Genomic DNA, 115343 nt, shown 5'->3' with positions numbered 1-115343 from the left:
GTCTGGCGCAACGGGCAGGCCGCCTGGCAGCCCGCGGACCAGATCCCGGAGCTGGCGCCGCTGCTCGCCGATGTCCCGCCGCCGCTGCCCCCGCTGCCCCCGCAGGGCTGAGATCCGTCACGTCGGCCGGAATCCTCCGGCAACAGGCCGCAAGGAGAAGTGAGTTGACGGATCAGGACGTCGTCCCGGCTCCCGACCGGGCGTTCCACTGCGAGGCGTGCGGCGGGGTCAGCGAGTACGCGCCCGGGACGTACGCGCTGCGCTGCCCGTACTGCCGGCACGAGCAGGGCATCACACCGGTGCCGCGACAGGTGACCGAGCACCCGTTCGAGGAGCTGGCCGCGCTGCCCCTCCGGGCGGTCGCGCCGGACCAGGTGAAGGTGTACACCTGCCCCGGCTGCCACGCGGTGACCGAGAGCGACACGCTCAGCGACAAGTGCCAGTTCTGCGCGACCCCGCTGGTCGCGGACGCCTCCGGCACCGAGCGCGTGGTGCCCGAGGCGGTGCTGCCCTTCGGGGTGGGCCGCGAGCAGGCCCGTGAGGCGCTGGCGAAGTGGACCAGGTCCCGCTGGTTCGCGCCCGACGAGCTGAAGAAGGTCACCGAGGCGGAGAGCTTCCGGGGCAGCTACCTCCCGCACTGGACGTACGACGCGCAGACGACGACCCATTACAGCGGCGAGCGCGGCGAGTACTACTGGGTGGAGGAGCAGGACTCCGAGGGCCAGACCCGGAAGGTGCGGCACACCCGCTGGCACCGCGCGTCCGGGACGGTCGAGCGGTTCTTCGACGATGTGCTGGTGCCCGGCAGCGGCCAGGTCCCGGTGGAGGAACTGGACAAGCTGACCCCCTGGCCGCTGGCGGAGACGGTCCCGTACCAGGAGGAGTACCTGGCGGGCTTCCGCACCGTCCGCTACGACGTCGAGCCGGAGGCGGGTCTGGAGGCGGCGAAGGCGCGGATGGAGCCGGTGATCCGCGCGGACTGCCGGCGGGACATCGGCGGCGACGAGCAGCGGGTGCACTCGATGTCCACCTCCTACAGCGGTCTCACCTACAAGCTGGTGCTGCTGCCCGTCTGGTTCCTGACCTATGTCCACGCGGGCCGGGCGTGGCCGGTGATGGTCAACGCCCGGACCGGTGAGGTCATCGGCGAACGGCCGTACAGCGCGACGAAGATCGTCCTGGCGTCGGTGGCCGGTGCGCTGCTGATCGCGCTGGTGGTGCTGCTCGTGGTGATGCAGCGCTCCTAAGGACCGGGGGGGCAGGCGGGGGCGGGGCGGCTGTCTGTGCGTCCTGCCGGTGCGGAAATCTGTGGTTGCTGGGGAAGGTTTTCGGTGCTGGCGGATTCATGTTCGGCCCTAGGGGCTGAGGCTCCGGTGCCGCGGACCGTGGGTGGCGGCGCCGCGCGTAGCGGGCCGCGGTGCGGAGGGGCGGGGAGGGCATGCGCGCGGGCCTCCGCAGGGGGTGGAAAGCTGGGTGCGTGCGGCGCGGAAACCTGGTGTCGTCGGCACAGGATTACCGGCTGCGGTGAGTGCAGGATTACCCGCCGGGGCACGGCAGGAATTCGCGGACACCACGGAAAAGGCATGGGCGCCGCCAACGGACGTGTGTTAGCGTGATACCAGTTGCAGTTTTGGTTGCCAGAGATTTTTTCTTTGCAGAGCTTTCCGGGATCTTTCCGGAGGGGTGATCATCGCGGCGACTCGGCCTTCGTAAAGTGCGGAGTCCGGCACTGCCCCTCAAGGGAGATTCAATATGGCATCTGGCACCGTGAAGTGGTTCAACGCGGAAAAGGGCTTCGGCTTCATCGAGCAGGACGGCGGCGGCGCTGACGTGTTTGCCCACTACTCGAACATCGCCACCTCCGGCTTCCGCGAGCTTCAGGAAGGCCAGAAGGTTACCTTCGACGTCACGCAGGGCCAGAAGGGCCCGCAGGCCGAGAACATCGTTCCCGCCTGACGCTGACGCGAGTCGTCGCGGGCCCAGGGCCCGCGCATCACGTGCTGGGGCCCGCGCTCTTGGGGTGCGGGCCCCAGCTCGTTGGTTTTTCCCGTCCGGATTCTCCCGGACCGCCGGCCGTCCCGGCCTTCAGTGCCACGAGGCCCGGCTCTTCTTTTTCTTCGGCTCATTCTTGCGAATCCTCGTGCGGCCGACGCCGCTGGACGGAATTCCTCGATACGCCGCATCGAGGAAGGTTCCTCCATGAACCGCATCCGTCGTACCGGTGGCACGTCCGGTGCCTCCGGCACGTCCGGCTCATCCGGCTCTCGCTCGTCCGGCTCTTCTTCCGGCGGTCGCTTCCGCGGTCAGGGAGCGGGCCGCCAGGCTTCCCGTACGGGCACCGGGCGACCGGCCCGGCAGAGCGGCCGCAGCGCCCCACGCCGCCAGGAGTTCGCCCTCCCGGTCACCCTCACCGAACCGCTGCCCGCCGTCGAGACGTTCGCCGAACTCGACCTGCCCGCAGGGCTGTCGGCCGCGCTCGTCACCGAGGGCGTGAGCGTGCCCTTCCCGATCCAGGCGGCCACGCTGCCGAACACGCTGGCCGGCCGGGACGTCCTGGGCCGGGGCCGTACGGGCTCGGGCAAGACGCTCGCCTTCGGGCTGCCGGTGCTGGCCCGGCTGGACGGGCAGCGGGCCCAGCCCCGGCAGCCGCTCGCGCTGGTCCTCGTACCGACCCGGGAACTGGCCCAGCAGGTCACCGACGCGCTCGCCCCCTACGCCCGTGCGCTGCGCCTGCGGCTCGCCACCGTGGTGGGCGGCGTCTCGATCGGCCGCCAGGCGCATGTGCTGCGCGGCGGCGCCGAGGTCGTCGTCGCGACGCCCGGCCGTCTCAAGGACCTGATCGAGCGGGGCGCCTGCGTGCTGGACCAGGTCGCGGTCACCGTCCTGGACGAGGCCGACCAGATGGCCGACATGGGCTTCATGCCGCAGGTCACCGCCCTGCTCGACCAGGTTCCGGCGCGCGGCCAGCGGATGCTGTTCTCGGCCACCCTGGACCGCAACATCGACCTGCTGGTCCGCCGCTACCTGAACGACCCCGTCGTGCACTCGGTCGACCCGTCCGCCGGGGCGGTCACCACGATGGAGCACCATCTGCTCCACGTGCACGACGCCGACAAGCACACCGCCGCGACCGAGATCGCCGCCCGCGAGGGCCAGGTGATCATGTTCCTGGACACCAAGCACGCGGCCGACCGGCTCGCCAAGCACCTGCTGTCCGTCGGCGTGCGCGCCGCGGCCCTGCACGGCGGCAAGTCCCAGCCGCAGCGCAACCGGACGCTCGCCCAGTTCAAGGGCGGCCAGGTCACCGCGCTGGTCGCCACCAACGTCGCCGCCCGTGGGATCCACGTCGAGGGCCTCGACCTCGTCGTGAACGTCGACCCGCCCGGCGACCACAAGGACTACCTGCACCGCGGCGGCCGTACGGCACGCGCCGGTGAGTCCGGCACCGTCGTCACCCTGGTCCTCCCGCACCAGCGGCGCGCGATGGACCGGCTGATGGCCGACGCGGGTATCGCTCCGCGTTCCGCCCGGATCCGTCCGGGCGAGGACGAGTTGCAGCGCATCACCGGCGCCCGGACCCCCTCCGGCGTCCCGGTCACCCTCGCCGCACCGGCCGAGAGCCGCCGCGAGGACGAGGCCCCCGCCGGACGCCACCGCAGGGGGCGCGGCGGAGCGCGCGGTACGGGCGGGGCGCGAGGCAGCGGCCGCGGTACCGGGCGGGGCGGGAGCGGCCGGGTCTCCGGGCAGGTCCGCGGAGCCGTGCGGGGGAACACCGCGTAGACCGCGCCGTGCGGCACGGGCGCGGCCCGGCACGACGAAGACGAACGACTGACGACCGACGACCCGTCCGACGAAGTCGAAGAGGAGAAGCCTTTGACGTCCTTCCCGCTTGTGCCGCGCACCCGGCGGGCCGGCCACGACGACGGCACCGGCCTGTCCGCCCGTGATCCCATGCACGCCCCCGGCCGCGGGCCGTTCACCCCCTGACCCTGACCTGACCGCACGCCGGTCCCGGTCCGGTCCCGTTCCGACCGCCGTCACACGGCCGTCCGCCCCGGCGGCGGCCTTCCCCATCCCCTGTGGAGGCATTCATGCGCTGTGTCATCGCCCGTTTCCCGTTCGACCTGCTCAAGAGCGAGGTCGAGCAGTCCATGAGCGGGATCACCCCCGAGACCGTCACCGGTGTGTCCGTGACCATCGGCCGCCGGGTCTACCCCGTCATGCAGGTCGGCGAGGTGATCACCCGTCAGAACCGCCGCGACTTCACCACCGCCGAGATGCGCCGGGCCCTCACCCGGCTCGGCTTCACCTGCCACGACGCCCCCGCGGCTCCGTCCGCGTCGGCGGGGATCATCGGGACCGACAAGGACCCGCTCGGCTGGTGACACCCGCGGGCCCGCACGAGTGACGGGGCCCCGGTCCGGGGCTCCGGACCGGGGCCCTTCTGGTCCCTCACCCAGCACCCACCGGCGATTCCCCGGGCGGTGACGCGGGATCAGGATGAGCGGTCAGGCGCGCGGACGGGATCAGCCGTCAGACGCACGAACGGGATGGCCCGGCCCGCTTCGCGGAACAGGGTCGCGTCGTCGGCCGCGTGGAAGCCCATGAACGCGCAGAGGCGGCGGGCGAGCCGGGGAGTGCGGGCGGCGTAGCGGGACATGACGGCGGCGCCCTCGTCGGGCGTGAGGAAATGGGCGGTGACGGCGTGGTGCCGGTTGCCGACCTGGACGACGGTCTTCGGCTGGGCGCGCAGGTTGCGGTACCAGGCGGCCCGCGGCCCGAATCCCGAGGCGACGGTCCAGCCCGACGCGTCGTGCTGCACGACCTCCAGGACCACCCGGCGGTGGAGTCCGCTGACCCGGCCGGTGTGGTGCAGCAGGAGCAGCCGCTTGCCGAACACCCACCCGAGTCCCGCGCGGAACAGGAGGATCGGTGCGCGCGCGACCAGGCGCCGTCGGCCGACGGGCAGCCGGGGGCGGTGCGGTTCCGGTGAGCTGGGGTGTGCCATCGGCGCCTTCCGCTGGTCGGACGGACGAGGTCACGGGCGGGAACCCCGGCCGTTCCCCGCGATGCTTCGGCCCCGTACCTTTGCACAGTCTAAATGTTCGGTTCGTTCATGGGGAGGGTCTTCGGCAGGGTCCGCGGTAGAAAGGACGCATGCCGGAGCGTGAGACCCCCGCGGGGACGACGGACGATCGCGAGACCTCTGTGGCGACGGACGACCGTGAGACCTCTGTGGGGGCGACGGACGACCGTGAGATCCCTGCGGGGACGACGGACGACGTCGATACGGTCACCCGGGCGGTGCTGACCGCCTCGCGGCTGCTGGTCGCGGTCTCCGCCCGCTCGCTCGCCGCGGTGGAGGACCGGGTCACCCTGCCCCAGCTCCGCATGCTGGTCGCGCTCTCCACCCGCGGCGCCACCAAGCTCGTCGCCCTCGCCGAACTGCTCCAGGTGGCACCGTCCACCGCCATGCGCATGATCGACCGGCTCATCGCCGCCGGACTGGCCGACCGCCGCCCCAACCCCGTCAACCGCCGCGAGACCCTCCTCCAGCTCACCGACGAGGGCCGCCGGACCGTCGAGGACGTCACCGCACGGCGCCGCACCGAGATCGCCGCCATCGTCGAACGCCTCGACCCGGCGCAGCGCACCGCCCTCATCGACGCCCTCGCCGCCTTCAACGAGGCCGGCGGCGAACCCCCCGCCCCGGCCGCCGGCGCCCACGAGCCCTTCCCCCTGGGCTGGGAGGACGGCCTGACCGGCCACAGCGGCGAGAACTCCCCCCGGCGCACGTGCGTTTGAGCCAAACAACGTGTCTATATCATGCACATAATATTCACAGGTCCGGGACACGCGTGTCCCGGACATCGCGCACATTCTGGGGATCTGAGTGCGTCCGACTTCTTCGCGCGTCCTTCGCGGCGCGCTGACGGCTGCTGCCGCAGCCGCTCTCCTCGGGACCGCGACCACCGCGCCCGCCCAGGCCGCGAGCGGATACGACCGCTGCTCCTGGGGTCAGCTCTGCGTCTTCAGCGATCCGCTGGGCAAAGGCCAGATGCTGGTCGTCAAGGGCAGCATGCTGAACCTCGGCGCGTGGGACAACCGCATCAGCTCCTACGTCAACTACAGCGACTGGCCGGTGTGCTTCAACCTCGCTCCGGGACTGGACCCGAGGCAGGGCGGAGCCCATGAGTACGCGGGGCGGGGCTCCTTCGACGAGAGCGCCACACCTGAGCTGGACAACGCGATCAGCTCGCTGGACCTGGGGCCGGAGGCCGACTGGTTCTGCGAGGGCGAGAGCCGCTACGCGACCTACGGCTGGGAGAACGGGCCGAAGCACCGGCCCGCGGCGCCGACCGCCCTCGACGCCTTCGGCGACCTCAACGGCGACGGCTACACCGACCTCGTCTCCCGCAACAAATTCGGCCAGTTGTGGACCTCCCACGCAGCCAACAGCCCGGGACACGACCGGTTGGTCGGAAGCGGCTGGAACAGCATGACCCTGCTCACCCGGCACGGCGACCACAACGGGGACGGCAAGGAGGACCTCTACGCCCGGGACAAGTCCGGGACCCTGTGGTTCTACCCCGGCCGCGGCGACGGGTCCTTCGGCACCCGGATACGGGTCGGCGGCGGCTGGAACAGCGTGCGCGACCTCGCCGCCGCGGGCGACCTCACCGGCGACGGCAGGGCCGACCTGCTCGCCGCCGACACCTCGGGCACCCTGTGGACGTATCCGGGCAACGGCAAGGGTGTCTTCGGGGCGCGCAAGAAGGTCGGTGACGGCTGGAAGTCGATCAACGAGCTCGTCGGCGCGGGCGACATGAACACCGACCGGCGGGCGGACCTGGTGGCCCGCGACACCGCGGGGAAGCTGTGGTTCTACCCCGGCAACGGCAAGGGCACCTTCGGCGCGCGCCGGCTCATCGGCAAGAGCGGCTGGAACTCGCTCACCGAACTGGCCGGCGTGGGCGATGTCACCGGTGACGGGCGGCCCGACCTGGTCGCCCACGTGCCCGGCTCGCACGGGCTGCGGGTGTACCCGGGGACCGGCGCCGCGGACGGCGGCCTCCGGGCCCCGAAGGAATTCGCCGGCCTGCCGTCCGACGCCCTGGCGCTCTGACCGGCCGTATCCGCTCCCGCCCCCTCCGGTCCCATCCCGCCCCCTCCGGGCCGATTCCGCCCCCTCCGGGCCGAGATCCCCTGGCCGGCACCTGCTGCCCAGGACCTGACCGGATCCTTCCGACCGAACGGAAACTCATCCATGCCTCGCACCTCCCGGGGCCGGCGTGCCCCGGGCGCGTCCCGGCCGAACCGGCGCACCGCCGCCCGGCGCGCCCTCGGCGCCGCCGCCGCCCTCGCCGCCTCCTTGGCCACCCTGGTCACCGTCGCCCCGCAGGCGGCGGCCAAGGACAACTCCGCCCGCTGCCCCGCGGGCAAGCTCTGCCTGTTCCAGTACGGCGACTACAAGGGCGAGATGAAGATCGTCTCGTCGAGCCAGCCCACCCTGGGCCGGTTCGACAACACGACCTCGTCGCTGGTCAACAACAGCTCGCTGTGGGCCGTCGCGTTCACCGACGCCAAGTACAGGGGCGGTACCACGCTGCTCGTCCTCCCGCACAACGGGCCCATCGACCTGAGCGGCGCGTTCGACGGCACGCTGGACAACAAGTTCAGCTCGATCCGGGTCGCCACCACCGAGCACGAGGCCGTCCAGGGCACCCCCTGGATGGACTGGTCCCGCGACCCGGAGAGCGCACGGCCCGCCGGACTGCCCGCGGTGTCCCGGTTCGGCGACCTGGACAACGACGGCCGCGCCGACCTCCTGGAGCGCGCGGACGACGGCCGGCTGTGGTTCCTGCCGGGCATCGCCAACGCCGACGGGTCGACCAGGGGCAGGCTCGTCGGGGGCGGCTGGAACAGCATGACGCAGCTGGTCCGGCACGGCGACCACAACGGGGACGGCAAGGAGGACCTGTACGCCCGGGACAAGTCCGGGACCCTGTGGTTCTACCCCGGCCGCGGCGACGGGGCCTTCGGCACCCGGATACGGGTCGGCGGCGGCTGGAACAGCATGCGCGAGATCAGCGCGGCCGGTGACCTGACCGGCGACGGACGCAGGGACCTGCTGGCCCGCGACACCGCCGGGAAGCTGTGGCTGTACCCGGGCAACGGCAAGGGCACCTTCGGCGCCCGCAGGCTCAGCGGCACCGGCGGCTGGAACTCCATGAAACAGCTCGCGGCTCCGGGCGACATGACCGGTGACGGCAAGGCCGACCTGCTCGCCCGCGACGGGGCGCGCGCCCTGTGGCTCTACCCGGGCAACGGCAAGGGCGCCTTCGGCACGCGCAAGAAGCTGCCCTACTCCTGGCCCGCGGACCAGCCGGTGATCGCGACCGGTGACGTGGACGGCGACGGGCGCTCCGACATCATGCGGCCCATCGACTACCAGGTCTTCGTCTTCCACGGGAACGGCAAGGGCTCCATCGGCGGCCTCATGCCCGACATGGGCTGGGACAACGCCTCGAACGTCCGCGTCCTGTGACCCGGGGCCGCCGAGCCTGCGGCCGGGGCGGCGCAATATCTGTGGTGGCGGGGTGAGGAATTGCCGTACCGTCCGGGAAGTATTCCCGGGCGGTGTGCGGAAGGCAATTATGGACCCCGCGCGGGCCGGTGAGGGACGTGCTAGTGTCGACGGCAGTTGCAGTTGTGGTTGCCTGACCGTTTTCTCGACGGGGTGATCATCACGGCGACCGGAGTCCGCACAGGGCGGAACTCCGAGCACCGTCCCGAAGGAGAAACAAATGGCTACCGGCACCGTGAAGTGGTTCAACTCGGAAAAGGGCTTCGGCTTCATCGAGCAGGACGGCGGCGGCCCCGACGTCTTCGCCCACTACTCGAACATCGCGACGTCCGGCTTCCGTGAGCTGCTGGAGGGCCAGAAGGTGACGTTCGACATCGGTCAGGGCCAGAAGGGCCCGACGGCCGAGAACATCGTCCCCGCCTGACGCCCACCCGCGCAGACGCGTACTTTCGCAGCTGGGGCCCGCACCGTGAGGTGCGGGCCCCAGCTCGCTGCGTTTCCGGGGGCGGCACGGGAATTTCCGCCGTCCGGGCGGTGTTGAGGTTGTTCGGGGCATCATCAGGTGTGCCCGATCGCTTTACCCGCCCGCATTTCCTTCCGGCCTCCGTCCCGCGCCTTTCCAGCTTTCACCCTGCGTCACCTTCACCCTTCGCCCTTCGCCTCTTCGGCCCGTTCTCGCGATTCTCCGCGCCGCTCCACCGCTGCGGGAATTCCTTGATACGTGTCGCATCAAGGAAGGTTCCCGTATGAGCCGCGCCCAGAGCCGCGTACGCCGCCCTGCCGCCGCCCGGGGCGACTTCGCGCCGCCCCGCACCCGTACCCCCGCGCTGCCCGCGGTCGAGTCGTTCGCCGAACTCGCCCTGCCGCCGGAGCTGCTGGCCACCCTCGGCCGGGAGGGCGTGAGCACGCCCTTCCCGATCCAGGCCGCGACGCTGCCGAACTCCCTGGCCGGACGGGACGTGCTCGGCCGGGGCCGCACCGGTTCCGGCAAGACCCTCGCCTTCGGCCTCGCGCTGCTGGCCCGTACGGCGGGCCGCCGGGCCGAGCCCCGGCGTCCGCTCGGCCTCGTCCTGGTCCCCACCCGCGAGCTGGCCCAGCAGGTCACCGACGCCCTCACCCCGTACGCCCGCTCCGTGGGCCTCAAGCCGCCCGCCACCGTGGTCGGCGGAATGTCGATCGGCCGCCAGGCCGGTGCGCTGCGGGCCGGGGCCGAGGTCGTCGTCGCGACCCCGGGACGGCTCAAGGACCTCATCGCCCGCGGCGACTGCCAGCTGGACGACGTGGCCGTCACCGTCCTGGACGAGGCCGACCAGATGGCCGACATGGGCTTCATGCCGCAGGTCACCGCCCTGCTGGACCAGGTGCGCCCGGACGGGCAGCGGATGCTGTTCTCGGCCACCCTGGACCGCAACGTCGACCTGCTGGTCCGCCGCTACCTGAACGACCCGGTGGTCCACTCCGTGGACCCCTCGGCCGGTGCCGTCACCACGATGGAGCACCACGTGCTGCATGTGCACGACGCCGACAAGCACCGGACCACCACCGAGATCGCGGCGCGCGACGGCCGGGTGATCATGTTCCTGGACACCAAGCACGCGGTGGACCGGCTGACCAAGCACCTGCTGAAGAGCGGTGTCCGCGCGGCCGGGCTGCACGGCGGCAAGTCCCAGCCGCAGCGCACCCGGACCCTCGGCCAGTTCAAGAGCGGGCAGGTGACGGTGCTGGTCGCGACCAACGTCGCGGCGCGCGGGATCCACGTCGACGACCTCGACCTCGTCGTCAACGTCGATCCGCCCACCGACCACAAGGACTACCTGCACCGCGGCGGCCGTACGGCTCGGGCCGGCGAGTCCGGCAGTGTCGTCACCCTGGTGACCCCCGGGCAGCGCCGGGACGTGAGCCGGCTGATGGCCGCGGCCGGGATCACCCCGCGGATCACCCCGGTGCGCGCGGGCGACAGCGAGCTGCACCGCATCACGGGCGCCCAGGAACCTTCCGGTGTCCCGGTGGTCGTCGCGGCGCCGGTCCCGGCGCAGGCCGGTCCCCGCTCCGGCCGGTCGTCGTCCGGTGCGTCCGGTGCATCCGGGTCCGGGTCCGGGCGCTCCTCCCGCTCCCGGTCGCGCCGGTCCTCGTCCCGGTCGGGCGCGGCGGCGGACTCCGGCACGGCGTCGGGCACCGCCGCCCCCTCCCGTTCCGGCGCTTCCCCCTCCCGTTCCGCTGCTGCGGGCGCGGCGGCGGAACGTTCCGCTCCGGCGTCGTCCCGCGGCGGCCGCCGTGGCGGCGGTGGCCAGGGCCGGTCAGCCGGTGAGGCGCCGCGCCGCGGGGCGCGGCGGTCGTCGTCCGGGTCGCCGCGGACGGCCCAGCAGCGCTGAACCCGGCCGCGGTGATCCCACCGCGGCCGGATCGCACGGGTGTCCGCCGACCTGGCCGGGCGGCGGAGCGGGCGCATGGTGTTCAATTTCCCTCGAAGCGTTGCGCAACGAGGTGACATGACAGCAGGCAATCCGCTCAACGATCGACTGGACGACGACGACTACCCCGCTTACACGATCGGGCGGGCCGCCGAGATGCTCGGCACCACCCCGGGGTTCCTGCGCGCACTCGGCGAGGCCCGTCTGATCACTCCGCTCCGTTCCGAGGGCGGCCACCGCCGCTACTCCCGCTACCAGTTGCGGATCGCCGCGCGGGCCCGCGAACTCGTCGACAAGGGCACCCCCATCGAGGCCGCCTGCCGCATCGTCATTCTTGAGGATCAGCTGGAGGAGGCCCAGCGCATCAACGCGGAGTACCGCCGGGCCACGCGCGAGCGGGGCGGGGACCGCGACGCACCGCCCTCCGGCTGAGCGCGCGCGGCCCCGCCGTACCGCTCAGGCCGGGGACTCGGCGGCGGCGCCCGCCTCGGCCACCGGTTCCGTCCGCGCCGCCCCCGCCCCGGCCGCCGGGTCCGTCCCGGCGGGCGCGGGCAGGACCGGGCGGCGGCGGACCGGGAGTCCGAGCGTCGGGTGGGCGACGCCCCAGGCGGCGCCCTTGCAGACGACCTCCTTGTAGAGGGCGGCCGTCCGGCCGGTCAGGGCCGCCCGGACCGCGCGGTCGTCGGCGGTGACGTACTGGATCAGGCCCTGCCTGCGGCCCAGCGAGACGCACTGGTTGAAGTAGCGCAGCGGCACGTTCGGGAGCTTGGTGCCGGTCAGGCGGGCGGCGATGGCGTCGGCGGCCTGCCACGCCGAGGGGATGCCCGTGGCGCACGACATGCGCAGCGGCTTGCCGCCGGGGCCCGCCGCGAGGGCCGCGTCGCCGATGGCGTAGACCTGCGGGTGCGAGAGCGAGCGCATGGTCGCGTCGACCACGACCTGCCCGGTGCCGGAGACCTCCAGGGTGGTGTCCCGGGTGAGCGGGTGGACGGCGAAACCGGCGGTCCAGACGGTGACCTCGGCTGGGATCGGCGTGCCGTCGCCGGTGGTGACGCGGCCGGCCTCGACGGCGGTGACGGCGGTGTGCTCGTGCACGGTGACGCCGAGCCCGTCGAAGACCTTCCGCAGATGGCGGCGGCCCTTGGGCGAGAGGGGCTCGCCGAGGCCGCCGCGCGCGACGAGGGCGACGTCGAGGTCCGGGCGGGCCTCGGCGATCTCCGTCGCGGCCTCCAGACCGGTGAGCCCGCCGCCGACGACGACCACGGGCGCCCCCGCCGCCAGTCCGGCCAGGCGTTCCCGCAGCCGGAGGGCCCCCGCGCGGGAGGCGACCTCGTGGGCGTGCTCGGCGGCGCCCGGCACACCGCGGCCGTCCCAGGCGCTGCCGAGGGCGTGGACGAGGGTGTCGTACGTCAGTTCCTCGGCCTCGCCGGTGCCGTCCGGGTCGCGGACGGTCACGGTCCGGCGGTCGGCGTCGAGGCCGGTGACCCGCGCGATCCGCAGGGTGACACCGGTGCCCTCGAACATCTTGCGCAGCGGGCGGGGCGCGAGGTCCTGGCCGGACGCGAGCTGGTGCAGCCGGACGCGTTCGACGAAGTCGGGTTCGGTGTTGACGAGGGTGATGGCGACGTCTTCGCGGCGCAGCCGCCTGGCGAGGCGTCCGGCGGCGCTGGCTCCGGTGTATCCGGCTCCGAGGACGATGATGCGGTGCTGCATCTCCATGCTCCTGTCTTGAGCGGGTTCGCCCCTTGAACCGGGCGGCCCGCCGTTTCCTGACAGGGAGGGGATGTGAAGCACCTCACATCCCCCCGGGAGGGGTCAGTAGGCGTGGAATCACATCCCCCCGGAGGGGTCAGTAGGCGTGGAAGAGGGGCGCGCCGTGGTCCTCCCGCGCCCACCGCAGGGTGGCGCGCTCCAGCTTGTCGGGGTTGACCTGGCTGCGGAACGCGGCGATGCCCTCGGCCGTGATCTCCAGGCAGATGACGCCGATGACCCGACCGTCGACGAGTGCCACCACGGCGGGGCCGCCGTTGGCGGTGCCGATGTACACCTCCGGCGAGCCGCCGGCCAGGGCGCGCTTGGCCGGGCTGGGCTTGAACAGGCCGCGCATGAACATGGCGACCGCGCGGGCGCCCTCGAACGCCGTGGCCCGCGCCGGGACCTTCCCGCCGCCGTCGCCGACCGCGACCGCGTCCTGGGTGAGCAGCCGGACCAGCGGTTCGGTCCGGCCGCTGGTGGCCGCGGCGAGGAACTCCTCGACGACCCGCCGGGCGGCGGCCCCGTCGATCTCGGCGCGGGGCCGGCCGTCCGCGACGTGCTTCCTGGCCCGGTGGAAGGTCTGCTGGCTGGCGGCCTCGGTGAGGTCGAGGATCGCCGCGATCTCGCGGTGCGTGTAGCCGAACGCCTCGCGCAGCACGTAGACCGCGCGCTCGGCCGGGGAGAGGCGCTCCAGCAGGACGAGGACCGCGTACGAGAGGGAGTCGCGCTGTTCGGCGGTGTCGGCGGGGCCGAGCATCGGGTCACCGGCGAGCAGCGGTTCGGGCAGCCACTGGCCGACGTAGGTCTCGCGGCGGGCGCGGGCGGAGGTGAGCTGGTTGAGGCACAGATTGGTGAGGACCTTGGTCAGCCAGGCCTCGGGGACCTCGATACGGCCGGTGTCGGCGGCCTGCCAGCGCAGGAACGTGTCCTGCACGGCGTCCTCCGCCTCGCTCGCCGAGCCGAGCAGGCGGTAGGCGATGGCCTCCAGGCGCGGCCTGGATGCCTCGAACCGGTCCACGTCGTCCACGGTCAGGCCCATGGCCCGGAATCCTAGCCGCCCCGGCCGCCGCGCGGTGCCGTCACTTGATGCCGGTGGTCGCGATGCCCTGGACGATCTGGCGCTGGAAGACCAGGAAGACGGCGATCAGCGGCAGGAAGCCGAGCACGGAGGAGGCCATGACCTCGGCGTACTGGATGTTGCTGTTGTTGACCAGGGAGGCCAGGCCCACCGGGATGGTCTGCGACTTGGTCTGGTTGAGCACCAGCAGCGGCCACAGGAAGGAGTTCCACGAGGTGATGAAGGTGAGGATGGCGACCGTGGACAGGGCCGGCCGGCACAGCGGCATGCAGACCGTCGCGTAGACCCGCCACCAGCTCGCGCCGTCGATGCGGGCGGCCTCGATCAGCGCCACCGGGATGCCGCGGAAGAACGACTGGAAGACGAAGACGGACAGCGGGGCCGCGACCGAGGGCAGGATCAGCGCCCAGAACGTGCCGAGCAGGTGGAAGGACCGGTACTCGATGAACTGGGGCAGCACCAGCGCCTCGCTCGGCAGCATCAGGCCCGCCGCGACCAGCGCGACGACCGCGCCGCGGCCGCGGTAGCGCAGGAAGGCCAGCGCGAAGCCCGCCATCGAGCCGAAGGCCAGCGTGAACACCACGGCGAGGACCGAGATGACCAGGCTGTTCAGATACCAGGAGCCGATCGGGTAGTTGTCCCAGGCGTAGGAGTACGCGTGCAGGGACCAGCCGCCCGCGAACGGCGACGTCGGGTTCTCGGTGATCGACCCGTCCGGGCGCAGCGAGGTGGCGAGCGCCCACAGGAAGGGCACCAGCCAGATCAGCGCGAACAGGGTCAGGCACACGGCGCACAGCCGGTTGAAGAGCTTCGCGCCGTTGACCGAGGGCGCGTTCCGCGCCGCGGTGGACCGGGGCGGGGTGACGGGGGTCATGGTGGTCATGGGTGCTCCGCTCAGGCCGCGGCGCCGGCCGCACGGCGGCGGCGCAGCCCGTACCAGGCCGCCGAGATCGCGACGATGATGACGAAATAGACCATGGTGGCGGCGGCGCCGTAGCCACCGCGGTAGGAGGTGAAGCCGGTGTCGTAGATGTACTCGATGACCGGCCGCGTCGACTGGTTGGGACCGCCGGCCAGCAGCAGGTAGATCTGGTCGAACACCTTGAGCGAGGCGAGGATCTGGAGGATCAGCACCAGGCTGGTGGTCCGGCCCAGCAGCGGCACGGTGATGTGCCGGATCTGCTGCCAGGGACTCGCCCCGTCGATCGCGGCCGCCTCGTACACGTCGGGCGGGACGTCCTGGATCGCGGCGGTGTACAGGACGAAGTTGAAGCCGAAGGTCCACCACAGGGTCATCAGGGTCACGGCGGTCCAGCCGCCCGAGGTGCTGCCGATGAAGTCGGGCACCGGCAGTCCCACGGCCCCGAACACCTTCGGGATCAGTCCGATCTCCGGGGTGTACATCCACAGGAAGATCAGCGCGACCACGGACGAGGGCACGACGTACGGCGCGAAGAACGCCAGCCGGTAGAAGAGCCGGCCGCGCCGCACGCGCGAGGCGAGGACGGCGGCGACCAGGGCGAGCACGACCAGCGGGGGCGTGGTCAGCAGAGTGAAGAGCACCGAGTGCCACAGGGCGTCCCAGAACAGCGGGTCGGTGACCACCTCGCGGTAGTTCGACAGGCCGACCCAGTCTCCCAGGCCGCTCTTGACGGTGGTGGCGTTGAAGAAGCTCAGCACCACGCCCACCAGCAGCGGGCCGACCAGGAACAGCAGGTAGATCACGAAGAAGGGCGCGGTGAGCAGCAGCCCGGCCCGGCGTTCGGGCCGGGGCGGCCGGTCGGCCCGCTGGTCGGCCGCGGACGCCGGGGCCGCCGGTCGCGTCGAGACGACGGTCGTCATGGGTGACTGCCTCCTACTTCATCGTGACCGGCGGTCGGGCCGTGGTGAACCGCTTCAGATCCGAGCGCAGGGCCGGGACCGCCGCCCTGGGCGTAAGCCGCCCCGCGATGGCCTCGATGACCGTGCCGCCCACCACGCTCTGGAAGTCCGAGCCCGCGCCGGTGTACCAGGCGGCGGGGTCGTACTGGGCGTCGAAGGCGGCCCGCACGTAGTTGCGCTGCGGCGACTGGTCGAGGAACGCCTTGCTGCGCTGGGTCGGCAGCCACGCGGGGATGTGGCCGCCCTCGGCCCAGACGGCGCTGTGGTCCAGGAGGCTCTTGACGAACCGGGCCGCGTCGCGGGTGCGGGCCGCCGGGCGCCGGTCGTTGCGCGGCACGACCAGCGCGTGCGAGTCGGCGTACGCCACCGGCCTCGGCCCGAGCAGCGCCGGGAACGGCACGACGTTGAAGCGCAGGCTCTTGACCAGGCGGTACGAGGGGATCTGCCACTCGCCGTCGAAGAGGAAGCCGGCCTTGCCCGTGCTGAACAGCGCGTTGGCGCCGGAGCCGTTGAGGTTCTTCGGCATCAGACCGCCGGCGGTCAGGCTCTGGAGGAAGGCGACCGTCTCCTGCACCGCCTCGGCGTCCAGGGCGATCCGGGTGCCGGAGTCGGTGACGACCGGACCGGCGAGCCCGGAGTAGATCATGCTGAAGCAGCGCCACGCCGTCGACGGGTCGGCGGTGACCGACATCGCCGCCCCGTACTGGGCGCCGGCGGTCTCCTTCATCGCCTTCACCGCGGCCAGGAAGTCGTCCTTGCCCTTGAGCGGGACGAGGCCGTCACCGGCGGCGTCGAGCAGACCGGCCTTACGGGCCAGGTCGACGTTGTAGTAGAGCACGAAGGGGTGGGTGTCCAGGGGCACCGCGTACACCGTGCCGTCCACGGTGGCCTTCTGCCAGGCCGCCGGGGTGAAGCGGTCCGCGGTGACGCCCAGTTCGGGCAGCCCGGTCCGCTCGACCGGCTCCAGCAGTCCGGCGGCGGCCAGCAGCGGCAGCCGGGACAGATGGGCGATGCCGACGTCCGGGGGCGTGCCGCTCGCCGTGGCCAGCGCCAGCTTCGTGTAGTACGGGTTGCCCCAGCCCAGGACGGTCGCCTCGACCGAGGTGCCCGGACTGGCCTTCCGGAAGGCGTCCTCCATCAGCACCATGTTGGCGCCGTCGCCGCCGCTGAAGAGGTTCCAGAAGATGACGTCCGCGGTGTCCGGCTGCGAGCCGGTCAGACCGGACGCGAGCGGGGAGGAGCACGCCGCGAGCCCTCCGGTCAGGGCAAGGCCGCCGCCGAGGGCCAGAAACCGCCGGCGTGCCATCGCTCCGCTCATAGGGGTATTCACCTCGTTAACGCGATGTGAACTCGATGGCGCGACCTTGGCACACGATTTGCAACGATGCAATAGATCGGCGGAAAGTCGCCTTGCGTGGGGGGCGGCGGGGGTGGTTCGCGGGGCCGGGGGGCGGATGGGCCGGGCGGGCCCGGATGGATCGGATGGGCCCGGATGGATGGATCGGGCGGGCCGGGCGGGCCGGGCGGGTGCGGCGCCCGCCCGGCCGCGCGCCGGGTTCAGTCCGCGGCCCGCGGCGGGTTCAGTCCGCGCCGGGTTCAGTCCGTGGCGGGGCCGGACGCGGCGCCGGGGCGGCGGAGGGAGGACTCGCGGACGACCAGGCGGAAGGGCGTCGCCTCGTGCGCCGCCGTCGCCGTCGCCACCGGTTCCGCCGACGCCGGTTCCGCCGAGACCAGTGCCCCCGTCACCGATTCCGCCGTCGCCGGTTCCGCCGTCGCCGGTTCCGCCGTCGCCGGTTCCGCCGTCGCCGCGTCCGGGGCGGGTCCGGGGCCCGCCCCGGCCCCCGCCTCCGCCGCCGCGGACCGGCCGCCCGTGCGGCGCCCGCCCTGCTCCTCCAGCAGCGTGAGCGCGCGTTCGGCGAGAACGTCCAGGTCAGGGGCGATGGAGGTGAGCGGCGGATGGGTGTACGCCGACTCCTGGATGTCGTCGATACCGACCACCGCGACGTCCTCGGGCACCCGCACCCCGGAGGCGTCCAGGGCCCGCAGCGCCCCCACGGCCAGCGCGTCGTTGAAGGCGAACACCGCGTCGGGCAGCGGGCCGTCGCCCTCCAGCAGCTCCCGTACGGCGGCGTAGCCCTGGTCCCTGGTCCAGTCCTCGACCGGCGCCACCAGCCAGTTCACCCGGCGCACCCGGGCCGCCTCCATGGCCTGCCGGTAGCCCGCGGTGCGCTGGCGGCCGTTCTCGCTGCCGTTGCGGCCGAGCGCCACGATGCGGCGGCAGCCCTGCTCCAGCAGGTGTTCCACGGCGGTGCGGGCGGCGGCCACATTGTCGATGCCGACCCTCGGGAACTGGTCGCCGACACTGTGCTCACCCAGCATGACCAGCGGGAAGTCGGGCCGCGCCGCCGCGACGTCGGCGGCCGGCAGGGTCAGGGCGCTCAGCAGCACACCGTCGGCGACATTGGTCAGTCCGCCGTCGAGGATCCGCCGCTCCACCTCGCGGTCGCCCGCCGTCGACTCGACCAGCACGGTGATCCCGCGCCGGCCGGCGGCCCGGATGACGGCCTGGGCCAGCTCGGCGAAGTAGGGCTCGGCGAGGAAGGGCACCGCGAGGGCGATGAACCCGGTGCGGCCCGAGCGCAGGCCGCGGGCCATGTAGTCCATGCGGTAGCCCAGCTCGTCCAGCGAGCGCTGCACGCGCGCCCGGGTGTCCGGGCTGACGTGCGGATAGCCGCTGACCACGTTCGAGACCGTCCGCACCGACACTCCGGCGTGCTCGGCCACGTCCCGCATCCGCACCCTGGCCATGGAGGGGCTCCTTCCGTCGAGTCGGCCCCCCGAGTCTGCCGCACCGGCGGCAGCGCCGTGCCGCCGCACTCCACCCACTCTTGCATCGATGCAAACGATCACTCATGATGACAGGGCTCCGATTATAGAAACGTTGAAATCAGCCGACACCGGCATGCCGGAAAAGGCAGAGGGAGGACTCGTGAGGGCGAGCGAGCAGGACGGGACGTATCCGAGGCCGATCCTGCGGCGGGAGCGGTGGCACAGCCTCGACGGCGTCTGGGAGTTCGGGTACGACGACGCCGGCGCGGGCGAGCGCGACGCGTGGTTCGCCGAGGGCGGGACCGGCGCGTTCGACCGGGAGATCACCGTCCCGTACCCGCCCGAGGCGCCCGCCTCCGGGATCGGCGAGACCGCGCCGCACCGGGTGGTCTGGTACCGCCGCCGCATCCCCCACGACGTCCTCGCGGCCGGTCCCGGCGAGCGCGCGCTGGTGCACTTCGGTGCCGTCGACCACCGCGCGAAGGTCTGGCTCGACGGCCGCCCGGTCGCCGAACACGTCGGCGGGCAGACCCCGTTCACCGCCGATGTGACCGACGCGCTGCGGCCCGGCGCCGACGAGCACGTCCTCGTCGTACGCGCCGAGGACGACCCGGCCGACCTCGCGCAGCCGCGCGGCAAGCAGGACTGGCAGGACCGGCCGCACGCCGTCTGGTACGAGCGGACCACCGGCATCTGGCAGACCGTGTGGACGGAGACGGTGGCCGCCCAGCGCGTCACCGATCTGGCCTGGCTGCCCGATCCCGCGCGCGGCGTCCTCGCCGAGATCACCCTCGCCGCCACGCCCGCCGCCCCGCTGTCGGTCGAGATCGAACTGAGCCTGGACGGCGAGGTGCTGGCCCGGAGCAGCGCCGAGACCGGCACCCCGCGCAGCCGCGTCGACGTCGTGATCCCCGCGCTGCGCAACGGCATCGACCGCGAGGACCTGCTGTGGAGCCCGGAGCGGCCCACGCTGATCGACGCGCGGGTGACCGTGCGCGACACCGGCACCGGCGCCGTCCTCGACACCGTCGACAGCTACGTCGGCCTGCGCAGCACCGGCGTCGGCCGGGGCGCGTTCCTGCTCAACGACCGTCCGTACTACGTGCGTTCCGTCCTCAACCAGGGGTACCGGACCGACACCCTGATCGCGAACTCCGGCACCGAGGAGCTGCGCCGCGAGGTCGAGCTGATCAAGGCGATGGGCTTCAACGCGGTCCGCGTCCACCAGAAGGCGGAGGACCCGCGCTTCCTGTACTGGGCCGACCGGCTCGGTCTGCTGGTGTGGGGCGAGACCGGCGCCGCCTACGAGTTCGGCACCGAGGCGGTGGAACTGCTCACCCGCGAGTGGCTCGATCTCGTACGGCGCGACCGCAGCCACCCGTCCGTGGTGACCTGGGTGCCGCTCAACGAGAGCTGGGGCGCCTCCGACATCCCGCACGAGAGCGCGCAGCGGCACTACTCGCTCGCGCTGGCCCACCTCACCCGGGCCCTCGACCCCACCCGGCCCGTGCTGTCCAACGAGGGCTGGGAGCACACCGACAGCGACATCCTCGGTGTGCACGACTACTCCGCCGACCCCGCCGAGCTCACCCGGCGCTACGGCGACGCCGCCGCCGTCGACGCGGTCCTGGCCGGACCCGGCCCGCAGGGACGGGTGCTCGCGGTCACCGAGCGCCAGCTCACCCGGTACGCCGCGGGGGACGCCCCCCTCATGATCACCGAGTTCGGCGGGCTCTCGCTGCGGGCCGACGAGAACTCCTTTTCCTACACCCGGACCAGCTCCGACACCCAGTACGCCGCCCTGCTCGGTGAGCTGTTCGCGGCGCTGCGTTCCAGCCAGGTCGTGGCTGGATTCTGCTACACCCAGTTCATGGACACCGCCCAGGAGACCAACGGCCTCCTCTTCCCCGACGGCTCCCCGAAGCTGCCGCTGGAGACGATCCGGCAGATTGTGACGGGGGTTGAGCAGGGGGCTGTGCGGGGAGGAGCTTGAGGGAGACGGTCGGTGCCGGGATCTTGGAACGAGCCCGGCACCCTCACCGGTGTGTCACATCATTCCGGTGTCCACGCCGTGCAGCGTCCCCAGGACGAAGGCGATACACGTCAGCGTGTAGAACAGCTTCATTGGCACCTTTCTCTGTCATATGCCACTGCGAACCGGCATGCAGACATGGGGGAGCGCAGTGGAAATTGTTCTGGTGTTTCCGGCGCCGTGATCACGAATCGTAGCCCGCCGAGGCCGTGCCCATGACAGAGATACACGGAGATCGTCGATCATGTCCAACTGTGCGCGAAGACGCGTAGTGGTCTCTCTGTTATCGCTCGCTTCCGACGTCGCGCACGCGTACGCGCAGACGGGTCAGCGCCCGCTCCGCGCGGGTCTCCTCCGCCGGGGCGCCGATGCTCCGGCTGACCGCCAGGCTCTCCTCCAGGTGGGCCGTGGCCTGGGCGATGCGCCCGGTGTCCTGCTCGGCCCGCGCCATGTCGTACAGCGCGTCGATCTCCTCGCCCACGGCACGGATGCGCCGGGCCACCGCGAGGGCGGCGACATGCAGCGGAAGAGCCTGCTCGGCGCGGCCGGCCATGCGGTGCGCCCGGCCCTGCCCGTTCAGGGCGATGGCCTCCGCCCTGAGGTCGTCCACCTGGCGGAGCACGGGTAGCACGTCCGCGTACAGCTCCAGCGCCTCGTCCGTCCTGCCGAGCAACACCAGGACGTTCGCCCGGTTCATCCTGACCGTGGCCTGCTCCCTGCGGTCGGTCCCGCTCGCGGCCAGACCCATGGCTTCCCGGTAGGCACTCTCGGCCGACTCGGGGTCCCCCATCCTCGTCAGGAGTTCACCCATGTTGTTCAGTGAACTGTATTTCCCCCTGTCATTTCCGATCTCCGTGAAGAAGTCCAGGGCCGATCGGAAATGGGAAAGTGCTTCCTCGTTCTCGGACAGATGGAGATGGGTGATTCCGAGCAGATTGTGACTGCGAGCAATCTGAAGCTTATTTTTTGTTTGCGAAAGGAAAGCCAGCGCTTGCTTCTGGAGTGATTGGGCCAGCGCGTACTGACCTGTCTGCCAGAGCGGTATCGACATCTGGTGCACGCACTCGCTCTCCAGTTCCGGATCATTGAGCGAGCGGGCGAGTTCGCGGGCCTCGCGGGCCGCCGCTATCGCTTCCTCGAAGCGGGAGCGGTGGGTGCGGACCGTGCCGAGGTCCAGCAGGGCGCGGGCCAGTGCGGCGCTGTCGCCTGCGGCGGACCAGTGGTCGACGGCCCGCCGGTGCAGCGGCTCGGCCGTGGCGAGGTGGCCCTGCATGTCCAGGAACCCGGCCAACACATGGGCCGCACAAGCGAGTTGATGCGGCGTCCCGTGTTCCGCGATCCAGTCCAGCGAGTCCAGGAGATTCGCGCTCTCGGATTTCAGCCACTGCTCGGCGGCCCGGGTACCGGAGAATTCCGGAATCGCGGGGCGCACGGCCCCGTCGCTCACGCCGTCGAATGCCGTGCGGGAGCGGAAGGAATAGGCCAGCCGGTCGGCCGCGTCCGCCGCGCGGAGATAGAAATCGACCAGTCGTCCGGTGATCGAATCTGGTTGCTCTTCCGGTCCGTTCACATCGGTCCCGATCAACGAACGCGCATACCCGCGCAGAAGATCATGCAGAGTGAAACGATGCGGCACAGGCTCGGAGACCAGATTCTGGGCCAGCAATTCTTCGAGCACCCGTTCGACTGCACCGGGGGCCAGACCGGTCAGCGCGGCCACCGCGTACGGTCCGAACTCCGCGCCCAGGTGCAGTCCGATCCGGCGGAAGACCAGCCGCTGCCGCACGGTCAGGGCGTCGTAGGACAGGTCGAAGACGTGGGTGAGGCTGCGCTCGCCGTCGCGCAGCTCGTCCAGGTGCCCTTCGCCCGCGGCGAGCTGGGCCAGCAGGTCGGCGGTGGTCCAGGAGGGGTGGGCGAGCAGGCGGCTCGCGGCGATCTCGACGGCCAGCGGGAGATGTCCGCAGATGCGGACGATGTCGGTGACCTCCTGGTCCGTGGTGCCGCCGCGCGGCCCGAGGCGTTGCAGGAACAACGCCTTCGCGTCCTGCGGCGGCAGCACGCCCAGCGACACCGGCCGCACACCGGGCAGTCCGGGCAGCCGTTTGCGGCTCGTCACCACGACCGCGGTCGGCGAGGCGCCCGGCAGCAGCCGGCGCACCTGGTCCGGGTCGGCCGCGTCGTCGAGGATCACCAGCATCCGGCGGTCCCGCGCCATGGAACGCCACAGCGCCGTCAACTCGTCGGTGCTCTCCGGTAGTTCCGTACCGGGCACCCCGAGCAGCCGCAGGATCTCGGTGAGCGCCCGCCGGGGCGCGACGGCCGCCCGGTCGCAGGCGTGCCCGCCCAGGTGCACGAAGACGGCGCCGTCCGGATAGCGGTGGCGGACATGGTGGGCCAGATGGACGGCCAGGGCCGTCTTGCCGACGCCGCCCATGCCGGAGATCGACTCCACGGTGACCACGGGCGCCGCGTCCCCGGCGCCCTCGGACAGCGCCTCGGTCAGACGGTGCAGTTCCTCCTGGCGGCCGACCCAGGGGACGTCGCGCGGCAGGTTGTCCGGGATCCGCACCGGCGGCCGGGGCGCCGTCCCGCCGGTGACACCGACCTCGCGCAGCAGCGCGACCATCGGTGTCCCGGCCAGGATCCCCTCCTGGACGCGGTGCAGCCGGCGGCCCGCGTCCAGACCGCTGTCGCGGATGACCCGCTGCCGGGTCCGCTGGAGCAGCCTGGCCGCCTCGGCGGTACGGCTGCTGCCGTGCAGCGCCACGGCCAGCAGCTCCACCAGCGCCTCGTCGACGGGGCGCTCCGCCACCAGGGGCAGCAGCACCGGCACGGCGTCCGTGAACCGCCCGGCGCCGACCAGGATCTCGGCCCGGGTGATCGCGGCGACGAGGCGTGTCTCGGCGACCGTGGCGCGCAGATGGCCGGGCCAGGAGCCGCTGATCCCGGCCAGCGGTTCGCCGCGCCAGAGCCCGTCGGCCCGGTCCAGCAGGCCCAGCGCCGCCCGTTCGTCGTCGGTGCCCTTGAGCGCGCGGGCCTGGTCGACGCAGCTCGTGTAGTGCCGCAGGTCGACGCGGTCCGGGTCGACGCGCATCACGTAGGAGTTCGTCCGGCTGACGATCATCGTGGCGTCCTCGTCGGCGCCGCGCAGGGCGGCGCGGATCCGGGAGATGTGAGCGTGCAGCGTCTCCCGGGCCTTGACCGGCGGGTTCTCGTCCCATATACGGTGAATCAGGGTGTCTACCCCTACTGTCCGCCCCGCGTCCCAGGCCAGCGCCGCGAGCGCTATACGCGGCTTTATGGATCCGAGATCACTGCGTCGACCACCGACCAGCACTTCGACCGCTCCGGAAAGACGAATCTCGAACTCCACCAGCGACCTCCCCGACCAGGGTGGCGGCCTTGCGCTTCCAGGGCGTCCGAGGGTGTCATGGGCCTGCCATGCATGGCTATATGCCCACCGAACGAGACCGAAATTGAGCGATTAACGGTCCATCCTTTTCCCTTCTTGTTCCCTTCTTGGCCGCGGTGAAGACGATCTTCCGAAAGGGGCCTGCATGCGTTTTCCACGACCGGACGGAGTGGAGGAGCTGTCGGCGGCCATGGCCGCCTGCGCCGAGGACCGGGATTCCGCCGCCTGGCAGGAACTGCTCCATGTCCTGCGGACGGCGGGCCGCGGGGCCCCGGCAGCGGCCCCCTCGGACCGCGCCGCACGGACCGCGGCCTGGCACCGGCTCGCCCGCGAACTGTCCGCGCTGGCCCTGCGCGACACCGCCACGGGCGACGCCCTCACCCACTGGTTACGGCGCCACGGACCCCCGCCCCCACCCCCGCAGCAGCCGACCGCACCCACCGCCCCGACCAGCAACGTCATCAGCGGCGACGCCGTACTCGAAGGCCCCGTCGTGCAGGCCCGCAGCGTCAGCGGCGGCATCCACTTCCACCAGCCCGCACCCGCGCCCCCGCCCCCGCCCCGGCCGCCCGTACCGCGCCAGCTCCCGTACCGCACCGCCAGTTTCGTCGGCCGGGAGGACGACCGCCGCGCGCTGGACGCCCTGCGCGCCGCCCGCCCGGCCGACGCCTCGCAGGTCCTGGTCGTCAGCGGCCTGCCCGGGGTCGGGAAGACGACCCTCGCCGTGCGCTGGCTGCACGAGCACGCGGACGGCTTCCCCGACGGCCAGCTCTACGCCGACCTCGGCGGCCACACCGCCGAGGAGACCGGCCCCCGGGACGGCGGCGGGCCCGCCTCGCCCGGCACGGTCCTGGAAGGCTTCCTGGTCGCGCTCGGCGTGTCCGCGGTGCCCGCCGGCACCGCCCAGCGGGCCGCGCTGTGGCGCTCCCTGACCGCCGGGCTGCGGCTCGCCGTGCTGCTGGACAACGCCTTCACGGCCGCCCAGGTACGCCCGCTGCTGCCCGGCGGCCCGACCGGACTCACCGTCGTGACCAGCAGGAACAGCCTCACGGGGCTGCGGGTCGACGGGGCGTCGCTGCACCGGCTCGAAGGGCTGCCGACACGTTCGGCGGTCGAACTGCTCGCGGTCGGCGGCGGGGACCGCGTGGCCCGGGAGAGCGCCGCCGCGCACGAGGTGGTCCGGCTCTGCGGCCGGCTGCCGCTGACGGTCGGCCTGGCCTCCGCCCAGCTCGCCCTGCGGCCCCACCGCCCGGTGGCCGCCCTGGCCGAAAGCCTCGCCCGGGGACAGGGCGCCCTCGGCGCGCTCCGCATCGACGGCGAGGCCGTGATGCGGACCGCGCTGGACCTGTCGTACGCCCTGCTGCCCGCCTACGCGGCCGTGCTCTACCGCCGGATGGGCCTGCTGCCCACCGACCGGCACGACCTCCCGATGCTGGCGGCCGTGGCGAACGGCACGAGCGACGGGAGCGACGGCGAGGACACGGCCGTCGACACCGCCGTGGACGCCCTGGTGGAGGCCAACCTCCTGGAGGAGACCGGCCCGGAGACCCACCGCTTCCACGATCTCGTCCTGCCGCACGCCCGCCGCCTCGGCGAGCAGCACGAGGACCCCGCCCACCGCGCCGCCGTGCTGCGCCGGTACGTCGACTGGTGCCTGGTCACCGCGGGCGCCGCCGAACTCGTCCTGACCCCCAGTCACCGGCTGCCCGGCCACGACGTCCACGCACCGGACATCGCCCCCGCCTCCCTGGCGGGCCCCGAGGAGGCCCTCACCTGGCTCGACACGCACCGCAACGGCCTGATGGGCGCCGTACGGCACTGCGCGGACGCGGGCTGGGACACCCGCTGCTGGCGCCTGGTCGACCTGATGTGGCCCCTTTTCCTCCGGTTCCGCCCGTCCGCGATGTGGCTGGAGGCGCATCGCCTCGGGCTCGACGCGGCCCGCCGCTGCGGTGCGCGGGAGGGCGAGGGCCGGATGCTCACCTCCGGTGCGATCGGCCTGCGGGACGCCGGGGAGTACGAGGAGGCGGGCCAGTGGTACACATGGGCGCTGGCGAAGGCCGTCGAGGACGGCGACGTGCGCCAGCAGGCCCAGGCGGTCAGCGGGCTCGGGCACATCCGGTTGCAGACGGGCCGCCCCGCCGAGGCCCGCGACCACTTCCGCGAGGCGCTGCGGCTGCGGGAGGCCGTCGGCTACCGGCGCGGGGCCGCCCTGTCCCGGCGGCGGCTCGGCCAGACCGCCCTGGCCCTCGGCGAACTCACCGAGGCGGCCGAGCAGTTGCGCCGGGCGCACGACGAACTGGCCGCGCTGGACGAGACGTACGAGGCGACACGGGTACGGGCCCTGCTCGGGCACGTCCTGTGCCGGGACGGGCGGGACGCGGAGGGCGTCCCGCTGCTGCGGGACGCCCTCGCCGCCTTCCGGTCCGGTGACGCCCGCTCCGAGCACTGGGAGGGCCGCTGCCTGGAATGGCTCGGCCGGTCCGCCGAGGCGCACGGCGACACCGCCGGGGCGGCCCGGCTGTACGGCGGTGCCCTGGAGCTCGCGCGGAGGCTGGACCCGGCGGACGCGGAGCGCCTGGAGGACCGGCTGCGGCACCTGTGAGAGGTGCCGCAGCCGGTCGCTCCCCCGCGCCGTCCTCCCGTCACCCGCCGCCGGTGGAGTACCGCCCGGACCACGGGTGGTCCAGCGGGACGACGGCGCGCAGGGCCTCCCGTGCCCCGCCCGCCGCCAGCCACGCGTGCAGCACGGAGGCGGCCAGGGCCGAGGCGGCGTACGCCCCCGGCTCATGGCGTCCCGTGCCGTACGGCGCGGGCCCTGTGCGCCGGGTCCCAGGGCCGTCCGCCGGGCCGCCCCGCACGCCGGACACGCCGCGTACGCCGAGCACGTACCCGGTGCCGACGCCGGGCACCGCGGCGACCAGGCAGCCGGGGTGCCGGGCGAGCAGGTCGTCCACCCGGGCACGGGCCGCCGGAGCGGGCAGCGGCACCCGGCTCACCAGCACATCGGCGTGCTCCGCGAGCTCCGGCCGCCCCGGTGCGTCCGGATCCGCGCACAGGTGCACATCGCACGGGAGGCCGTTGGGTGGAGTGCCGTTGACCGGGAGACCTCCGTACGGCGGATGGCCGCAGGCCGGGCGCACCAGGCCGAGCGGTCCGTCCGGGGCGCGGGCCGGTGGGTCGGCACGGACGAAGGCCCGCCCGTGGGACACGTCCGACCGCCACAGGACGGCCGCCCATCCCGCCGGACCGGGGCTCCTGGGCGGACTCTGTGCGTCCGGCCGGGCCGCGGCGCCCGACCCGCCTGGGCCGTCCGGTTCCGGCCGGGCCGGAGTGGCCGAGCGACCGGGCGCGACCGGCCGCCCCGCACCGTCCGACCGGCCGGGCGCGGCCGGCCGTCGCAGGACGGCGAGCCGCCTCCAGCCGTGCAGCCGTTCCCAGGCGTGCAGCCGTTCCCAGCCGTGCGGTGGCTCCCAGGCGTCCCGGGGTCCCCAGTCCTCCGGTTCTCCCCGGTCCCGGGCGGGCGCGGTGTCCCCGGCCGGCCGGGGCCGGGGAGGGTGGCCGTCCCCGGGCGGGGTGCCCGGGGTGACGGCGGAGGCCGGGGCGCCGAAGCAGACGGTGACCCAGGCCGCGCCGGGGCCGGGACGCGGCGGCGGAGGCGGGGCCGGGGGTCCGGTCACCGGTGCGGTCGGCCGGGCCTCCCGCCGGCCGTGGCGGGGCGTCCCGGTCCGCTGCCTCATCGTCCGGCCCCCGGGCCCGCGGAGACCTCCCACCGCCGCAGTGGGGGCGGCGGTTCGGGTGGCGCGACGAGCAGGGGATGGGCCGGTTCGCCCAGGTCGAGCAGGCGGTAGACCAGGGCGCGCATCCGCCGGTGGAACTGACCCGGTACCGAGGTCAGCGAGGCGGCCACCTGGTCGTACTGGCCCGGACCGCGCTCGTGCGCCGCGTACTCCAGTTGCTCGGCCAGCGGCCGGGCGGAGGACAGCACGGGTGCGGCGGCGGCCAGCAGCGCCGCCGGGGAGGACGCCGACACCTCCCGGCGCGGGCCGTGCGTCAGCAGCACGGTCGCGTCGGTGAGCGTGCCGTAGGCCGTCAGGGAACCGTGGTCCCCGATGATCCAGTCGGCGGCGATCAGCAGGGGCTGCCAGTCGGCCTCGGGCGGTACGACCGCGATGCCCCGGTCGCGGCATCCGGCCAGCCAGCGGTGCACCTGCCAGGTGCCGTGCCCGGCGAACACGTTCGGATGGATCAGCAGGGCGATCCGGTGGCGGTCGTCCGGCGGGCGGCTCACCAGGTGCGGCAGCAGCGCGTCGAGGTGCCCGAACGTGGAGCCCTGCCCCCAGGTCGAGGCGACGACCACCAGGCGCTGGCCGTCCTCGACCCCCAGTGCGCGGCGGTAGTGCCCGCGCAGCGGCAGTCCGGCCGTGATCCGGTCGACGCAGGGGTCGCCCACCACATGGGCCACGGGCAGCGCCTCGGGGCAGGAGCGGGCCAGCTCCGCCACGTCGCGGTGGTGTGCGTAGACGATCGCCCTCGGCACCACCCGGCCCTCGTGCAGCAGGTGCCGACGGCTGAGCATCCCGGGCGGCCGGTGCTCGCCCGGGGCCAGGGACGTGGTGTCGGTGAGCGGTTTGATGTGCCCGGCGCCGTGCGAGATCCGCACGACCGGGGTGCGCAGTTCGTGCACTCCGCGCGAACCGGCGGCCAGCGCCAGGTCGAACTCGGTGCGGCGGGCTTCCTTCCAGGGCACGGTGGTGATGCCCTGCGCCTCCAGATACCGGGTGACCCCGGTGCCGAAGGCATGCGGTGCGGTGGTGAAGGCGACCTGCACACGCAGGTCGGCCTCCAGTAGTTCGAACACTTCCTTCAGGCGCTGTGCGAACGTCACCGTGTGGACGACCACCAGCACCCGCTTGCAGTCCCGTACGGTGAGCCAGTGCCCTCGCTCGATCAGTGCCGGTCTCGTGAATCCGACGGCCACGCGATCCCCCATCGCTCGTCTCGGCCAACAGCGGTCGACGAGGGGATTCCCGGTGCGCCGGGCACTTTCCTTGCAGTCTCCTTGCAGCGGCCCTACGCGCGACGCCCGCGCTCCGGGTGCGTTCGGCCGGAGCGCGGGCGGGCGACGTACAGAGGGGCGGGACGGGGTGACCGGCGCCGGGACGGCGTCGTCAGAGGTCGCCCTTGATGTAGGAACGGGCCGCCGCCATGGCGTCCTTGTGCCGGTCCTCGGCGATGGCCTGGATCGGGGAGTCGTCCTCCAGCTGCGGGTTCATCCCGATCATCCAGGCTCGGGCGGTGTGACAGTTCTCCTCGAAGGTGATCATCTGGAAGATCTGATACGCGGCCCGCAGCCGCAGCTCGGAGTCGATGCGCGGGCTGTTCTGCTCGCTGCACCACTTGCCCACCTGCTTGGGGTCCTCGATACCGGCGATGAAGGCGGTCAGCCGCTGGCCGAAGTTCTCCTGCAGGAAACGCGCGATGACCGCCGCGGAGGCCTGGACCATCTCTGCGTGGGCGGTGGTCTCGCTGTCCCGGTCGGTCCTGCTCTCCCGGTCGGTCAGGGTCTTCATGCTCTCCTCGATTCCTCGGCGCACCGTCCGGTGACCGGGACGGTGCGGCGGAGGGTGGTGTGTGGCGCTGCCTCAGGACGCGCGCACATCGGCCTTGATGCGGCCGGGCGCGGGGAGGCATGCGTGCGGGAGGAGGTGACGGCGGTCGCGGACAGGGACGCGAGCACGCGGACCGACCGTTCGACGGTCGGCCGTGGCGCGTCAGCGGGTAACGGACGCCTGGTCAACATCGCTCCCCCCATGGGTGTCTTGGGACAAGTCTACCCCTCGTCCCGGCGGATACTCCACCACTTTCCCCCCGGGAATCCCCCGGAAATCCCACCCGGAACCTTCCCGAACAGAGTACACGAAACGGACTCAGGACCGCCCGGAAAAGCGTGACCAGGGGATTTCCGCCGCCAACCAGGGGGGATGGACGGGGGTTTCGGTCGGCCCGGACGGGGGCAGTGTCATCCCATCAGGGGGCGGCCGGGTGGCGGAGGTGACGGGGCCGATGATCCGACGGTGACGGGCCGTCCGGCAGGCTCGGCGGGGTGCCCGCGCGGTGGTCAGAACAGGCGCAGGCCGTACTCCGTGGCGACTTCCTGGAGGGCCTGGTCCTCCAGGCGGATGGGGCGCCGTTCGGCGTGGGCGAGGTCGACGTCCTGGAGGACGGCCCAGCACTGCCGGCCGCCGTAGCCGGAGCGGTAGGCGATGCCCTGGGCCAGGCGGTGCCCGGTCCGGTTGCGCTGGGCCACGGTCCAGGCGGCGATCTGCCGGGCGATCCTGCGGTCGCGGCCGTGGATGTGCTCGTCGGTGAGGCCGTTCTCCACGCCCCACGCGCTCAGTTCGCTGTGCAGTTCCTTCATCAGGACCTCGCGGGTGGCGGAGGCGTCCACGTCGAGGAAGCGGGCGTCGCCGGGCGGCAGCAGCCGGACGAGCACATGGTCCTCGCGCCAGCCCGAGGCCAGGTGGCCGAGGCGCATCGTGCTGGGTTCGAGGTCCCAGTCGCCGCCGATGAGGGTGCGCATCTTCGGGTGGACCCGGAAGTGCGCCAGCGCCTCCGCGTAGCAGCCGGCCAGCTCGCTCGCGCAGTAGAGCATGCCGTAGGTGGCCAGGCTGAACCGGCCGGCGCTGGAGCCCTGGCTCGTCTCCGGCTCCAGCCTGTTGTACGCCAGCGGCTGCCCGCGCTTGCCCAGGCGCCACATCCCCCGCTCGGGGGCGGAGACGAGCGCCACGGGAGGTTCGTCGGCCGACCCCATCACACGTGTGCCTTTCCGGCGGCGGCGCGCGCCGCCGGGGTTGTCGTTCATACACCCTCGCTGCTGGGCCGCTGTTGGCCGGCGGACGACACGGCCGGAGTCCGGGAGACCCGGCCGGCGGAGTGCGTACTCCTGGTGTTCCACCGGTGTTCCGCCGGGTGGGGTGGTACCGGGTGGTGCATGTGCCGACGGGACATTCGAGCGATCATTGTCCCGCAACTGCGGTGAAGGGGGGCGGTTTTCGGCCTGCGCGCGGGGGCGCGCGGGAGAGGCGCTGAGGCATCCGGAGGGCGCACGCCCGGCTCAGGGCGCCCGGCCGACCGGGGTGCGGGACCGGACTGGAAGGGGCGGGGCCGGGCGGTCAGGGGACCGCGGGTGTCGGCTTCGTCGGCTCAGTAAGGGCCCAGGTCCAGTTCGAAGACGCTGAGGCCCGCCTTTCCGGCCACGAGCAGTACGGGGTGGCCCGGCGGGGTGCCGTCGCCGTCCGCCGGGCGGGCCCGGAGGACGCCCAGCGGGCTGCCGGTGACGACGCGTCTGACCCGGGTACCGGTGGTGACGTCCCAGATGTGGACGGTGCCGCCGGGGCCGGTGGCCGCCAGGTGGGGGCGGCCGGCCGGGGTGCGGAAGCAGGCGAGGGCCGTGACCGGGCCGTCGGCGGCGTCCAGTGCCGCGCCGACGGGGCACAGCGCCTCCGCGTCCCACAGGCGTACGGTCCCGTCCTCGCCGCCCGAGGCCAGCAGCGGTCGCTCATCGGGCCCGGCGGGCACCGCGGCCACGGCGTGGACGCCCTGCTGCCCGCAGTGGACGGGCGGACCGGCCGGACCGGTGGCGGGATCCCAGCTCCGCAGGGTGCCGTCCGCACCGGCCGAGACGACGCGCGGACCGTGTGCGGTGGTGAGCACGGCCAGGTCGCGGACGCTCAGGCGGTGGTCGTCCCAGCAGGCGAGGCGGGTCTGCCGCCCGAGGTCCCACAGGTGGACGGAGCCGTCCGCGCCGCCGGTGGCCAGCAGGGTCCGTCCGGTGCCGTCCGGGAAGGCCGCCATCGTCTGCACGGGCAGGCTGTGGCTCACCAGCGTGCCGCGGCGCACCGGCGCACCGGCGAGGTCCGAGCCCGCGCCCGCGCCCACCGACCACAGCTGCACGCTGGCGTCGCTGTGCGCGGTGACCAGCAGCGGCCCGTCCGCGGTCGCGGTCCACGCGAAGGCCGTCACCGCCGAGTCGCCGACGGGCAGCCGCACCTGGCCTCCGGTGTCCGCGTTCCACAGCGTGGCCTCCTCCTCGTCGGCCACCGCGACGAGCAGCGGCCCGCCGGTCGCGTCCCGGCCCGGCAGCGCGGCGGCCACGACCGGGCGGCGCACGGCCGGGGCCGGGCGGCTGCCGTGGCCCGTGAGCAGCCAGCGGCGCAGGGTGCGGTCGCCGCCCGCGGAGACGACGGACGGGACGGTGCCCGGCACCGCGGTCAGGGCGAGCGGGGTGGCCGTGTGGCCTTCGAGGGGGCCGCCGAGCGGACGGCGCGTGCCGGTGTCCCACACCCGCAGCACATGGTCGGTCCCGGCGCAGACCACGGCGGGCTCGCCGTCCACCGGTACGGCGGCCAAGGCCGTGGCCGACCGCGCGGGCGGCGGTCCGGCCGTCACCTCACCACCGCCCTCCGCCACATCCCAGAAGCCGAGGTGCCCGGAGTCGTCGCAGGTCGCGAACCGGTTCGGCGTGGGCAGCCCGACCACGGCCCGCACCTCGTCCGGGTGCTCGCCCAGCGGGACGAGCCCCTTCCCCGGCCGCCACACGCCGACCCGCCCGCCCTGGGCGACGGCCAGCGCCATGCCCTCTCCGGGAGCGAGTCCGACCCCGGCCAGGATCGCCGGTACGGGGTCGAGCACCGGGAGATCGGCGGTGTCGTCGACGTCGGAGGGAGCGGAGGGAGCATCGGGGCCGGAGGGGTCCGAGGGGTCGGAGGGGTCCGAGGTGGCGACCGTGTGGAAGGTGACCGGGTCCAGGGCCGTGAGGCGGCCGTCGCTGTGGGCGACGAGGACGCGGGACGGCCCGTCCGCCGGGGTGAGGAGCGTGAGACCGCTGACCCAGGTGTGCGGGCGGCGCAGCGCCTCGCCCAGCAGCCGGCCCCGGGTGCTGTCCCAGACCCGTACGGTCCCGTCCGTACCACCGGAGACCAGCAGGTCGTCAGGGAGCGGCAGCAGGTGCTGGAGGGCGCCGCCCTGTGTGCGGGCGGGCGCGCCGACCGGGGCGCCGTACGTCTCCCAGCGGCGCAGCGTCCCGTGGCTGTCGCCGGTGATCAGCAAGGGCCTGCCGTCGGACGTGACGGTGTGGGCGAGGGACTCGACGACGGTGTCGGTGACGGCCAGGACGTTGTCCGCCGCCGTCCAGTCGGTCCACAGCGGGGTGAGACACGAGCCCGTCAAGTGCCTTGCTGTCGCGGGCAGTTCGGACAGCGGTACGCGGCGGTGGGCCGCCGCGTGGTGCGCGAGGTGCAGGCCGGCCTGCCGGGACTCCGGAGCGGCGTCGCCGAGGAACGGCTCGATGGCGGCCCACGCCTCCAGCCACTCCTGCCGCTGTCCGGTGCCGGTCTGCCGCAGCAGGGTGCGGACCTTGCCGCTCGCCTCCCAGGGCAGCAGGGCGCGCGGTACGTGCGCGTCGTCGAGGACGTCACCGCGTGCGGCGTGCGCCGCGAGGTGGCGGCTCAGGTAGGGGTGCGGCGGGACGGTCGCGTCCTCGGTGACCAGTTCGGCCAGCGCCTCGGCGATGAGCCGGTGGGCCTCGGCCCGGGTGGTCCATGTTCCGGGGGTTCCGGGGGCCGCGGGGTTTCTGGGGGGTCCGGGGGTTCCAGGGGTGGGGCGGGCCGGTGCGGTACGGCCGGACCGCCTGCGGGCCGTCTGGTCCGGGAGGGCGGCCCGGCCCGGTCCCGCCGCGGCCCGGGGGCCCGTACGCTCCCGGAGGCCGGGCAGGACGCCCGGACCGGACGGCCCGCAGGCGGTCCGCACGTCCCGGGCGTCCGCCGCCTCGTTCACGTCCGCCGCGCCTTTCACGTCCTCCGCGTCCGCCGGGGCCGGTGAGTGGCCCCGGCCCGGCAGGAGGTTCTGGCGCGGGTCGCGGAGGATCTCGGCCAGGCGCTCATGGGCCGGGCGGTACACGATCCGGTCGTCCTCGTGGTCGTGGGCCAGATACCCGGAGAGGCCGCCGCGCAGCAGAATGCCGATCATGCGGTCCGGGTCCTCGACGGGCCGCCCCAGCAGCGCCCCGGCCACCGCCGGCCACACGGTGGACCAGGGGATGCCCGCGCCGAGCGCGAAGGCACCCGCCCGCAGCAGCGCCAGGGCCACGTCCGGCGGCAGGCCCTCCGCCCGCGCCAGGACGAGATCCCGGCGGAGCAGTCCGGTGGTGCCGGTGTGCAGCAGTTCCCGCCACCGGCGGCTCGCGACCAGGACGGCCGGGTCGGGGGCGGCCCGCAGTTGCTCGCCCGCGAGCCGGGCGTCCAGGAACGAGGGCCACACCTCGGCGGCGACCGTCTCGGCGGCCTCGCGCACGGCCGCCGCCCGTCCGGCGGGCCCGGCGCCGGAGCCCGCGCCCTCCTCCGTGTCCGGGCCCGGCCCCGTTCCTGTTGCCGTCCCCGTATCCGCATCCGCACCCGCACCGGCACCGACCAGCGCCTCCACATAATCGGCGATGTCGGCGCGGCTGCCCGGTCCGTCCGTGCGCAGGACCGTCGCCGAGGGGAAGACCTCGCGCAGCGCGCCGAGCAGTCCGGTCTCCCTCCGCCCGGCGGCCCGCGTGCTCTCCCCCGCCGCGTCCGGCTCCTCCCGTTCCTCGGGTGCCTCCTGCTCCTCCTGCCCCTCAAGTTCCTCTGGTTCTTCAGGTTCCTCCGGTCCCTCCGGTTCCCCCGGTCCGGTCGCCGGTCGGCTGCTGCGTACGCCGATGACCAGCCGGAGGCGGCGGCGGCCGGTGCCCGGGTCGGCGCGGCGCGGACCGGGGAGGGCGGCGCCGGGCGGGGGCACGCAGTGCGCGCCGAGCGGGGCGAGGACGCCGTGCACGATCCGGAAGGGATCGGCGGCCTCGTCGAGTCCGTCCAGCACCACGGTCACCGGGTCCCCCGGCTCGCCGAGGTACGCGTCGAGCAGGGCCGTCCACCGCTCCACCGGGTCGTCGGCGGGGCCGGGCGCGGGCGGGTCGATGCCCAGGCCCCGCAGCAGTTCCCCGAGGACCTCGGCGGCGGTGCGGCGGCGGGCGAGCACCGCCACGGAGACGGCCTCCTCGGCCGGTACGGTCTCCGGCGGCGCGGAGCCGACGGCGTCCTGGTAGCGCGGGTTGGCGCGGAACAGCGGGTCGCTGAGGGTCACCGCCCGGCCCAGCACCGCCGACTTGCCGCTCCCGGCGGTGCCGGTCAGCAGCAGCACGCCGCCCGGCCGGCCGAGGAAGGCGGCCAGCGCGGCGTTCAGGCGCCGCCGCCCGCTGAAGTACCAGCCGGGATCGTCCGCGTGCGGCCGCCCGCTGGCCCGCGCGAGCCATACGTCGATGTCGGCGGCGGGCGTGGCCACCGGGCGGCGGGCGGGCGCGACCACCTCGCGGGGCGGCCGGTACCCGGGGTTGGGCAGGCAGGGCGAGGGGACGGTCGAGCCGGAGCCGTCGATGACCCGGTGCAGCCGGTGCTTGCGCCGCTCGGGGTCGGAGCCCAGCTCGTTCTCGAACTCGGTCATCAACTGGGTGACGCTCAGCCGCTCGTGGGTGATCTGGGCGCTGGTGCGCAGCCGGTCGAGGACACGGCGCAGCACCGAGGGGAAGCGCCGTACCTGCACCAGCTGGTCCTGGTCGCAGGTGGCGACGACGTCGAGTTGGGCGCCCCGGCGGCGGCGCCCGGCGATCTCCCCGAACAGCGGCAGGAGTTCACCGGCGACGCCCTGGGCGAAGCAGGTGTTGACGATGACGAGGACGTTCTCGGCGTGGGAGTCGAGGGCGGCGGCGACGAGGTCGCTGGTGCGCACGGCCGTGGCGAGCTGCCGCGTCGGGTCCGTCCCGGGCAGTTGCAGGAAGTGCGTGCGGGAGGCGCCCATCCTGCCGTGGCCGGTGATGAAGAGGACCAGGGCCTTGCCGCGGTTCTCGCGCACCCCGGCCTCGTACAGGAAGCGCTCCACGTCGTGGCGTTCGCGCAGTTCGGGCTGGGGGACCTTGTGGAAGGGCTCGGCGGAGCCGGGCGAGCACCACCACTCGTCGAGGACGGCGAGCTGTTCGTCGATGCCCTCGGTGAACTCGGTGTCCCCGTCGTCGTAGTCGCGGACCGCGACCGTCACCAGGACGCGCTCGGGGCTCTGTCCGCGGTCCTCCGGGCCGCTTCCCCGCCCCTGTCCCGGCAGCGCGTCCGGCGATGTGTCACCGCTTCCCGCAAGTGCTCCCGCCCCCCGCTGCATGCTCCCTATTCTTCCCTCATGAGCCAACCGTCGCAGCAGTATCCGGCACCCGAACGGCCCTACCGCCTGCCCGCTCTGTCACCCAACACGACGCAGGACGCGGTGGTCGTCGTCCCCGGCATCATGGGCAGCGAACTGTACGACGTGGAGCGGGACCGAGTGGTGTGGGGCCTGGCGAACACCGGGTGGCTGCTGCGCGCCTGGACCACGCCCGGGGGGCTGCGGCCGCTGCACCTGACGCCGGACGAGCGCGAGGGCCGGCTCGGCCGCATCCGTGCCCGGCGGCTGCTGACGACGCCCGCCTGGAGTCCCGTGCTGCGCGGGGTGGAGCCGTACACCGACCTGGTGGCGACCGTGACGCGGAGCGTGGCCGCGCCCGAGGCGGTGCTGGAGTTCCCGTACGACTGGCGGCTGCCGGTGGCCGTGAACGCGCGGCTGCTCGCCGCCGCCGCGCGGGCGCACCTCGAACGCTGGCGCGCGCACCCGGCGCACACGCAGGCGCGCAGGCACCGGGTCGACGAGCGCGAGGGGCGGCTGGTGTTCGTCGCCCACTCCATGGGCGGGCTGCTCGTGCACGCCGCGCTGGGCGACGGGCCGGACGGCGGGGAACTGGCCCGGGACACCCGGGGGGTGTGCACGCTCGGGACGCCGTTCCAGGGGTCGGCCGCCGCCGCGCTGATCCTCAACACCGGCCGGGGCACGCCGGTGCCGCTGCCGCACGGGCGGCTGCGCGACCTCGCGGTGACCCTGCCGGGCCTGCACGACCTGCTGCCGACGTTCCCGTGCCTGGACGAGGGGCTGAACGTACGGCGGCTGACCACCGTGGACATCGCCGACCTGGGCGGGGACAAGGACCTCGCCCAGGAGTCGCTGGCGTTCCACGAGCGGCTGCGCGGCCGGACGCTGCCCGGACACCGGGCCGTGGTCGGCATCAGCCAGCGCACGGTGCAGTCGCTGGCGCTGCGCCAGGGGGTCGTGGAACCGTACGAGCACAGCTTCCGGCGGCACAGCGACGGCGAGCTGATGCGGGACGCGAACGGCGCGCCGCGCCGCTTCGACGTCGCGGGCGACGGGACGGTGCACCGGGAGTCCGCCGCGCTGAGCCGGGCCACGGTGCCGCTGGCCCTCCAGCACGGGGCGCTGGCCAAGGGCGAGGCGGCGCTGGAGGCGGTCACCGCGTTCCTGGAGGAGGACGAGCACCTGGGTCCCCCGCAGGCCGCCGCGGGTCTGGGACTGCGGGTGCCGGACCTGGTCGCGCCCGGCGCGCGCTGGACGGTGCGGGTGCACGGCGCGGACGGCCCGGCGGGGCTGGAGTGCACGGTCGAGGAGGTCACGGAGACGGGCGCGCCGGGCGGCTTCCGTACGCGGGCCGCGCTGGAGGCCGACGAGTACGGCGACGAGGACATCGTGGCCGGGCGGGTGACCGTACCGGCGCCCGGCCTGTACCGGGTCGTGCTCGACTCGGGCGACGACACCCCGCTCACGCAGCTCGTCCTGGCGGGCGCGGAGGCGGAGGACGGGCCCGGCCTCACGGACTGAGCGCGCCGGGGCGCGCGCCCGTACGAGGTCTCGGCCGCGCGCCCCCTCGGGGGCGGACGGCCGTCATGCGCGCGCAACCAAGACCGGGTCACGACTTTCCCAGTGGTTCACCAAGGGCTGGTGGGCTGCACTCCGTCGGCAGCCGTACGACGCCCGTACCCGACGTACGGGCGCCCGGGTACGGACCTTCCAAGGAGTCGCTCCCATGCACAGACCCACCCGTCGTCAGCTCACGATCGCCACCGCGCTGGCCGTCACCACCGCGGCCGCCCTGACCGCCACCACGGTGGCCGGCGCCTCGGACAGCAAGCAGCACGCCCAGCACGCCATCCAGGGCGGCAAGGCGAAGAACGTCATCCTGCTGATCGGCGACGGCATGGGTGACTCCGAGATCACCCTCGCCCGGGACTACACGGTGGGTGCCAACGGGCGCCTGAACATGGACAAGTTCCCGCTGACCGGCGCGTACACGACGTACGCGGTGCACGCCGACGGCACGCCGGACTACGTCACCGACTCCGCCGCCAGCGGCACCGGCTGGGCCACCGGCCACAAGACGGTCAACGGCCGCATCTCCAAGACGCCGGGCTCGGACAAGGCCGTCCCGACCATCCTGGAGCTGGCGCAGCGGAACGGCTACGCGACCGGCAGCGTCACCACCGCCGAACTCACCGACGCCACCCCGGCGGTGCTCGCCTCGCACGTCACCGACCGCTCCTGCCAGGGCCCGGCCGACATGGCCAAGTGCCCCAAGGACACGGTCAAGGCCGGCGGCCCCGGATCCATCGCCGAGCAGTCCGTCGACCACAAGGTCGACGTGCTCTTCGGCGGCGGCAAGCAGCGCTTCGACCAGAAGATCACCGAGGGCCGGTACAAGGGCCTGACCGTGACCCAGCAGGCGCAGAAGCTCGGCTACCAGGTCGTCACCGACAACGCGTCGATGAAGGCCGCCCGGCCGGGCAAGCCGGTCCTCGGCCTGTTCGCCGACGGGAACGTGCCGGTGGAGTGGACCGGCAAGGGCGCCGCGGTCGGCGGTACGGCCCCGCAGCGGTGCGTGACCTCCAACAGCGAGCGTCCCGCGAGCACGCCGAGCCTGGCCGACTCCGCCACCAAGGCGATCCAGCTGCTGGAGGCCAAGCAGAAGCAGGGCCACGGCCACGGCCGCTCCGACAAGGGCTTCTTCCTCCAGATCGAGGGCGCCTCGATCGACAAGCAGGACCACGCCGCCGACCCGTGCGGCCAGATCGGTGAGACCGCGGCCTTCGACCGCGCGGTCAAGGTGGCCCGCGACTACGCGGCCAAGCACCCCGACACCCTCGTGGTGACCACCGCCGACCACGGCCACAGCAGCCAGATCGTCCCGGTGGACGCCATGCCGCCCGGCCTGTCCTCCACCCTGGTCACCGATGAGGGCCAGCAGCTGAAGGTCAACTACTCGACCAACACCCCGGGCCAGTCGCAGGAGCACACCGGCACCGAGGTCCGTATCGCCGCGCAGGGCCCGCAGGCCTTCCGCGTCCTCGGCGTCACCAACCAGACGGACCTGTTCACCACGGTCCGCGAGGCGCTGCGCCTGCGCTGAGCGCGCGCCCCGCACCGAGGGGCGGGGAGTGGAGGCGCCGCACCTCCGCTCCCCGCCCCTCTTCTGTGTCTCAGCGGGAGGCGCGTGGGGCCGGGAAGCCGTGCCTGCGGGCGCCCAGCACGACGAGCAGCACCGGCACCAGCAGGGCGAGGACGGTCCACGGGAAGGAGTCCGGCCCGGCCGCGTCCAGCAGGACGCCGCCCGCCGCGCCGCCGACCGCCATGAACGAGTTCCAGGTGGTGACCAGCAGCGGCTGCGCGCGGTCGCCGCCGGCCGCGGCCACCGCGGTCTGGAGCAGCGTGGACACCCCGCCCCAGCCCAGGCCCCACAGCACCACCGCCGGATACACCAGGGCCTGCCCGCCGCCCGGCACGGTCAGCAGCGCGGCGGCCGCCAGGAACACGGCGGTGCTCGCGACCGTCAGGGTGCGCAGTCTGCGGTCGACCAGGACGCCGGTGACGACGATGCTCACCACCGAGGCGAGACCGAGGACCAGCAGGACCGTGTCCCGGGCGCCGCCCGCGCCGCGCGCGTCGAGGAACGCGGCGATGTAGGTGTAGAGGATGTTGTGCGCCAGCACATAGGCGGCGACGACGAACAGCACCGGCACGACACCGGGCAGCCGCAGCGCGCCCAGCACCGGTTCGCGCTTGCCCGGCCGCCGCCCCGGGTGGTCCGGCACGGACACCGCGATCCACACCGCGAGCCCCACCGAGACCGCGGTGACCAGCCCGAACGTGGCCCGCCAGCCGACCAGTCCGCCCAGGAAGGTGCCGACCGGGATGCCCAGGGAGAGGGCCAGCGGCACGCCCGCCATGGTGATGGCGATGGCCCGGCCGACCAGGTGCGGGGGCGCCAGGCGGCGGGCGTAGCCGACGAGTTCGGCCCACACCACGGCCGCGGCGACCCCGGCGGCGAGCCGGAACGCCATGGTCAGCAGGTACTGCGAGGACAGCGCGGTGACCGTGTTGGCCACGGCGAAGGTCACGACGGCCGCCAGCACCAGCCGCTTGCGGCGCCAGCGGGCCGTGGCCGCGGACACGGGCAGCGCGGACAGGCCCGTGGCGATGGCGTAGACCGTCAGCGTCTGCCCGGCGGCGGGCTCGCTGACGGAGAGGTCACGGGCCATCTCGGGCAGCACCCCGGCGGGCAGCGCCTCGGTGAGGATCGCCATGAAGGCGGCGGTGGCGAGGGCGAGCAGCGCGGACAGCGGGAGCTTCCCGCGCGGCTGCGGAGTGCCTGTGGGGGGTCCGGGAAGAGCGTCCGTGGACGGTCCGGGAAGAGCGTCCGTGGGCCGTCCGGTGCACGGCGTCTGCGACATCGACATGCCTGTTAGGGTTCAACCCTCACATACATGTGAAGGTCAATCCGGTTCCGTATGAGGTGGGTCACATGCGCATCGGAGAGCTGTCCGCCCGCACCGGCACCCCGGCCCGGCTGCTGCGCTACTACGAGGAACAGGGCCTCCTCGTCCCCGACCGCTCCCCGAACGGCTACCGCGACTACTGCGAACGCAGCGTGGACCGCGTCCTCCAGATCCGCGGCCTGCTGGACTCCGGGCTCCCCACCCGCGTCATCAAGCAGATCCTCCCCTGCCTCAAGGAACCCCGCTCCATCCAGGTCGCCGACGCCACCCCGGAGACCATCGCCACCCTGGTCCGCGAACGCGACAGCATGACCCAGCGCATCACCTGCCTGATCCGCAGCCGCGACGCGATCGCGGAGTACGTGGACTCGGTACTGGCCCAGCAGCGGGAGGACGCACGGTGCACGGCCTGATCCTGGACTTCGCCGGCGTGCTGACCGCCAGCCCCCTGGAAGCGCACCGCACCCGGTGCGTGTCGGAAGGACTTGCCCCGGACGCGTGGCGCAGCACCCTCGGCGATCACCCCGAAGGCCGACGTCTCTACGCCGCCCTGGAGATCGGCGGGATGGGGCAGGCGGAGTGGAACGAGGGCACTGCCGCTCTGCTCGGGCCGCACGTCGATCCGGTCAACCTGATGGGCCGGGCCTGGGCCGAAGTCCCCGCGGCGCCACGGATGGTCGCGCTCGCACGTGCCGCGCGGGCAGCCGGTCACCGTCTCGCCCTGCTGTCCAACAGCTTCGGCCTCGACCCGTTCAACCCCTACGAACACGTCGGCGTCTGGGATCTGTTCGACACGCACATCGTGTCCGAGCTGGCCGGAATGGCCAAGCCCGATCCAGCGATCTACCGACTCGCCCTGGAGCGGATCGGGTTGCCCGCCGAACGGTGCGTCTTCGCGGACGACCACGCGGTGAACCTCCCACCGGCCGCCGCGCTGGGCATCACCACCGTCCACGTGACCGACGAGGACACGGCCGTGGCCGAACTGGAAGCCTTCCTCAGCCTTCCGCCGGACACAGCGCGCCCCACGCCTGATCGCTCATGGCCGGGTGTGTGAGGGATGCTCACCGACACCTGCCCCGCCGTAGATTGGGATCGTCCTGCGTACACGAACGGCCCATCCCCGAATGCCGTGGGGCGGCCCCGCCGTCGCGTGTGGCTCCCTACTCCGCGGCGCCGAGCCCGCCCGCGGCGGCAGCCGCAGCAAATGACGACAGGGCCCCACGTGTGAACAGCAGCGCGGGTCCGTGCGGGGTCTTGCTGTCCCGAACAGCCACCGTCTCGGCGCCTACGATGCCGCACTCCACACACTGTGCCCCGCTGTCGCTGTATGTGGGCTTCCACCACGCCACGGGCAGGGTGGAGGCGTCGTCAACGTTGGTCATGCGCTCTCCCTTGTCTCGGTGATCAGCCCGGCCGGTCCTGTCGATGCCTCGGCCGGGAGCGCGGCAGAGGCAGCGACAATCGGGCCTGGATACCGCACGAGAGGGTGGTCTCCGCGTGCGGACCGCGTGCGGCGCGCCTACGCGGCGGCGGCCAGCTCGCGTGCCCGTTCCGTGAAGTCCGCGACGAGGCGGTGCTGCCCGAACGGCTGCATGCGCCGCGACAGATCTCCGACCGCCTCGACGGCCCTCGACGACTTGACCTGTCCGGCGAGCTTGAGTGTCCGCACACCCGCGGCATGAGCGGCCTCGAGGTCGCGTCGTTGCAGGTGGGACACCGCAAGGGCGGCCTGGGACATCGCGCCGCGGCGGGCCCGCTTCTGCATGTGCGCGTGGCCGATGGACCGGCGGGCGTGTTCCTCCGCCGACGCGGCGTCGCCCAGGTCGCGGAAGGTGTTCGCGTGCTCACCATGGAGGTACGCCGGGTCGATGAACTCCGCCCAGTCCGGTTCGCCGTCGGGGTCGACGTGTTCGTACGCCCGTTCCGACTGGGTGACCGCGTGCGCCGCAGCCGCCTTCTCGCCGAGCAGCGCGAGGGCGCGCGCCTCAAGGCACCACAGGTCCGCCAGGCACGCCGCCGACGTGGTCCTCGGCAGCCCTTGGCGGCCGGCCTGTGCGAGGCGCCGCCCCTCGGCCGGGTTCCCGAGCAGCGTCGCTTGATCGGCCATACCCGCGAGCACATGTGCGCCGAGAGCCGGGTTACGCGACTCTTCGGCCAGGCGCAGCGACTGGATCAAGTACCGCTGAGCAACGCTCTGTTCGCCGTTGTCGTAAGCCATCCAGCCCAGGAGGTACGTCTGTTCGGCCGCTGCCTCGCACAGTGCGCGCCGGACGTCCTCGGCGTGGGCCCGGCGCAGCAGCGGGTACACGTGCGCGTTCATGTAGTCGGCGAGCACCAGGCGTCCCGACCCGCCGCCCTGGAAGATGTCCATGCGCTGGAAGGTCGTGAACATGTTCTTCACCGCGGACACGTCCTCGAGGCGTACCCGCGGGCCCTCCAGCGGTTCCTGGTCAAGGGTATTCAGCAGCCAGTCCCGCGAGGGTCCCACCCCCGCGACGGCAGCGAACGGCGCGGCTGCAAGGAACTTCCGTCGATCCACGTCAGCTCTCCCCAGGTCTGCGACGACTTCCACCGTAGCCGCGTAACTGGAGTTGTACACGAGACCGGCGTCGGCCAACCCGCTGTCGCCGAGGCCGAGGTCGTACGTCGTGACCCGGTATCCGAAGTGATCCGAGAACACCGCGGCGAGGATGTCCGGCACAGGCGCCCGCGGCGTCTCGCCTTGGAGCCAGCACCGAACCCGAGTCGCGTCCGGTGAAATATGCGGCTGGTTCCACTGAATGGCCTTGGATTTCACACGGCGGGCTAACTCCCCACGGCTCATCCCGGACCGTTCCAACCGCTGTGCGAGCTTGTCGTTCAGCGCCTTCATCCCTAGCCCCTTCGCGACGGAGGGTAGCGAAAGCGACACCCTTCGACACCCCTCACGACGGTACCGCCGATGCCGCCTCGCCTGTTGCCTGAGTCGGAGAACCAGCCGGTCCGCCGACCGGACCGCGACAGCCTGTCCACAAGGGGAGAAGCGTGATCGAACGACGGCGGGGCATCCCGCCCGCCCGCTGCAAGCCTCTCATCGGTTCACCCGCCGTCCTGACCGTGGAGGGCGAACCCCGGTCAGCCGGTTCGGCACGCGCGTTCGTACGGGAGTTCATGGCCTCCAACGTCCCAGACGCTTCCGAGGAGTACGTCGAGTCCGTCGTGCTGGTGGCGTGCGAAGTGGTCACCAACTCGATCCGGTACGGCACGGAGCCCGGCGACTCGATCCGGCTCACGCTCGACGCCGACCACGTCCGTACCCGAGTGGAGGTACAGGACCCTGTGCGACGCAGACCCCGGCCGCGCCCCGAGTCCGACGACCGCGAACGCGGGCGCGGCCTGATCATTCTCGATGCCCTGTGCATCGCCTGGGGCGTCACCCCCGCGCCATTCGGCAAGTCCTTATGGGCGGAGGTGAAAGCACCGTGACCACGCTGTGGCTCGACCACGGCGCGGACGCGCTCCGGCTCGCCGTCCCCACGAGAGCGGTTTGTGGTGGGGGACGGCTCATGCCCGCCGCCTCGCTCGAACACGAGGAACCGCGTTCGAGCGTAGGTCGCAACACCCCGTCGAAGTGAAAGTGGGAGAACGCCTGTGGCAGCCATCGAGTACGAGACGAAGGCACTCGACATCGACCCGTCCGACATCGCACACCGCATCCTCGCCGCAGGAGGGGCCGAGACCACCGGGCGGCGGTTGATGCGCCGGTACGTGTACGACACCGTTCCCGCCGTCGCAGGGCGGTGGGTCAGGCTCCGTGACACCGGTGACGGAGCCACGCTGTGCGTCAAGCAGATCGCCACCGACGAGGTCGACGGGACCCGCGAGACCGAGGTCACCGTCGGCGACTTCGAGGAGGCCGCCGAACTGCTGCGGCTCGCCGGGCTGACGCCGCGCGGCTACCAGGAGAACCGGCGCACCTCGTACGCACTCGGAGCAGTACGGCTGGAGATCGACGAGTGGCCGCTCATCCCGCCGTACCTGGAGATCGAGGGCGACAGCGAGCGGGCGGTATGGGAAGCCGCCGAGGCCCTGGGCCTGGAGCGCGCCGGCCTCACGTCCGTCAACACCACCAAGGTCTACCACCGGTACGGCATCGACCTCGAAGCAATCGCAGACCTGCGCTTCGAGTAGAACGGCCGCACCGCCCGGCCGGTCCGAGAGGAGGCGCCGTGCACCACCTGTCCGACCTGCCGGTCGAGGTCCGGCCGGATCGCGAAGGAAGCGCGGAGGCCATCGACACGCCGGGTCTCCGTCTGCCTGGAGAGCAACGGTGCTGACTTCCTTCATGTCCTCACCGCCCGAGGTCTCGAACAAGCAGCACGGCACAGCCGTCATCGCCAATCAGTGCCACAGCCGCAGCGAGACCACGAGGTGAGTCGCGACGTCAGGTCGTGAGAGCGTTGCGCAGTTCGGCTACGGAGCGCTCGCGGTGGTGCTGGGCGGGGATCGAGCGGTACAGGTCCAGCGCGCGGCGGTGGACGAGGCCGGTGCGGTAGGCGTCCGGGAGACCGGACAGGACAGCTACCGTGCGCTGGCACGCCTCCTCGGTGTCGCCGTCCTGGTGCACGCAGGTCGCGGCATCGATGGTGAGTAGAGATCGGGTCATGGTGCTGGTCGGCGCCGACAGCTCCAGGGCCCGCTGCTGACTGGCGCGTGCCCGGCGGGTATCACCGAGGGCGGTGAGCGCGTGGCTGAGGTGGACGTGGTGTTTCTGCTCGCCGTGGGTGAGCCACGTGTCACGGCGTGCGCCGCCTTCGAGACGGTCCATGTGCCGGTCTGCGTCCGCCAGAGCGGCGCGTGCCGCCTCGGGCTGATGCGACAGGGCGTAGGCACGAGCGGCGACCGCGGCCGCGAGAGTTGCCGCAGCGGTCGGCCGGGGACCTGCGATCTTCCTGGCCTCTTCGGCAAGGCGTGCGGCGGCGGCAGGGGCGCCCCAGTTGATCGGCACCATCGCCTCGCGGGCGAGCACCCACGCGTGCAACTGGGCGTCACCCGACTCACGCGCGGCGACGGCGGCCGTTGCGAACCAGGCGCGCGCCTCCCGCCGGGCACCGAGATCGTGCAGCACGATCGCGGCCATGCCTGCCATCTGCCCGGCCGCCCGGGACACCCGTATGCGCGTGCCGACCGACCGAGGACTGTCCAGGTAGGGCCGCAGGTCATGGAAGTCTGCCGCGAGTTCGGCCAGGAACTCGGCGGGTGCTTGGCCGTGGTAGCCGCTGCCGTATCTTTCGGCCGCCGCCTCCAGGTCGGCCAGATCGGCGGGTGCGGTGTCAGGGGTGAGGGCAAGATCGAGGGATCGGCGGGTGTCGGTGAGAGCGGCGAGCGCCGGTCCGGTCAGGCCGACGGCGACGGTACCCAGCATCTGACGGCGGTTCATGGGATCGTCTCCCTGGTCGTGCTCCGCAAGATGAGTCGAGGAGGCCTTCTCCCAGGGTCGCGCAGCAAGCCCCAATAGGTCACCAGGGATACGGAGTCCATCTGCAATGCGCTCGATCGTGTTGATGGCCGTGACCGTGGCACCGCCCTTTGCGATGCGTGACACCCGATCGGGTCTCAGGCCGCAGGCCGCGCCGATCCGGTAGTAGCTGACGCCGTGCCGGTGGGTCAGGCGGAAGACGGCCCCGATGTCGCGGTCGCGCACGGCGCATACGAACAACGGGTCTTCGAGGAGATCGGCCGGGACTTCGGCGGCCGGCGCTGATAAGGCATCCACTGCTCCCCCTGCAGATGATGACGGAGAGTCAGTCGCGACGATACCCCCACGGTGTGGGCCCCACGGCGGGAATTACCGGCCGAACGCGTTGCCGGTGAACTGGCAGAGCCCTGGTCACACCATCCGGCACGGACGGCCCGTGGGTCCCGGAGCCCGAGTGGCTTCCTGTCCTGTACCCGGCCGGAGCCCCTCAACCCGCCTGAGAGATGGATATGTCTGCCGCCTTCGCCCCGGTGACCGCCCCCTCATGGGAGCCGCAGCCTCCCACTCCGCCTCCGCCCCCGCCGCCCGCCCCGCCGGTACCGCAGCCGCCCGCACCGGGTGGGGGCCGCTGACCGGCCAGCACGTTGACGGCTTCTGACCGAGCCTGTGCCGGGCGGCCAACCGGCACAGGGATTCCCCCGCTCATCAACCGGTACATCCGAAGGAGACGACGGCCATGGAAGAAACCCCGGCGAGCACGCTGGTACTCAACCCTGACGAGCTGGGTCCCGACCCGGTTCCGGGCATGGACCTGGCGGTCAGGCTGGGCATCGGTTCCTTGGAGATCCGCTCGGCCGAGGGCACCAATGTGGTCATGCTGCCCACAGACCGGCTACGGCACATCCGCACACTCGCCGACGAGCGGCACCTCGCGGTGGCAGCGGTCGCCTCGCCCCTGTGGAAGTGGTGTCGGCCCGAGTCGACGCCAGGCCGGGTGGACACGTTCGGCTTTCCCACCAGGGTGCCGCCCGAAGAGCGCCTGACCTGGATCGAGCGCGCCATCCAGGCGGCGGCCGTCCTCGGTGCACCGATCGTGCGCGTCTTCTCCCACCTGCGCGTCGGGCAAGGGGTGACCGAGCAGTTCGCCGGTGACCCGCTGCTCGCGCAGGCACTGGAAACGGCCCACCGCGCGGAGGTCCGGCTGCTGCTGGAGAACGAACCGGTGTGCACTGTCGCCCGTGCCGAGTCGCTCCTGGAGGTGCTGGAGCGCTATCACGGCCAGGGCCTCGGGCTGTGGCTGGACGTGGCGAACCTGCACGAGGTCGGCCAGGCCACCCCCGAGACGGTCCGGGCCCTGGCCCCCCATGTGGGTTACGTACACGTCAAGGACTACCGGCCCGTCGACGGAGGCGGCCGTGCGTTCTGCCCGGCCGGTGAGGGCACCGTCCCTTACGGCGACGTCCTGCCGTTGCTGCACGCCGCCCATCCGGCGCTGCCCTACGCGCTGGAGACCCATGTGCGGGATACGCCTGCCGACGCCTTGGCCATCGGTGCCGCGTACCTGCGGACAGCCATGCCGGGCAGCATCGCGTGAGTCGGGTGCTGCTGATCGGGGCCGGTGAGGTCGGCGGCAAGCACCTGGCCGCCCTCGTCGGCGCCCCCGGTCTGACGGTCTGCGGGGTCGCGGATCCCGCACCGACGGCGCAGATGGACGAGAACGTGCCGGTGTTCGCGTCCTGGCGGTCTGCGCTGACGTCGCTGGCTCCGGACCTGGTAGTGGTGGCCACGCCGCCCGGCACCGCGCTCACCGTGGCCCGGGAAGCCGCGCGGGCCACGGCGGCGGTGCTGGTCGAGAAGCCGGCCACCACCGACTTGGCGGCCCTGGCCCCCGATCCGTGCGACCGGCAGATCTTCGTCGGCTTCCAGCCGCACTTCGCACCCGGCCTGGCCGCACTGCTCGCGCAGCCGCCCGCCGTCGGCAGCGCCGAGGTCCGTCTCGCCGTGCGACGCGATCCGCATTACTACCGCGGCTGGCGGCGCAGCCGCGCCACAGCCGGAGGCGTGCTGCATCAACAGGCCATCCATGGGCTGGCGCTGGTGCTGCGACTCATGCCCGGCGACGTCGACGCCGTCGACGCCACGGTGGTGCACCGCCGAGCCCTCGCCGAGACCGAGGACCACGTCACAGCCGTCATCACACTGGCCGACGGGCCCACGGTGCACATCGATGCCCGGGTGGACCATCCCGGGCGGCCCTTCCACAAGGTCGTTCTCCACCTCACCGACGGCCGCCGTCTCCAAGTCCGCGGCCGCAATCTCGAAGCCGGACTCGGCGAGAGCACGACCGCGCCCTCGGACAGTGATCTGCGCCGCGCGATGTACGCCGCGGTCCTTGGCACAGCCACCGGCCAGCCGCCCCACCCCTGCCTGTACCCGTTGACGGCGCTGCCGCGCCCGCTGGAGGTGATCGACCGTGTCTACCGTGACGCCCGCGTCGTCCGGACTGCGTACTCCACTCGCCCGTGAGCTTGCCGTCGAGGTCGTCGAGCGCAAGGGGATCGGCCACCCCGACTCCCTCGCCGACGGTATCGCCGAACTCGCCTCGATCCGCTACAGCCAGCACTGCCTGGACACAGTGGGAACGGTGCTGCACCACAACCTGGACAAGGTCGCTGTCCTCGGTGGCCGTGCCGCCTTCACCGACACCGACGGCGTCTACGACCGGCCCTTGCGGGTGGTCTTCGGCGGAAGGATCTCCGTCACTCTCGCCGGACGGCCGCTGCCCGTGCGGGAGATCCTTGAGCAGGCGGCTCTCGACCACCTGCGTGCGGCACTGCCCGGCTTCGACCGGGTGACGGTGGAGATGCGGCACGAGACAACCGACAGCAGCAAGTTCCCCACCTGGTTCGCTCCGCGCTCGCTGGACGACCTGCCGGAGCGGGCTCAGGCGTTCTCCAACGACACCGCCTACCTCGTCGGCACCGGGACGCGTACTCCCACCGAGACCGTGGTCCTGCTGGCCGAAGCATGGTTCCGGCGCCTGCCCTGGGCGGGCAGCGACATCAAGGCCCTCGCCGTCCGCAACGGCACCACGTGGACGGTGACCGCGTGCGTGCCCGCTCTCGCCGGGCACCTGACGACCGCCGCCGAGTTGCACGAGGCGGTCACCGACGCGGCCGCGGATCTGACCACCGTGCTACAGCAGCGGTTGCCGGGGCCGGTCACAGTGGTCTGCAACACCCGCAACACCCGAACCGAACCGCTCTCCGGGCAGTACTTCACCCTTTCCGGCTCGGCCGTCGACTACGGCGAGGACGGCCTCGTCGGACGCGGCAACGCCCGCACCGGAGTCATCAGCGGCGCACACCTCGCGGGCAACGAGGCCACGTTCGGGAAGAACCCGGCCTACCACGTCGGCAAGGTCGGGGGCTGGCTCGCCGACGAGGCCGCCCGCGCGGTCGCCGACCGGTTCGGCCCGTGCCGCGTCGCCCTGCTGTGGCGCAACGGCGCCCTCTACAGCGAGCCCGCCTCGATCGAGATCACCACCGCCCAGCCCCGGCCGCCCGCGGCCGCCACCGACCTCGTACGGGACACGCTGTCCCGTACGGACTGGATGCAGGACCTGCTGTCCGGCCGGTACCTGCCCGCCGTCCAACCGGTCGAGTCCCTCTTGTCCGAGCTGGAACGAGCGAACACGTGAGCGTGCAGCACCTGGCCACGGGGCACGTTCGCGCCCTAGTCGCCTTGCCCGAGGACATGGACTCGGCCGCCGTCCAGGCGGCGGCCCGGACACTGCCCGGAGGCTGGACGCTGGCCGAAGACCCGGGCACGGCCGGACCGGCGAGCATCATCGTGACCACGGGGCCGGCGGCCCTGCGCGCGGACGCCGAATCCGTCCATCTGCGCCTGCCCCGGGCGGTGGCTGCCTCCAGCACCCTGGCGTACACCACGTACACCGCGCTGGAACGCCTGCGCCAGCAGCAGCATCGGGTCACCGTCCACGCCACCGCCGTACTGCAGCCCGACGGACGAGCGGTACTGCTGCTCGGCACGAAAGGTGCCGGGAAGACGTCGACCGCACTCGCACTGGCCGCTCGCGGCTGGACGCACGCCGGGGACGATCTGGTCGTCATCGGCACAGCCGACGACGGCCACCTGGCAGTGTGGCCGGGAAAGACCATGGCTGCCGTCCGCGACCCGGCCCGCCCGCTGGCCCCCAAAGCCCAACTCCTCCTGACACCGTTCGCTTCCGGTCCTGCCCCTCTGACCTGGATCGTGCGCCTCGCCATCCATCCCGCCCTCACCACACGCTCGCTGTCCAGGGCCGTGCCCCTGGCAGTGAACGAACAACTGCGGCTGCACGAGATGCTGGCTCGCTACATCTCCGGCCTGCCCACTCCTCTGACCGGCGTCACCGGGACCCCGTACGGCCCGGTATGGGCCCTGGACACCCCCGCTCTCGCCCACTGGCGGAGCCACTTCCTCACCTCTCTGGCCCGTTGCCGGTTCGACTACCTCCACGCTCCGGACCCCGCGACGGCCGCCGACCTGCTGACCCTGGAGGCGCACCGATGAACGCTGCTGCGATCCTGCCCAGCCGTGACGAACCGACCACCATCACCGCCGTCACCACCGCCGTCGACACTGCCCTCGCCACCGCGGGAACCGTCATCGTCAACGCCGACTCCTCCAGCTCCCCGACCACCTGTGACCGATTCGCCGCGACCCCGACCCGCACCGCGAAGCTGCCCCTGTCCGGCCTGCCGCGAGGCAAGGGTGCCCAGGTCCTGACCGCCGCCCGCCACGCGAAGATGCGCGGCGCCGATGCTGTGCTCATCGTGGACACCGACACCCTCAACCCCGATCCGGCCGTCTACAGCGCGCTTCTGGACCGCGTCCGGGCGGGGGCCGCTCTGGCGATCGCCGACTACCCCCGGTTCTGGGACGAAGCGAACCTCACCAGCCATCTCGCCCGTCCACTGATCGCCGCCACCACCGGCCACGACATGCCGCAGCCCCTCGCGGGCGACCTGGCCCTGTCCGGCGACGCCCTGAGCGTCATCCTCCAGGCCGCCGACGGACTGCCCACCGGCCTGAAGGCCTGTGTGAACGGCTACGGCATCGACGCCTTCCTGCTTCTGACCGCCGCCGGCATCGGCCCCATCGTCTCCGTACGTGTCGACAGCCCCAAAGCACACGCCGCGTCCTTCCCTCATCTCCCCGCCGTCTACCGCCAGGCGGTCCCCGCCCTGCTGCACCTCACCGCAGCGTGCACCCCACCGCCCCTGCCACTGGAGACGGCCTCCTACCGCGTGGCCGATCGCCCGGTTCCCTCGGACCGGCTCACAGCCATGCTCGCCACGCTGAAGGACCACCTCGGTCCGGATTCCGGCGGCTACGATGGACAGCCCTGGCCGGTACCCGTACTGACCGCCTGGCACGCCGTCAGGTCCGGCGCCCCTGCGCCCAGGGCGGCCCGTCGGCTCTGGCCGCACTATCTCCGGCGTGTCCATGACTGGCTCGCCAACGGACACCGCGCCGCTCCCGCGCAGCGGGGCCGGGACCTCGCGGCTGCGCACGCCCGCCTGCACACCGCCGTCCTCACCCATGCAGGAGCCCGCCGATGACCACCTCCGGATTCTCCGCCTTCGCTCTGGAAGCCTTCCCCGAGGTCCGGCCCGGCGACGACCTGCCGGGCGCCATCAGCGACGTCCTCACCCGCACCGGCACCAGGTTGCGCGACGGGGATGTCGTCGTCATCGCCAGCAAAGTCGTGTCCATCGCGGAGAAGCGCTACGTCGACCTCGCCGACGTCACCCCGGGTCCGGAGGCACTGGACCTCGCGGCCCGCACGGGCAAGCCCGCCCCGATCGTGCAGTTGATCCTCGACCACTCCACCGAGCACTTCCTGGCGAGTGAACGCGGCCCGATCATCGCCCGGCACACGCTCGGCCACCAGCTCACCTCCGCCGGGATCGACCGCGCCGGAACCGGGGGCGCATGGCTGCTGCCCGAAGACCCCGACGCGTCCGCCCGCGCCCTGCGTGACGCGCTCATCCAGGCCACCGGCGCCAGGGTCGCGGTGGTCATCGCCGACTCCGACGGCCGCGCCGACCGGCACGGCGCGACGGTCATCTCCATCGGAGCCGCCGGCATCGCTCCCCTCCGCGTCAGCGAACACGGCGGCAAGCGGCAGGAAGAGACCCTCACCGACCTCATCGCGGCAGCAGCCGGAATCATCCTCGGGCAGCGCGGGCGTGGCGCGCCGGTCGCTGTCCTGCGCGGAATCGTCCATGAGTCCGGTGACATGGGCGTGACCTCGATGCTTCACCGGCGGCCATAGCCCTTCCCGGCAGACCTTCGCCTGCCGAACCCGCGCAAGTGCCTGACGCCGAGGGCGCGGCCTTCCTCGCCGTACAAGCGAGGCAGGCCACCGTGGCGGAGCACGTCCAGGCCGTGGATCGTGGCGGCGACCCGGTCCAGCACCAAGGCACTTTGTGCCGAGTACCCCCACGGCCGTACAGCAGGCGGACCGGCCCTGGACGTCCGGCGGCGGACGGCGCCGCTCGTCGTAGGCGACGGGATCGGGCCGACCGAAGGACGACGCGACGTGCCTCCGGGAACCGGGGCTGTGTCCCCCGTCTCATCCCACCCCCCAGGCAACTGAACCGGCGGCTGCTAACGTCTACCAACCTGTAGACGTTCATCTGTCGGACGATCCGACTTCACCAGGAGTCCACCTCCGCGTCCACGCGTGTTCACCGTGGCGCACCCGTACCGAGACACTGCCCGGAGATCCACCTGATGACGAGTTCCTCCCCGGCCGCCCTGGCGCTCGACGGCGCGTCCATCGACGGCGGCCTCTACACCTCCGTCACCGACTTCGCCCGCGACACCCACTGGCTGAACGGGACAGCCGCCGCGTACTCCGAGGTGGGCATGGGGGTGTTCGTGCTGTTGCTGCTGGGGGCCTGGTGGGGGGCGCGGCGGCAGGGGAACTCGGTGATGGCGGCCGTGCTGGCGACGCCGTTCGCGGTCGTCATCGCCTATGCCGCCAACACCGGGATCAAGGACGTCTTCGAGGAGCCGCGGCCCTGCCGGGCGCTGCCGCACGACTTCCTCATCGAGGCGTGCCCGCCGGTGGACGACTACGCCTTCCCCAGCAACCACACCACGGTCGCCTTCGCGTTCGCGGTCGCGCTGCTGATCGTCAGCCGGTGGCTGGGCGCGGTCGCGCTGCTCGCGGCGGTGGCGATGGGCGCCTCCCGGGTGTACGTCGGCGCCCACTACCCGCACGACGTCGGCGTGGGCGCCCTGGTCGGCAGCCTGGTCTCGGTGCTGGTGGTGCTGCTGGCCTTCCGGTACTGCACCCCGCTGGTGCAGCGGCTGCGGGCGGGGGCGCTACGGCCGCTGCTCGCCGCTCAGGCCCCCTGAGTCCCGCCGGACGCTCCTTCTCCGGCCGCCGGGCCCGCCGCGTGGCGGGCCCTCGCCGTGCCACCGCCGGTGAGCGCCGCCTCGATCGCGGCCATGTGCTCGGCCAGCAGACCGAGGGCGGCCGTGGCGCGCACGAGCGGGTCCTCGGCGGGGCCGCCCAGCGCCTGGGTGCGGGCGTACGCCGTCTTCAGGGCGGCCCAGCGGCCGGCCTGCTCCGGGGTGAGGGTGCCGCGCAGCTCGGCCAGCTTGAGCAGGTTGGCCTCGGCGCCGCTGGTGAGGGTCTGCGCCTCGGCGGTGAAGTGGTCCTCGACGACCGCACCGGCCTCCGCCGCGTTCATGACGGGGCGGATCCGCTGGGCGATCTTGTTCATGGTGCGGTAGGAGCCCTGGAGCAGGAACGGCGGCTCGGTCCGGGTCTCGTCCGAGCGGGCGGCGGAGGCGATGTAGGCGGTGTTGACCGCGAGGACCGTCTCACGCGCGGTGAGCAGATGGCGCAGTACGCCCGTGATCTGCTCCAGCTCGGCCGGGGCGTAGGCGTGGGTGAGCCGGTCGGCGCGGGCCGCGGGGTCCGCCTGGGCCAGCCGGACCAGCAGCTCCAGATCGGCGCGGTCCCGGCCCGCCAGCGGGGCGAGCACCGGGTTGGAGGTGAGCGCGTTCTCCAGGAAGCTGAGCGCGAAGGCGTCCTCCTTGCCGGTGAGGACGTCGCCGAGGTTCCACACGTCCGCGCGGTTGGCGAGCATGTCGGGCACCCGGAAGCGGTCGCCGGACTCGGTGTACGGGTTGCCGGTCATACAGACCGCGAACCGCTTGCCGCGCAGGTCGTAGGTGCGCGGCTCGCCGTTCCACACGCCGTCGACGCGGCGGGTGGCGTCGCACAGCGGGATGAACTTCTGGAGCAGTTCCGGCGAGGTGTGCTGGATGTCGTCCAGGTGCAGCAGCGTGTTGTTGCCCGCCGCCAGCGCGAAGTTGATCTTTTCGATCTCCTGGCGGGCGGTGGCGTTCGGCGCCTCGGCCGGGTCGAGCGAGGTGACCGTGTGACCGAGCGCGGGGCCGCTGACCCGCACCATCATCAGGCCGAGGCGGTCGGCGACGTACTCCATCAGCGTCGTCTTGCCGTAGCCGGGCGGGGAGACGAGCAGCAGCAGTCCGCCGGTGTCGGTGCGCCGGCTCTCGCCCGCCGTGCCGAGCTGACGGGCCAGGCTGTCGCCGACCAGCGGCAGGTACACCTCGTCGACGAGCCGGTTGCGGACGAAGGCCGCCATGGAGCGCGGGCGGTGCTCGTCCAGGCGCAGCCGGACGCGTTCGGCCGCCACCAGCTCGGTGCGCAGGCGCTGGTGGGCGCGGAAGGCGGGCACGTCGTCCCGGGCGAAGCGGCCGGTGCGGGCCAGGAACTCGTCCAGGCGCAGCACCAGACGGCGGCCGCCGATGCGCGGATGGGCGCCGAGCAGCCCCTCGGCCACCGCCACCGGTGAGACGTCCGCGTCGTGGCGCGTCAGGCCGGGGCACAGCTCGGCGGCGACCGCCTCGGCCAGGTCACCGGGTGTCGCCCCGGTTCCGGTGGAGTCGGTGAACGCCGCGAGCCAGGCCCCGGCGAGCTGGGCCCGCGCGGCGAGGTCACCGAGCGCGTCCAGGTCCTCGTCGTAGGCCGAACCGCCCACCGTGTGCCGGAACTTGTCCAGCAGGGTGCGGGTGGCGGCGGCCAGCACGAAGCCGTCGGGGCCGGTCGTCAGCTCCTCGACGAGGTACGCGGCGGCGGCCCGCGCGTCCGGACCCGCCGCGGCGGCGGGGGCGTTCGCGCCGCCGGTCCCGGCGGGCGCCGCCCCCGGGAGCCGGAGCGCGCTGCCCGCCGTCCACGTCCCGATCGCGCCCGCGAGTTCCTCCTCCAGCTCGCCCACGGCGCCCGCCGCCGCCGGGCCGAACGTGTCGCGGGCGCGGGCCAGGGAGAGCGCCCGCCGGGTCCAGACGGCGCGCTCGTCCGCCGTGCTGCCGTGCGCCCAGAACAGCTGGGCGGCGGCGCGGGCGGCGGGCTCGTGGCGCAGTACGCCCGCCCGCTCGTGCACGGGCAGCAGCGCGGTGAGGAGCACCGTGGCGTCGTGGTCGTGGACGCCCCGCTCGTAGCCCTCGTCGTACGCCTCCTCGGCGGCCCGGCGCACCAGGGCGCCCAGGTCGTCGGCGGCGGCGAGCGCGGCCGGGCCGTGCTCGCGCAGCAGCCGGGCGGCCAGGTGCTCGCCCCGGTAGACCTCGGGCGACTCCGAGGGCAGCTGCCGGTCCCCGTAGGCGCGGGCGGCCGCCAGGCGCGGGTCGGTGACCGGGGCGCGGTAGTCCGTGCCGGTCAGCGCGAAGGCGAGGCCGTCGCCGTCCGGGACCAGGGTGAGGTCGAGGGGCTGGGTGGTGACGGAGAAGCGGTGGGTGCCCAGCCGGATGGTCCGGCCGCCGTCGGTGTAGAGGTCGGTGCGGTCGCGCAGCGCGCGGGACGCCTCCTGGCGGGCGGCCTTCAGCCGTCCGTCCAGCTCGTCCGCCCGGACCGGGTCGCCGAGCGCGCGCAGGTCCTCGGCGGTGCGGCGGACCTTGGCGACCATCGGGTCGGAGGCGAAGTAGGTGCTGACCTCGTCGGCGTCGGCGAGCGTGGCCGCGCGCCGGGCCACGGTCGCCAGGATCCGGTCGGCGGCCGCCGCGAGCTGTCCGGCCCGGCGGGCGCGGGCGTCCAGCAGGGACTGCTTGCGGGCGGAGAACGCGTCGTGGATCTCGGTGCGCTTGTCGGTCAGTTCGCCGAGGAAGTCGTCGAACTCCGCGAACCGCGACTCCAGGTTCTCCAGACGCACCAGCATGCCCGACAGCTGCTCGTCGCAGCTCTCGGGGCTGTCGGCGGCGGCGAGCGCGCCGGTGACGGCCTGCGCGAGCAGCGCGAACTCGGCGGCGAACTCGGCGCGGCCCTCGCGCTCGGCCAGCTCCCGGCGGCGGGCCTCCAGCAGGGCGCGGGCGCGGTTGACCCCGCCCAGCACCTCGGCGATGCGCTCCAGCACGGAGGTGCGCACGGTGGCGTCGGCGATGTCCAGGCCCGCGACGACCTCGGTGACGGTGCCCAGCGTGCCGGTCAGCTCGTCGAGGCGTTCGGCGACCGGGCGCGCGGCGGCCACCGACTCGACGGCCTCGGCGGCGGCGGCGAGCTGCTCGACGTCCTGGTGGTGGTCGGCGAAGGCGTCCTCACGGGCGAGGAAGGTGACCGCCCGCTTGCCGAAGGCGGCCAGGTCGGTGCCGGTCTCGGCGGCGAGCGCGTCGATGCGGGCGGTGTCGGCGTACCGCATCTCCTTGAGGGTGAGCAGATGGCCCTGGGCGCGGCGCAGTTCGGTCAGCCCGCCCACCCAGGCGGCGGCGCCGCGCGGTGCCTCGCCGCGCAGCCGCCGCACCACCGCCGCGATCCGCTCGGCGGCCTCCTCCAGCGCCCGCGCGGCCCGCTCGGTGAGGCTCTGCACGGTGCGGAACTCGGTGAGCACCTGCTCGGCGGTGTCCCGTACCGCTGCCAGCGGGGTGCGCAGCTCGCCGAGGTCGGCCTCGCCCAGCCAGTGGTGGGTGTCGGCGGCGCGCACACAGGCGGCGGCCAGCGCCTCGTACACCTCCGCGGTCGGGGTGGTCTCCGCGACCGCGCGGCTGATCGACAGGCAGTCGGAGATGCCGCGCACCAGGTCGGCGTTGCCGACGCGGGCCAGCGGTCCGGTGCCCGCGGTGGCGGCGGCGTGCGTGTCGGACACGTACGGGGAGGTCCACACCTGGATCGGGTGCACCCGGGCCGGCTCGGTCGCCGCCCCGGCCGGATCGGCGCGCAGCGCCAGCAGCGCGCCGTCCTCGAACAGCGCCCAGCCGTGGCAGGTCAGCGGGGTGGCGATCTCCTCGCGGATGGTGTTGTACGACAGCAGCAGGCCGCGTCCCTCGGCGCGCGCGTGGAAGGCGTACAGCACGTCCTCGCCGTAGGGCGAGCGCACCTCGCGCTCGAACTCCAGGCCCGTGGTGTCGAGTTCGTACGTCTTGTACGCACCGGTGGCCAGGCAGTAGCCGCCGGGGAAGACGATGCCCTGGTCCTCGGGCAGGCGGCGGCACGCCCGGCCGATGCCGTCCAGGCGGACCACCGACCGGGTGAGGGTGTTGAACACCAGGTGGCGGTGGGTGTCCTCCTTGTAGGGACGGACCCGCAGCAGGATCAGCGCGCCCACGCGCGCGTACGCGATGTCGGCGTCGGCGAGCGCCTGGAGCGGCTCGTCGACGGGCTCGCTGTGGATGCCGGTGCCGGTCTCGGTGTCGTCCTCGGTCTTGACGGTGAGGGCGCCGCCGACGGTGGAGACGTACAGCTCGTCGCGGACCGAGACATGCGGGTGGCGGCCGAGCCGGTGGTCCTCGCGGGTCGTCGCGGTCCAGGTGAAGTCGTGGGCGGGCGGCAGCACATGGTCGCGTTCGCCGCGCGCGTCCAGGAAGGCGGCCCGGCCGTCGTCGGTCAGGTTCCAGCGCAGGACGCGGATGTCGTCGGCCTTCTCGCCGGTGCGGAAGACGGCCAGCAGGCGGCCCTCCACCCGGTGCAGCCGCAGCAGCCGGGCCTGCCGGTAGTAGCGGTGCAGGGCGCCGAACTCCCGGACGAACGCCGGGTCGTCGAGGAGGCCGGGCACGGCGTCCTCGGGCAGCGGGTTCAGCTCCCGGTCGTACAGGGCGAGGACGTCGCCGACCCGGGGCTCGGGCCGGGTGCCGTCGTCCGGTCCCGCGTGGGCGGCGTTGCGGCCGAACAGCAGCCGCTCGCCGACGGCCACCACGTCCCGGGGGACGGCGGGGTGCTCGGTGCGCAGCCGTCCGGTGCCGGTGAGGTCGAGCCGGGTGGCGCCGAACTCCGCGGCCCGGCGGGCGTTGAGCGCCTCGGTGCCGCGGGCCAGCTCGGCGGCCTGGGCGGTGAGCCGGTCGCGCAGCACCTCGTAGGTGCCGCTGTCCACGGCGTCGTACGAACCCGTCTCCTGGGCGGTGGCCATGGACATGCGTCCCTTCGGGAAGGCGTCGGAAGCGAGGGGCGGTGCGGGGCCGCCGGGCCGCCCCCTGGCGCGGCGAGGGGGGCGGGGGTACGCGGACCACCGCGCCGCCAGGGCGCGGAGGCGGCCGCCGGGATACGGAGGCCGCCGCGCCACCGGGGGCGAAGGCCGCCGCGCCACCGGGTGCGGGGGCCGCCGCGCTGCCGACCCCCGTACGGCGGCGCGGCGACCCCCCGGTGCCGTCAGGCCCTGACGGCGCCGTTGAGGGCGGTGACCGGGGCGTCGGCCAGGCCCAGTTCGCCCGCGCGGTCCAGCAGCTGCCGGAACTGGCCGGCGTGGGTGCCGCCGGAGTTCATCAGCTTCATCAGCAGCGCCGAGACGGTCAGGTTCTGCACATCGGCCGTGGAGACCGAGCCGAGGATCCGGCCCAGGTCGTCGGCGAGGCTCGCCGAACCGTCCAGGTAGGGCTTGGCCAGCGCCTGCGCCGTACCGGAGTGCTCGACGAAGCCGTCGACGCCCTTGCCCAGCGAGATCGCGTTGACCAGCCGGTCGAAGAAGACCGACTCGCCGCCGACGATGTCGATGTCGGCGTTCTCCAGGCCGGTCGCCAGCACCGTGGCCTGCGCCTCGGCGACCTGGCGCTGCACGTCGAGCCCGGCCAGCCGGATCTCCTTCTCCGCCTGGAGGCGCAGCCGGTACTCCTCGTGTCCGCGCGAGGCGTCGTCCAGCGCGGCCATCGCGGCGGCCTTCTCGGTCAGGCCCGCGGCCTCCGCCTTCAGCTTCTCGCCGATCGCCGTCGCCTCGGCGACCGCCTTGGCCTGGGCGCCCTCGGCCTCGGCCCGCAGCCGCGCCTCGGTGCCCTGGGCCTCCGCCCGCATCCGGGCCTGGGTGCCCTCGGCCTCGGCGAGCATCCGGGCCTGGGTGGCCTCGGCCTCGGCGCGGCCGGCCTTCTCGATGACCTCGGCCTCCTTGTCGCGGACCTGCACCGCGGCCAGGCCCTCGGCGGCGGCCTCCGCCTGGATGCCCTCGGCCATCCGCAGCTTGGCGCGGGCCTCCAGGTCCGCGGACTTCAGCTTGGCCTCGGCCAGGGTCAGCGACTCGGCGGCGCGGTGCGTGGCGGCCTGCTCGGCGGCCTCCGCCGCCTTGATGTCCTTGACCAGCTTCTCCTGCGCCTCCGCCTCGGCGGCGATGATGACGGCCTGCCGCTCGCGCTCGGCCTCCTCCACGGCGCGCAGCTTCTTGATGGACTCCTCCTGCTCGGCGACCGTGCGGTCCACGGCGACCCGCTCGCGCACCACCTCGGCGATCTCCCGCTTCTCCGACTCGACCTCCTTGTCGGCGGAGATCTTCGTCAGCTGGGTCTCCCGCTCGCGGGCGATGACCTCCAGCATCCGGTCCTTCTCGATGCGCTCGTTCTCCACGGCGATGACCCGCTCGCGGTTCTTCGCGGCGACGGCGACCTCGCGGGCCTGGTTCTCGCGCTGCACGCCGAGCTGCTCCTCGGTGCGCAGGAAGGCGCTCTGCGCGCGCAGCCGCTCCTCCTCCACCACCTTGGCGGTCTCGGCCTCCTCGCGAGCGCGGGAGGTCTCTATCTCGCGCCTCTGCTTGATCTCGGCGTCCGCCTGGCGGCGCTCCAGCTCCAGGATGGCCTCGCGCGCGTCGACGTTCTGCCGGGTGATCTCCTTCTCCTCGGTGCGCTGCGCCTCGTTGGTGCGCACATGCTCCACCGCGGTCAGCTCGGTGATCTTCCGGATGCCCTGCGCGTCCAGCACGTTGGCCGGGTCGAGCTGGGACAGCGGCGTCTGCTCCAGGTAGTCGATCGCCGCGTCCTCCAGGTGGTACCCGTTGAGGTCGACGCCGATCAACTCGATGATCTGGTACCGCAGTTCCTCGCGCTTGGTGTAGAGGTCGGTGAAGTCCATCTGCTTGCCGACGGTCTTCAGCGCCTCGGAGAACTTGGCGTGGAACAGCTCCTGGAGCGTGTTCTGGTCGCTGGCGCGCGCGGTGCCGACGGCCTGGGCGACCTTGATGACGTCCTGGGCGGTCTTGTTGACCTTCACGAAGAACGAGATCCGGATGTCCGCGCGGATGTTGTCCCGGCAGATCAGGCCGTCCCGCCCGGAGCGGGTGATCTCGATGGCCTTCACCGAGATGTCCATCACCTCGGCCTTGTGCAGGACCGGCAGCACGACCTGCCCGGTGAAGGTGACGTCGACCTTCCGCGTCTTGGAGACGATCAGCGCCTTGCCCTGCTCGACCTTGCGGAAGAGCTGGGAGAAGACGAACAGCAGGAGCAGGACCAGAATCAGGCAGGCCGCGACGAGCGAGCCGATGACAACCATGGCAAACGTCCCCTGAATCAAAGAAGTTGTGGCGTGCGGGCGGCCCCGCCGGTCTTCGGATCCGGTGTCTCGGTGTCGGTTCTGACGCCGTCCGGCCGATCTCCGGTTCCGGGTCCGCCCGCGGTTCCCGCGGCCGGATCTCCCCGGTCCGCCTCCGCTGCCGGTCTCCGGCCGCGCGCTGTGCGCGGCGGCCGTTCCCGGCGGGTGCCCGGCGGACCGGCCGTCGGCTCATGAGCGGGTCGGTCCGCTCAGGAGCCGGTCAGCCGGTCGGCCGGACCATCGGTCAGCCGGACCGTCGGAACCGGTGCGGCCGTCGGGCCCCGCGCGGACGCGGTCGGGCGGCCGCGGGTAACGGACGGAACCGTCCGCCGCTCCCGTCCCCCTGCGGGCACCGCCCGCCGACCCTGCGCCCCCCGGCCATCGGCCCCGTCCCCCTCGTTCCGTGCATCCCCCGTACCCCCGTCTCCCCCGTGCCCCGTACGTCCCCCGTACGGCCCCCGTACGTCCCCCGTCCTCGCGGGCAGCCTCGGTACGGCCCCCGGACCGGCCCGGCCCCTGCCGGGGTCCGGCACCGGAAACCGTCCGTAGTGCTCCCCGCCGACATGATGCCCGCTCACCCCCACCTGGCGCATTGCCGGTTCCCGGCAATGTTCGGGGGTGCTTCGATGCCGGTGTGCGACCTTGGGGCCCGTCAAAGGGGCGTCAAGATTGCGCAGGGATCCTTGACGCGTCGACGACGTCATGGGAAAAGCCCCCCTGCCGCGGCCTCGGCCTGCTGCTGACGGCCCTGGCCCTCCCGGCCCCCTTCCCTCACCTCGACGCCGTCCACCGCGGTCCCGTTCCCGCCCAGGCCTCGTCCCAGGCGGTCAGGTTGCGGCGCAGGAGGAGGCGGACGGTGGCGGCGTGGGCGGCCGCGGTGAGGGCGGTGACGGTGAGGGAGGCGAGGAGGGCCCAGCCCATGCACTTGCTGCGGATCTGGGCGGTGGTCAGGGGCTCGGCGGTGACGCGGCCCTGCTGGTCCGTCCAGATCGGCACGGTGCTGCCGGCGCGCAGGCCGGGCGGTACGTGGGTGTGGCCGAGGCGGGAGCGGCCCGCGGGGTCGGTGAAGCGGACCTCGACGCGGTAGCGGGTCCGCCGCGCCTCGGGGGAGCCGGGCTCCGGGTGGCGCGGGGCGTCGTGGACGAGGACGGCGGTGGTGCGGCCGCGGGTCCGCTCCTGGCGTGCGGCGGTGTCCGCGTAGTGGCGGTGGGCGGCGTCCCCGGCCAGGAACATCGCGGCGGGCGAGGCGGCCAGGGCCGTCAGCAGCAGGCCGAGGCCGATCCACGCCTGGAGCAGGTCGGTGCGGCGGCGCAGCGGGTTGCGGCGCAGCCGCCAGAACCGGACACGCGGCAGATCCGCGGGGACGGGCGCGGGCGGTGGCTGGGCATGGGGGATGCCGCCGGGCATGAGCCCTGGTCTCCTCTCGTCGTCTCGGCTCGGGCGGATCGGGGCGGGCGGATCGGGGCGGGCGGATCGGGGCGGGCGGTCAGCGGGTGCCGCGCAGGGCGGGCGGGCCACCGGCCGACGGGTGGGCGCGGGCCGAGCGCAGCAGGCTGGCGGCGCCGCGCACGGCGGCGGTGTGCGGCGCCGCCACCGGTCTGAGGGGGGTGTGCAGCCGGCCGGTGAGCTGGAAGACGACGTCCGGGCGCAGCGCGCCGCCACCGGCCAGCAGCGCGCCCCGGTGCAGCGCGTCGAGGGTGAGCGTCGTACGGTCCTGGCGCAGCATCGCGGTCACCATGGCGGCCACCGCCTCGGCGAGGTCCGCCGGAGCGGCGGTGTCGAGGTCGCCGGTGCCGAGCGCGGTGCGGCGCGCGTCGACGACCGCGCCGTCGACCAGCAGCACCACCTCGGTGAGCTGGGCGCCGATGTCGATGACGAGCAGCGGCCGGGACAGGTCGGCGCCCGCGCCCAGGGCGACCGCGCGCGCCCCGGGGACGGTCAGCACCCCGCGCGGGCGCAGCACCTGGACGGCGGCGCGGGCCTCGGCGCGGAAGGCGACGCCGTCCAGCACGGGCGCGGTGACCACGACCAGCGGGCGGGTGAGCCGGGGCAGCCGGTGCACCAGCAGGCGGGCCAGCATCCGGGCGGTGCCCGGGGTGTCGACGATGGTCCCGCGCTGGATCGGGTACGCGGCTCCGGTGCCCGGGAAGGTCACCGTCGGCACGTCGAGGACCAGGCCCCGCCCGGCCACCCACGCGCGGGTGCGGGCGCTGCCCAGGTCGAGGGCGATGCCCGGACAGGACCGGCGCAGCGGCCACATCCGGCGGGCCGCGCTCACCGGCCGGCCTCCCTGACCTGCTGGCAGCGGGCGCAGTAGCGGGCCTGCGGCACTATCTCCAGCCGTTCCCGCGCGATGGGCCCCCGGCACAGGTGGCAGGCCCCGTACCGGCCCTCGTCCAGGCGCGCGAGGGCCGCCTCGACATCGGCGAGCACCATCCGCGCGGAGGCGGCGAGCTGCACGCTGACCTCCAGCTGGCCGGGGGTCCGGTGGCGGCGCAGGGCGTCCTCGCGGGAGGTGGCGGCGGCCGCGAGCTGGGCCACCTGCTCCTGGCGGAACAGCCGCTGCTCGGTCAGGTTCGCGCGCAGCGCTGCGAGGTTCTCGGCGGTCAGCGGGCCCGAGGACACGGGCTCGGGCGCCGGACGGCGGGCGCCGTGGTCGGCGATGGTCTGGTGGTGCACCGGTTCACCCCTCGGGCAGGGCGGACGTGGAGCGGCGGACGGCCGGTCAGCCGGCCTGGCCGCCGCGGCAGGCGACGCAGTGGCGGGTGTAGGGCAGGATCTCCAGGCGCTCGGCCGGGACCGGCTTGGCGCAGGCCAGGCAGAGGCCGTAGGTGCCGGCCTCGATCCGGGCGAAGGCCTCGTCGATCTCCTTGAGCACCCGCTCGATGGCGTCCCGCTGGGCGGACATCAGGTGGTCGTCCGCGCTCTGCCCGGTCTCGGTGAGGGCCCGCAGCTGGACCAGCCGCGTGCCCCGGGCGTGTTCGAGCCGCCCGCGGGCCTCCTCGGCGGCCTGGCGTTCGAGGCGGGGAGCGGTCCGGGCGGCTGCGTCGCGGGACACGGCGGATCCTTTCTTCGGCGGAGCGGTACAGCGGGGTTGCGGCTCCCCGGCGGGGAGCGGTACAGCGGGTCTGCGGCTCCTCGGCGGAGCGGTACAGCGGTGCGCTCGGCTGCCGTGGGGACGGGGGTGATCGCTCCTCCAGAGTGGCCCGCGGCACAGCCCGCGGCCCATCGGTCCCAGCACCCATTTGCAGGGGGTAGCGGGATGCACACCGAGCGGACATGGGTGGGCCGTGCCCCGCGAAATGGGGGCCGGTACCCATCGACGCGCCCGCCCCGGGCGGGCAGGCTCGACGGCGGGACACCGGGAACCGGGCCCGCCGCCCGTCCGCCCCGCGCGATGGCCGACAGTGGACACGTGGAGGAACACAGACGTACGCGGACGCGCACCACCGTGCGCGGGCGTGCGCAGACTCGCGCGGGCGGCCGCGTCAGGTGAGGAGGAGCGACCCGGTGTCCCTGTTCTGGCGGATCTTCGGGCTCAACGCCGTGGTGCTGGGTTCGGCCACCGCGCTGCTGCTGTGGGCGCCGGTGACCGTCTCCGTGCCGGTGGTGCTGACCGAGGCGGTCATCCTCGTCGGCGGCCTGGTCGTCATGCTCGTCGCCAACGCGGCGCTGCTGCGCTGGGGCCTGGCCCCGCTGGACCGGCTGACGAAGCTGATGACCACGGTGGACCTGCTGCGGCCCGGCCAGCGGCTGCCGGCCGCGGGCGGCGGCGAGGTCGCCGAGCTGATCCGCACCTTCAACGCCATGCTCGACCGGCTGGAGCAGGAGCGCGCCACCAGCAGCGCCCGGGTGCTGCTCGCCCAGGAGGCCGAGCGGCGCCGGATCGCGCAGGAACTCCACGACGAGGTGGGCCAGAGCATGACCGCGACCCTGCTGGCCCTCAAGCGGGCCGCGGACGAGGCGGGGCCGCCGCTGCGCGACGAGCTGCACCAGGCCCAGGAGATCACCCGGGGCAGCCTGGACGAGGTGCGCCGGCTGGTGCGCAGGCTGCGGCCCGGTGTCCTCGACGACCTCGGCCTGATCAGCGCGCTGACCTCGCTCACCTCGGACTTCGCCACCCACACCGGCCTGAAGGTGGTCCGCCGCTTCGCCCCCGATCTGCCCGCCCTGGAGCCGGAGACCGAGCTGGTCCTGTACCGGGTCGCCCAGGAGAGCCTGACCAACGCGGCCCGCCACGCGGAGGCCGAGCGGATCGAGGTGAGCCTCGCGCGCACCGAGGGCGCGGTGGTGCTCGCCATCACCGACGACGGCCTCGGCATCCGGGGTGCCGCCTGCGAGGGCGCCGGGATCCGCGGGATGCGCGAGCGGGCCCTGCTCATCGGGGCCGCCCTGGACATCACCGACGCGGCCGGTCCGGGCGACGCGCCCGGCACCCGCGTACGGCTCACCGCGCCCGTCCCCGGGAGGCGGCCGTGACCGCGCCGCCCGGCCCCCGGCCGTCCGAGTCCCAGCCCGCGCACGCCCCCGTCCCGAACGGCCGCCCCATGCCCGACGCCCCCGCGCCCGCCGCGGCCCGCCCGATCCGGATCCTCCTCGCCGACGACCACGCGCTGGTCCGGCGGGGCGTACGGCTCATCCTCGACCAGGAACCCGACCTGGAGGTGGTCGCCGAGGCGGGTGACGGGGCGGAGGCCATCGAGATGGCCCGCGCCCACGACGTGGACCTCGCGGTGCTGGACATCGCGATGCCCCGGCTGACCGGGCTCCAGGCCACCCGCGAACTGGCCTCCCTCAAGCCGGACCTGCGGATCCTGATGCTCACGATGCACGACAACGAGCAGTACTTCTTCCAGGCGCTGAAGGCCGGTGCCTGCGGGTACGTGCTGAAGTCGGTCGCCGACCGCGATCTGGTCGCCGCCTGCCGGGCCGCGATGCGGGACGAGCCGTTCCTGTACCCGGGCGCGGTGACCGCGCTGATCCGCAACTACCTGGACCGGGTCCGGCACGGCGAGGAGACGCCCGACCAGGTGCTGACGCCCCGTGAGGAGGAGGTCCTGAAGCTGGTCGCCGAGGGGCACTCCTCCAAGGAGATCGGCGAGATCCTCTTCATCAGCGTCAAGACGGTCCAGCGGCACCGCGCCAACCTGCTGCACAAGCTCGGCCTGCGCGACCGCCTGGAACTCACCCGGTACGCCATCCGCGCCGGCCTCGTCGAGCCCTGACGCCCCCGGCACCCTGACGTGCGCGCCCGCGCGCACCCCCGGCCGCCCGGGGCCCCGGCCGCCAACTCCCCGGCCGGGGCCCCGGGTACGAACGTCCGGGAACCACCACGTACGAGAGCCGCCGGGAAGGCAGAATGCCGGGAAGGCAGAACGCCAGGAGGGCAGAAAGGGGGACGGCGCATGCGCCGCGCACCGTGCACCGCCGTCCGGCCGTCCCTCCGCGGGCCCGCCGCGCTGCTGACGGCGGTCCTGCTGCTGCTCCTGTCGCCCGTCCTCGGTGTTCTCGGTTTCCTCGGTGGTCCCGGCGTTCCCGGCGTCCTCACGGCAGACCACACCACCCCCGCGCACCTGTCCGTCACCGCCCTCCACCCGAAGACCGCGAAGACCGCGGGGGCCGAGGGGCCCGCAGATGCCGCAGAGACCGCGGAGACCGAGAGGACCTCACCCCCGGCCGCCGACCACCGCGACCACGTCTCTCCCGCCGCCTGCGTCCTCCAGGCGGGCCCCCGCTCCGAGCCGCACCGCGACCGCCCCGCCGCACCCGGCCACCCGGTCGCCGCCACCGTCCCGGGCACCGCCGTCCCCGCCCCCGGGCCCGGACGCGCCCCGCCGCCCGGCAGCACCGCTCCCGCCGCGTCCGGCCGCCCGGTCCCCGACCGGGACCGGGCCCCGCCCGCATCCTCCGGCACCCGACACCCCTGACCTCGCCGTCGTCCCGGTCATCCCCGTGACGGCGCATCCCTTCCGCACGCCTGCGCCCACAGGTGTGCCGCCGGAGCCGCCGGAGGCATCCGTTGATCCGTTCCGCCCGGGTGAGGGCGTTGTTCGCCCTCACCGTCCTCGCTCTGTCCCTGTACATCGCCGTGACCGTGCCCGTCCGTCTGGGCCTCGATCTGCGCGGCGGCACCCAGATCGTGCTGGAGACCCGGTCCACCCCGACCGCGCGCGCCGACCGCGCGGCCACCGACCGCACCCTGGAGGTGCTGCGCGGCCGGGTCGACGCGCTCGGCGTCGCCGAACCGACCCTCGTCCGCTCGGGCGCGCACCGCATCGTCGTCGAACTGCCCGGCGTCCAGGACCCGAAGGAGGCGGCCGGTGTGCTGGGCCGCACCGCCCAGCTCACCGTGCACCCGGTGCTCGGCCCGGCCGGGAACGGAGCACCGGACGGGACCAGCGCCCCGGACAAGGACGGCGCACCGGCCGGGAACGGCGAGCAGGTGCTGGCCGACGAGTCCGGGCAGCGGCTGCGGCTGGCCGCGTCCGCGCTGACCGGCACGGACGTCAAGGGCGCCGACGCCCGGTTCGACGCGCAGTCCGGCGCCGGGTGGCACGTCACCGTGGACTTCGACCGCGCGGGCCGCGACCGGTGGGCGAAGCTGACCGGGCAGGCCGCGTGCAGCCCGGCGGGTGATCCCGCGCGCCGGATCGCCATCGTGCTGGACGGCCGGATCATCTCCGCGCCGCAGGTCGACCCCTCGGTGGGCTGCGGCACCGGCATCGCGGGCGGCTCCACCCAGATCACCGGCTCCTTCGACGACCGGGAGGCCCGCGAGCTGGCCCTGCTGATCAGCGGCGGGGCGCTGCCCGTGCCGGTCGAGACGGTCGAGCAGCACACCGTGGGCCCGACGCTGGGCGCGCGGGCCATCACGGCGAGCGCCTGGGCGGCGGCCGTGGGCACCGCGCTGACCGCGCTGTTCATCGTCGTGATGTACCGGCTGATGGGCGTGCTCGCCGCCGTGGCGCTGCTCTCCTACGGTCTGCTCTCCTACGCCGCCCTGGCCGCGCTGGGCGCCACGCTCACCCTGCCGGGCCTGGCCGGTTTCGTACTGGCGATCGGTATGGCGGTGGACGCCAACGTGCTCGTCTTCGAGCGGGCCCGCGAGGAGTACGCGGCCCGGCACCGGCCCACCGCCCGCTCGGCGCTGACCGCCGGGTTCCGCAACGCCTTCAGCGCCATCGCCGACTCCAACGTGACCACGCTGATCGCGGCCGGGCTGCTGTTCTTCCTGGCCTCGGGGCCGGTGCGCGGCTTCGGTGTCACGCTGGGCATCGGCGTTCTGGCGTCCATGGTCAGCGCGCTGGTGGTGACCCGGGTGCTCGCCGACTTCGCCGTCGCGCGCCGGTGGGTGCACCGACGGCCGCGCGTCACCGGGCTCGCCACCACCGGCCGGGTGCGGGACGCGCTGGAGCGGCGCGCGCCGCGGCTGATGCGCAGCCCGCGCCGCTGGCTCGCGGTGTCGGCGGTGGCGCTGGTGCTCGCCGGGTCGGGGCTGCTGGTGCGCGGCGCGGACCTCGGTGTGGAGTTCACCGGCGGCCGGCTGATCGAGTACGGCACCGCGCGGGCCGTCGACCCCGACCGGGCGCGTACCGCGCTCGCCGACGCGGGCTTCCCGCGCGCGGTCGTGCAGTCCTCCGGGGACAAGGGCCTGACCGTGCGCACCGCGGAGCTGACGGACGCGCAGGCGGAGCGCGTGACGCGGACGGTGGGCGCGCTGGGCGGCGGGGCGGACACGGTCCGCGACGAGCTGATCGGTCCGAGCATGGGCGCGGAGCTGCGCCGGGGCGCGCTGATCGCGCTCGCGGTGGCCCTGGGCGCCCAGTTGCTGTATCTCGCGGCCCGGTTCCGCTGGCTGCTGGGGACGGCGGCGGTCACCGCCCTCGCGCACGACGTGGTGATCCTGGTCGGGATCTTCGCCTGGCTGGGCAAGCCGCTGGACGGGGTGTTCCTGGCCGCGCTGCTGACCGTGATCGGCTACTCGGTCAACGACTCGGTCGTCGTCTTCGACCGGATCCGGGAGCTGACGCGGCGCGAACGCGGGGCGCGGGCGGCCGACATCGCCGACCGGGCGATCGTGCAGACGCTGCCGCGGACCGTGAACACCGGTATGGGCGCGGTGCTGATCCTGGCCTCGCTGGCCGTGCTCGGCGGGGACTCGCTGACCGACTTCGCGCTGGCGCTGCTCATCGGCATCGTGGTCGGCACGTACTCGTCGGTGTTCACCGCGGTCCCGGTCGCGCTCGCACTGCGGACCCTGCCGAAACGACAGAGGCGTAGAAGGAACAAGAAGGACTGACTACCCGTCACGGCCCGCGCCCAAACATAGCTTTCCGTTCCCTTGCTTGATGCAACTATTGCAAAGGGCAAAGAAAGCCCCCGTATAGCTCTGCTCAACTCTGCGTAGTCCTATGGGAACCGACTGTTCCGATGCGCCACGCTGGCCACGCCCACGCCGGCCGGGGGGTGCGGACCGACCACCCGCACCCCCCGGCCGGTGTCCGCCGACTTCATAGGGGATGTGAGCTGCGAGTGGGACGGCGAGCGGCACGAAAGGAAGCGGAGCGGATGGCGGCCCTGGCCGCCGACCGGTTGCTGCGGGCGGGGGGCACGCTGCGACGCTCCGTGACCACTCCGGATCTGCGGGCGGTCTTCCGCACCGACCAGGACGTCAACGACAGCCCGTACCGGGAGCGTTGGGCGCACGACAAGGTGGTGCGCTCCACCCACGGGGTGAACTGCACCGGTTCCTGCTCGTGGAAGGTGTACGTCAAGGACGGGCTGATCACCTGGGAGACCCAGGAGACCGACTACCCCACGACCGGCCCCGACCGGCCCGAGTACGAGCCGCGCGGCTGCCCGCGCGGCGCCTCGTTCTCCTGGTACACCTACTCGCCGACCCGGGTGCGCTACCCGCACGCCCGCGGGGTCCTCGTGGAGATGTACCGCGAGGCCCGCGCCCGGCTCGGCGACCCGGTCGCCGCCTGGGCGGAGATCGTCACCGACCCGGACCGGCGGCGCCGCTACCAGGCCGCGCGCGGCAAGGGCGGCCTGGTGCGGATCGGCTGGGACGAGGCGCTGGAGATCGCCGCCGCCGCCCATGTGCACACCATCGCCGAGCACGGGCCCGACCGGGTCGCCGGGTTCTCCCCGATCCCCGCGATGTCCATGGCCTCGCACGCGGTGGGCGCCCGCTTCATGTCGCTGATCGGCGCGCCGATGGTGTCGTTCTACGACTGGTACGCCGATCTGCCGATCGCCTCCCCGCAGGTCTTCGGCGACCAGACGGACGTACCGGAGTCCGGGGACTGGTGGGACGCGGCGTACCTGATGCTGTGGGGCTCCAACGTGCCGGTGACCCGCACCCCGGACGCGCACTGGATGACCGAGGCCCGCTACCGCGGCCAGAAGGTCGTGGTGGTCTCCCCGGACTACGCGGACGCCACCAAGTTCGCCGACGAGTGGCTGCACCCGCACCCCGGCACCGACGGGGCGCTGGCGATGGCCATGGGGCACGTGATCCTCACCGAGTTCTTCGTGCGCCGCCAGGTGCCGTACTTCACCGACTACGTGCGGCGCTTCACCGACCTGCCCTTCCTCGTGGAACTGACCGAACACCCGGGCCACCCGGGCGCGTTCGTGCCCGGCAAGTTCGTCACCGCGGCGGCGCTCGGCCTGGACGGGGAGGCGGGCGAGGACGCCCACTGGAAGCCGGTGCTGCTCGACGCGGTCTCCGGGCGCCCGGTGGTGCCCCACGGCACCCTCGGCGACCGCTGGTCCAAGCGCGGCGAGGGCCGCTGGAACCTGGACCTCGGGGACGTGGAGCCCCAGCTGACCTTCCACCGGGCGGACGCCGGGCCCGGCGGCAGCATCCCCGTCCGGCTGCCCCGCTTCGACGGCTCCGGCACCGGGGAGGCGGCCGGCGGCTGCGTCACCCGCGGCGTACCGGTGCGCGAGGTGGGCGGACGCCGCGTGACGACCGTCTTCGACCTGCTGCTCGCCCAGTACGGGGTGGCCCGCGACGGACTGGAGGGCGAGTGGCCGGACGGCTACGAGGACGCCGCCCAGCCGCACACCCCCGCCTGGCAGGAGGCGATCACCTCGGTGCCGGCCGCCGCCGTGGTGCGGGTGGCGCGGGAGTTCGCGCGCACCGCCGAGCAGTCCCGCGGCCGGTGCACCATCGTCATGGGCGCGGGCACCAACCACTGGTTCCACTCCGACACCATCTACCGCTCCTTCCTCACCCTGCTGCTGCTCACCGGCTGCCAGGGCGTCAACGGCGGCGGCTGGGCGCACTACGTCGGCCAGGAGAAGGTGCGGCCCTACGCGGGCTGGCAGCAGCTCCAGTCGGCCGCCGACTGGGTGCGGCCCTCCCGGCAGGTCGCCGGCACCCCGTACTGGTACCTGCACACCGGCCAGTGGCGCTACGACGGCCACGGCGCGGACACGCTCGCGGCGCCCACCGGAGCGGGCCTGTTCCGCGGACGGCACACCGCCGACCTGGTCGCCCAGTCGGTGCGCCTGGGCTGGATGCCCTCCGCGCCCGCCTTCTCCGCCAACCCGCTCGACCTGGGCCGCGCGGTGCGCGAGAGCGGACGCGAGCCCGGCGAGTGGGTCGCCTCCCGGCTCGCCGAAGGAAAGCTGTCGTTCGCCTGCGAGGACCCGGACGCCCCGGAGAACTGGCCGCGGGTGCTCACCGTGTGGCGGGCCAATCTGATCGGCTCCTCCGCCAAGGGCAACGAGTTCTTCCTGCGCCATCTGCTGGGCGCGAGCGACAACGCGCACGCCGCCGAGGCCCCGCCCGGGGCCCGCCCCCGGGACGTCACCTGGCGCGAGGAGGCCCCGCGCGGCAAGCTCGACCTGCTGCTCGCCCTGGACTTCCGGATGACCTCGACCACGCTGATGGCCGACCTCGTGCTGCCCGCCGCCACCTGGTACGAGAAGCACGACCTGTCCAGCACCGACATGCACCCCTATGTGCACGCCTTCTCGCCCGCGATCAGCCCGCCCTGGCAGGCCCGCACCGACTTCGAGATCTTCCACGCGCTGGCCCGCCGCTTCGGCGAACTGGCCGCCGGACGGCTCGGCGTGGCCCACGACCTGGTGGCCACCCCGCTCCAGCACGACACCCCGGGCGAGACGGCGCAGCCCGGCGGCACCGTCCGGGACTGGCGCGCGGCGGGCCGCACCCCCGTGCCCGGCCGCGACCTGCCGCAGTTCACCGTCGTCGAACGCGACTACACCGCCGTCGCCGACCGGCTGGCCGCGCTCGGCCCGCTGTGCGAGCAGCAGGGCATGACCGTCAAGGGCGTCACCGTCCGGCCGGGGCCCGAGGTGCGCCGTCTGGCCGCCCGCTGCGGCACCGCCGGCGGAACCGGGCCCGTCCGCGGCCGTCCGCTGCTCGACACCGACGTCAAGCTGTGCGAGGCCATCCTCGCCCTGTCCGGCACCACCAACGGGCGCCTCGCCGCCGAGGGCTTCGAGCGGCTCGGCGAACGCTGCGGCCCCGGCGCCGGGTTCGACACCCTCGCCGAGTCCGTGCGCGAACGCCGGATCGTCTTCTCCGACACCCAGCAGCGGCCCGTCCAGGTCGGCACCAGCTACGAGTGGTCCGGCAAGGAGGCCCCCGACCGGCGCTACTCGCCCTTCACCGTCAACACCGAGCACGGCAAGCCCTGGCACACCCTCACCGGCCGCCAGCACTTCTACCTGGACCACGACTGGATGGCCGAGCTGGGCGAGCAACTGCCCGTCTACCGGCCGCCGCTGGACCTCACCGCCGACAGCGTCCCCGGCGAGCGCGAGGTCTCCGTGCGCTACCTCACCCCGCACTCCAAGTGGTCCATCCACTCCGAGTACCAGGAGAACCTGCTCATGCAGACCCTGGCCCGCGGCGGCCCGGTCATCTGGATGAGCGTGCCCGACGCCGAGGCCATCGGCGCCGCCGACAACGACTGGGTGGAGGCGGTCAACCCCAACGGCGTCGTCGTCGCCCGCGCGATCGTCTCCCACCGCATGCCGCCCGGCACGGTGTTCATGTACCACGTGCAGGAACGCCTGGTGAACGTGCCGCGCTCGGAGGCCACCGGGCGGCGCGGCGGGGTGCACAACGCCCTCACCCGCATCCTCCTCAAACCCACGCACCTCATCGGCGGCTACGCCCAGCTCTCCTTCGCCCCCAACTACTACGGCCCCACCGGCAACCAGCGCGACGCCCGCACCGTCGTGCGCCGCCGCGCCCAGGAGGTGCAGTACTGACATGCGCGTCTTGAGTCAGGTCGCCATGGTCATGAACCTCGACAAGTGCATCGGCTGCCACACCTGCTCGGTCACCTGCAAGCAGACCTGGACCAACCGCACCGGCACCGAGTACGCCTGGTTCAACAACGTCGAGACCCGCCCCGGCCTGGGCTATCCGCGCGGCCACGAGGACCAGGAGAAGTGGAAGGGCGGCTGGCGGCTGGACGCGCGCGGCCGGCTGGTGCCGCGCTCCGGCGGCCGCGTACGCCGCCTCGCCCGCCTCTTCGCCAACCCCGAACTGCCCTCCCTGGCCGACTACTACGAGCCCTGGACCTACGACTACGACACCCTGATCGCCGCCCCGCTCGGCGACGACCTGCCCACCGCCCGCCCCCGCTCCCTGATCGACGGCCGCCCCGTCTCCGTCACCTCCGGGCCCAACTGGGACGACGACCTGGGCGGCGGCCCCGCGCACCTGGCCGGCGACCCCGTGCTCCAGGCGATGAACGAGCAGGTCAGGCTGGAGTACGAGCAGGCGTTCATGTTCCATCTGCCGCGCATCTGCGAGCACTGCCTCAACCCGAGCTGTGTGGCGGTCTGCCCCTCCGGGGCGCTCTACAAGCGCATCGAGGACGGCATCGTCCTCGTCGACCAGGACCGCTGCCGCGGCTGGCGGATGTGCGTCTCCGGCTGCCCGTACAAGAAGGTCTACTTCAACCACTCCACCGGCAAGGCCGAGAAGTGCACCTTCTGCTACCCGCGCATCGAGGCGGGCGAGCCGACCGTCTGCTCGGAGACCTGCGTGGGCCGGCTGCGCTACCTCGGCGTGCTGCTGTACGACGCCGACAAGGTCGGCGAGGCCGCCGCCGTCCCCGACGAGAAGGACCTCTACGAGGCCCAGATCGGCTGCTTCCTCGACCCGCACGACCCCGAGGTGGTGCGCGCCGCCGAGGCGTCCGGCGTCCCGCACGACTGGATCACCGCGGCCCGCCGCTCCCCCGTGCGCGACCTCATCACCACCTACCGCGTCGCCCTGCCCCTGCACCCGGAGTACCGCACCCTGCCCATGGTCTGGTACGTGCCGCCGCTGTCCCCGGTGGTCGACGCGCTCACCCGCAGCGGCCACGACGGCGAGCACCCGGCGCCCCTGTTCGGTGCCATCGACTCGCTGCGCATCCCGGTCGCCTATCTGGCCGGTCTGTTCACCGCCGGGGACCCCGCGCCGGTGGAGGCCGCGCTGTGCCGGCTGGCCGCGATGCGCGCCCACATGCGCCGCGTCAACCTCGGCGAGGACCGCGACCCGGCCATCGCCCGCGGCGTCGGCATGGACGAGACCGGTCTGGAGGCCATGTACCGGCTGCTCGCCCTCGCCAAGTACGAGGAGCGCTACGTCATCCCCACCACATACGTCGCGGGCGGCGGCAGCGGCCCGGACGGCGCCGGATGCAGCCTGGAGGGCGACGGCGGCCCCGGGATGTACGGCACCGACGCCGCGGGCGCCTTCCACACGCCCCCGGTCCCGGCCCCCGCCGGATCCGGCCGCTCCGCGCTGCGCGGCCGGATCAACCTGCTCGACTGGAACGGCCGCGGCCGGCCCAGCGGCCTGTTCCCCGACCGGCCGCGGGCGGAAGGCGCCGACACATGAACCTGCACCGGGCACTCCACCAGGCCGCCGCGCTGCTCCTGGACCACCCGGGCCCCGACTGGCCCGACCGGATCCGGACCGTGGCCGAGGCACTCGCCCCGCTGCCCGGCGAGGCCCCCGGGCTGCTGCTGCGCTTCTGCCGGTGGGCGCGGGACACCAGCCCGCTCGACCTCGCCACCGGCTACGTCACCACCTTCGACCGCAGCCGCCGCCGCACCCTGCACCTGACCCACTACACCGACGGCGACACCCGCCGCCGCGGCGCCACCCTGGCCGCGCTGAAGGCCCGCTACCGCGAGCACGGCTGGGCACCGCCGCCCGGCGAACTCCCCGACCACCTGCCCTGCCTGCTGGAGTTCGCCGCCCGCTGCCCCGGCCCCGGCACCGACCTGCTGCACGAGCACCGCCCCGCGCTCGCCCTGCTCGCCCACGGCCTGGAGACCCACCACAGCCCCTACGCCGACGTGCTGCGCGCGGTCCTGACCACCGTGCCCGACACCCCGCCCCCGGACCCGCGGCCCGCGGCCGTACCGGAGCCACGGCCCCTCCCCCTGCCGTTCCCCCTCCGGCACGCGCCGGACGACGAAGGAGTCCGCCGCCGATGACCCCGCCGCACCTGCGCGCCGCGCACCTGGACATCGCCCTGTGGGGCGTCCTGCCCTACCTCGCGCTGGCCGTGCTCGTCGCCGGTACCGCCTGGCGCTACCGCTACGACCGGTTCGGCTTCACCACCCGCTCCAGCCAGCTCCACGAGTCCCGGCTGCTCGGCATCGGCGGCCCGCTCTTCCACTACGCCCTGTTCCTGGTCATCGGCGGCCACATCATGGGCCTGCTGGTCCCGGAGGCCCTGACCCGGTGGCTGCGCGTCAGCGAGGAGCAGTACCACGCGGTCGCCCTGGCCATGGGCGGCACCGCCGGGCTCGCGGCCGTCGCCGGACTCGGCCTGCTGCTGCACCGGCGGCTGCGCGTGCCCGCCGTACGCCGGGCCACCAGCCGCGGCGACCGGCTCACCCACCCGCTGCTCGCCCTCGTCCTGCTGGCCGGGCTGACCGCCACCGCCACCTCCGTCACCAGCCCCTACGACTACCGGCTCGGCGTCGCCGTCTGGTTCCGCAGCCTGTTCACCCTCGACCCCGACGTCGCCGCCATGGCCCACGCCCCGCTCGTCTACCAGTGCCACGCCCTGCTGGCCATGCTGCTCTTCGCCCTGTGGCCGTTCGGCCGCCTGGTGCACGCCTTCACCGCCCCGGTCGGCTATCTGGCCCGCCCCTACGTCGTCTACCGCTCCCGCGGCGGCGCCGCCCGGGGCAGACTGTCCGGGCGCACACCCCGCAGGGCGCCCGTGCGCTGAAGCACATCGCCCGGCGCGGAGCAACGTAGCGGGCCGGTTTCCGGTCCATACGGTTGTGCGTACGTTTGGGCGGGAACTGCTTCGAGGAGCCGAGCGGTGGTGCGACGGAACAGAGGACCGGTGAAGCCGGACAGGACGAGGGAGTGAGACCCGGCGGACCGCGGGTCCGGCAGCGCGGGCGGGATCTGGTGACCCGGCTCGCGCTGTTCGTCGTCCGCACCCTGCGCGGTGAATGGCACGCCATGGTCGTCGACCCGGTGCGCCTGCTGCTGCGCCGGGGCCTGTCCGGGCTGCTGCTCGCCTTCGTGGCCGCCTTCGGCGTGATCTTCTTCCACGCGGTCGCCCAGCACCCCCGGGGCGAGACGGCGGTGCGGCTGGTCGGCGGCGTCCAGGCCGACCTGCCGCTGTGGCTGGCCCTGGCCCGCACCCCCGTCTCGCTCTACGTCCCCGCCCTGGACCTGCCGGTGTGGGCGGGCATCACCCAGCTCTTCCTGGCCTTCGCCCTCGCCGAAGTCACCCTGGGCCGCGCCCGCACCCTCTACATCTCCTACGTCACCACGCTGGCCGGCACCCTCACCGTGCGGGTGATGCTCGCCGTCGGCCCCGGCCACGGCGGGATCGGCCTGCCGCCGGAGATCGGCCACGTCCTGGACACCGGCCCGTCCGCGGCCGTGGTCGGCCTGTTCACCTATCTCTCCGTGGTGCGCCGCGCCCCGGTCGTCTTCTTCCTCACCGGCGGCTCGATGGTCGCCGAGTCGGTGGTGAAACCCAACCTGGCCGGCCGCGAGCACCTGATCGCGGTGGCCGCCGCCCTCGTCCTGGCCGTCCTCCACGAACGCCCCTGGCGGCGGCTGCGCCTGCCGCGCCGCGCCCGCGCCGCCCGGCCCGTCGCGCCCCCTCCCGTACGGCCCGCCGTTGTCTATCCTGAACCCGTGCCGCGGCGCGCGGAGCCGGAGCCCGCCCTGCGGCGCGAGCGCGTGCCGGGCGGCTGCGCGGGGAGCGGGACGGGGGAGAGATGAACTGGATCTGGTGGGTGCTCATCCTGTTCTGGACCGGTGGCTTCGCGTGGCTCGCGGACACCGCGCGCACCGCGCTGCGCAACCGGCACCAGCGCCGGCTGGAGCTCCTGGAGGCGCAGCGGGCGGAGCGGCTCGCCCTGGAGGCGGCCCACCAGCCGCCCGAGCCCGTCTGCGGCTGCACGCACCACCTGGCCAAGCACGACCGCGACGGCCGCTGCCACGAACGCGTCGAGGTGCCCGTCGCCTGGGACGAGAACAAGAAGCCCCTGCGCTACGAGCCGGGCCGGTGCAACTGCCAGCGCTATGTGGGCCCGCAGCCGCTGTCCCAGGTCTACGCGGAGGAGCTGACCGACCGGGCCTGAGAGCCGTCCGGCGCGCGCCGCTGCCCCGGCAGCCGCACCGCGGGCGCGGTGGCCTCCCGTGAGCCGCGCGGCGGACGCTGCGGCCAGAACAGCACGTACAGCGCCGAACCGACGGCGAACGCCAGCCGGATCAGGCCCTGCGCCGAGTCCGAGGGCACCAGCAGCGCGCTGCCGTACAGGGAGATCAGCGCTATCCAGCTCACCCAGGGCACCAGCCGCCGCTGCCCCACCGAGTCCCAGATGAGCGTGCCGAGCAGCACCGACGCGTTGTAGTACGTGTACACGCTCGGGTCCAGCACGATCCGCGCGTCGGCGGCCAGCACCACCACGGCCGCCCAGCGGCCCCGGCGCACCGCGAGCGCGCCGAGCGCGATCCCGAGGCCCATCTGCGCGGGCCGGTCCCACCAGGGGGTGGCCGGGTCGGTCACCCCGAACCAGCGCAGCGAGGAGGCGGGCTGGTTCGGGATGGTGAACCGGGCGGCGGCGAACGTCTCCAGATGGGTCAGGTAGAACGGCAGCCAGGCCGCCGCCACCAGGCCCACCGTCCAGGCCGCCGCGCGCAGCCGTTCGGCCCTGGGCAGCGCCAGCAGCAGCGGCAGGAAGCCCACCGCCCACGGCTTGGAGTCCACCGCCAGCGCGAGGAAGACGCCGACGGCGGTGGCGTTGCCGCGCACCAGGGCGCGCACCGCCAGCGTGGTGAAGAACAGGGCCATTACGTCGTCCAGGTGCGCGAACCGCACCGAGACCTCCACCCACATGGGGATGAACGCGGCACCGGCGACCAGGACGCGCTGCTGGAGGCGCTTGTGGTTCATCCCGGTGCCGCGCCCCCACTCGGCGGCGGTCCGGCCGATCAGGACCAGCATGTACAGGCCCAGGCCGGACATGAACGCCTCGGCCAGGTTCTCGCCCAGGGCCGCGGGGAAGGGCCCGAACAGCGCGGCGACGACGAAGGAGACCGGGCCGATCTGCAACTCCGGGTGGTTGGCGTACAGCGCGAGGCCGCCGCCCGGCACCTGACTGAACAGCAGTTCCTCACCGCTGCGCAGATAGTGCCAGGACACGGCCCCGTGCCGTTCGGCCACCAGGAACCACAGGACCGTCCACCCGGTCAGCAGGGCGGTGTGCCACCGCACGGGCGACCGGCCGATACGGCCGAGCCGCGCGTCGTCCCCGGCACCGGCCGCCGCCTTCTCGCCGTTGCGCACGTTCCGTCCTTCCGTCACAGGTCCGCCCCGTCAGACGGGGATCGGCCGGGAACGGTTCAGCGCGGGAGCCCGGCCCAGGCGTCCGGGGAGAGATCGGCGCCCCGGAGCACGGTAGCGGTGCGGGGTGCGGACACGGACGGCGCGGGGGTGGCGGCGGCCGACGCGGTGGCCGGGCAGAGCGCGGCGCCCAGGTAGGCGTTGAGTGCGTCGTCGACCGGGCTCGGCTCGAAACCGGTGCCGTCCTCCTTCAGGCGCTCGTACTTCATCAGGTTCCAGCCGACGGCGGCCTGGCGCTTCCCGTCCGGGCTGGACAGCGCGATCGTCCCGGCGCCGAACACGGCGCCGTCGTGGCCCCAGAAGCGGCCGCAGCCGGGTATGTCGACGGCGTACAGGCCCAGTCCGTAGTTCAGGCCGTCCACGGGGACGGTCCGCTGCATCTCCTTCAGCGCGGCCGGGCCGATCAGCCGGCCCGTCAGCAGCGCCCGGTAGAAGCGGTTCAGGTCGTCGGTGGTGGAGACCACCGCGCCCGCCGTGTACGCCCAGGACATGTCGTAGACGCTGTAGTCGCGGGGCGGGTCGATGAGGCCGTAGAAGCTCTCGTACATCCGCGCGTGCGGGCCCTGGAGGGCGGCGGTGCGCGGGTAGGAGGTGTGGCGCAGCCCGGCCCGGCCGATGACATGGCGGGTGATGTACGCCTCCGGGTCCTGGCCGGTGACCTTGGCCAGCAGGAGTCCGGCGATGACGTAGTTGGTGTTGGAGTAGTGGCCGGGCAGCGCGCCGGGTGCGCCGGTGGCGGGGGCGGCCAGGCCGAGGCGGACCAGTTCCGCCGGGCGGATCGAGCGGAACCGCTCCTCGTCGAGGCTGGCCGTCGAGCCCTCGGCCAGGGACGGGAAGGCGGGCACCACGTAGTCGCCGATGCCGCTGGTGTGGTCGAGCAGCATGCGGACGGTGATCCGGTCCCCGCGCCCGCCCGGGACCAGGCCGGGCAGATACGTGGCGATGGGGGCGTCCAGGCGGACCCGGCCCGCCTCCACCTGCTGGAGCACGGCGACGGCGGCGAAGGACTTGCTGATGCTGCCCACCCGGTGGCGCATGTCCGGCCGGACCGGGCGGCCGGTGGCCACGTCCGCGACGCCGGACGCGCCGCTCCAGGCGCGGTCGCCGTCGCGGACCGAGGAGTACAGGCCGTACATGCCCGCCTCGTGCACGGCGCGCAGCGCGCCGCCGAGGGCGGCCGGGTCCAAGGCGGTGCCCGGCCGGGCCGCGGCGGTGGCGGTGGCCGGGGCGGAGGCCGGTCCGGGGCCGGCGAAGGCCGCAGGTGCGGCGGCGGAGGTCAGTGACAAGGCGGTGGCGACGACGGTGGCCGCGGCGATCCTGCGGATGCGCAAGGGACTTCCCTTCCCTCGGGTCCGAGCATGTCCCCGCCATCCTCGGCGATCTTGAGGGGCCGCCACATCCTTCGGGCGGACGAGGTCCGGTGCCGAATCCGTGCGAGAGCGTCACACAGGCTCCACACAGCGCGGCGGCCCGGTTGTTAGCGTGACTGGCCGCCCGGCAGCCGACCCAGGAAGATCCGGATGGACTACTGCTCCACGTGCCGACGGCACCTCAACGGTGCCCTGGTGTGCCCCGGTTGCGGTGCGTACGCGCCGGACATAGCACCGAACGCCACCACGGACTCCGCGCACGCCTATGCCCCCGGCCCGGCGGCGGCCGCCACGCGGGAGACCGCCCCACCGGACGCCCCGGTCACCGCAGAGGTGCCGCGGGTGCCGGGCGGGACGAACCTGTCGGGTCCATCGGACGTGCCGGACCTGCCGGATCTGCCGGAGGTCCGGCAGCGGCCGGGGCGGGCGGCGCGGCGGCGGCAGCTGGCCCGCTGGAAGAAGACCCAGCGCCGGGCCCTGGTCGCCACGGCGGTGGCGCTGGTCGGCGGCGGTCTGACGGTCGCCTCGATGGAACGCGGCGGCGGCGACCGCGCCCAGGCGGCGGCCCCGGCTCAGGACGGCCCGCACCCGGACAGCGTCGGCAGGCAGCCCGCGGGCCACGGCTCCGCACCGGCGGCCGGGACCGGATCCGCCCCCGGGAGGACTCCCGGGACCGGCTTCTCCGGTGTGCGGCACTCCTCGCCTCCGGCCGCGCCCGCGCACCATCTCTCCGCCCCGGCCGGACAGGGCGTACGCCCCGACGCCGCCGCCCCGCCCGCGCCGGTGGCGCCCTCCGCGCCCGCCACGCACCCGGCTCCGGCGGGCCCGTCCGGGACCTCGGCCGAGGGCGGCACCTCTGGGACCGGCGGCACCCCGGCTGCACACGATTCCCCGGACACCCCGGCACAGCACCCGTCGACCGGGCCCACCACTCCCCAGGGCACCCCGCCCGGTCACGGCAGCACGGACCCGTCCTCGCCGCCCGCCGCGGACCCGGCGTCCCCGCAGCTCTGCCTGCTGGTCCTCTGCCTGGGCTGACCGGCCGTCGGGCAGCCGGGCGGCCGGGCGGTCAGACCCCCGGCGCCGGACGCTCGTCGAAGCTGGCGAAGTAGGCCGCGGCCATGTCCTCGCCGCCGTGGCCCTGGGCGGCGGCGCGGGCGAAGCGGTCGGCGCTCGCGGCGGCCACGTCCAGGCGTACGCCGTGCCGCGCACCGGCCTCCACGATCAGCCGGGCGTCCTTCTCCGCCGTGGTCACCGCGAAGCTCGGCGGCAGCAGGGCGCCGTCGAGGACGAGCCCGGCCTTGGCGCGCAGATAGCCCATGTCGAGCGGGCCGCCCGCGATCAGGTCGAAGAAGGCCGCCGGGTCCACGCCCAGCCCCTCGGCCAGGGACAGGGTCTCGCCGGTGGCGGCGGTGGCCGCGATGACCCAGCTGTTGGCGACCAGCTTCAGCCGGGTCGCGGTGGCCGCGGCGCCGTCCTCGCCGGTCCACACCGTGCGCGCGCCCACCGCGTCGAACAGCGGCCGCACCGCCGCGCGGCCCTCCGCGGGCCCGGCGGCCAGCACGGTGAGCTGCCCGGACTCGGCGGGCTGGCGGGTGCCGAGGACCGGGGCGTCGTAGAAGACCAGGCCGTGGGCGCGGGCGAGGTCCGCCAGTTCGCCGACCGCCTCCAGGCCGGAGGTGGTCGACTGCGCCCAGACGGCGCCCGCACGGGCCTCGGGGGCGGCCTCGCGCATGACCTCCAGGACGGTGCCGCCGTCGTAGAGCATGGTCAGCACGGCATCGGCGTCCCGGACCGCGTCGGCGGCGGCGGCCGTGACCTCGGCGCCCTCGGCGGCCAGCGGCTCGGCCTTGGCGCGGGTGCGGTTCCAGGCGCGGACGGTGTGCCCGGCCCGCAGGAGGCTGCGGGCCATCGCGGCGCCCATGATGCCGGTGCCCAGCACGGCGACGGTACGGGTGGTGGCGGTCATCTCGTTCCTTTCGGCGAGGACTGCGGGCGGGACCGGTACGCCCGGCGCCCGGCCATTGTCCGTCCGGACGCCCGGTTCAGCGCCCCGGCCCGCCGGACGCCGCCGCGGCGGGGAGCAGCGGTTCGAGCACCTTCGCCATCCGGCTCTCCGACGTCATGCCGATCCGGACGGCCGCGGCCCGGCCCTCCCGGTCGATGACCACGGTGAGGGGGAGCGTCTGGGTGTTCACCAGTCCGCGGGGCAGGCGCAGCACCTGCTTGCCCGCCGGATCGTGCAGGGACGGATAGCTCAGACGGTGGTCCCGCTGGAAGGTGAGCGCCTCGGCGCGGCTGCTGTCGTCGGCGATCCCGAGCACCTGCACCCCGCGGGGCGACCACTCCCGCTGGATCTTCTCCAGCTCCGGGGCCTCCAGTCGGCACGGGCCGCACCAGTGCGCCCAGACGTTGAGCACGACGACCTTGCCCCGGTAGTCGGACAACCGGATCTCCCGGCCGTCCAGGGACGTCCCGCCGAGGTCCGGCACGGCGGGGCGCTCACCGGGCTCCAGGGTGCGCGTCAGCGCGTCCTGGGGGCTGGTGTCACCGACCTGTGCGGTGGACGAGCACCCCGCGAGCAGCACGCAGGCCGCGGTCACCGCCGCGTACGTACGCCGGTCCGGCATCCGCCCACCCCTCCGCCCGCCAGGGCCTGTGGTTCCTCCGCGTCCGTCGACGATCATTGTCCTCGGCACGGCCGGCGCCCCGGAGCCGGGGGCCTAGGCCAGCCACACGGTGGTGTCCGGCTCCAGCCGGTCGCCCGTCGGCGGTGCGCTGCTCAGCAGCACCTCGCCCGGCGGCAGCGGTACGGACCCGTCCGACAGGTTGGTGACACACCGCCAGCCCGCGGAGCGGGCGAACGCCAGCACGCCCGCCGGGGTGTCCTGCGTCCAGGTCAGCGACTCGTCCGCGAGCAGCTTGCGGCGCAGCCGCAGCGCCGTGCGGTACAGCTCCAGGGTCGAGCCCTCCACCCCGTCCTGCGCCTGGACGGCGTACGCGGCGAAGGAGGGCGGCTGCGGCAGCCAGGACCCGCCGGGCCCGAAGCCGTACGAGGGTCCGGTCGTCGTCCACGGCAGCGGCACCCGGCAGCCGTCCCTGCCCTTGCGGACACGGCCCGTCTGCTCCCAGACGGGGTCCTGGAGCACCTCGGTGGGCAGGTCGGCGACCTCGGGCAGGCCCAGTTCCTCGCCCTGGTAGAGGTAGGCGGAGCCGGGCAGGGCCAGCATCAGCAGGGTCGCCGCGCGGGCCCGGCGCAGTCCGGCCGCCGGGTCCACGGCGGGCGCCCGGCCGCCGGCCAGCAGCCAGGCGTTCTCGTCCGTGCCCGGCGGGAGCACCAGCCGGGAGGCGTGCCGCACCACGTCGTGGTTGGACAGCACCCAGGTGGCGGAGGCACCGGCGGCCCGCGCGGTGGCCAGGGAGGCGGCGATGGCGGCGCGCAGTCCGTCCGCGTCCCACCCGGTCTGGAGGTACTCGAAGTTGAAGGCCTGGCCCAGCTCGTCGGGCCGGGCGTACAGCGCGCGCCGCGCGTCCGGCACCCAGGCCTCGGCGACGGCGGTGCGGGGCGGGGAGTAGGCGTCGAAGATCTTGCGCCAGTCCCGGTAGATCTCGTGCACGCCGTCCCGGTCCCAGTACGGATGGCTGCCCGGCTCCAGACGCGGCAGCGCGTCCTCGCCGGTGACGCCGATGTCCCCGACGTCGCGCAGCGGTTCGTCGAGATCCTTGACCAGGGCGTGCGCCACATCGACGCGGAAGCCGTCCACGCCCCGGTCGGACCAGAACCGCAGGGTGGTGCGGAAGTCGGCGCGCACCTCCTCGTTGCTCCAGTCGAAGTCCGGCTGCTCGGGGGCGAACAGGTGCAGGTACCACTGGCCGTCCGGCACCCGCCGCCAGGCGCTGCCGCCGAACACCGACTGCCAGTCGGTGGGCGGCAGTTCGCCCCGCTCGCCGCGGCCGTCCCGGAAGACGTACCGGGCGCGGGCGGCGGAGCCGGGTCCGGCCCGCAGCGCCTCCTGGAACCAGCGGTGCCGGTGCGAGCTGTGGTTGGGGACGATGTCCGCGATCACCTTCAGGCCGAGGCGGTGCGCCTCGGCGACCAGCGCGTCGAAGTCGTCGAGGGTGCCGAGGCGGGGGTCGACGTCCCGGTGGTCGGCGACGTCGTAGCCGCCGTCGGCCAGTTCGGAGGGGTAGAACGGGCTGAGCCACACGGCGTCGGCACCGAGCCCGGCCAGATGCGTCAGCCGCCGGGTGATGCCCCGGATGTCGCCGAGTCCGTCCCCGTCGGCGTCGGCGAAGCTGCGGGGGTAGACCTGGTAGACGACGGCCTGCCGCCACCAGTCGGGGTCGCGGGAGGACAGGTCGGGCGGTGCGTCGTCGGTGCGGTCGGTCACGCGGTCTCCTCTTCGGACGGGGAGCCGTGGGCCTGCGGGCCCGGAGCCCGCGGGCGCGGGTCCGCGGGTACGGGTCCGCGGGTCTTCGGGCGGCGCCGGAACGGCTCAGGGAATCTTGTCCCGGCCGCCGGGGAGGCGAACCCCGTATCCGGACCGCGCCGGTGTCACGCCCCGCGGCGCACCCCCGACCGCCCCCTTCGGCCCCCGACCGGCCGTGCTCGGGCCGGTCGTGAACCGGTCGTGAACGGGGCGTGGGCCGGTCCCGTCCGTCGCGGTCAGGCCCGCGTGCCCGCGCCCTCGACGGTGGCCAGATACAGCTTCACGTACCGCTCCACGTCGACGTCGAGCGCGACGTCCACCAGCGGCTGCTCACGGGCCTCGCCGTGCAGTTCCGCCTCGCCGGGGCGCCGACGGCGGTCGACGACCGTCTGGCCGCGCCCCGGTCCCGGCGCGAGGGTCACCTCGACGGGCAGCCGGTGCGTGGTCAGTCCCGCCGGGTCGGCGACCGCGCAGACGGCGCCCGCGTCCCCGAGGCCGCCCCCCGGGTCCTCCTCGCCGGTCACCGGGTCGCGGTGGGACAGCAGCCGCCCGGCCAGCCGCGCGCCCGGCTCGGTGCTCTCCCCCAGCCGGCGCACGTCACCGGCCGGGACGACGACCCGCTCGAACACGTCCAGCCCGTACATCGTGGTCGGCACCCCGGCGCTCAGCAGGATCGCGGCGGCCTCCGGGTCGTGCCAGACGTTGAACTCGGCGACCGCCGTGGCGTTCCCGGTGGCGACCGCGCCGCCCATGAACACGATCCGCTCGATGTTCCGCGTCACCTCCGGGTGGGTGCGCAGCAGCAGGGCGATGTTGGTCAGGGGCGCGGTGGGGATCAGGGTGACCGGCCGGGGCGAGGCCAGGATCGTGCGGCGCAGCAGCGCCACCGCGTCCACGTCGGCGGGCCGCCGCGCCGGGGCGGGCAGGCCGAGGTCGCCCATGCCGTCGCGGCCGTGCACGTGGAGCGCGGTGCGCACGGGCTCGATCAGCGGGCGCTCGGCGCCGCGCGCCACCGGGATCCCGGGTGCGCCCGCCTGCTCCAGCACGGTGAGCGTGTTGCGCACCACCTGGTCCACGTCCGTGTTCCCGGCCACGCAGGTCACCGCGCGCAGGTCGAGCCCCGGGTGCCGGACGGCGAACAGCAGGGCGAGCGCGTCGTCGACGCCGGTGTCGCAGTCGATGATCACGGGCGTGGCGTCGGCGTTGGACGGACCGGTCACGGCGGGCTCCCTCGAAGACTCGGTTGTACTCGCACTCCGCTCCCGACCCTATGCGCCCCGCCTCCCGGCCCGGGGCGCCCCCGCGCGCGGTGCCGTCCGTGGCGCTCACCCGGACGGACCGGCGCGGTGGTGCGGGGCCGGAGTCGGTGGTGCGGTGGGATGACCGTCCGGTGCGCGTCGCGGGCGTCGTGCGCGTCGCGGGCGTCGGTGCCCCGGCGCCGCTGCCGCCGTGACCGCCCCGGCCGTGACCGTCGTCCGACCGTCGTTGTGGAGGACCCGCCCATGCCCCGGCTCCCGGCTGTCCGTGTCCTTGCCGTCGCCGTGCTCTGCGCGGCCGGTCCGCCGGCGCTGACCGCCTGCGGCTCCGGGCAGGAGGCCCGGCCGGCCGCCGCCTCGCCGTCCGCCGCCGCGGCCTCCCGGCCGGCCGCCCCGCGGACACCGGCCGCCCCGACGGCACCGGCCGCCCCCGCCGGGCTCACCGCGGCGCAGGCGCAGGCCGCGCTGCTCACCGAGGACGACCTCGGGGTGCCCTGGGAACCGACCGAGGGGGCGGCGACCTGGCGGGACGGCATCCTCAAGGCACGTACCGGCGCCGGGACCGCGCCCGACTGCCAGCGGCTCATCGACGCGCTCTACGCCGACCAGCCGCTCGGCGCCCCCACGGGGACGTACGCGGTGACCGGTTTCGACGACGGCGACGACCGGGCCCAACTGCGCCACCAGGTCCTCACCCTGCGCCCGGCGGACGTGGACCGCACCCTGGCCTGGCTGCGGACGCTGCCGCGGACCTGCGCCCGGTTCACGGCGGCGACCACCCGGGCCGGGGAGCAGACGGTGCGGGTCGACGACCTCGCGCTGCCCGCGCTCGGCGACGCCCGGCAGGGCCTGCGGATCACCTTCACCGGACCGCGCGACAGCGCGGACGGCGCAGACGGCACGGACGGGCGGGACTCCGGCGGCCGGGACGACGACGGGGACGGCACGGACACCACCGCGCTCACGCTCGACGTCGTGGCCGTGCGCGTCGGCGGCGACGCGCTCACCCTGACCGACGGCGCCCCCGGGGAACTCCCCTCCGACGCCACCCTGACGGCGGCCCAGCTGGGCGTGGAGCGCCTGACGGCGGCCCGGGACGGAACCCGCGCCCAGGCCTGAGCGACGACGACGCGGGCGCGGCCCGGTTCAGCCGGCGGCGATCCGGTCCACGGCCTCCTTGGCCTCCTTCAGACCGGCGTCCGTGGCCTCCCGGTACACCTTGATCGCCTGGATCGTCCGGCCGCTCCGCGCCAGTTCGGCCACCTCGCCGCGCCACGGCTCCGCCTCGCGCAGCCCCAGGTGGTCCAGGATCAGATCCAGTTTGTGCTCGACGCGGGCGGTGCGCCGGTCGGTGCGGGCGATCCGGACCTCGATCGTGGCGAACCCGGTGAGCAGAGCAGCGAAGACGATGACGAAGACGAGTATGTCCATACGGTGATCCTAGGAAGGCGCGTCCACGCGTCCGGCGTGTACACGCCCCGGACGGCGCCCGGTGTCACAGCGGCGGCTGCGCGGGGGCCGGGCCCAGCGTGGTGGTGCCCGGGGCGGTGCGGTGGCCGAGACCGGTGCGGTAGACGTCGAGGGCCGCCTCCACCCGGCCGGTGCGGCGCAGCAGATCACCGAGGAGGCGGCACAGGTCGGCCAGGTCACCGGCGGCACCGGCCCGCTCCAGAAGGCTCAGCGCGCGGACGTAGTGCTCCTCGGCGGCCTCCGTGTCCCGGGCGTCCTCGGCGATGATGCCGAGCAGCCGGTGCGCGGCGGCGGCGTGCATCGCGCCCCGCTCGGAGGAGAGGTCGCCGAGCACGTCCCGCAGCAGGTCGGCGGCCTGCCCCGACTTGCCGCGCCGGTGCAGCACATCGGCCAGTTCGACGGCGACCTGCCGGGTGTAGAGGGCGGCCCGCTTGGCGGTCAGCATGTCGAGCGCGGACCGCAACTCCTGCTCGGCGCGCTCCAGTTCGCCGTTCTGCGCGCAGACATAGCCGCGCATCCAGTGGCAGTTGGCGAGTTCGGTGCGCAGCTGGAGGTGGCGGTAGAGCTCGGCGGCCTTGGCGAGCGAGGCGTCCGCCTCGGCGATCCGGCCCTCGGCGAGCAGGGTGCGGGCCACCGACCGGTGCATCCGGGCCACCAGCGCCGGATCGCCCGCCTGCGGGGCGAGCGCGAGGGCGAACTCGGCCGCCTGCGCCGCCCGCGCGTGCGCGCCCATGTCCATGTACGGGCCGATGACACCGGCGTAGAGGAGGAGCAGGGCGTCCGGGTCGTGCAGTCCGGAGCGGTTCAGTTCGTCGAGGGTGGACTCGAAGAGGTAGACGGCGTACCGCAGTTCGCCGGTGAGGTAGTGGGCGACGGCCCGGCCGCGCAGCGCGGGGACACGGGCGGGCAGCGGCGCGTCGGCCAGGGCCTGCTCGGACTGCTCGAAGTAGCGCCGCCCGCTCTCCAGTTCACCGGTCTCCAGGGCGCATTCACCGAGCCCGAGCAGCGCGTCGGCCCGGATGTCGGCGAGGTCGAGCTGCTCGGCCTCGGCGAGCAGCTCCCCGTACAGCTCGGCGGCCCGGCCGGTCTCCCCGGTGGCCAGCGTCCGCTGCGCCTCGGTCAGCCGCAGCCGCAGATCGGTGGCGAGATGGGCGGGGCGGCCGGTGGCCAGTTCCTCGTAGGCGACACCGAGCCGTTCGGCGAGGTGGCGCAGCGCGGCGTCGGAGGGCCGCACCCGCCCGGCCTCCAGGGTGGAGACATACGCGGGTGTGTACGCCGGTTCGGCCAACTGCTTCTGGGTGAGGCCCCGTTCGCGCCGCAGCCGCTGCACCCTGCGCCCGATGGTCTCCGGGTCGTCCCGCTTCGCCATGCGCCTCATCATGCCAGTACGCGCACCCCCCGGCCCCCGCGTGCCCGCCCCGCCGCCCGGCGCGGGCACCCCGCGGGGACATCCCGCCCACGCCGGTCCAACTCCCCTTGTTTCCCTCCGGTTTGCCCTTCCGGCCGAGCGCTCCCACACCCTAGGTTGGGAATTGCGTTAAACCTGCTTAACCCCCCACTGTCGTTCCCTGCCGCTGTGAGGTCGGTCGCCGTGTCCGGACGCCCTGTCGCCCGCCCTGGTCGCATCTCCGCACGCCATGTACGAGGACTCGGCGCGGCCCTCGTCGCCGTGGCCGCCCTGGTAGCGGCCGCCAACGCGGGCCCCGCCCCCACGACCGAACCCGCTCCGGGGCAGCAGGTCGCGGTCCAGGGGCGTTAGGGCCGGTCCGCGGACGGTGCCACCGCGCTAGGGCCCGTCCGGCAGCACCCTCCTCAGTGCCTCGTCCAGTTCCGCGGCCAGGGTCGCGTCGGTCGGGGGGTCGTCGGTGAACAGGCGGCCCAGTTCGGTGGTGAAGGTCTGGGTGAAGGCGCCGTAGAGCGGGGTGCGGGGGCGGGGCACCGCGCGGGTGAGGGCGGGCAGCAGGATGCGGCGGGCGTAGTCGGGGCGGCCGGCCGCGTCGCGCGGCATCCGGTCGGTGCTCTCCCCGGTGGGGGCCGGTGAGGGGTCCGCCGCCACCGCGCACCGCACCCGGTCGTCGGTGTACGCCGACGACCGGGTCGCGGCGAACCCCGCGTCCAGCAGGCAGCGTTCGCTCTGCGCGCTGGTGAGGTAGGCGATGAGCTGCGCGGCCTTGCGGGGCCGCTCCGAGGAACGGGCCACCGCCAGGTTCTGCCCGCCGAGCACCGCCCGGCCGGGCAGCGGCGCCACGCCGAGCTGCCGGGACGAGAAGGTCTGGTGCAGCGTGCCGTAGGCGTAGGGCCACTGCCGCAGGAAGGCCGTGCGGCCGCTCGCGAAGTCACTGAGCGAGGCGGCCTCGTCGGAGGCGAGGGCGTGGTCCAGGGTGTACGGCTTCTCCGTGCGCCGCCGCAGCTCCGCGATGCCGTCGGCGAGCTCCTGGCGGGTCGCGGTGTAGCGGCCCGACTCGTCGGTCAGGGCGAAGTCCTCGGTGGCGGAGGCGAACGCCTCGATGGCGTTGACCGTGCGGCCCTCGTAGGCGGCGAGCTGCGTCGTCCACGCCTTCTCGAAGCCCTCGGGCGGATGCGTGTCCAGGACATCGGCGAGGTCGCGCAGCCGCTGCCAGGACGTGCCGGGCCCGAGCACGGGATCGCGGACCCCGGCCTCCCGCAACTGGTCGAGCCGGTAGTACAGCAGCCCCACATCGGTGTTGAACGGCACCGCGTAGACCCGCTTCTTCCAGTACGCCGTGGCGGCGACCGAGGCGATGACGTCGCCGTCGAGCGCGCCGTCCGGCAGCGGATCGACCAGCGCCGCCTCGGCGAACTCCGGCACCCAGGTCACGTCCAGGTTGACCACGTCGTAGTCGGCGCTGCCCGACTGGAGCGCGCCCAGCAGCTGGCTGCGCTGCTCGTCGGCCGAGCCCGGCAGCTCGACCAGCCGTGCGTGGTAGCCCGTGTTCTCCTTGTCCTGCTCCCGGTTCCAGGCGTCGATGAGCTGCTCCCGGACGCCGTTCTTCCCGGTCACGTCCCGGCCGCTGGCCACCACGATCTCGCCGGGCACATCGGCGGAGGGCGACCGCCGCGCCTCCGGCCCGCCCCCGCCGGTGCAGCCCGCGACCGCGGCCAGCACCAGCAGCACGGCCGCCGCGACCGGCGCGGACGCCACCGGTGACAGGGCCCGCGGCAGCCGCCCGCCGCGCCGGGTCCGCTCCCCGCGCCGGTGCCCGGTCCCGCACCGCCTCATCAGTCCTCCCCCGTCCCCACCCGCGCCACCTCGTCGTGCAGACCGGTGCCGAGGTCGTCGGCCGTGTCCAGGCAGCGGCCGTGGCTCGCCTCGGCGACGGCGGCCGCCGGGCGGCCCCGGTCGCAGGAGCCGGCGACCAGGGACACCATGTCCACCGGGACCTTCCGCTGCCGGGCCCGCTCCAGCACCTGGGCGAGGTTCTCGCCGGTCAGCCGGTCGTCGTCCTCGTCGTCGGTGATGTAGACGATCAGCTGGGGCCGCTTGTCGTCGGCGCCGCGCCCCGCCATCGTGTCGAGCGCGTCGAGCAGCACCGCGTGCGGATCGGACTCGGCGTCCCGCACCCGCGCCGCCGCGTCCACACCGCGCTCGGCGTCGGCGCGCCGGTGGTGCCCGAAGGCCAGCACCTCGTCGTGGTGGCGGCCGCCGGGACCGTCGTACACGCCCCACACCCCGTACTCGTCCTCGTCGCCGAGCCCGCCCAGGGACTGCTTCAGGATGCCGGGGCCGCCGCTGGGACCCGGCCACCGTGTGTGCATCGAGCCGGAGCTGTCCAGCAGGTAGAGGACCCGGCCGGGGCCGTTCGCGCTGCGGTAGCGGCTGAGCGCGGTGTCCACCGCCGTCCGCGCGGCGGCACCCGGCAGCGGCCCCGCCGCGCTCAGCACCCCCGTGTCGGCGGGCCCGGCGCCTAACAGCGGATGCCCGGTGCCCGTGGCGGAGCGGAATCCGGCGGCGGCGAAGGCGGCGAGGCCGTCCCGGCCGGTGAGCCACGCGTGGAAGCGGTCCACGGCGTCCGCCCGGACGGCGGCGTCCCGGTCCCCGCCGTCCCAGGCGACCCGGACGAACGTGGGCGTGAGCGCCGGTACGTCGGACGGGTACTCGGCGCTCCGCGGCACCCGGGTGTTCTTGGCGCAGCCCACCCCGCTGACCAGCAGGAACTCAGGGACGAGGGCGGCGGTGCGGGCGTCCGCCGCGCGGTCGGCGGGCAGCGCGCACAGCAGGTCGGCGGCGGTCGGGGCGGGCGGGCCCGTGCCGCGCACCCCCTGCTCGGCGGCGCGCGGGTCGGCGCCGCCGCCGTAGAGGCCGACCGTCGCCAGCAGCGCGGAGTCGGTGACCTCCGGGTCGGCGCGCAGCACAGCGGCCGCCGCGTCCCGCGCGCGCAGCCGAGCGGCCAGCCGGGCCAGCGGCAGCCCGGTCCGCTCCTCCACCCGGCTCCCGGCGAGCTTGCGCGGCACGGCCAGCACCACCGGCGAGTACGCGAACGGGCCCGCGTCAGGGCGCAGTTCGGCGAAGCTGCGCTCGGTGCGGTCGGTGCCGACCCGGGCCACGTCGGTGCCCGAGGCCGGGATCCAGACGTCCGGCTGCGGGCCGATGTCCCGCTGCGGGTTGGTGTCCTCCTCGCGCGGCTCCTGCCAGGCGTCGGTCTGCCGGCGCAGCGCGGTGACCGCCGCTCCGGCGCCCGCGCTGTAGACGGTGATGCCGGTACGGCGGCAGCCGTGCCCGGTGTCGTCGGCGCCCGAGCCGAGATAGGCGTCCGCGGCGGTGCGGACCACCGGCTCCAGGTCGGGGTCGGTCAGCACCCGCAGTTCGAGGGGCGGACGGCAGGCGGTGGCGTCCCCGGCACCGATGAACCGGCACGCGACGACGTAGCCGCCCCCCGCCAGCAGCAACACCAGCGCGACGGCCACCCCGGCCCTGCCCCACCACCCGAGCCGACCGAGCCGACCGAGCCACCCGCGCCGCCCTGGCTGCCCTGACTGCCCTGACTGCCCGAGCCGACCGAGCCACCGCACCGCAGCACCGGTCAGCGTCCTCGCCGCCCCCACCGTCCCCAGCAGCCCCGCGAGCACCCGCCGGACGCGGCCCGCTCCTGACCCGGACGAGGGCTCGCGGGGCCCCGGCGGAGACGGCGGCGGAGACTCCGGCACAGGCGGGGGTGGGGACGGGGACGGAGACGGCGGGGACGGCGCGGGTTCGGGCGGCGGCTCGTGCTGCGGGCGCGACCCCGGCCGCAGCAGGACGTCCGTGTCCGGCGCGGCGGCGAGCTGCGGCTCCCAGGGATCGTTCTGGGTGGTCGTACGCCCCGCCCCGAGCATCCGCGCGCGCACCCGCCCGTAGACCTCCAGCAGCGACCGGTCCCCGCCCGTCTCCAGCAGCCGTACCAGCTCGTCGGTGAACGGGGTCGGGCCCGTGCCGTCGCCCGCGTCGATGAGCCGGTTGGCCTGCACGCTCATCAGCAGCAGGATCTTGTGCCGACCCGGGAAGTCGTGCCACACCTTGGCGGCGTTGCCCGCGTAGCAGCAGTCGAGGATCACCACGATCCGCTCGGCGCCGCTGCCCGCGAGCACCGTGAGCACCTCGGTGAACGAGGTCGCGTTCGGGAAGACGGCCTGCGCGCCCGCGACCACGCGCGCGTTGCGCATCTGGAGGAACAGCTCGTTGCCCGCGCTCGGCACCGCGCCGTGCCCCGCGAAGTAGCACAGCAGCAGCCCCTCGGCCTCGTGCGCGGCGCGGCGCAGGTCCTCGCCGAAGTCGTCGTGGGTGGGCGAACGGCAGTCGGTGATCTCCCGGTCCGCGAACACCCCGCCGCGCAGGGCCTGGCGCAGCCTGCTGACGTTGTGCCGCACGGCGGGCAGCTGCCCGGCCACCCCGTCCCACGCGGCCGGCTTCGTGTGCTCGTACTCCGACACGCCGACCAGCAGCGCGCGGTTCACCCGCCCCCTCGGGTCGAAGCGGCCCACGGCCCTACTCCTCGCCGGGGTTCACCGGATCGACGCGCTGCTCGGGCGGGGGTCCGGGCTCCACCCGGCGGCGGTTCTCCCGCCAGGCGGCCACGGCCCGTCCGGTCTGCTCCAGCAGCTCACCGAAGATCACTTCGGCGCCCGCACCGACCAGCACCAGCAGGATCTCCATCCCGGCGCCCATATGACCGGGCGGCGCGTCCGAGCGCGGCTGCTCCAGGATGTGCAGGCGCCCGTCGGCGACCAGTTCCTCCAGTGGATTCTCCCGCTCCAGCCACGCCTTCAGCGCGTCGATGTCGCGGTTGCTCGCGCTTCCGTCCAGCCGGACCCGGATCGCTCGGCCGGCCACGCCCTCCCCCTCAGCCATAACTCACCATTCTGGCACCGCGCACGCGCCCTGGGGAGGGGTCGTGCCCGGCCGTCCGGCGCCGCCGCCCCCTCAGTCCTGCGTCTGCAACTGCCGTAGCTGCCTTCGCACATGGTCCAGCGCGCCCTGCTGCCGTCCGGGCACCCGGTCGCGCAACTCGGCGAGCAGCGGCCCCAGTTCACGGGCGCGCTCCGTCTCGCGGATCTGCCCCCACTGGTGGTGCGCCCGGTCCACGGCGGCCTCCACCTGCGGCGCCCCGGCGCTCTGCCCCATGGCCAGCCGGGTGGCGGCCACCGCCAGCCAGGTACGGCAGCTGCGGGCCGGGTCCCCGGCGAACATCGCGAGGTCGGCGCGGACCTCGCTCCAGTGCAGCGCCTCCTCGGAGGCCGCCCCGTGCTCCCGTACGGCGTCCTGCTCCCAGCGGGCGGCGAGCGCGTCGGCGTCGCCGTGCCGCCCCGACTCCACCCACGCCGCGATGGCCGCGTGCGGGTCGGTCGCCGCCGGGCGCCCCGCGGCGAGCACGAGCCCCGGCCCGGCCGGTGCCCCGCGCGACCCGGCGCCCTCCTCCACGGCCAGCCGCGCCAGCGCCTGTTCGTGCAGCTCGGCCACCGGCGGCCGGTGCCCGCTGCGCAGGATGGTCGCCACCGCCTTCATGTACCCGGGCTGGGCCACCCCGCGCCGGGACGGCGGCGGTGCGACCCGGCCGTACACGGCGATGTTGCCGCCCGTGTCCAGCGGGCGTTCGTGCAGATGGCGCCAGCTCTCCTGGTCCGCGTACAGGTCCGCGACCAGCGTGGTGGTGCCGTCCGGGCGCAGCCGCAGCTCCTCGCGCAGCCAGTGCCAGGGCAGCGCGGTGTAGCGCACGGTGGCCGGGGCGGTGCGGGCCAGCGCCAGGTGCGGCAGGTGCTGGCGGCGGTCGAGCTGGAGCTGTCCGGTGAGGAAGACGGTCAGCGGCCCCGGGGAGGCGGCGGCGGCCCGCAGCCGGGTGAGGACGGCCTGCGGCTCCAGCGGGTCGGCGAGTTCGACGACGCTCGCGGTGGGCGTGCCGGACAGGACGGCGGGCTCGACGGCGGCCAGCACGGGCAGCACGGACGCCGCGTCCACCAGACGGCCCTTCCCCACGGGCGAGGCCGCGAGCAGCAGCACGGTTCCGGGCATGGTCCCCCCGCGGTGTTCCGTTCGTCGGTCGCGTACGTCAGCACCGTAACCGCTGCTGGTGCGCGGGCGGATGCCGGACCGGGAACATCCCTCCCCCGTGCCGACTTGCCGCGGCCGCCCGGCAGGTGTGCTCTGGTAGGCGGGGGCGAGGAGCAGAGGAGCCGGGGAGGGACAGCGAGAGGAGCGCTCTCATGGTTCACGCCGCACCCGTGTCCGGCCGCACCGCAGGGGCCCGTGCCCGGCATCCGCGGACGCCCGACGTCTTCAGCGACCGCGCCCATCTGATCGCCCGCTGGGCGGGCCCGTTCGCCATCGGGCTCGTCTACGGCTACTGGGCCGCCGCCAACCGGCGCTCCGGCGGTCCCATCACCGCCGGGAACGTGGCCTTCGGCTTCGTGACCGCGATCGTGTTCACGCTGTTCATGGCGGGCGTGCTGACCCTGGCCTCGCGCCTGCCGCGCGAGCTGCACGCCTTCCTGTGGTTCCTGTTCACCGGCGCGGCCTTCGGGTTCCTCTTCGCCCAGTCCGGCCGCTCGGTCCTGCTGACCGTCGGCCTCTCCCTGGCCCTGGGCGTGGCCGTGGGGCTGATCTGCTTCTACTGGGTCTACACGCACGAGGACGCCAGGGGCCGCCGCATCGGCTGACACCCCGGCCGAGCGGACCGCGGCCCCGGCGCCGCCCGGGGAGTTCCGTCCGGAGCCGGGGCCTTCCCCGTGCCCGCGCCTCTCGTGGCCCGCGCCCCTCGTACTCTCCGTCGTCACCCGATTGCCATACGTCCGCTCGCGCCCGCCCCGGGGGAAGACTTCGCTGGGAGCGTGACCCGACGCCTGCGCAGCGGCCTGTCGGCCGTACTGATCGCCCTCTCGTGCCTGCTCGTGCCGTTCGGCGTGCTGTCGGCCTGGGCGGCGTACGGGCTCGCCGACACCGGCCGCTACGTCACCACGATGGCGCCGCTCGCCGCCGACCCGGACGTCCGCGACGCCATCGCGGACACCGTCGGGAACGGCATCGTGGCCGAGATCGGCCGGGGGACGGACACCGGCCCCGCGCGGGCGGCCGTGGCGCCGTTCGTGCACGACGCGGTCCGCTCCTTCACCCAGACCGCGGCCTTCCGCACCGCCTGGAACGAGGGCAACCGGGTCGCCCACGACGCCGTCCTGCGCGCCCTGCGGGACGGCCGCGACGACCGCGACCGCCCGGTCACCGTCGATCTCGCACCGGTCACCGCCCAGGTCAAGGCCCAGCTCGCCCAGGACCACGTGCCGCTCGCGGGCCGCATCCCCGTCGCGCACACCGAGGTCGCCCTGCTCCCGGCCCAGGACCTGGGCCGCATGCGGAAGGAATTCCACGTGCTCGAAGTCGCCGGCTTCTGGCTGCCCGTCGCGGCCGTCGCGTTCGCCGTCGCCGGCATCGCCCTGGCCGCCCGGCGGCGCCGCGCGGTGACCGCGACCGCGCTCGGCACCGCCCTCGGCGGCGCGCTGCTCGGCCTGGCCCTCGCGGTGGGCCGCAGTCTGACCCTGGCCGACCTGCCGCAGGAGGTCTCCCAGCCCGCGGCCGGTGCCGTCTACGACGCTCTCACCGCCACCCTGCGCACGGCGTCCTGGCTGCTGGTCGCCCTGGGCCTGACCGTGGCCGCCCTGACCTGGCTCACCCGCCGCCGCGCACGCCGCACCGGCAGCGGCACCGGTCCGCGCCCACGCCCCCGGTTCCGCCCCCGGTTCCGCCTCGGGCTGCGCCGCCGGACGCCCGGGACGCCCACCTCGCCCCAGCAGCAGGAGCCGACCCGCGTCGAGGCCTGATCCGGGCGCTCTTGACAGCGTCCGGAGCCCGTCACTCTCCCGTGACCGGGATCGTCATCGGGGGCCGCTAACCTTACGTGTCCGTCCTGGCCAGGGATCGACGGGATCAACTCACGCGAAGGGTTGCGCACATGGGCATTCTCACTCGCCTGCGGAACGCGTTCGGCCGGTCACGCAAGGAGCGTGCGGCCGAAGCAGAGGGTGCGGAGCAGGTGCCGGCCACGGAACCGGCCCCCGCCGCCGAGGAGCAGCCGGCGGCGACGCCGAAGGTCCCGGCCCCGGCGGCCGAGCCGGCCACGGAGCCCGCGCAGGGGCCGGAAGCGGACCCGGCCTCCGCCGCCGTACCCTCTCCCGCCCCGGACGCGGCCCCGGACCGGGAGCCCGCCCCCGCGGCACGCATCCCCGACCCGCGCACGCCCGCCGCCGACGACGAACACGAACTGGTGGCGGCGGCTTTCGACAACGTCACGGTCCCGAAGCAGCCGGAGCCCCGGGAGGCGGCTCCGGAGCCCGAGCCCGAGCCGCAGCAGGAAGCCGAGCCGGAAGCGCAGCCCGCGCCGCAGCAGGAAGCCGAACCGGAAGCCGCGGCAGAGCCGCAGCAGGTCGCCGAGCCGGAACCGGCGGCGGAACCGGAACCCGCCCCGGAGCCGGAAGCCGAACCGGAGCCCGCCCCCGAGCCGGAAGCCGAACCGGAGCCGGAAGCCGAGGTGGAATCCGCCCAGCCGCAGGCACAGGAAGCGGAGAAGCCGCAGGAGCCGGAGGAGCCGCAGGCACAGGAGCCGGAACCGCAGGCACAGGAAGCGCAGGCGGAGGACACCCCGCAGCCCGCCGACGGCGAGGAAACCGCCCAGGAACCGGCCGCCCCCGAAGCCGCCCCCAAGCCCGCCACCCCCCTCCCCCGCCTGAAGTCCCGCGCCCCCGGCCTCACCACGGCCTACAAGGCCGCCACCGCCGCCCTCAGGAAGAACGACCTCACCGGCGCCCGCGCCCGGGTCCACCTCGTGCTCGACCGCTCCGCCTCCATGCGCCCGTACTACAAGGACGGCTCCGCCCAGGCCCTCGCCGAGCAGTGCCTCGCCCTCGCCGCGCACCTCGACCCGGAGGCCACGGTCCACGTCACGTTCTTCTCCACGGAGGTGGACGGCACCGCCGACCTCACCCTCGCCGACCACGAGAACACGATCGACGAGGTGCACGGCACGCTGGGCCGCATGGGCCGTACGAGCTACCACGCCGCGGTCGAGGCGGTCCTCGCCCACCTCGACGAGCAGAAGACCGCGCAGGGGACGGCGGAAGGGACGGCGGACCAGCCCCCCGTCCCCACCCTGGTGGTCTTCCAGACGGACGGCGCCCCCGACGCCAAGACGCCCGCCACCCGCGCCCTGGCCGACGCCGGGACGAGCCACCCGGAGGTGTTCTTCTCCTTCGTCGCCTTCGGCGAGCACGACAACAAGGCGTTCGACTACCTCCGCAGGCTGAAGTCCGGCAACGCGTCGTTCTTCCACGCCGGCCCGGCGCCCCGCGAGCTGACGGACAAGGCGCTCTACGAGGGGATCCTCGCGTCCTGGCGCCCGTGACGCACCGCGCACGACGCACCACCCACCGCGCCGCCCGCTTCCCACCTCGTAAAACGGGAGGCGGGCGGCGCGGCCGTGTCGGCTACGATTTCAAGGTTCGTAGACAGTGTCGGACGGCCACGAAAGCCGCCGACCGTCACCCCACGTAGCGACTTGGGAGCAGCCCGCGATGGCTCGACACCTCATCACCAGCGCCCTTCCGTACATCAACGGGATCAAGCACCTGGGCAACATGGTGGGGTCCATGCTCCCGGCGGACGTGTACGCGCGCTACCTGCGGCTGCGCGGCCACGAGGTGCTGTACATCTGCGCCACGGACGAGCACGGCACGCCCGCCGAGCTGGCCGCCAAGGAACGGGGCATCCCGGTCGCGGAGTTCTGCGCGCAGGCGCACGACGCGCAGAAGGCGGTGTACGACGGGTTCTCGCTGGCCTTCGACTACTTCGGCCGGAGCTCCTCCCCGGAGAACGTGGAGATCACCCAGCACTTCGCCCGCCGCCTGCACGAGAACGGCTTCATCGAGGAGCGCGCGATCCGCCAGGTGTACAGCCCGGCCGACGGACGCTTCCTGCCGGACCGCTATGTGGAGGGCACCTGCCCGCACTGCGGCTACGACAAGGCGCGCGGCGACCAGTGCGAGAACTGCACCCGGGTCCTGGACCCGACCGACCTGATCAACCCGCGCAGCGCGATCTCCGGTTCGACGGAACTCGAGGTGCGCGAGACCAAGCACCTCTTCCTCCTCCAGTCCAAGCTCCAGCACGAGGTCGAGGAGTGGGTGGCCCGGCACGAGGACCGGTGGCCGCAGCTCGCGTCCTCCATCGCCCGCAAGTGGCTGACCGAGGGCCTGCACGACCGGGCGATCACCCGCGACCTGGACTGGGGCGTCCCGGTCCCGGCGGACACCTGGCCGGAACTGGCGGCCGAGGGCAAGGTCTTCTACGTCTGGTTCGACGCGCCCATCGAGTACATCGGCGCGACGAAGGAGTGGGCGGACCAGGACCCGGAGAACCGCGACTGGAAGTCGTGGTGGTACGAGGCCGACGACACCGTGCACTACACGGAGTTCATGGCGAAGGACAACGTCCCCTTCCACACGGTGATGTTCCCGGCGACCGAGCTGGGGGTGCGCGAGCCGTGGAAGAAGGTCGACTACGTCAAGGCGTTCAACTGGCTGACGTACTACGGCGGGAAGTTCTCCACCTCGCAGAAGCGGGGCGTCTTCACCGACCAGGCCCTGGAGATCCTCCCGGCGGACTACTGGCGCTACTTCCTCATGGCCAACGCGCCCGAGTCGGACGACTCCTCCTTCACCTGGGAGCACTTCACGGCGACGGTGAACAAGGACCTGGCCGACACCCTGGGCAACTTCGTCAACCGGGTGCTGTCCTTCTCCAAGAAGCGCTTCGGCGCCGAGGTCCCGGACGGCGGTGCGCCGGGCGCGGCCGAGGAGCGGCTGGGCGAGGAGATCGCCCGGCTGCTCGCCGAGTACGAGGAGCAGATGGAGGCGCTCCAGTTCCGCAAGGCGAGCGCCGCGCTGCGCGCCCTGTGGTCGGCCGGCAACTCCTATCTGGAGGAGAAGGCTCCCTGGCTGGAGATCAAGACCGACCAGGACGGCGCGGCCCTGACCCTGCGCACGGCGATGAACCTGATCCACCTCTACGCGGTGGTCTCGGAGCCCTTCATCCCCACCACGGCCAAGGCCATGCGCACCGCCTTCGCCCTCTCCGGCGACACGGCGCCCTGGGTCACCCCCGACCAGGCCAGGGCGCTCACCACGCTGCCCGCCGGGACCCCCTTCACGGTCCCCCCGGTCCTCTTCGCCAAGCTCACCGAGGACGACCTGACCACGTACAAGGAGCGCTTCGGCGGCACCGACCAGTAACCCGCCTCGCAGTAACCCGCCTCGCGAAGGCCCGGAAAGCATCCGCCCGGATCCGCTGTCCGGGCCTTTCGCATGCCGCTTCTCCGATGACCGGAACGTTTTTTCGGAACTCGAAAGAGTGAACGCCCCCAGATAAACGGATATCCCACCACTCTTCCGGCCTAGTTTGCGCTCATGGTCACCGCAACACACGAGACCGCGCACCGGATCTTCCAGGAGCATCCGGAGGTTCTCGCACCCGCCTTCGAGGCGCTGGGTCTGCCACCGCCCGTGAAAGCCGACATCGAGGTGCTCTCCCCCGATGTCACCGAACTCCGGCCCATGGAACGCCGGGTGGACACCGTGCTGCGCATCGTGTCCTCCGCGGGCGACGACTTCATCGTCGCCGTCGAGACGCAGACGCGACGCGCCCCGGACAAGGAAGCCAACTGGGCGTACTACGTGGCGTATCTGCGCGCGAAGTTCGGCCTGCCGGTCCTGCTCGTCGCCGTCTGCAAGAGCCGCTCCACCGCGGCCTGGGCGACCGGCCCCTTCGAGTGCCGCGTCGGCCCGTGGGTCACCCAGGCCACGCGCCCCTTCGTCCTCGGCCCGGACACGGTCCCGGAGATCACGGACGAGTCGATGATGGCGCAAGAACCCGCACTGGCGACCTTCACCGCCATCGTGCACAGCGAGAGCCCGAACATCGACGCCATACTGGACATGCTGGCCCGCGGCATGCGGCCCTTCGACAAGGAGACGGCCAAGTACTGGTGCGAGTTCCTGGAAGTCGGACTGGAGAACACTCCGGCCCGGGACACATGGAAAGGATTGCAGAAGATGGTCGCCACTTACTTCCCAGGTCGGGGCACACTCTTCGAGGAGACGTACCTGGAGGGCAAGGCCGAGGGCAAGGCTGAGGGCAAGGCCGAGGAACGCACCGCCCTGATCCTGCACGTACTGGAGAAGCGGGAGATCGAGGTCTCCGAAGGGGCCCGCGACCGCATCACCTCCTGCACCGACCTCGACCAGCTCGCCGCCTGGCTCGACCGAGCCCTGACAGCCGAAGCGGCCGACGACCTCTTCACCGGGGACCCTGAAGTCCCCGACGACGGCCCATGCGACAAGGGATCCTGCGGATAATGGTCGCCACTTTCTTCCCCGGCCGGGGAACGCTCATCGAGGAGACGTACCTGGCGGGCAAGGCCGAGGGCGAGGCCGAGGGACGCACCACTCTGATCCTGCGCGCGTTGGAGAAGCGCGGGATCGAGGTCTCCGGCAAGGTCCGCGACCGAGTCGTCTCCTGCACCGACCTGGCCCAGCTCACCATCTGGTTCGACCGGTCCCTGACCGCCGAATCCGCGGCGGACCTCTTCATCAGGAACCCCGAGGACTCCGAACTGGCCGCGCTGACCCTGCGCATCCTGGACAAGCGCGGTATCGGCGTTCCCCACCCGGTCCGCAGACGCATCACCTCCTGCACCGACCTCGACCAGCTCACCACCTGGTTCGACCGAGCCCTGACCGCCGAAGCGGCCGACGACCTCTTCGCAGAACCCGCCGGCTGAACACAGAACTCCGCCCTGAGCGCGAAAGCGGTCCGGGACCCCTGGGTCGGGGTTCCGGACCGCTTTCGCGATGTCGCTGTGCCGGGACGGCTACTTCGGCTGGGGCTTCTGGATCTTGAGGTGGAGTTCGCGGAGGCGGGACTCGTCGAGCTCGGTGGGGGCGCCCATCATGAGGTCCTGGGCGTTGCCGTTGAGCGGGAAGGCGATCGTCTCGCGGATGTTGGGCTCGTCGGCGAGGAGCATGACGATGCGGTCGACGCCGGGGGCGATGCCACCGTGCGGCGGGGCGCCGAAGCGGAGGGCGCGGAGCATGCCCGCGAACTCGCGCTCCACCGTCTCGTTGTCGTAGCCCGCGATCTCGAAGGCCTTGAGCATGATGTCCGGCTCATGGTTCCGGATGGCACCGCTGGACAGCTCGACGCCGTTGCAGACGATGTCGTACTGCCAGGCCAGGACGTCCAGCGGGTCCTTGTTCTCCAGGGCCTCCAGACCGCCCTGCGGCATCGAGAAGGGGTTGTGCGAGAAGTCGATCTTCCCGGTCTCCTCGTCCTTCTCGTACATCGGGAAGTCGACGATCCAGCAGAAGCGGAAGACGCCCTCCTCGAAGTGCCCGGCACGCTTGGCGGCCTCGACCCGCACCGCGCCCATGATCTTCGAGACCTCGTCGAACTCGCCCGCGCCGAAGAACACCGCGTGACCGGCGGCCAGGGAGAGGCGCTTGGTCAGCTCGGCGACGTTCTCCTCGGTGAGGAACTTCGCGATGGGGCCGGTCAGCGAACCGTCCTCGGCCACCCGCACCCAGGCCAGGCCCTTGGCGCCCAGCGAGACCGCGTAGTCACCCAGTTGGTCGAAGAACTTGCGCGGCTGGTCCTGGACCGCCGGGACCGGCAGCGCGCGCACATGCTTGCCGGCGAACGCCTTGAACTCCGAGTCCGCGAAGACATCGGTGAGGTCCACCAGCTCCAGCTGGGCGCGCAGGTCCGGCTTGTCGGAGCCGTACTTGAGCATCGCCTCGCGGAACGGGATGCGCGGGAAGGGCGAGGTGACATGGCGGCCGCCGCCGAACTCCTCGAACAGCTCCGTCATCAACTGCTCGATGGGCCGGAACACGTCCTCCTGCTCGACGAAGCTCATCTCCACGTCGAGCTGGTAGAACTCGCCCGGCGAGCGGTCGGCGCGGGCGTCCTCGTCGCGGAAGCAGGGCGCGATCTGGAAGTAGCGGTCGAAGCCGGAGATCATCAGCAGCTGCTTGAACTGCTGCGGCGCCTGCGGCAGCGCGTAGAAGCGGCCGGCGTGCAGCCGGGAGGGCACGACGAAGTCGCGGGCGCCCTCGGGGGAGGTCGCCGTCAGGATGGGCGTGGCCATCTCGTTGAAGCCGAGGGCGACCATCTTGTGCCGGATCGCGGAGACCACGGCGGTGCGCAGCATGATGTTGCGGTGCATGCGCTCGCGGCGCAGGTCGAGGAAGCGGTACTCCAGGCGCCGCTCCTCGTTGACCCCGTCCTCCGCGTTGATCGTGAAGGGCAGCGGAGCCGCGGCGCCGAGCACCTCGACCGCGCCGACCTCGATCTCGACCTCGCCGGTGGGCAGCTCCGTGTTCACGTTCTCGGTTCCACGTGAAACAACGCTGCCGTCGACCCGGACGACCGTCTCCTTGGAGAGCTTGTCCAGCGCCTCGTACGCGGGCGTGCCGGGGCGGGCGACGAGCTGCGTGATGCCGTAGTGGTCGCGCAGATCGATGAAGAGGATGCCGCCCAGGTCGCGCCGATTGTGCAGCCAGCCGCTCAGCCGGACGTCGGTGCCGACGTCAGAGGCGCGGAGCTCGCCGCAGGTGTGGGACCTGTACCGATGCATCGTCGTTCATCCAGTCTTCGCGGATCGGGGATCACCGGGCGGGCACGGCCCGGACCCACCCAGCCTACCGGCCGAGCGGAGATCGGCTCCCCCCGTATCAGGGCGGTCCGGCCCCGTCCGTGCCCGCACCGGCGCCCGTACGTCCGTACGTCTTCGGTGGCAGTGTGCGAGAGGCTCTTCTTACAGTGGGGCAATGCGCACTGGTGAGCCCCTGCCCGCCGTGGGGGACGTCCTGGCCGCCCTCGCCACCGGGACGTGGCACTGGGACACCTCCACCGGGCTGGTCGCGGTCGACGCCGAGGCGGCACGGCTGCTCGGGCTGCCCGCCGAGGACGTCACCCTCACCGAGGCCCAGGTGCGCGCCCGTCTGCACCCCGTCGACTGGAACGAGACCACCGGTGTGGTGCAGCTCGCCGCCGCCGAGGGCACCCTCGCCGAGGTGCGCGTCCGGATCATGGACGAGCGGGGCCGGATCATCCGGGTGGTCCGCAGCCGCTCCCGCCCCGCCTACGACTCCCGCAAGAAGGCGTACGAGCTGATCGGCACCCTCCAGGAGGTCACCGAGCCGACCCCCGGTTCGCCCGCGGGGCGCAGCGCGGTCACCGGGGACTGGCGGCGCTCCCGGGAGGCGTTCCTGCTGGATGCCGGCCGCGCGCTGGCCGAGGCACGCTCCACCGCCGAGGTGCTGCGGGTCGCGGCGGGGCTGGCGATGCCCGGCTTCTCCCCCGACGGGCTGGCCGTCTTCGGCGTCGAGGCCGACCATCTGACGATCATCGGCCACCACGGGCAGCAGCAGGGCGACGAGGTCCCCTTCGTGCACATGACCCTGGACACGGACTATCCGGCCGCCGAGGTGATCCGCACCGGCCGGGCCGTCTATCTGTCCTCCCCCGAGGAGTACCGGGCCCGCTATCCGCTCACCTGGAAGCTGGCCCAGCGCTTCGGCCGCCGCTCCTGGGCGTTCCTGCCGCTGACCGCCTCGGGCCACACCATGGGCGCCTGGATGGCCGCCTTCACCTATCCGGTCGCCTTCACCCCCGACGAGCGCTCGGTGCTGACCACGGTGGCCCGCATGCTCGCCCAGGCGCTCTCGCGGGCCGGGACCGCCGAGACCGAGCGGGAGCTGAGCGAGGGCCTCCAGCGCTCGATGATGCCGACGACGGGCCCCGCCGTCCCCGGCATGGAGGTGGCGGCCCGCTACGTGCCCACCGGCGGCGGCCTCCAGGTCGGCGGCGACTGGTACGACGTGATCCCGCTGCCCGGCGGCCCCGCCCGGAACCGCGCGAAGGACGGTGCGGGCCGGTTCGCGCTGGTCATCGGCGATGTCCAGGGCCATGACGTGCGCGCCGCCGGTCTGATGGGGCAGCTGCGCATCGCCCTGCGCGCCTACGCCTCCGAGGGACACCGCCCGGACGCGGTGCTCACGCGCGCCTCGCGCTTCCTGCACGGCATCATCGATGAGAGCGCCGACGGCGCCGGCAGTGGCGACGACGCCGACATCGCCCTCAGCGATCTGCGCTTCGCGACCTGCCTGTACGCCGAGGTCGACCCGCGCACCGGGGTCCTGGAGGTGGCCCGCGCCGGGCACCCGGACCCGGTGATCCGTATGGCGGACGGCACCGTCCTGCTGCGGCTGACGGCCGGCGGACTGCCGCTGGGGGTCGATCCGGACGCCGACTACCCCACCACCCGGTTCGTGCTGGAGCCCGGCGAGACCATGATGATCTGCACGGACGGTCTGATCGAGACCGGCGGCCACGATCTGGACACCGGCTGGCAGCGGATCCGCACCATCCTGGAGCAGCACGAGGGCGATGCCGAGGAGCTGGCCGACGCGCTCGTCCAGGCCGTGCACGGGCCCTCCTCGCACCACACCACGGGCCCGCTCGCCGACCGCCGCGAGGACGACATCGCCGTACTGCTGCTGAGCCGGCACCCGGACGGCCGGGACGCGGCCGCCGTCCGCCCGGAGGTCCGGCGCACCCTGCTGACCGTCGCGCAGGCCGAGCCGGAGCGGATCGCGGTGGCCCGGCAGCAGCTGCGGGAGCTGCTGCACGACTGGTCGTCCGCCGACCAGGTGGACTCGGCGGTGCTGCTGCTGTCCGAGATGCTGACCAACGTGCTCGTGCACACCGACACCGACGCGCTGGTGCTGGCCGAGGTGAGCGGCGAGCGCGGTGAGCGGCGGATGCGGGTGGAGGTCACCGACGCGGGCGACGACCTGCCGCACAAACGCCGGCCGGGCGAGCTGGCCTCCTCGGGGCGCGGCCTGGTGCTGATCGAGCTGCTGGCGGACGCCTGGGGGGTCGAGCCGCGCGGCGAGGGCAAGAGCATCTGGTACGAGCTGTACGAGCCGCCGCGCGACAAGCCCTGACCGGCCCGGCGGACAACCGTGCGGGGCGGCCGGGACCTGTCCTAGGCGTACCGCTGCCGCAGTTCGTGGATGACCCCGGAGGCCGCCGCCGTCAGCGGCACCGCCAGCAGCATGCCGACGATCCCGGCGACCGCCGCCCCGGCGGTGATCGCCAGCAGCACGGCCGCCGGATGCAGCTGCACGGTCCGGCTCTGGATCACCGGCTGGAGCACATGCCCCTCCAGGACCTGCACGGCGAGCACCACGCCGAGCGCCCAGAGCGCGACGACGAACCCCCGGTCGGCGAGCGCGACCAGCACGGACACCGTCCCGGAGATGAAGGCCCCCAGATAGGGGATGTACGCGCCCACGAAGACCAGCGCGCCCAGCCCCAGCGCGCCCGGCACGTCCAGCAGGACCAGGCCGAGGGTGATGCACACGGCGTCGATGAACGCGATCAGGGTGGTGCCGCGCATGAAGCCCTCGACGGCGGCGAAGGCGCGGCGCGCCATGGCCTCCGCCGTGTCGGCGCTCTGCCCGGGGGACAGCGAGCGCAGCGCGCGCAGCGCCCGGCCCGAGTCGCGCAGGAAGAAGAAGACGAGCAGCAGCGCCAGCACCGCCATCGCCAGGTACTCGGCGATCATGCTGACCCCGCTGATGACGTTGGAGACGGCGGTCCCGCCGAACTTCGACAGCAGGTCGCGGCCGTGCGCGGCGAGGTCCTTGAGGGAGGTGCCGGCCGCCCCGAAGTGGTCGGCGAGCGACCGGGCCGCGTTCTCCAGCGAGGAGGCGATCTGCGGTCCGCTGTCGATCAGGGCGAGGGTCACGATGTAGCCGACGCCGCCGACGGCCACCAGCACGGCGGCGCAGGTGATCCCGGCCGCGAGCGAGCGGTTCAGCCCGGCCCGCACCAGCCGCCGGAACAGGGGCCGCAGCAGCGCGGTCCCGAGCAGCGCGAGGAGCACCGGTGTGACCGTCGTACGGAAGGTCACGCACAGCCGCACCACGACCCACACCACGCCGGAGACGAGCAGCGCGACGGCGCACCAGGCGGCAAGGCGCCTCACGGGTTCGGGCAGCAGTCGCACCCCACCAGCGGACCACGCCCCGGGCGCGCTGTCCTGCACGGACGGCCCGCCCGGGTGACCGTACGGACGGTCCTGCGGACCGCCCGCCGTCGGTCCTGCGGCCGCCCGTGTCAGTCCTGCGGACCGTCCGCGGTCATGCCGTGCACGGCCGGGACGGTGCCGAGGCGGCCCTTCTGGAAGTCCTCGAAGGCCTGCTTCAGCTCGTCCTGGGTGTTCATGACGAACGGGCCGTAGTGGACCATGGGCTCGCGGATCGGCCGGCCGCCCAGCAGGACGACCTCCAGGTCCGGGGTGCGGGAGTCCTGCTGCTCGTCCGCGCGGACGGTCAGCGAGGAGCCCGCGCCGAAGACCGCCGTCTGCCCGGTGCGGACCGGGCGCCGGTCGGTGCCGGCGAAGCCCTGGCCCGCGAGGACGTAGGCGAGGCCGTTGAAGTCCTCGCGCCAGGGGAGCGTGATCTCGGCGCCCGGGGCGAGCGTCGCGTGGATCATGGTGATCGGGGTGTGGGTGATGCCGGGTCCGGCGTGCCCGTCCAGCTCACCGGCGATGACCCGCAGCAGCGCGCCGCCGTCGGGAGAGGTGAGCAGCTGGACCTGGCCGCCGCGGATGTCCTGGTAGCGCGGGGCCATCATCTTGTCCTCGGCGGGCAGGTTCACCCACAGCTGGAGGCCGTGGAAGAGGCCGCCGGACAGCACGAGGGACTCCGGCGGCGCCTCGATGTGCAGCAGGCCCGAGCCCGCCGTCATCCACTGGGTGTCGCCGTTGGTGATGGTGCCGCCACCGCCGTGCGAGTCCTGGTGGTCGAAGGTCCCGTCGATGATGTAGGTGACGGTCTCGAAGCCGCGGTGCGGGTGCCAGGGGGTGCCCTTGGGCTCACCGGGCGCGTACTCCACCTCGCCCATCTGGTCCATCATGATGAACGGGTCGAGATGGCGGTAGTTGATCCCGGCGAACGCCCGGCGCACCGGGAAGCCCTCGCCCTCGAAACCGCTCGGCGCGGTCGTGACGGCGAGCACGGGCCGTGCCACGGCGTCGGCGGGAGCGGTCACGCGGGGCAGCGTCAGCGGGTTCTCGACGGTCACTGCAGGCATGTCGGTACCTCCTTGTGCGCTCACTCTAGTTGAGCATTCAACTTTCTGCCAGCCACAACGGAGCCTGGCCGGGAGACATTCCCGCGGAGCGGTTCGAGGAGGCCGGGGCGGCGGAGCGACGGGACGGGGCGCGCGGGGGCACGGAGGCACGGGGGCACGGGGGCACGGGGGCGGACACGACGAGGCCCGGGGGCGCCCCTGGCGCACTCCCGGGCCGGGTGCCGGAAGGAGCGTGCTCAGCCGTACATGCGGCGCATGGCGAAGTCGACCATCTGTTCGACGGCCTTGGCGTCGAAGACCATCCGGTGCTCGCCCTCCATGTCGAGCACGAAGCCGTACCCCGTGGGCAGCAGGTCGATGACCTCGGCGCCGGTGATCACGAAGTACTTCGACTCCTTGCCCGCGTACCGGCGCAGCTCCTTGAGGGAGGTGAACATCGGGATCACCGGCTGCTGCGTGTTGTGCAGCGCCAGGAAGCCCGGGGTGTCGCCGCGCGGGCAGTACACCTTGGAGGTGGCGAAGACCTGCTGGAAGTCCTCGGCGGCCAGCTGCCCGGTGGTGAAGGCGCGCACCGCGTCGGCCAGCGACGGCGGCGACGGCTCCGGGTACAGCGGCGGCTGCTGCCCGTATCCGCCCCCGGGCATCTGCTGCTGCGGCGGAACGTAACCCTGCTGTGCGCCCGCGCCCGCGCTCTGGTCGTAGCCGTACATGGACCAAAGACTACTGAGTCACAGATGGCCCGCTCGGGGTTGCTTCTTATTACCGACGGGTAGCATCATCGGAGTTACTAGTTGGTACGTGAATGCGAGGAGTCAGTGCCTCGCCGAGTCCTCAACGGGAGCCGTCGCCATGGGGCACTACAAGTCGAATCTCCGTGACATCGAGTTCAACCTCTTCGAAGTGCTCGGGCGCGACAAGCTCTACGGCACCGGGCCGTTCGAGGAGATGGACACCGAGACCGCGCGCAGCGTCCTGGAGGAGCTGACCCGCCTCGCCGAGAACGACCTGGCGGAGTCCTTCGCGGACGCCGACCGCAACCCGCCGGTGTTCGACCCGGAGACCAGCACCGCGCCGGTCCCGGCGAGCTTCAGGAAGAGCTACAAGGCCTTCATGGACTCGGAGTACTGGCGGCTCGGCCTGCCCGAGGAGATCGGCGGCACCACCGCCCCGCCGTCCCTGATCTGGGCGTACGCGGAGCTGATCCTCGGCGCCAACCCGGCCATCTGGATGTACTCCTCCGGTCCGGCGTTCGCCCGCATCCTCTTCGAGGAGGGCACCGAGGAGCAGAAGAAGTGGGCCGGGATCGCGGTCGAGAAGACCTGGGGCTCCACCATGGTGCTCACCGAGCCCGACGCGGGCTCCGACGTGGGCGCCGGCCGCACCAGGGCCGTCCGGCAGGAGGACGGCTCCTGGCACATCGAGGGCGTGAAGCGCTTCATCACCTCCGGTGAGCACGACATGGAGGAGAACATCCTCCACTACGTCCTCGCCCGCCCCGAGGGCGCCGGTCCGGGCACCAAGGGCCTGTCCCTCTTCCTGGTGCCGAAGTACCTGTTCGACGTCGAGACCGGCGAGCTGGGCGAGCGCAACGGCGTCTACGCCACCAACGTCGAGCACAAGATGGGCCTCAAGGCGTCCAACACCTGCGAGATGACCTTCGGCGACCGCCACCCCGCCAAGGGCTGGCTGATCGGCGACAAGCACGACGGCATCCGCCAGATGTTCCGCATCATCGAGTTCGCCCGCATGATGGTCGGCACGAAGGCGATCTCCACCCTCTCCACCGGCTACCTCAACGCCCTGGAGTACGCCAAGGAGCGCGTCCAGGGTCCCGACCTGGCGAACTTCATGGACAAGACCGCGCCCAAGGTCACCATCACGCACCACCCCGACGTGCGCCGCTCGCTGATGACGCAGAAGGCGTACGCGGAGGGCATGCGCGCCCTGGTGCTGTACACCGCCTCCGTCCAGGACACCATCGCGGTCAAGGAGGCGAACGGCGAGGACGCCAAGGCCGAGCACGCGCTGAACGACCTGCTGCTGCCCATCGTCAAGGGCTACGGCTCCGAGAAGGGCTACGAGCAGCTCGCCCAGTCCCTCCAGATCTTCGGCGGCTCGGGCTTCCTCCAGGAGTACCCGATCGAGCAGTACATCCGCGACGCCAAGATCGACACCCTCTACGAGGGCACGACCGCGATCCAGGGCCAGGACTTCTTCTTCCGGAAGATCGTCCGCAACCAGGGTGCCGCGCTGAACTCGCTCGCCGAGGACATCAAGAAGTTCCTGGCGCTGGCCACCGGCGGCGAGGAGCTGTCCGGGGCCCGCGAGCACCTGGCCAAGGCCGCCGTCGAGCTGGAGGCCGTCGTCGGTCTGCTGCTGACCGACCTGGCCGCCACCGAGCAGGACGTCAAGAACATCTACAAGGTGGGCCTGAACACCACCCGCCTGCTGCTGGCCTGCGGTGACGTGGTCGTCGGCTATCTGCTGCTCAAGGGCGCGGCGATCGCGGCGGAGAAGCTCCAGACCGCCTCCGCCAAGGACCGCGCCTTCTACACCGGCAAGATCGCGGCGGCGAAGTTCTTCGCGGCCAACGTCCTGCCCGGCGTCACGCTGGCCCGCAAGCTGGCCCAGAACGTCGACCTGGACCTGATGGAGCTGGACGAGGCCGCGTTCTAGCCCCGCCCGCCCCGCCGGACCGCGGGGGCCCCGACCGGGCCGTACGGGGTCCGCTCCCGAAGGAGGGAGCGGACCCCGTCGTCGTTAAGGTGAGGTCATGCGCACGAACCGGCCCTTCGACCGTGGCCACACCGACGACCTGATGTCCTTCCTCGCGGCCGCCCCGTCGCCGTACCACGCCGTGGCGAGCGCCGCGCAGCGGCTGGAGAAGGCCGGCTTCCGGCAGGTCGCCGAGACGGACGAGTGGGACGGCACCAGCGGCGGGAAGTTCGTGCTGCGCGGCGGCGCGATCGTCGCCTGGTACGTCCCCGAGGGCGCCGCCGCGCACACCCCCTTCCGCATCGTCGGCGCGCACACCGACTCGCCGAACCTGCGCGTCAAGCCGCTGCCCGACTCCGGGGCGCACGGCTGGCGCCAGATCGCCGTGGAGATCTACGGCGGCCCGCTGATGAACTCCTGGCTCGACCGCGACCTGGGCCTGGCCGGGCGGCTGACGCTGCGCGACGGCTCCACCCGCCTGGTGAACGTCGCCCGGCCGCTGCTGCGCGTCCCCCAGCTCGCCATCCACCTGGACCGCACGGTCTCCACCGAGGGACTGAAGCTGGACAAGCAGCGCCACCTCCAGCCGGTGTGGGGCCTCGGCGACGATGTCCGCGACGGCGACCTCGTCGCCTTCCTGGAGCAGGAGGCGGGCCTGGCGGCCGGTGAGGTCACCGGCTGGGACCTGATGACGCACTCCGTGGAGGCGCCCGCCTACCTGGGCCGCGACCGCGAGCTGGTGGCGGGCCCGCGCATGGACAACCTGCTCTCCGTGCACGCCGGGACGGCCGCGCTGGCCGCCGTGGCGACCGGTTCCGGCGCCGCGGACCTGCCGTACATCCCGGTGCTGGCCGCCTTCGACCACGAGGAGAACGGCTCCCAGTCCGACACCGGCGCGGACGGCCCGCTGCTCGGCGGCGTCCTGGAGCGTTCGGTGTTCGCGCGCGGCGGTGCGTACGAGGACCGGGCGCGCGCCTTCGCGGGCACCGTCTGCCTGTCCTCCGACACCGGCCACGCGGTGCACCCCAACTACGCCGAGCGGCACGACCCGACGCACCACCCGCGCGCGGGCGGCGGCCCGATCCTCAAGGTGAACGTCAACAACCGCTACGCCACCGACGGTTCGGGCCGGGCGCTGTTCGCCGCGGCCTGCGAGAAGGCGGGCGTGCCGTTCCAGTCGTTCGTCTCCAACAACTCCATGCCGTGCGGCACCACGATCGGCCCGATCACCGCGGCCCGGCACGGCATCAGGACCGTCGACATCGGTGTCGCGATCCTCTCCATGCACAGCGCCCGCGAACTGTGCGCGGCCGACGACCCGTTCCTGCTGGCCAACGCGCTGGTGGCGTTCCTGGAGGGCTGAGGGCGCGGCCCATGGGCGCCGCCCCCGCATGTCCATCCGGCCCCGGGGTACCCGGAGTTGACCGGAGGGGACCGGAACGGCCGGAACCACCGGATCCGAACCGGACCTGGAACCGGGCTAGGAGGCGACACTCATGGGCCTCGGCGGGTGCATCATCCTCATCGCCGTGGGAGCCATCCTCACGTTCGCGACCGACTGGCACATGCAGGGGGTCAACCTGCACCTGGTCGGCGTCATCCTGATGATCGTCGGGCTGATCGGCGTCACGACGTTCAGCAGCATCGCGCGGCGCCGCCGCGTCATGGTGCCGCCCGCGACGACCGTCGTCGAGGAGGAGCGGCACCACACCACGCGTGACGGTTACAGCGACGGCTACGGTCTCTGACCGCGCCGCCGCGGGCCGGAGCCCGCACGGGCTCCGGCCGGTGTCCGGGCCGGGCTTCGGGCCCGGCCCGTCAGGCGTCCAGACCGGCCAGCACGAGCGGCAGCCGGTCGGCGCCGTCCCCGGCCAGCCGGACCGGGACGCCCCAGTCCTGCTGGTGCACATGACAGGCCGGATACGGGTTGTCCGGGTCGTCGTCGCAGGAGGCGGCCATCGCGGAGACGTGCAGGACGCCCTCCGCCACGGCGGGGTTCAGCTCCAGCGTGCGGGCCAGGCCGGTGCCCGCGCCCTCGCCGTCGAGCAGCAGCTCGGGCGGGGTGGCGGAGACCAGCAGACGGGTGGAGGGACCGTAACGGGTGTCCAGCTTCTGGCCCTTCGGCGCCTGGAAGATCACGTCCAGCCGGAGGCGGCCGGGGGCGACCTCGGTGGCGGCGCGGCGGGTGCGGTGGGCGACGGCCTGCACCCGCACCGCCTCCTCGGGCAGGCGCAGCCGGGTCAGCCGGTGCCGGGCCGACTCCACCACCACGATGTCGTCGCCGTCGAGCACCGCGTCGCTGGGCTCGCGCAGATCCGTGGCGAGCGTGGTGACCTCGCCGGTGGCGGGGTCGTAGCGGCGCAGGGCGTGGTTGTAGGTGTCGGCGACGGCGACCGAGCCGTCCGGCAGGGCGGTGACCCCGAGCGGGTGCTGGAACAGCGCCTGTCCGGCGGCACCGTCGCGGTGGCCGAAGTCGAACAGGCCGGTGCCCACCGCCGTGTGCACCGAGCCGTCCGCCTCCACCCAGCGCAGCGCGGAGGTCTCGGCGTCGGCCAGCCACAGCCGCTCGGGCGTGGCCGCGAGGCCGGACGGCTGCGCGAACCACGCCTGGTCGGCGGGTCCGTCGACCAGGCCCTCGTTGGTCGTGCCGGCGGCGACGGACACGGTGTGCCCGGCCGGGTCGTACGCCCACAGCTGGTGCACGCCCGACATGGCGATCCACACCCGCCCCTGCCACCAGGCCACGTCCCAGGGCGAGGAGAGGTCGGTCTCGCGGGCCGGTCCGGAGGTCGGTGAGCCCTGCCACCACTGACGGCCGGTCCCGGCGAGGGTGGTGACCTCGCCGGTGGCCGGGTCCAGGCGGCGCAGCGCGTGGTTGACGGTGTCGGCGACGACGACCGAGCCGTCGTCGAGCAGGGCCAGGCCCTGCGGCTCGCTGAAGCAGGCCGTGGCGGCGTCGCCGTCGGTGAATCCGCGCGTCCCGGAGCCGATCCGGCGCAGCTCGCTCTCGCCGTCCCCGGCCAGCTCCACGATCTGGTGCCGGGTGGTGTCGCTGACCAGGAAGGTCCCGGCGGGCAGGCGCAGCGCCTTGCCGGGGAAGCGCAGGGTGGTGGGCTCGGGCTCCGGCGGTACGTAGGGTCCGTCGCCGCGCCGCAGGGTGCCCTTGGCGGTGTGCTCGGCCTCCAGCTCCTCGACCAGCCGTTCGATGGCGTGCGCATGGCCCTCGCCCGCGTGCTGGGCGACGACGTAGCCCTCGGGGTCGATCACGACCAGCGTCGGCCAGGCCCGTACCGCGTACTGCTTCCAGGTGGCCAGCTGCGGGTCGTCGAGCACGGGGTGCTCCACGCCGTACCGCTCCACGGCGTCGACGACCGCCCGGTGCTCGGCCTCGTGCGCGAACTTCGGGGAGTGCACGCCGACCACGACCACCGTGTCGCGGTGTTTCTCCTCCAGCTCGCGCAGCTCGTCCAGGACGTGCAGGCAGTTGATGCAGCAGAAGGTCCAGAAGTCCAGCAGGACGATGCGTCCGCGCAGGTCGGCGAGGCTGTACTGCCGTCCGCCGGTGTTCAGCCAGCCGCCCTCGCCGGTCAGCTCGGGGGCGCGGACACGGGCGCGGCGCGGGGTCGGGGTCGGGGCCGGTTCGCTCATGCGTCAAGGGTGCCACCGGCCGGCCGCTCTCAGTCCGTCGGCCTACCGGCGGCGTCGGGCGGGCCCCGCCGGGGAAGCCGTGAGGCATGAGATTCCTCGTACGCGACCGGATCCTCGGCATCGGTGACGACTACTGGATCGAGGACGAGCACGGAGACAAGGTCTTCCTCGTCGACGGCAAGGCGATGCGGCTGCGGGACACCTTCGAGCTGAAGGACGCCCGCGGCCGGGTCCTGATCGACATCCACCAGAAGATGTTCGCGCTGCGGGACACGATGGTGATCGAGCGGGACGGGGAGGCGCTGGCGAAGATCCGCCGCAAGCGGCTGTCGCTGCTGCGCAACCACTACCGGGTGTCCCTGGCCGACGGCACCGAGCTCGACGTCAGCGGCAAGATCCTCGACCGGGAGTTCGCCGTCGAGTACGACGGGGAGCTGCTGGCCGTGATCTCCCGGCGGTGGCTGAGCGTCGTCGAGACCTACGGCGTCGACATCGTCCGCGACGACGCGGACCCGGCGCTGCTGATCTCGGTGGCGGTGTGCGTGATCCACCTGGCGGAGAAGGAACGGGACGAGGGCTGATCCGGCGGGCGGGTCCGGCGGGCGGACAGGGTGCGCGGGGTACGCGGCCCGCTCACCGGGTGCCCGCGCAGGGCGGTTCCGGGTGCGGTGGTGCCTGGGGCACGTGGGCTCCGGCCCGGGTGCGCGGCCGGGGCGCCGGGCTGGGTGCGCGGAGGCGAGTCCACCGGACCGGGCGCGGGGCGGCAGGCGCGCGAGCGCGGGCACAGGGCGGCCCGGCGGGGCCGGTGCCCTCCGACTCTGCCGACCCGCACGCGGGCTCGGCTCACCGCGCCGGGTGCAGCGCCGGGGCGCCGGGCTGGGGCTCGCGGGGGTGAGTC

89 protein-coding genes (1 of these 89 running past the window's edge) are annotated in these 115343 nt (G+C 73.6%); 49 read left to right on the top strand and 40 right to left on the bottom strand.

All coding sequences use genetic code 11. The features are described 5' to 3' along the window. From ACWDYF_RS09040 to ACWDYF_RS09020, 5 genes are all read left to right on the top strand, one after another. A protein-coding gene (locus ACWDYF_RS09040) for an SPFH domain-containing protein (RefSeq protein WP_381741008.1) crosses the window boundary here: on the top strand, nucleotides 1-111 show its 3' portion. It extends 1044 nt beyond the left edge of the window; 111 of the gene's 1155 nt are visible here — the last part of the coding sequence; its start codon lies off the left edge, out of view; the stop codon is at nucleotides 109-111. 53 nt (nucleotides 112-164) lie between these two features. Beyond that, nucleotides 165-1247, top strand: coding sequence for a hypothetical protein (locus tag ACWDYF_RS09035; protein WP_381741009.1), 1083 nt, complete (start codon nucleotides 165-167; stop codon nucleotides 1245-1247). Nucleotides 1248-1752: 505 nt separating this feature from the next. Next, nucleotides 1753-1956, top strand: a complete 204-nt coding sequence (locus ACWDYF_RS09030) for a cold-shock protein (protein ID WP_007383480.1) — start codon at nucleotides 1753-1755, stop codon at nucleotides 1954-1956. Between the two features lie 243 nt (nucleotides 1957-2199). Beyond that, nucleotides 2200-3780 carry a DEAD/DEAH box helicase gene (locus ACWDYF_RS09025; protein WP_389462661.1) on the top strand — a complete coding sequence of 527 codons (1581 nt, stop codon included), beginning with the start codon at nucleotides 2200-2202 and terminating at the stop codon, nucleotides 3778-3780. A 311-nt stretch (nucleotides 3781-4091) separates the two neighbouring features. After that, nucleotides 4092-4385: an SCO5918 family protein gene (locus ACWDYF_RS09020; protein ID WP_018569044.1), complete on the top strand. Its 294-nt coding sequence runs from the start codon at nucleotides 4092-4094 to the stop codon at nucleotides 4383-4385. A 110-nt stretch (nucleotides 4386-4495) separates the two neighbouring features. On the opposite strand, the gene ACWDYF_RS09015 is transcribed toward ACWDYF_RS09020, so the two are convergent. Further along, nucleotides 4496-5008 carry a nitroreductase family deazaflavin-dependent oxidoreductase gene (locus ACWDYF_RS09015; RefSeq protein WP_389462662.1) on the bottom strand — a complete coding sequence of 171 codons (513 nt, stop codon included), beginning with the start codon at nucleotides 5006-5008 and terminating at the stop codon, nucleotides 4496-4498. Between the two features lie 149 nt (nucleotides 5009-5157). On the opposite strand from ACWDYF_RS09015, the gene ACWDYF_RS09010 reads away from it, so the two are divergent. The 6 genes from ACWDYF_RS09010 to ACWDYF_RS08985 all read left to right on the top strand — a co-directional run bounded on the left by ACWDYF_RS09010 (nucleotide 5158) and on the right by ACWDYF_RS08985 (nucleotide 11430). Then, nucleotides 5158-5805: a MarR family winged helix-turn-helix transcriptional regulator gene (locus ACWDYF_RS09010; protein WP_389462663.1), complete on the top strand. Its 648-nt coding sequence runs from the start codon at nucleotides 5158-5160 to the stop codon at nucleotides 5803-5805. Between the two features lie 88 nt (nucleotides 5806-5893). Then, nucleotides 5894-7126: an FG-GAP-like repeat-containing protein gene (locus ACWDYF_RS09005; RefSeq protein WP_389462664.1), complete on the top strand. Its 1233-nt coding sequence runs from the start codon at nucleotides 5894-5896 to the stop codon at nucleotides 7124-7126. Between the two features lie 141 nt (nucleotides 7127-7267). Further along, nucleotides 7268-8548, top strand: coding sequence for an FG-GAP-like repeat-containing protein (locus tag ACWDYF_RS09000; protein WP_389462665.1), 1281 nt, complete (start codon nucleotides 7268-7270; stop codon nucleotides 8546-8548). 259 nt (nucleotides 8549-8807) lie between these two features. After that, nucleotides 8808-9011 carry a cold-shock protein gene (locus tag ACWDYF_RS08995; protein WP_381741018.1) on the top strand — a complete coding sequence of 68 codons (204 nt, stop codon included), beginning with the start codon at nucleotides 8808-8810 and terminating at the stop codon, nucleotides 9009-9011. 322 nt (nucleotides 9012-9333) lie between these two features. After that, the gene (locus ACWDYF_RS08990) at nucleotides 9334-10959 is read left to right on the top strand and encodes a DEAD/DEAH box helicase (protein WP_389462666.1); all 1626 of its coding nucleotides are present in this window, start codon (nucleotides 9334-9336) and stop codon (nucleotides 10957-10959) included. Between the two features lie 117 nt (nucleotides 10960-11076). Continuing rightward, complete coding sequence (locus ACWDYF_RS08985) at nucleotides 11077-11430, top strand: MerR family transcriptional regulator (protein ID WP_018569051.1); 354 nt, start codon at nucleotides 11077-11079, stop codon at nucleotides 11428-11430. Between the two features lie 24 nt (nucleotides 11431-11454). Here the strand turns inward: ACWDYF_RS08985 and ACWDYF_RS08980 are convergent, their stop codons facing one another. From ACWDYF_RS08980 to ACWDYF_RS08955, 6 genes are all read right to left on the bottom strand, one after another. Beyond that, nucleotides 11455-12711 carry an NAD(P)/FAD-dependent oxidoreductase gene (locus tag ACWDYF_RS08980; RefSeq protein ID WP_389462667.1) on the bottom strand — a complete coding sequence of 419 codons (1257 nt, stop codon included), beginning with the start codon at nucleotides 12709-12711 and terminating at the stop codon, nucleotides 11455-11457. Between the two features lie 136 nt (nucleotides 12712-12847). Further along, nucleotides 12848-13792, bottom strand: coding sequence for an RNA polymerase sigma factor SigJ (gene sigJ / locus ACWDYF_RS08975; RefSeq protein ID WP_389462668.1), 945 nt, complete (start codon nucleotides 13790-13792; stop codon nucleotides 12848-12850). Between the two features lie 40 nt (nucleotides 13793-13832). Continuing rightward, nucleotides 13833-14714, bottom strand: coding sequence for a carbohydrate ABC transporter permease (locus ACWDYF_RS08970; protein ID WP_389462669.1), 882 nt, complete (start codon nucleotides 14712-14714; stop codon nucleotides 13833-13835). An 11-nt stretch (nucleotides 14715-14725) separates the two neighbouring features. After that, nucleotides 14726-15673 carry a carbohydrate ABC transporter permease gene (locus ACWDYF_RS08965; RefSeq protein WP_018569055.1) on the bottom strand — a complete coding sequence of 316 codons (948 nt, stop codon included), beginning with the start codon at nucleotides 15671-15673 and terminating at the stop codon, nucleotides 14726-14728. Nucleotides 15674-15686: 13 nt separating this feature from the next. After that, nucleotides 15687-17030, bottom strand: coding sequence for an extracellular solute-binding protein (locus ACWDYF_RS08960; protein ID WP_389462670.1), 1344 nt, complete (start codon nucleotides 17028-17030; stop codon nucleotides 15687-15689). A 278-nt stretch (nucleotides 17031-17308) separates the two neighbouring features. Further along, nucleotides 17309-18520 (bottom strand): LacI family DNA-binding transcriptional regulator, encoded by a 1212-nt coding sequence (locus ACWDYF_RS08955; protein WP_389462671.1) that lies wholly within the window; start codon nucleotides 18518-18520, stop codon nucleotides 17309-17311. A 181-nt stretch (nucleotides 18521-18701) separates the two neighbouring features. On the opposite strand from ACWDYF_RS08955, the gene ACWDYF_RS08950 reads away from it, so the two are divergent. Next, complete coding sequence (locus ACWDYF_RS08950; protein WP_389462672.1) at nucleotides 18702-20534, top strand: glycoside hydrolase family 2 protein; 1833 nt, start codon at nucleotides 18702-18704, stop codon at nucleotides 20532-20534. A 322-nt stretch (nucleotides 20535-20856) separates the two neighbouring features. Here ACWDYF_RS08950 and ACWDYF_RS08945 read toward each other — a convergent pair whose 3' ends face one another. Next, on the bottom strand, nucleotides 20857-23946 hold the full coding sequence (locus tag ACWDYF_RS08945; protein WP_389462673.1) for an AfsR/SARP family transcriptional regulator: 3090 nt from the start codon (nucleotides 23944-23946) through the stop codon (nucleotides 20857-20859). 184 nt (nucleotides 23947-24130) lie between these two features. Here ACWDYF_RS08945 and ACWDYF_RS08940 point away from each other — a divergent pair, with 184 nt between their 5' ends. Continuing rightward, nucleotides 24131-26590 (top strand): ATP-binding protein, encoded by a 2460-nt coding sequence (locus ACWDYF_RS08940; RefSeq protein WP_389462674.1) that lies wholly within the window; start codon nucleotides 24131-24133, stop codon nucleotides 26588-26590. Between the two features lie 40 nt (nucleotides 26591-26630). Here ACWDYF_RS08940 and ACWDYF_RS08935 read toward each other — a convergent pair whose 3' ends face one another. The 5 genes from ACWDYF_RS08935 to ACWDYF_RS08915 all read right to left on the bottom strand — a co-directional run bounded on the left by ACWDYF_RS08935 (nucleotide 26631) and on the right by ACWDYF_RS08915 (nucleotide 36213). After that, complete coding sequence (locus tag ACWDYF_RS08935; protein ID WP_389462675.1) at nucleotides 26631-27197, bottom strand: hypothetical protein; 567 nt, start codon at nucleotides 27195-27197, stop codon at nucleotides 26631-26633. Nucleotides 27198-27721: 524 nt separating this feature from the next. Continuing rightward, nucleotides 27722-28966, bottom strand: a complete 1245-nt coding sequence (locus tag ACWDYF_RS08930) for a hypothetical protein (RefSeq protein WP_389462676.1) — start codon at nucleotides 28964-28966, stop codon at nucleotides 27722-27724. Between the two features lie 190 nt (nucleotides 28967-29156). After that, nucleotides 29157-29558, bottom strand: a complete 402-nt coding sequence (locus tag ACWDYF_RS08925; protein WP_381738697.1) for an XRE family transcriptional regulator — start codon at nucleotides 29556-29558, stop codon at nucleotides 29157-29159. Nucleotides 29559-30106: 548 nt separating this feature from the next. Then, nucleotides 30107-30799: an RES domain-containing protein gene (locus tag ACWDYF_RS08920; RefSeq protein WP_026252731.1), complete on the bottom strand. Its 693-nt coding sequence runs from the start codon at nucleotides 30797-30799 to the stop codon at nucleotides 30107-30109. Nucleotides 30800-31191: 392 nt separating this feature from the next. Then, on the bottom strand, nucleotides 31192-36213 hold the full coding sequence (locus ACWDYF_RS08915) for a hypothetical protein (protein ID WP_389462677.1): 5022 nt from the start codon (nucleotides 36211-36213) through the stop codon (nucleotides 31192-31194). 18 nt (nucleotides 36214-36231) lie between these two features. On the opposite strand from ACWDYF_RS08915, the gene ACWDYF_RS08910 reads away from it, so the two are divergent. Next, nucleotides 36232-37752: a lipase/acyltransferase domain-containing protein gene (locus ACWDYF_RS08910; protein WP_451584270.1), complete on the top strand. Its 1521-nt coding sequence runs from the start codon at nucleotides 36232-36234 to the stop codon at nucleotides 37750-37752. A gap of 205 nt (nucleotides 37753-37957) precedes the next feature. Continuing rightward, nucleotides 37958-39334: an alkaline phosphatase gene (locus ACWDYF_RS08905; protein WP_389462678.1), complete on the top strand. Its 1377-nt coding sequence runs from the start codon at nucleotides 37958-37960 to the stop codon at nucleotides 39332-39334. A gap of 70 nt (nucleotides 39335-39404) precedes the next feature. On the opposite strand, the gene ACWDYF_RS08900 is transcribed toward ACWDYF_RS08905, so the two are convergent. After that, nucleotides 39405-40661 (bottom strand): MFS transporter, encoded by a 1257-nt coding sequence (locus tag ACWDYF_RS08900; protein WP_389462679.1) that lies wholly within the window; start codon nucleotides 40659-40661, stop codon nucleotides 39405-39407. A gap of 65 nt (nucleotides 40662-40726) precedes the next feature. On the opposite strand from ACWDYF_RS08900, the gene ACWDYF_RS08895 reads away from it, so the two are divergent. Then, nucleotides 40727-41113: a MerR family transcriptional regulator gene (locus tag ACWDYF_RS08895; protein ID WP_389462680.1), complete on the top strand. Its 387-nt coding sequence runs from the start codon at nucleotides 40727-40729 to the stop codon at nucleotides 41111-41113. Further along, nucleotides 41101-41757, top strand: coding sequence for an HAD-IA family hydrolase (locus tag ACWDYF_RS08890; RefSeq protein ID WP_389462681.1), 657 nt, complete (start codon nucleotides 41101-41103; stop codon nucleotides 41755-41757). The genes ACWDYF_RS08895 and ACWDYF_RS08890 overlap by 13 nt, the downstream gene beginning before the upstream one ends. A gap of 106 nt (nucleotides 41758-41863) precedes the next feature. On the opposite strand, the gene ACWDYF_RS08885 is transcribed toward ACWDYF_RS08890, so the two are convergent. Together ACWDYF_RS08885 and ACWDYF_RS08880 are read right to left on the bottom strand one after the other, a co-directional pair. Further along, nucleotides 41864-42085, bottom strand: a complete 222-nt coding sequence (locus tag ACWDYF_RS08885; RefSeq protein WP_389462682.1) for a DUF397 domain-containing protein — start codon at nucleotides 42083-42085, stop codon at nucleotides 41864-41866. Between the two features lie 137 nt (nucleotides 42086-42222). Further along, nucleotides 42223-43575, bottom strand: a complete 1353-nt coding sequence (locus ACWDYF_RS08880) for a transcriptional regulator (protein ID WP_389462683.1) — start codon at nucleotides 43573-43575, stop codon at nucleotides 42223-42225. 152 nt (nucleotides 43576-43727) lie between these two features. On the opposite strand from ACWDYF_RS08880, the gene ACWDYF_RS08875 reads away from it, so the two are divergent. Both ACWDYF_RS08875 and ACWDYF_RS08870 read left to right on the top strand, forming a co-directional pair. After that, nucleotides 43728-44168 (top strand): ATP-binding protein, encoded by a 441-nt coding sequence (locus ACWDYF_RS08875; RefSeq protein WP_389462684.1) that lies wholly within the window; start codon nucleotides 43728-43730, stop codon nucleotides 44166-44168. A 165-nt stretch (nucleotides 44169-44333) separates the two neighbouring features. Next, a complete protein-coding gene (locus ACWDYF_RS08870; RefSeq protein ID WP_389462685.1) occupies nucleotides 44334-44873 on the top strand; it encodes a class IV adenylate cyclase in 540 nt (179 codons plus the stop codon). A 253-nt stretch (nucleotides 44874-45126) separates the two neighbouring features. On the opposite strand, the gene ACWDYF_RS08865 is transcribed toward ACWDYF_RS08870, so the two are convergent. Next, entirely contained in the window at nucleotides 45127-46458 is a 1332-nt protein-coding gene (locus ACWDYF_RS08865) for a hypothetical protein (RefSeq protein ID WP_389462686.1), read from the bottom strand. A 439-nt stretch (nucleotides 46459-46897) separates the two neighbouring features. On the opposite strand from ACWDYF_RS08865, the gene ACWDYF_RS08860 reads away from it, so the two are divergent. The 7 genes from ACWDYF_RS08860 to ACWDYF_RS08830 all read left to right on the top strand — a co-directional run bounded on the left by ACWDYF_RS08860 (nucleotide 46898) and on the right by ACWDYF_RS08830 (nucleotide 53595). Beyond that, complete coding sequence (locus tag ACWDYF_RS08860) at nucleotides 46898-47755, top strand: sugar phosphate isomerase/epimerase family protein (protein ID WP_389462687.1); 858 nt, start codon at nucleotides 46898-46900, stop codon at nucleotides 47753-47755. Nucleotides 47756-47760: 5 nt separating this feature from the next. Then, nucleotides 47761-48687, top strand: a complete 927-nt coding sequence (locus ACWDYF_RS08855; RefSeq protein WP_451584269.1) for a Gfo/Idh/MocA family protein — start codon at nucleotides 47761-47763, stop codon at nucleotides 48685-48687. Further along, complete coding sequence (locus ACWDYF_RS08850; RefSeq protein WP_389462689.1) at nucleotides 48635-49861, top strand: methionine adenosyltransferase; 1227 nt, start codon at nucleotides 48635-48637, stop codon at nucleotides 49859-49861. The genes ACWDYF_RS08855 and ACWDYF_RS08850 overlap by 53 nt, the downstream gene beginning before the upstream one ends. Beyond that, nucleotides 49858-50736 (top strand): hypothetical protein, encoded by an 879-nt coding sequence (locus tag ACWDYF_RS08845; RefSeq protein WP_451584268.1) that lies wholly within the window; start codon nucleotides 49858-49860, stop codon nucleotides 50734-50736. The genes ACWDYF_RS08850 and ACWDYF_RS08845 overlap by 4 nt, the downstream gene beginning before the upstream one ends. Then, complete coding sequence (locus ACWDYF_RS08840; RefSeq protein WP_389462691.1) at nucleotides 50733-51788, top strand: hypothetical protein; 1056 nt, start codon at nucleotides 50733-50735, stop codon at nucleotides 51786-51788. The genes ACWDYF_RS08845 and ACWDYF_RS08840 overlap by 4 nt, the downstream gene beginning before the upstream one ends. Then, entirely contained in the window at nucleotides 51785-52504 is a 720-nt protein-coding gene (locus ACWDYF_RS08835) for a coenzyme F420-0:L-glutamate ligase (protein ID WP_389462692.1), read from the top strand. Before ACWDYF_RS08840 ends, ACWDYF_RS08835 begins: the two co-directional genes overlap by 4 nt. A 461-nt stretch (nucleotides 52505-52965) precedes the next feature. Then, the gene (locus tag ACWDYF_RS08830) at nucleotides 52966-53595 is read left to right on the top strand and encodes a phosphatase PAP2 family protein (RefSeq protein ID WP_389462693.1); all 630 of its coding nucleotides are present in this window, start codon (nucleotides 52966-52968) and stop codon (nucleotides 53593-53595) included. On the opposite strand, the gene ACWDYF_RS08825 is transcribed toward ACWDYF_RS08830, so the two are convergent. From ACWDYF_RS08825 to ACWDYF_RS08800, 6 genes are all read right to left on the bottom strand, one after another. Further along, a complete protein-coding gene (locus ACWDYF_RS08825; protein WP_389462694.1) occupies nucleotides 53583-58601 on the bottom strand; it encodes a DNA repair ATPase in 5019 nt (1672 codons plus the stop codon). The genes ACWDYF_RS08830 and ACWDYF_RS08825 overlap by 13 nt on opposite strands. 239 nt (nucleotides 58602-58840) lie before the next feature. Continuing rightward, entirely contained in the window at nucleotides 58841-60940 is a 2100-nt protein-coding gene (locus ACWDYF_RS08820) for an SPFH domain-containing protein (RefSeq protein WP_389462695.1), read from the bottom strand. 810 nt (nucleotides 60941-61750) lie between these two features. Continuing rightward, nucleotides 61751-62386, bottom strand: coding sequence for an Rv1733c family protein (locus ACWDYF_RS08815; protein WP_389462696.1), 636 nt, complete (start codon nucleotides 62384-62386; stop codon nucleotides 61751-61753). 79 nt (nucleotides 62387-62465) lie between these two features. Further along, nucleotides 62466-63239 (bottom strand): rod shape-determining protein, encoded by a 774-nt coding sequence (locus ACWDYF_RS08810; protein WP_389462878.1) that lies wholly within the window; start codon nucleotides 63237-63239, stop codon nucleotides 62466-62468. Nucleotides 63240-63253: 14 nt separating this feature from the next. Continuing rightward, nucleotides 63254-63658, bottom strand: coding sequence for a TraR/DksA family transcriptional regulator (locus ACWDYF_RS08805; RefSeq protein WP_389462697.1), 405 nt, complete (start codon nucleotides 63656-63658; stop codon nucleotides 63254-63256). Between the two features lie 46 nt (nucleotides 63659-63704). Continuing rightward, nucleotides 63705-64037 carry a TraR/DksA C4-type zinc finger protein gene (locus tag ACWDYF_RS08800; protein ID WP_018569078.1) on the bottom strand — a complete coding sequence of 111 codons (333 nt, stop codon included), beginning with the start codon at nucleotides 64035-64037 and terminating at the stop codon, nucleotides 63705-63707. 452 nt (nucleotides 64038-64489) lie between these two features. Here ACWDYF_RS08800 and ACWDYF_RS08795 point away from each other — a divergent pair, with 452 nt between their 5' ends. The 10 genes from ACWDYF_RS08795 to ACWDYF_RS08750 all read left to right on the top strand — a co-directional run bounded on the left by ACWDYF_RS08795 (nucleotide 64490) and on the right by ACWDYF_RS08750 (nucleotide 77596). Beyond that, nucleotides 64490-65458: a sensor histidine kinase gene (locus tag ACWDYF_RS08795; RefSeq protein ID WP_018569079.1), complete on the top strand. Its 969-nt coding sequence runs from the start codon at nucleotides 64490-64492 to the stop codon at nucleotides 65456-65458. Between the two features lie 68 nt (nucleotides 65459-65526). Then, the gene (locus ACWDYF_RS08790; RefSeq protein ID WP_355476697.1) at nucleotides 65527-66204 is read left to right on the top strand and encodes a response regulator transcription factor; all 678 of its coding nucleotides are present in this window, start codon (nucleotides 65527-65529) and stop codon (nucleotides 66202-66204) included. A gap of 180 nt (nucleotides 66205-66384) precedes the next feature. Next, nucleotides 66385-66906 carry a hypothetical protein gene (locus tag ACWDYF_RS08785; protein ID WP_389462698.1) on the top strand — a complete coding sequence of 174 codons (522 nt, stop codon included), beginning with the start codon at nucleotides 66385-66387 and terminating at the stop codon, nucleotides 66904-66906. A 92-nt stretch (nucleotides 66907-66998) separates the two neighbouring features. Next, a complete protein-coding gene (gene secD, locus ACWDYF_RS08780) occupies nucleotides 66999-69278 on the top strand; it encodes a protein translocase subunit SecD (RefSeq protein ID WP_381738736.1) in 2280 nt (759 codons plus the stop codon). 269 nt (nucleotides 69279-69547) lie between these two features. Continuing rightward, a complete protein-coding gene (locus ACWDYF_RS08775; RefSeq protein WP_389462699.1) occupies nucleotides 69548-73237 on the top strand; it encodes a nitrate reductase subunit alpha in 3690 nt (1229 codons plus the stop codon). Nucleotide 73238: 1 nt separating this feature from the next. Beyond that, nucleotides 73239-74864 (top strand): nitrate reductase subunit beta, encoded by a 1626-nt coding sequence (gene narH, locus ACWDYF_RS08770; RefSeq protein WP_389462700.1) that lies wholly within the window; start codon nucleotides 73239-73241, stop codon nucleotides 74862-74864. After that, complete coding sequence (gene narJ / locus ACWDYF_RS08765; RefSeq protein ID WP_389462701.1) at nucleotides 74861-75469, top strand: nitrate reductase molybdenum cofactor assembly chaperone; 609 nt, start codon at nucleotides 74861-74863, stop codon at nucleotides 75467-75469. Before narH ends, narJ begins: the two co-directional genes overlap by 4 nt. Then, nucleotides 75466-76215 (top strand): respiratory nitrate reductase subunit gamma, encoded by a 750-nt coding sequence (narI, locus tag ACWDYF_RS08760; RefSeq protein WP_389462702.1) that lies wholly within the window; start codon nucleotides 75466-75468, stop codon nucleotides 76213-76215. Before narJ ends, narI begins: the two co-directional genes overlap by 4 nt. A gap of 143 nt (nucleotides 76216-76358) precedes the next feature. Continuing rightward, nucleotides 76359-77234, top strand: a complete 876-nt coding sequence (locus ACWDYF_RS08755; protein ID WP_381738740.1) for a hypothetical protein — start codon at nucleotides 76359-76361, stop codon at nucleotides 77232-77234. Continuing rightward, the gene (locus ACWDYF_RS08750; RefSeq protein ID WP_381738742.1) at nucleotides 77231-77596 is read left to right on the top strand and encodes a hypothetical protein; all 366 of its coding nucleotides are present in this window, start codon (nucleotides 77231-77233) and stop codon (nucleotides 77594-77596) included. Before ACWDYF_RS08755 ends, ACWDYF_RS08750 begins: the two co-directional genes overlap by 4 nt. Here the strand turns inward: ACWDYF_RS08750 and ACWDYF_RS08745 are convergent. Beyond that, a complete protein-coding gene (locus tag ACWDYF_RS08745; RefSeq protein WP_381738744.1) occupies nucleotides 77566-78804 on the bottom strand; it encodes a hypothetical protein in 1239 nt (412 codons plus the stop codon). The genes ACWDYF_RS08750 and ACWDYF_RS08745 overlap by 31 nt on opposite strands. Before the next feature lie 56 nt (nucleotides 78805-78860). Next, a complete protein-coding gene (locus ACWDYF_RS08740; protein ID WP_389462703.1) occupies nucleotides 78861-80192 on the bottom strand; it encodes a serine hydrolase domain-containing protein in 1332 nt (443 codons plus the stop codon). A 189-nt stretch (nucleotides 80193-80381) separates the two neighbouring features. Here ACWDYF_RS08740 and ACWDYF_RS08735 point away from each other — a divergent pair, with 189 nt between their 5' ends. Beyond that, on the top strand, nucleotides 80382-81269 hold the full coding sequence (locus ACWDYF_RS08735) for an SCO2400 family protein (RefSeq protein ID WP_389462704.1): 888 nt from the start codon (nucleotides 80382-80384) through the stop codon (nucleotides 81267-81269). 31 nt (nucleotides 81270-81300) lie between these two features. Here the strand turns inward: ACWDYF_RS08735 and ACWDYF_RS08730 are convergent, their stop codons facing one another. From ACWDYF_RS08730 to ACWDYF_RS08715, 4 genes are all read right to left on the bottom strand, one after another. Further along, the gene (locus ACWDYF_RS08730; protein ID WP_389462705.1) at nucleotides 81301-82200 is read right to left on the bottom strand and encodes an NAD(P)-dependent oxidoreductase; all 900 of its coding nucleotides are present in this window, start codon (nucleotides 82198-82200) and stop codon (nucleotides 81301-81303) included. 76 nt (nucleotides 82201-82276) lie between these two features. Continuing rightward, complete coding sequence (locus ACWDYF_RS08725) at nucleotides 82277-82861, bottom strand: TlpA family protein disulfide reductase (RefSeq protein WP_389462706.1); 585 nt, start codon at nucleotides 82859-82861, stop codon at nucleotides 82277-82279. Between the two features lie 93 nt (nucleotides 82862-82954). Continuing rightward, on the bottom strand, nucleotides 82955-84622 hold the full coding sequence (locus tag ACWDYF_RS08720) for a glycoside hydrolase family 13 protein (RefSeq protein ID WP_389462707.1): 1668 nt from the start codon (nucleotides 84620-84622) through the stop codon (nucleotides 82955-82957). Nucleotides 84623-84897: 275 nt separating this feature from the next. After that, entirely contained in the window at nucleotides 84898-85881 is a 984-nt protein-coding gene (locus tag ACWDYF_RS08715; RefSeq protein ID WP_389462708.1) for a nucleoside hydrolase, read from the bottom strand. 282 nt (nucleotides 85882-86163) lie between these two features. On the opposite strand from ACWDYF_RS08715, the gene ACWDYF_RS08710 reads away from it, so the two are divergent. Then, nucleotides 86164-87036 (top strand): hypothetical protein, encoded by an 873-nt coding sequence (locus ACWDYF_RS08710; protein ID WP_389462709.1) that lies wholly within the window; start codon nucleotides 86164-86166, stop codon nucleotides 87034-87036. 27 nt (nucleotides 87037-87063) lie between these two features. Here ACWDYF_RS08710 and ACWDYF_RS08705 read toward each other — a convergent pair whose 3' ends face one another. From ACWDYF_RS08705 to ACWDYF_RS08680, 6 genes are all read right to left on the bottom strand, one after another. Further along, the gene (locus tag ACWDYF_RS08705) at nucleotides 87064-87348 is read right to left on the bottom strand and encodes a hypothetical protein (protein ID WP_389462710.1); all 285 of its coding nucleotides are present in this window, start codon (nucleotides 87346-87348) and stop codon (nucleotides 87064-87066) included. Between the two features lie 64 nt (nucleotides 87349-87412). Next, on the bottom strand, nucleotides 87413-88756 hold the full coding sequence (locus tag ACWDYF_RS08700) for a helix-turn-helix domain-containing protein (RefSeq protein ID WP_389462711.1): 1344 nt from the start codon (nucleotides 88754-88756) through the stop codon (nucleotides 87413-87415). A gap of 417 nt (nucleotides 88757-89173) precedes the next feature. Then, complete coding sequence (locus tag ACWDYF_RS08695) at nucleotides 89174-90628, bottom strand: extracellular solute-binding protein (RefSeq protein ID WP_389462712.1); 1455 nt, start codon at nucleotides 90626-90628, stop codon at nucleotides 89174-89176. After that, nucleotides 90628-93366 (bottom strand): caspase family protein, encoded by a 2739-nt coding sequence (locus ACWDYF_RS08690; RefSeq protein ID WP_389462713.1) that lies wholly within the window; start codon nucleotides 93364-93366, stop codon nucleotides 90628-90630. The genes ACWDYF_RS08695 and ACWDYF_RS08690 overlap by 1 nt, the downstream gene beginning before the upstream one ends. A gap of 4 nt (nucleotides 93367-93370) precedes the next feature. Then, complete coding sequence (locus tag ACWDYF_RS08685) at nucleotides 93371-93715, bottom strand: effector-associated constant component EACC1 (protein ID WP_018569101.1); 345 nt, start codon at nucleotides 93713-93715, stop codon at nucleotides 93371-93373. A gap of 90 nt (nucleotides 93716-93805) precedes the next feature. Continuing rightward, nucleotides 93806-94891 (bottom strand): hypothetical protein, encoded by a 1086-nt coding sequence (locus ACWDYF_RS08680; RefSeq protein WP_389462714.1) that lies wholly within the window; start codon nucleotides 94889-94891, stop codon nucleotides 93806-93808. Nucleotides 94892-95082: 191 nt separating this feature from the next. Here ACWDYF_RS08680 and ACWDYF_RS08675 point away from each other — a divergent pair, with 191 nt between their 5' ends. From ACWDYF_RS08675 to ACWDYF_RS08650, 6 genes are all read left to right on the top strand, one after another. Next, entirely contained in the window at nucleotides 95083-95535 is a 453-nt protein-coding gene (locus ACWDYF_RS08675; RefSeq protein ID WP_381738765.1) for a hypothetical protein, read from the top strand. 171 nt (nucleotides 95536-95706) lie between these two features. Beyond that, complete coding sequence (locus tag ACWDYF_RS08670; protein ID WP_381738766.1) at nucleotides 95707-96690, top strand: hypothetical protein; 984 nt, start codon at nucleotides 95707-95709, stop codon at nucleotides 96688-96690. A gap of 131 nt (nucleotides 96691-96821) precedes the next feature. Continuing rightward, a complete protein-coding gene (locus ACWDYF_RS08665) occupies nucleotides 96822-98267 on the top strand; it encodes a VWA domain-containing protein (protein WP_389462715.1) in 1446 nt (481 codons plus the stop codon). Nucleotides 98268-98436: 169 nt separating this feature from the next. After that, on the top strand, nucleotides 98437-100152 hold the full coding sequence (metG, locus tag ACWDYF_RS08660; protein ID WP_389462716.1) for a methionine--tRNA ligase: 1716 nt from the start codon (nucleotides 98437-98439) through the stop codon (nucleotides 100150-100152). A 174-nt stretch (nucleotides 100153-100326) separates the two neighbouring features. Next, nucleotides 100327-101274: an RpnC/YadD family protein gene (locus ACWDYF_RS08655; RefSeq protein WP_389462717.1), complete on the top strand. Its 948-nt coding sequence runs from the start codon at nucleotides 100327-100329 to the stop codon at nucleotides 101272-101274. Next, nucleotides 101274-101699 (top strand): hypothetical protein, encoded by a 426-nt coding sequence (locus ACWDYF_RS08650; RefSeq protein WP_389462718.1) that lies wholly within the window; start codon nucleotides 101274-101276, stop codon nucleotides 101697-101699. The genes ACWDYF_RS08655 and ACWDYF_RS08650 overlap by 1 nt, the downstream gene beginning before the upstream one ends. Before the next feature lie 90 nt (nucleotides 101700-101789). On the opposite strand, the gene aspS is transcribed toward ACWDYF_RS08650, so the two are convergent. Continuing rightward, entirely contained in the window at nucleotides 101790-103553 is a 1764-nt protein-coding gene (gene aspS / locus ACWDYF_RS08645; RefSeq protein ID WP_389462719.1) for an aspartate--tRNA ligase, read from the bottom strand. Nucleotides 103554-103746: 193 nt separating this feature from the next. On the opposite strand from aspS, the gene ACWDYF_RS08640 reads away from it, so the two are divergent. After that, nucleotides 103747-105927, top strand: coding sequence for a SpoIIE family protein phosphatase (locus ACWDYF_RS08640; protein WP_389462720.1), 2181 nt, complete (start codon nucleotides 103747-103749; stop codon nucleotides 105925-105927). Nucleotides 105928-105968: 41 nt separating this feature from the next. Here ACWDYF_RS08640 and ACWDYF_RS08635 read toward each other — a convergent pair whose 3' ends face one another. The 3 genes from ACWDYF_RS08635 to ACWDYF_RS08625 form a co-directional block, all read right to left on the bottom strand. Continuing rightward, nucleotides 105969-106994, bottom strand: a complete 1026-nt coding sequence (locus ACWDYF_RS08635; RefSeq protein WP_389462721.1) for an AI-2E family transporter — start codon at nucleotides 106992-106994, stop codon at nucleotides 105969-105971. 110 nt (nucleotides 106995-107104) lie between these two features. Next, on the bottom strand, nucleotides 107105-108082 hold the full coding sequence (locus ACWDYF_RS08630; protein WP_381738777.1) for a pirin family protein: 978 nt from the start codon (nucleotides 108080-108082) through the stop codon (nucleotides 107105-107107). Nucleotides 108083-108318: 236 nt separating this feature from the next. After that, on the bottom strand, nucleotides 108319-108792 hold the full coding sequence (locus ACWDYF_RS08625) for an SseB family protein (protein ID WP_018569113.1): 474 nt from the start codon (nucleotides 108790-108792) through the stop codon (nucleotides 108319-108321). Nucleotides 108793-108931: 139 nt separating this feature from the next. On the opposite strand from ACWDYF_RS08625, the gene ACWDYF_RS08620 reads away from it, so the two are divergent. The 3 genes from ACWDYF_RS08620 (at nucleotide 108932) to ACWDYF_RS08610 (ending at nucleotide 112545) form a co-directional block, all read left to right on the top strand. After that, complete coding sequence (locus ACWDYF_RS08620; RefSeq protein WP_381738778.1) at nucleotides 108932-110758, top strand: acyl-CoA dehydrogenase; 1827 nt, start codon at nucleotides 108932-108934, stop codon at nucleotides 110756-110758. A 97-nt stretch (nucleotides 110759-110855) separates the two neighbouring features. Then, nucleotides 110856-112160 (top strand): M18 family aminopeptidase, encoded by a 1305-nt coding sequence (locus ACWDYF_RS08615; RefSeq protein WP_064534200.1) that lies wholly within the window; start codon nucleotides 110856-110858, stop codon nucleotides 112158-112160. Between the two features lie 133 nt (nucleotides 112161-112293). Next, a complete protein-coding gene (locus tag ACWDYF_RS08610; protein WP_018569116.1) occupies nucleotides 112294-112545 on the top strand; it encodes a DUF6458 family protein in 252 nt (83 codons plus the stop codon). A 70-nt stretch (nucleotides 112546-112615) separates the two neighbouring features. Here the strand turns inward: ACWDYF_RS08610 and ACWDYF_RS08605 are convergent, their stop codons facing one another. Next, entirely contained in the window at nucleotides 112616-114445 is a 1830-nt protein-coding gene (locus ACWDYF_RS08605; protein ID WP_389462722.1) for an NHL domain-containing thioredoxin family protein, read from the bottom strand. Between the two features lie 86 nt (nucleotides 114446-114531). On the opposite strand from ACWDYF_RS08605, the gene ACWDYF_RS08600 reads away from it, so the two are divergent. Next, a complete protein-coding gene (locus ACWDYF_RS08600; protein WP_018569118.1) occupies nucleotides 114532-115026 on the top strand; it encodes an LURP-one-related/scramblase family protein in 495 nt (164 codons plus the stop codon). Nucleotides 115027-115343: the final 317 nt, after the last annotated feature.

This window comes from Streptomyces sp. NPDC003284 (genome assembly GCF_053589675.1).
The sequence above is the reverse complement of the archived record's forward strand: the minus strand, read 5'-3'. Positions and strand labels throughout refer to the sequence as shown.

Bases quoted from the DNA above. Each gene is read 5' to 3' on its own strand.
- ACWDYF_RS09030 (WP_007383480.1), top strand. From the start codon at position 1,753: ATGGCATCTGGCACCGTGAAGTGGTTCAACGCGGAAAAGGGCTTCGGC.
- ACWDYF_RS09025 (WP_389462661.1), top strand. From the start codon at position 2,200: ATGAACCGCATCCGTCGTACCGGTGGCACGTCCGGTGCCTCCGGCACG.
- ACWDYF_RS09020 (WP_018569044.1), top strand. From the start codon at position 4,092: ATGCGCTGTGTCATCGCCCGTTTCCCGTTCGACCTGCTCAAGAGCGAG.
- ACWDYF_RS09015 (WP_389462662.1), bottom strand. From the start codon at position 5,008: ATGGCACACCCCAGCTCACCGGAACCGCACCGCCCCCGGCTGCCCGTC.
- ACWDYF_RS09010 (WP_389462663.1), top strand. From the start codon at position 5,158: ATGCCGGAGCGTGAGACCCCCGCGGGGACGACGGACGATCGCGAGACC.
- ACWDYF_RS09000 (WP_389462665.1), top strand. From the start codon at position 7,268: ATGCCTCGCACCTCCCGGGGCCGGCGTGCCCCGGGCGCGTCCCGGCCG.
- ACWDYF_RS08995 (WP_381741018.1), top strand. From the start codon at position 8,808: ATGGCTACCGGCACCGTGAAGTGGTTCAACTCGGAAAAGGGCTTCGGC.
- ACWDYF_RS08990 (WP_389462666.1), top strand. From the start codon at position 9,334: ATGAGCCGCGCCCAGAGCCGCGTACGCCGCCCTGCCGCCGCCCGGGGC.
- ACWDYF_RS08985 (WP_018569051.1), top strand. From the start codon at position 11,077: ATGACAGCAGGCAATCCGCTCAACGATCGACTGGACGACGACGACTAC.
- ACWDYF_RS08980 (WP_389462667.1), bottom strand. From the start codon at position 12,711: ATGCAGCACCGCATCATCGTCCTCGGAGCCGGATACACCGGAGCCAGC.
- sigJ (WP_389462668.1), bottom strand. From the start codon at position 13,792: ATGGGCCTGACCGTGGACGACGTGGACCGGTTCGAGGCATCCAGGCCG.
- ACWDYF_RS08970 (WP_389462669.1), bottom strand. From the start codon at position 14,714: ATGACCACCATGACCCCCGTCACCCCGCCCCGGTCCACCGCGGCGCGG.
- ACWDYF_RS08965 (WP_018569055.1), bottom strand. From the start codon at position 15,673: ATGACGACCGTCGTCTCGACGCGACCGGCGGCCCCGGCGTCCGCGGCC.
- ACWDYF_RS08960 (WP_389462670.1), bottom strand. From the start codon at position 17,030: ATGAGCGGAGCGATGGCACGCCGGCGGTTTCTGGCCCTCGGCGGCGGC.
- ACWDYF_RS08955 (WP_389462671.1), bottom strand. From the start codon at position 18,520: ATGGCCAGGGTGCGGATGCGGGACGTGGCCGAGCACGCCGGAGTGTCG.
- ACWDYF_RS08940 (WP_389462674.1), top strand. From the start codon at position 24,131: ATGCGTTTTCCACGACCGGACGGAGTGGAGGAGCTGTCGGCGGCCATG.
- ACWDYF_RS08925 (WP_381738697.1), bottom strand. From the start codon at position 29,558: ATGAAGACCCTGACCGACCGGGAGAGCAGGACCGACCGGGACAGCGAG.
- ACWDYF_RS08920 (WP_026252731.1), bottom strand. From the start codon at position 30,799: ATGGGGTCGGCCGACGAACCTCCCGTGGCGCTCGTCTCCGCCCCCGAG.
- ACWDYF_RS08915 (WP_389462677.1), bottom strand. From the start codon at position 36,213: ATGCAGCGGGGGGCGGGAGCACTTGCGGGAAGCGGTGACACATCGCCG.
- ACWDYF_RS08910 (WP_451584270.1), top strand. From the start codon at position 36,232: ATGAGCCAACCGTCGCAGCAGTATCCGGCACCCGAACGGCCCTACCGC.
- ACWDYF_RS08905 (WP_389462678.1), top strand. From the start codon at position 37,958: ATGCACAGACCCACCCGTCGTCAGCTCACGATCGCCACCGCGCTGGCC.
- ACWDYF_RS08900 (WP_389462679.1), bottom strand. From the start codon at position 40,661: ATGTCGATGTCGCAGACGCCGTGCACCGGACGGCCCACGGACGCTCTT.
- ACWDYF_RS08895 (WP_389462680.1), top strand. From the start codon at position 40,727: ATGCGCATCGGAGAGCTGTCCGCCCGCACCGGCACCCCGGCCCGGCTG.
- ACWDYF_RS08885 (WP_389462682.1), bottom strand. From the start codon at position 42,085: ATGACCAACGTTGACGACGCCTCCACCCTGCCCGTGGCGTGGTGGAAG.
- ACWDYF_RS08880 (WP_389462683.1), bottom strand. From the start codon at position 43,575: ATGAAGGCGCTGAACGACAAGCTCGCACAGCGGTTGGAACGGTCCGGG.
- ACWDYF_RS08860 (WP_389462687.1), top strand. From the start codon at position 46,898: ATGGAAGAAACCCCGGCGAGCACGCTGGTACTCAACCCTGACGAGCTG.
- ACWDYF_RS08840 (WP_389462691.1), top strand. From the start codon at position 50,733: ATGAACGCTGCTGCGATCCTGCCCAGCCGTGACGAACCGACCACCATC.
- ACWDYF_RS08835 (WP_389462692.1), top strand. From the start codon at position 51,785: ATGACCACCTCCGGATTCTCCGCCTTCGCTCTGGAAGCCTTCCCCGAG.
- ACWDYF_RS08830 (WP_389462693.1), top strand. From the start codon at position 52,966: ATGACGAGTTCCTCCCCGGCCGCCCTGGCGCTCGACGGCGCGTCCATC.
- ACWDYF_RS08825 (WP_389462694.1), bottom strand. From the start codon at position 58,601: ATGGCCACCGCCCAGGAGACGGGTTCGTACGACGCCGTGGACAGCGGC.
- ACWDYF_RS08820 (WP_389462695.1), bottom strand. From the start codon at position 60,940: ATGGTTGTCATCGGCTCGCTCGTCGCGGCCTGCCTGATTCTGGTCCTG.
- ACWDYF_RS08815 (WP_389462696.1), bottom strand. From the start codon at position 62,386: ATGCCCGGCGGCATCCCCCATGCCCAGCCACCGCCCGCGCCCGTCCCC.
- ACWDYF_RS08810 (WP_389462878.1), bottom strand. From the start codon at position 63,239: ATGTGGCCGCTGCGCCGGTCCTGTCCGGGCATCGCCCTCGACCTGGGC.
- ACWDYF_RS08790 (WP_355476697.1), top strand. From the start codon at position 65,527: ATGCCCGACGCCCCCGCGCCCGCCGCGGCCCGCCCGATCCGGATCCTC.
- ACWDYF_RS08785 (WP_389462698.1), top strand. From the start codon at position 66,385: ATGCGCCGCGCACCGTGCACCGCCGTCCGGCCGTCCCTCCGCGGGCCC.
- ACWDYF_RS08775 (WP_389462699.1), top strand. From the start codon at position 69,548: ATGGCGGCCCTGGCCGCCGACCGGTTGCTGCGGGCGGGGGGCACGCTG.
- narH (WP_389462700.1), top strand. From the start codon at position 73,239: ATGCGCGTCTTGAGTCAGGTCGCCATGGTCATGAACCTCGACAAGTGC.
- narJ (WP_389462701.1), top strand. From the start codon at position 74,861: ATGAACCTGCACCGGGCACTCCACCAGGCCGCCGCGCTGCTCCTGGAC.
- narI (WP_389462702.1), top strand. From the start codon at position 75,466: ATGACCCCGCCGCACCTGCGCGCCGCGCACCTGGACATCGCCCTGTGG.
- ACWDYF_RS08750 (WP_381738742.1), top strand. From the start codon at position 77,231: ATGAACTGGATCTGGTGGGTGCTCATCCTGTTCTGGACCGGTGGCTTC.
- ACWDYF_RS08735 (WP_389462704.1), top strand. From the start codon at position 80,382: ATGGACTACTGCTCCACGTGCCGACGGCACCTCAACGGTGCCCTGGTG.
- ACWDYF_RS08730 (WP_389462705.1), bottom strand. From the start codon at position 82,200: ATGACCGCCACCACCCGTACCGTCGCCGTGCTGGGCACCGGCATCATG.
- ACWDYF_RS08725 (WP_389462706.1), bottom strand. From the start codon at position 82,861: ATGCCGGACCGGCGTACGTACGCGGCGGTGACCGCGGCCTGCGTGCTG.
- ACWDYF_RS08710 (WP_389462709.1), top strand. From the start codon at position 86,164: ATGCCCCGGCTCCCGGCTGTCCGTGTCCTTGCCGTCGCCGTGCTCTGC.
- ACWDYF_RS08705 (WP_389462710.1), bottom strand. From the start codon at position 87,348: ATGGACATACTCGTCTTCGTCATCGTCTTCGCTGCTCTGCTCACCGGG.
- ACWDYF_RS08700 (WP_389462711.1), bottom strand. From the start codon at position 88,756: ATGGCGAAGCGGGACGACCCGGAGACCATCGGGCGCAGGGTGCAGCGG.
- ACWDYF_RS08695 (WP_389462712.1), bottom strand. From the start codon at position 90,628: ATGAGGCGGTGCGGGACCGGGCACCGGCGCGGGGAGCGGACCCGGCGC.
- ACWDYF_RS08680 (WP_389462714.1), bottom strand. From the start codon at position 94,891: ATGCCCGGAACCGTGCTGCTGCTCGCGGCCTCGCCCGTGGGGAAGGGC.
- ACWDYF_RS08675 (WP_381738765.1), top strand. From the start codon at position 95,083: ATGGTTCACGCCGCACCCGTGTCCGGCCGCACCGCAGGGGCCCGTGCC.
- ACWDYF_RS08665 (WP_389462715.1), top strand. From the start codon at position 96,822: ATGGGCATTCTCACTCGCCTGCGGAACGCGTTCGGCCGGTCACGCAAG.
- metG (WP_389462716.1), top strand. From the start codon at position 98,437: ATGGCTCGACACCTCATCACCAGCGCCCTTCCGTACATCAACGGGATC.
- ACWDYF_RS08655 (WP_389462717.1), top strand. From the start codon at position 100,327: ATGGTCACCGCAACACACGAGACCGCGCACCGGATCTTCCAGGAGCAT.
- ACWDYF_RS08650 (WP_389462718.1), top strand. From the start codon at position 101,274: ATGGTCGCCACTTTCTTCCCCGGCCGGGGAACGCTCATCGAGGAGACG.
- aspS (WP_389462719.1), bottom strand. From the start codon at position 103,553: ATGCATCGGTACAGGTCCCACACCTGCGGCGAGCTCCGCGCCTCTGAC.
- ACWDYF_RS08640 (WP_389462720.1), top strand. From the start codon at position 103,747: ATGCGCACTGGTGAGCCCCTGCCCGCCGTGGGGGACGTCCTGGCCGCC.
- ACWDYF_RS08630 (WP_381738777.1), bottom strand. From the start codon at position 108,082: ATGCCTGCAGTGACCGTCGAGAACCCGCTGACGCTGCCCCGCGTGACC.
- ACWDYF_RS08625 (WP_018569113.1), bottom strand. From the start codon at position 108,792: ATGTACGGCTACGACCAGAGCGCGGGCGCGGGCGCACAGCAGGGTTAC.
- ACWDYF_RS08620 (WP_381738778.1), top strand. From the start codon at position 108,932: ATGGGGCACTACAAGTCGAATCTCCGTGACATCGAGTTCAACCTCTTC.
- ACWDYF_RS08615 (WP_064534200.1), top strand. From the start codon at position 110,856: ATGCGCACGAACCGGCCCTTCGACCGTGGCCACACCGACGACCTGATG.
- ACWDYF_RS08610 (WP_018569116.1), top strand. From the start codon at position 112,294: ATGGGCCTCGGCGGGTGCATCATCCTCATCGCCGTGGGAGCCATCCTC.
- ACWDYF_RS08605 (WP_389462722.1), bottom strand. From the start codon at position 114,445: ATGAGCGAACCGGCCCCGACCCCGACCCCGCGCCGCGCCCGTGTCCGC.
- ACWDYF_RS08600 (WP_018569118.1), top strand. From the start codon at position 114,532: ATGAGATTCCTCGTACGCGACCGGATCCTCGGCATCGGTGACGACTAC.